The sequence below is a fragment of the Pseudoalteromonas sp. Of11M-6 genome (genome assembly GCF_022347905.1).
Classification (GTDB): domain Bacteria; phylum Pseudomonadota; class Gammaproteobacteria; order Enterobacterales; family Alteromonadaceae; genus Pseudoalteromonas.
The window spans coordinates 115,344-230,686 of record NZ_JAKRFW010000002.1 but is presented as its reverse complement, the minus strand read 5'-3'; the positions used below and the strand labels follow the sequence as shown (position 1 = coordinate 230,686).

At 42.2% G+C, this 115,343-nt stretch carries 105 protein-coding genes, 4 tRNA genes and 1 pseudogene (1 of these 110 only partly in view); 78 read left to right on the top strand and 32 right to left on the bottom strand.

Annotated elements, in window-relative coordinates; genetic code table 11:
- Nucleotides 1-3 precede the first annotated feature (3 nt).
- On the bottom strand, nt 4-924 hold the full coding sequence (gene speB, locus MHN32_RS02295; protein ID WP_174169019.1) for an agmatinase: 921 nt from the start codon (nt 922-924) through the stop codon (nt 4-6).
- 3 nt (nt 925-927) lie between these two features.
- Complete coding sequence (speA, locus tag MHN32_RS02290) at nt 928-2,841, bottom strand: biosynthetic arginine decarboxylase (protein ID WP_102056642.1); 1,914 nt, start codon at nt 2,839-2,841, stop codon at nt 928-930.
- Between the two features lie 594 nt (nt 2,842-3,435).
- Here speA and MHN32_RS02285 point away from each other — a divergent pair.
- The 12 genes from MHN32_RS02285 (at nt 3,436) to MHN32_RS02230 (ending at nt 16,021) form a co-directional block, all read left to right on the top strand.
- Nucleotides 3,436-4,278, top strand: coding sequence for an alpha/beta hydrolase (locus tag MHN32_RS02285; RefSeq protein WP_239420802.1), 843 nt, complete (start codon nt 3,436-3,438; stop codon nt 4,276-4,278).
- A 62-nt stretch (nt 4,279-4,340) separates the two neighbouring features.
- Nucleotides 4,341-4,730: a hypothetical protein gene (locus MHN32_RS02280; protein ID WP_239420801.1), complete on the top strand. Its 390-nt coding sequence runs from the start codon at nt 4,341-4,343 to the stop codon at nt 4,728-4,730.
- A gap of 3 nt (nt 4,731-4,733) precedes the next feature.
- Nucleotides 4,734-5,378, top strand: coding sequence for a DUF6058 family natural product biosynthesis protein (locus MHN32_RS02275; protein WP_102056644.1), 645 nt, complete (start codon nt 4,734-4,736; stop codon nt 5,376-5,378).
- A 487-nt stretch (nt 5,379-5,865) separates the two neighbouring features.
- On the top strand, nt 5,866-7,122 hold the full coding sequence (locus MHN32_RS02270; protein ID WP_239420800.1) for a hypothetical protein: 1,257 nt from the start codon (nt 5,866-5,868) through the stop codon (nt 7,120-7,122).
- The gene (locus MHN32_RS02265; protein WP_239420799.1) at nt 7,115-7,783 is read left to right on the top strand and encodes a hypothetical protein; all 669 of its coding nucleotides are present in this window, start codon (nt 7,115-7,117) and stop codon (nt 7,781-7,783) included. The genes MHN32_RS02270 and MHN32_RS02265 overlap by 8 nt, the downstream gene beginning before the upstream one ends.
- Before the next feature lie 125 nt (nt 7,784-7,908).
- On the top strand, nt 7,909-9,081 hold the full coding sequence (locus MHN32_RS02260; protein WP_239420798.1) for a hypothetical protein: 1,173 nt from the start codon (nt 7,909-7,911) through the stop codon (nt 9,079-9,081).
- Nucleotides 9,081-11,687, top strand: coding sequence for a DEAD/DEAH box helicase family protein (locus tag MHN32_RS02255; protein ID WP_239420797.1), 2,607 nt, complete (start codon nt 9,081-9,083; stop codon nt 11,685-11,687). Before MHN32_RS02260 ends, MHN32_RS02255 begins: the two co-directional genes overlap by 1 nt.
- A gap of 32 nt (nt 11,688-11,719) precedes the next feature.
- A complete protein-coding gene (locus MHN32_RS02250; RefSeq protein WP_343224370.1) occupies nt 11,720-11,884 on the top strand; it encodes a DUF6058 family natural product biosynthesis protein in 165 nt (54 codons plus the stop codon).
- Nucleotides 11,885-11,998: 114 nt separating this feature from the next.
- The gene (locus MHN32_RS02245; RefSeq protein ID WP_239420795.1) at nt 11,999-13,132 is read left to right on the top strand and encodes a DJ-1/PfpI family protein; all 1,134 of its coding nucleotides are present in this window, start codon (nt 11,999-12,001) and stop codon (nt 13,130-13,132) included.
- On the top strand, nt 13,125-14,036 hold the full coding sequence (locus MHN32_RS02240; RefSeq protein ID WP_239420794.1) for an alpha/beta fold hydrolase: 912 nt from the start codon (nt 13,125-13,127) through the stop codon (nt 14,034-14,036). The genes MHN32_RS02245 and MHN32_RS02240 overlap by 8 nt, the downstream gene beginning before the upstream one ends.
- The gene (locus MHN32_RS02235) at nt 14,036-14,737 is read left to right on the top strand and encodes a response regulator transcription factor (protein WP_239420793.1); all 702 of its coding nucleotides are present in this window, start codon (nt 14,036-14,038) and stop codon (nt 14,735-14,737) included. The genes MHN32_RS02240 and MHN32_RS02235 overlap by 1 nt, the downstream gene beginning before the upstream one ends.
- Before the next feature lie 21 nt (nt 14,738-14,758).
- Nucleotides 14,759-16,021, top strand: coding sequence for a HAMP domain-containing sensor histidine kinase (locus MHN32_RS02230; RefSeq protein WP_239420792.1), 1,263 nt, complete (start codon nt 14,759-14,761; stop codon nt 16,019-16,021).
- 81 nt (nt 16,022-16,102) lie between these two features.
- Here the strand turns inward: MHN32_RS02230 and MHN32_RS02225 are convergent, their stop codons facing one another.
- Nucleotides 16,103-16,798, bottom strand: a complete 696-nt coding sequence (locus MHN32_RS02225) for a hypothetical protein (RefSeq protein WP_239420791.1) — start codon at nt 16,796-16,798, stop codon at nt 16,103-16,105.
- Nucleotides 16,799-17,039: 241 nt separating this feature from the next.
- Between MHN32_RS02225 and MHN32_RS02220 the strand changes: the two genes are divergently transcribed.
- The gene (locus MHN32_RS02220) at nt 17,040-17,891 is read left to right on the top strand and encodes a GNAT family N-acetyltransferase (protein ID WP_239420790.1); all 852 of its coding nucleotides are present in this window, start codon (nt 17,040-17,042) and stop codon (nt 17,889-17,891) included.
- Between the two features lie 6 nt (nt 17,892-17,897).
- On the opposite strand, the gene MHN32_RS02215 is transcribed toward MHN32_RS02220, so the two are convergent.
- A complete protein-coding gene (locus MHN32_RS02215) occupies nt 17,898-18,794 on the bottom strand; it encodes a LysR family transcriptional regulator (protein WP_010604549.1) in 897 nt (298 codons plus the stop codon).
- Between the two features lie 109 nt (nt 18,795-18,903).
- Between MHN32_RS02215 and MHN32_RS02210 the strand changes: the two genes are divergently transcribed.
- Nucleotides 18,904-19,659 (top strand): SDR family oxidoreductase, encoded by a 756-nt coding sequence (locus MHN32_RS02210; protein WP_010604550.1) that lies wholly within the window; start codon nt 18,904-18,906, stop codon nt 19,657-19,659.
- Nucleotides 19,660-19,683: 24 nt separating this feature from the next.
- On the opposite strand, the gene MHN32_RS23820 is transcribed toward MHN32_RS02210, so the two are convergent.
- A complete protein-coding gene (locus MHN32_RS23820; protein WP_239420789.1) occupies nt 19,684-21,243 on the bottom strand; it encodes an ATP-binding protein in 1,560 nt (519 codons plus the stop codon).
- A gap of 158 nt (nt 21,244-21,401) precedes the next feature.
- Here MHN32_RS23820 and MHN32_RS02200 point away from each other — a divergent pair, with 158 nt between their 5' ends.
- The 9 genes from MHN32_RS02200 to MHN32_RS02160 all read left to right on the top strand — a co-directional run bounded on the left by MHN32_RS02200 (nt 21,402) and on the right by MHN32_RS02160 (nt 30,152).
- Nucleotides 21,402-21,782 carry a BlaI/MecI/CopY family transcriptional regulator gene (locus tag MHN32_RS02200; RefSeq protein WP_239420788.1) on the top strand — a complete coding sequence of 127 codons (381 nt, stop codon included), beginning with the start codon at nt 21,402-21,404 and terminating at the stop codon, nt 21,780-21,782.
- Between the two features lie 3 nt (nt 21,783-21,785).
- Nucleotides 21,786-23,114 (top strand): M23/M56 family metallopeptidase, encoded by a 1,329-nt coding sequence (locus MHN32_RS02195; RefSeq protein ID WP_239420787.1) that lies wholly within the window; start codon nt 21,786-21,788, stop codon nt 23,112-23,114.
- Between the two features lies 1 nt (nt 23,115).
- Complete coding sequence (locus MHN32_RS02190; protein WP_239420786.1) at nt 23,116-24,465, top strand: M23 family metallopeptidase; 1,350 nt, start codon at nt 23,116-23,118, stop codon at nt 24,463-24,465.
- A complete protein-coding gene (locus MHN32_RS02185) occupies nt 24,458-25,681 on the top strand; it encodes a DUF418 domain-containing protein (protein ID WP_239420785.1) in 1,224 nt (407 codons plus the stop codon). Before MHN32_RS02190 ends, MHN32_RS02185 begins: the two co-directional genes overlap by 8 nt.
- An 88-nt stretch (nt 25,682-25,769) precedes the next feature.
- Nucleotides 25,770-26,354 (top strand): GNAT family N-acetyltransferase, encoded by a 585-nt coding sequence (locus MHN32_RS02180; RefSeq protein ID WP_010604556.1) that lies wholly within the window; start codon nt 25,770-25,772, stop codon nt 26,352-26,354.
- A 116-nt stretch (nt 26,355-26,470) separates the two neighbouring features.
- Nucleotides 26,471-27,403: a class I SAM-dependent methyltransferase gene (locus MHN32_RS02175; RefSeq protein WP_239420784.1), complete on the top strand. Its 933-nt coding sequence runs from the start codon at nt 26,471-26,473 to the stop codon at nt 27,401-27,403.
- 149 nt (nt 27,404-27,552) lie between these two features.
- Nucleotides 27,553-28,575, top strand: a complete 1,023-nt coding sequence (locus MHN32_RS02170) for a histidine kinase (protein WP_235367526.1) — start codon at nt 27,553-27,555, stop codon at nt 28,573-28,575.
- Complete coding sequence (locus MHN32_RS02165; protein ID WP_010604559.1) at nt 28,569-29,279, top strand: LytTR family DNA-binding domain-containing protein; 711 nt, start codon at nt 28,569-28,571, stop codon at nt 29,277-29,279. Before MHN32_RS02170 ends, MHN32_RS02165 begins: the two co-directional genes overlap by 7 nt.
- Nucleotides 29,280-29,297: 18 nt before the next feature.
- On the top strand, nt 29,298-30,152 hold the full coding sequence (locus MHN32_RS02160) for an acyl-CoA thioester hydrolase/BAAT C-terminal domain-containing protein (protein WP_239420783.1): 855 nt from the start codon (nt 29,298-29,300) through the stop codon (nt 30,150-30,152).
- Between the two features lie 43 nt (nt 30,153-30,195).
- Here MHN32_RS02160 and MHN32_RS02155 read toward each other — a convergent pair whose 3' ends face one another.
- Entirely contained in the window at nt 30,196-30,963 is a 768-nt protein-coding gene (locus MHN32_RS02155; RefSeq protein ID WP_239420782.1) for a helix-turn-helix domain-containing protein, read from the bottom strand.
- Nucleotides 30,941-31,402, bottom strand: coding sequence for a carboxymuconolactone decarboxylase family protein (locus MHN32_RS02150; protein ID WP_010604562.1), 462 nt, complete (start codon nt 31,400-31,402; stop codon nt 30,941-30,943). Before MHN32_RS02150 ends, MHN32_RS02155 begins: the two co-directional genes overlap by 23 nt.
- Before the next feature lie 133 nt (nt 31,403-31,535).
- On the opposite strand from MHN32_RS02150, the gene MHN32_RS02145 reads away from it, so the two are divergent.
- The 3 genes from MHN32_RS02145 (at nt 31,536) to MHN32_RS02135 (ending at nt 33,467) form a co-directional block, all read left to right on the top strand.
- A complete protein-coding gene (locus MHN32_RS02145; protein WP_239420781.1) occupies nt 31,536-32,543 on the top strand; it encodes a phytanoyl-CoA dioxygenase family protein in 1,008 nt (335 codons plus the stop codon).
- A gap of 115 nt (nt 32,544-32,658) precedes the next feature.
- Nucleotides 32,659-33,129, top strand: coding sequence for a DUF3291 domain-containing protein (locus MHN32_RS02140; RefSeq protein ID WP_130163893.1), 471 nt, complete (start codon nt 32,659-32,661; stop codon nt 33,127-33,129).
- A gap of 119 nt (nt 33,130-33,248) precedes the next feature.
- Entirely contained in the window at nt 33,249-33,467 is a 219-nt protein-coding gene (locus MHN32_RS02135; protein WP_095727837.1) for a DUF6500 family protein, read from the top strand.
- Between the two features lie 51 nt (nt 33,468-33,518).
- Here the strand turns inward: MHN32_RS02135 and MHN32_RS02130 are convergent, their stop codons facing one another.
- A complete protein-coding gene (locus MHN32_RS02130; protein WP_235367523.1) occupies nt 33,519-33,704 on the bottom strand; it encodes a hypothetical protein in 186 nt (61 codons plus the stop codon).
- Between the two features lie 146 nt (nt 33,705-33,850).
- Between MHN32_RS02130 and MHN32_RS02125 the strand changes: the two genes are divergently transcribed.
- The 8 genes and pseudogenes from MHN32_RS02125 to MHN32_RS02090 all read left to right on the top strand — a co-directional run bounded on the left by MHN32_RS02125 (nt 33,851) and on the right by MHN32_RS02090 (nt 38,870).
- The gene (locus MHN32_RS02125; protein WP_239420780.1) at nt 33,851-34,648 is read left to right on the top strand and encodes a PhzF family phenazine biosynthesis protein; all 798 of its coding nucleotides are present in this window, start codon (nt 33,851-33,853) and stop codon (nt 34,646-34,648) included.
- Entirely contained in the window at nt 34,635-35,081 is a 447-nt protein-coding gene (locus MHN32_RS02120) for a GNAT family N-acetyltransferase (RefSeq protein WP_102056666.1), read from the top strand. Before MHN32_RS02125 ends, MHN32_RS02120 begins: the two co-directional genes overlap by 14 nt.
- A 35-nt stretch (nt 35,082-35,116) precedes the next feature.
- Complete coding sequence (locus MHN32_RS02115) at nt 35,117-35,575, top strand: YaiI/YqxD family protein (protein WP_010371749.1); 459 nt, start codon at nt 35,117-35,119, stop codon at nt 35,573-35,575.
- A 2-nt stretch (nt 35,576-35,577) separates the two neighbouring features.
- Nucleotides 35,578-36,015, top strand: a complete 438-nt coding sequence (locus tag MHN32_RS02110) for a GFA family protein (RefSeq protein WP_239420779.1) — start codon at nt 35,578-35,580, stop codon at nt 36,013-36,015.
- Nucleotides 36,012-36,407 carry an ACT domain-containing protein gene (locus MHN32_RS02105; RefSeq protein WP_102056668.1) on the top strand — a complete coding sequence of 132 codons (396 nt, stop codon included), beginning with the start codon at nt 36,012-36,014 and terminating at the stop codon, nt 36,405-36,407. Before MHN32_RS02110 ends, MHN32_RS02105 begins: the two co-directional genes overlap by 4 nt.
- 31 nt (nt 36,408-36,438) lie before the next feature.
- Nucleotides 36,439-36,987: an HPP family protein gene (locus MHN32_RS02100; RefSeq protein WP_010371740.1), complete on the top strand. Its 549-nt coding sequence runs from the start codon at nt 36,439-36,441 to the stop codon at nt 36,985-36,987.
- A 31-nt stretch (nt 36,988-37,018) separates the two neighbouring features.
- Complete coding sequence (locus MHN32_RS02095) at nt 37,019-37,552, top strand: GrpB family protein (protein ID WP_239420778.1); 534 nt, start codon at nt 37,019-37,021, stop codon at nt 37,550-37,552.
- Nucleotides 37,553-37,932: 380 nt separating this feature from the next.
- Nucleotides 37,933-38,870, top strand: a pseudogene (locus MHN32_RS02090) (transposase).
- A gap of 202 nt (nt 38,871-39,072) precedes the next feature.
- Here the strand turns inward: MHN32_RS02090 and MHN32_RS02085 are convergent.
- On the bottom strand, nt 39,073-41,487 hold the full coding sequence (locus MHN32_RS02085; RefSeq protein ID WP_239420777.1) for a hypothetical protein: 2,415 nt from the start codon (nt 41,485-41,487) through the stop codon (nt 39,073-39,075).
- Nucleotides 41,488-41,522: 35 nt separating this feature from the next.
- Between MHN32_RS02085 and MHN32_RS02080 the strand changes: the two genes are divergently transcribed.
- A complete protein-coding gene (locus MHN32_RS02080) occupies nt 41,523-43,307 on the top strand; it encodes an MFS transporter (protein ID WP_239420776.1) in 1,785 nt (594 codons plus the stop codon).
- A 90-nt stretch (nt 43,308-43,397) separates the two neighbouring features.
- On the top strand, nt 43,398-44,663 hold the full coding sequence (locus MHN32_RS02075) for an amidohydrolase family protein (RefSeq protein WP_239420775.1): 1,266 nt from the start codon (nt 43,398-43,400) through the stop codon (nt 44,661-44,663).
- Nucleotides 44,664-44,852: 189 nt separating this feature from the next.
- On the opposite strand, the gene MHN32_RS02070 is transcribed toward MHN32_RS02075, so the two are convergent.
- Nucleotides 44,853-45,116 carry a RebB family R body protein gene (locus MHN32_RS02070; RefSeq protein WP_174168991.1) on the bottom strand — a complete coding sequence of 88 codons (264 nt, stop codon included), beginning with the start codon at nt 45,114-45,116 and terminating at the stop codon, nt 44,853-44,855.
- 400 nt (nt 45,117-45,516) lie between these two features.
- On the opposite strand from MHN32_RS02070, the gene MHN32_RS02065 reads away from it, so the two are divergent.
- Nucleotides 45,517-46,821: an NAD(P)/FAD-dependent oxidoreductase gene (locus MHN32_RS02065; protein WP_239420774.1), complete on the top strand. Its 1,305-nt coding sequence runs from the start codon at nt 45,517-45,519 to the stop codon at nt 46,819-46,821.
- A gap of 653 nt (nt 46,822-47,474) precedes the next feature.
- Here MHN32_RS02065 and MHN32_RS02060 read toward each other — a convergent pair.
- Together MHN32_RS02060 and MHN32_RS02055 are read right to left on the bottom strand one after the other, a co-directional pair.
- Nucleotides 47,475-48,377, bottom strand: coding sequence for a M1 family aminopeptidase (locus MHN32_RS02060; RefSeq protein ID WP_239420773.1), 903 nt, complete (start codon nt 48,375-48,377; stop codon nt 47,475-47,477).
- Nucleotides 48,378-48,496: 119 nt separating this feature from the next.
- A complete protein-coding gene (locus MHN32_RS02055; RefSeq protein ID WP_239420772.1) occupies nt 48,497-48,778 on the bottom strand; it encodes a hypothetical protein in 282 nt (93 codons plus the stop codon).
- A 420-nt stretch (nt 48,779-49,198) separates the two neighbouring features.
- On the opposite strand from MHN32_RS02055, the gene MHN32_RS02050 reads away from it, so the two are divergent.
- The 4 genes from MHN32_RS02050 to MHN32_RS02035 are packed head-to-tail and all read left to right on the top strand — an operon-like array spanning nt 49,199 to nt 52,845.
- Nucleotides 49,199-49,846: a TetR/AcrR family transcriptional regulator gene (locus MHN32_RS02050; RefSeq protein ID WP_239420771.1), complete on the top strand. Its 648-nt coding sequence runs from the start codon at nt 49,199-49,201 to the stop codon at nt 49,844-49,846.
- Nucleotides 49,843-50,784: an HlyD family efflux transporter periplasmic adaptor subunit gene (locus MHN32_RS02045; protein ID WP_239420770.1), complete on the top strand. Its 942-nt coding sequence runs from the start codon at nt 49,843-49,845 to the stop codon at nt 50,782-50,784. The genes MHN32_RS02050 and MHN32_RS02045 overlap by 4 nt, the downstream gene beginning before the upstream one ends.
- 2 nt (nt 50,785-50,786) lie before the next feature.
- On the top strand, nt 50,787-51,719 hold the full coding sequence (locus MHN32_RS02040; RefSeq protein ID WP_102056677.1) for an ABC transporter ATP-binding protein: 933 nt from the start codon (nt 50,787-50,789) through the stop codon (nt 51,717-51,719).
- On the top strand, nt 51,703-52,845 hold the full coding sequence (locus tag MHN32_RS02035; protein ID WP_239420769.1) for an ABC transporter permease: 1,143 nt from the start codon (nt 51,703-51,705) through the stop codon (nt 52,843-52,845). The genes MHN32_RS02040 and MHN32_RS02035 overlap by 17 nt, the downstream gene beginning before the upstream one ends.
- A gap of 248 nt (nt 52,846-53,093) precedes the next feature.
- Here MHN32_RS02035 and metG read toward each other — a convergent pair whose 3' ends face one another.
- Nucleotides 53,094-55,130 (bottom strand): methionine--tRNA ligase, encoded by a 2,037-nt coding sequence (gene metG / locus MHN32_RS02030; RefSeq protein ID WP_239420768.1) that lies wholly within the window; start codon nt 55,128-55,130, stop codon nt 53,094-53,096.
- Nucleotides 55,131-55,332: 202 nt separating this feature from the next.
- Between metG and apbC the strand changes: the two genes are divergently transcribed.
- The 3 genes from apbC (at nt 55,333) to MHN32_RS02015 (ending at nt 59,949) form a co-directional block, all read left to right on the top strand.
- Nucleotides 55,333-56,436 carry an iron-sulfur cluster carrier protein ApbC gene (gene apbC / locus MHN32_RS02025; RefSeq protein WP_239420767.1) on the top strand — a complete coding sequence of 368 codons (1,104 nt, stop codon included), beginning with the start codon at nt 55,333-55,335 and terminating at the stop codon, nt 56,434-56,436.
- A 2-nt stretch (nt 56,437-56,438) separates the two neighbouring features.
- Entirely contained in the window at nt 56,439-57,023 is a 585-nt protein-coding gene (gene dcd, locus MHN32_RS02020; protein ID WP_239420766.1) for a dCTP deaminase, read from the top strand.
- A gap of 460 nt (nt 57,024-57,483) precedes the next feature.
- Nucleotides 57,484-59,949, top strand: coding sequence for an EAL domain-containing protein (locus MHN32_RS02015; RefSeq protein ID WP_010604589.1), 2,466 nt, complete (start codon nt 57,484-57,486; stop codon nt 59,947-59,949).
- On the opposite strand, the gene MHN32_RS02010 is transcribed toward MHN32_RS02015, so the two are convergent.
- The gene (locus MHN32_RS02010; RefSeq protein WP_239420765.1) at nt 59,909-60,697 is read right to left on the bottom strand and encodes a CLCA_X family protein; all 789 of its coding nucleotides are present in this window, start codon (nt 60,695-60,697) and stop codon (nt 59,909-59,911) included. The two genes, MHN32_RS02015 and MHN32_RS02010, sit on opposite strands and share 41 nt — an antisense overlap.
- A gap of 9 nt (nt 60,698-60,706) precedes the next feature.
- Nucleotides 60,707-61,297 (bottom strand): tRNA-uridine aminocarboxypropyltransferase, encoded by a 591-nt coding sequence (locus MHN32_RS02005; RefSeq protein ID WP_239420764.1) that lies wholly within the window; start codon nt 61,295-61,297, stop codon nt 60,707-60,709.
- Nucleotides 61,298-61,416: 119 nt separating this feature from the next.
- Here MHN32_RS02005 and MHN32_RS02000 point away from each other — a divergent pair, with 119 nt between their 5' ends.
- A complete protein-coding gene (locus MHN32_RS02000; RefSeq protein WP_102056684.1) occupies nt 61,417-61,761 on the top strand; it encodes an Hpt domain-containing protein in 345 nt (114 codons plus the stop codon).
- A 198-nt stretch (nt 61,762-61,959) separates the two neighbouring features.
- The gene (locus tag MHN32_RS01995; RefSeq protein ID WP_039495683.1) at nt 61,960-63,174 is read left to right on the top strand and encodes a pyridoxal phosphate-dependent aminotransferase; all 1,215 of its coding nucleotides are present in this window, start codon (nt 61,960-61,962) and stop codon (nt 63,172-63,174) included.
- 58 nt (nt 63,175-63,232) lie between these two features.
- Here MHN32_RS01995 and MHN32_RS01990 read toward each other — a convergent pair whose 3' ends face one another.
- The gene (locus tag MHN32_RS01990; RefSeq protein ID WP_239420763.1) at nt 63,233-66,403 is read right to left on the bottom strand and encodes an efflux RND transporter permease subunit; all 3,171 of its coding nucleotides are present in this window, start codon (nt 66,401-66,403) and stop codon (nt 63,233-63,235) included.
- Between the two features lie 5 nt (nt 66,404-66,408).
- Nucleotides 66,409-67,584, bottom strand: a complete 1,176-nt coding sequence (locus MHN32_RS01985) for an efflux RND transporter periplasmic adaptor subunit (RefSeq protein WP_010604595.1) — start codon at nt 67,582-67,584, stop codon at nt 66,409-66,411.
- Nucleotides 67,585-67,820: 236 nt separating this feature from the next.
- Between MHN32_RS01985 and MHN32_RS01980 the strand changes: the two genes are divergently transcribed.
- Nucleotides 67,821-68,069: a YkgJ family cysteine cluster protein gene (locus MHN32_RS01980; RefSeq protein ID WP_010371625.1), complete on the top strand. Its 249-nt coding sequence runs from the start codon at nt 67,821-67,823 to the stop codon at nt 68,067-68,069.
- 261 nt (nt 68,070-68,330) lie between these two features.
- Here MHN32_RS01980 and rsmF read toward each other — a convergent pair whose 3' ends face one another.
- Entirely contained in the window at nt 68,331-69,770 is a 1,440-nt protein-coding gene (gene rsmF, locus MHN32_RS01975) for a 16S rRNA (cytosine(1407)-C(5))-methyltransferase RsmF (protein ID WP_239420762.1), read from the bottom strand.
- Between the two features lie 319 nt (nt 69,771-70,089).
- On the opposite strand from rsmF, the gene MHN32_RS01970 reads away from it, so the two are divergent.
- From MHN32_RS01970 to MHN32_RS01955, 4 genes are all read left to right on the top strand, one after another.
- Nucleotides 70,090-71,517: a sigma 54-interacting transcriptional regulator gene (locus tag MHN32_RS01970; RefSeq protein ID WP_235367503.1), complete on the top strand. Its 1,428-nt coding sequence runs from the start codon at nt 70,090-70,092 to the stop codon at nt 71,515-71,517.
- A 141-nt stretch (nt 71,518-71,658) separates the two neighbouring features.
- Complete coding sequence (gene ccoG / locus MHN32_RS01965) at nt 71,659-73,041, top strand: cytochrome c oxidase accessory protein CcoG (RefSeq protein WP_010371615.1); 1,383 nt, start codon at nt 71,659-71,661, stop codon at nt 73,039-73,041.
- Between the two features lie 153 nt (nt 73,042-73,194).
- Nucleotides 73,195-73,770, top strand: a complete 576-nt coding sequence (locus tag MHN32_RS01960; protein ID WP_239420761.1) for a cytochrome b — start codon at nt 73,195-73,197, stop codon at nt 73,768-73,770.
- 3 nt (nt 73,771-73,773) lie between these two features.
- Nucleotides 73,774-74,346, top strand: coding sequence for a YceI family protein (locus MHN32_RS01955; protein ID WP_010604600.1), 573 nt, complete (start codon nt 73,774-73,776; stop codon nt 74,344-74,346).
- Between the two features lie 94 nt (nt 74,347-74,440).
- Here MHN32_RS01955 and MHN32_RS01950 read toward each other — a convergent pair whose 3' ends face one another.
- Nucleotides 74,441-75,271 carry a transporter substrate-binding domain-containing protein gene (locus tag MHN32_RS01950; protein ID WP_239420760.1) on the bottom strand — a complete coding sequence of 277 codons (831 nt, stop codon included), beginning with the start codon at nt 75,269-75,271 and terminating at the stop codon, nt 74,441-74,443.
- A 283-nt stretch (nt 75,272-75,554) separates the two neighbouring features.
- On the opposite strand from MHN32_RS01950, the gene MHN32_RS01945 reads away from it, so the two are divergent.
- The 5 genes from MHN32_RS01945 (at nt 75,555) to MHN32_RS01925 (ending at nt 84,819) form a co-directional block, all read left to right on the top strand.
- The gene (locus MHN32_RS01945; protein ID WP_102056692.1) at nt 75,555-76,142 is read left to right on the top strand and encodes a dienelactone hydrolase family protein; all 588 of its coding nucleotides are present in this window, start codon (nt 75,555-75,557) and stop codon (nt 76,140-76,142) included.
- Nucleotides 76,143-76,211: 69 nt separating this feature from the next.
- A complete protein-coding gene (locus tag MHN32_RS01940; protein ID WP_029215757.1) occupies nt 76,212-77,189 on the top strand; it encodes an acetoacetate decarboxylase in 978 nt (325 codons plus the stop codon).
- A 114-nt stretch (nt 77,190-77,303) separates the two neighbouring features.
- Nucleotides 77,304-79,544, top strand: a complete 2,241-nt coding sequence (locus MHN32_RS01935; RefSeq protein WP_239420759.1) for an NAD(P)-binding protein — start codon at nt 77,304-77,306, stop codon at nt 79,542-79,544.
- Between the two features lie 250 nt (nt 79,545-79,794).
- On the top strand, nt 79,795-82,035 hold the full coding sequence (locus MHN32_RS01930; protein WP_239420758.1) for a TonB-dependent receptor: 2,241 nt from the start codon (nt 79,795-79,797) through the stop codon (nt 82,033-82,035).
- Nucleotides 82,036-82,137: 102 nt separating this feature from the next.
- A complete protein-coding gene (locus tag MHN32_RS01925; RefSeq protein WP_102056696.1) occupies nt 82,138-84,819 on the top strand; it encodes an ATP-binding protein in 2,682 nt (893 codons plus the stop codon).
- 65 nt (nt 84,820-84,884) lie between these two features.
- Here MHN32_RS01925 and MHN32_RS01920 read toward each other — a convergent pair whose 3' ends face one another.
- On the bottom strand, nt 84,885-85,721 hold the full coding sequence (locus tag MHN32_RS01920; RefSeq protein WP_239420757.1) for a hypothetical protein: 837 nt from the start codon (nt 85,719-85,721) through the stop codon (nt 84,885-84,887).
- Between the two features lie 134 nt (nt 85,722-85,855).
- Between MHN32_RS01920 and MHN32_RS01915 the strand changes: the two genes are divergently transcribed.
- The 3 genes from MHN32_RS01915 to MHN32_RS01905 are packed head-to-tail and all read left to right on the top strand — an operon-like array spanning nt 85,856 to nt 87,705.
- Nucleotides 85,856-86,245: a hypothetical protein gene (locus MHN32_RS01915; protein WP_010604606.1), complete on the top strand. Its 390-nt coding sequence runs from the start codon at nt 85,856-85,858 to the stop codon at nt 86,243-86,245.
- Nucleotides 86,227-87,219: an NAD(P)H-quinone oxidoreductase gene (locus tag MHN32_RS01910; RefSeq protein WP_206472824.1), complete on the top strand. Its 993-nt coding sequence runs from the start codon at nt 86,227-86,229 to the stop codon at nt 87,217-87,219. The genes MHN32_RS01915 and MHN32_RS01910 overlap by 19 nt, the downstream gene beginning before the upstream one ends.
- Nucleotides 87,220-87,276: 57 nt before the next feature.
- Nucleotides 87,277-87,705: a GNAT family N-acetyltransferase gene (locus MHN32_RS01905; RefSeq protein WP_102056700.1), complete on the top strand. Its 429-nt coding sequence runs from the start codon at nt 87,277-87,279 to the stop codon at nt 87,703-87,705.
- Nucleotides 87,706-88,088: 383 nt separating this feature from the next.
- Here the strand turns inward: MHN32_RS01905 and MHN32_RS01900 are convergent.
- From MHN32_RS01900 to MHN32_RS01885, 4 genes are all read right to left on the bottom strand, one after another.
- Nucleotides 88,089-88,165: transfer RNA gene (locus MHN32_RS01900), tRNA-Val, on the bottom strand.
- An 11-nt stretch (nt 88,166-88,176) separates the two neighbouring features.
- Nucleotides 88,177-88,253 (bottom strand) — tRNA-Val (locus MHN32_RS01895).
- A 124-nt stretch (nt 88,254-88,377) separates the two neighbouring features.
- Nucleotides 88,378-89,373 (bottom strand): DUF3080 family protein, encoded by a 996-nt coding sequence (locus tag MHN32_RS01890; protein WP_239420756.1) that lies wholly within the window; start codon nt 89,371-89,373, stop codon nt 88,378-88,380.
- The gene (locus MHN32_RS01885) at nt 89,348-90,706 is read right to left on the bottom strand and encodes an MATE family efflux transporter (protein WP_239420755.1); all 1,359 of its coding nucleotides are present in this window, start codon (nt 90,704-90,706) and stop codon (nt 89,348-89,350) included. The genes MHN32_RS01890 and MHN32_RS01885 overlap by 26 nt, the downstream gene beginning before the upstream one ends.
- Nucleotides 90,707-90,881: 175 nt before the next feature.
- On the opposite strand from MHN32_RS01885, the gene MHN32_RS01880 reads away from it, so the two are divergent.
- Nucleotides 90,882-91,523: a riboflavin synthase subunit alpha gene (locus MHN32_RS01880; protein WP_239420754.1), complete on the top strand. Its 642-nt coding sequence runs from the start codon at nt 90,882-90,884 to the stop codon at nt 91,521-91,523.
- Nucleotides 91,524-91,647: 124 nt separating this feature from the next.
- On the opposite strand, the gene MHN32_RS01875 is transcribed toward MHN32_RS01880, so the two are convergent.
- Nucleotides 91,648-91,851 carry a CPXCG motif-containing cysteine-rich protein gene (locus tag MHN32_RS01875; RefSeq protein ID WP_010604612.1) on the bottom strand — a complete coding sequence of 68 codons (204 nt, stop codon included), beginning with the start codon at nt 91,849-91,851 and terminating at the stop codon, nt 91,648-91,650.
- 70 nt (nt 91,852-91,921) lie between these two features.
- A complete protein-coding gene (locus MHN32_RS01870; protein ID WP_102056704.1) occupies nt 91,922-92,776 on the bottom strand; it encodes a fructosamine kinase family protein in 855 nt (284 codons plus the stop codon).
- A 125-nt stretch (nt 92,777-92,901) separates the two neighbouring features.
- On the opposite strand from MHN32_RS01870, the gene MHN32_RS01865 reads away from it, so the two are divergent.
- Nucleotides 92,902-93,594 carry a DUF445 domain-containing protein gene (locus tag MHN32_RS01865; protein ID WP_174168964.1) on the top strand — a complete coding sequence of 231 codons (693 nt, stop codon included), beginning with the start codon at nt 92,902-92,904 and terminating at the stop codon, nt 93,592-93,594.
- Between the two features lie 71 nt (nt 93,595-93,665).
- Here MHN32_RS01865 and MHN32_RS01860 read toward each other — a convergent pair whose 3' ends face one another.
- The gene (locus MHN32_RS01860; protein ID WP_239420753.1) at nt 93,666-94,010 is read right to left on the bottom strand and encodes a DUF3718 domain-containing protein; all 345 of its coding nucleotides are present in this window, start codon (nt 94,008-94,010) and stop codon (nt 93,666-93,668) included.
- 442 nt (nt 94,011-94,452) lie between these two features.
- Here MHN32_RS01860 and MHN32_RS01855 point away from each other — a divergent pair, with 442 nt between their 5' ends.
- Together MHN32_RS01855 and MHN32_RS01850 are read left to right on the top strand one after the other, a co-directional pair.
- Nucleotides 94,453-95,835 carry an amidohydrolase gene (locus MHN32_RS01855; protein WP_010604616.1) on the top strand — a complete coding sequence of 461 codons (1,383 nt, stop codon included), beginning with the start codon at nt 94,453-94,455 and terminating at the stop codon, nt 95,833-95,835.
- Between the two features lie 12 nt (nt 95,836-95,847).
- A complete protein-coding gene (locus MHN32_RS01850) occupies nt 95,848-97,077 on the top strand; it encodes an amidohydrolase family protein (protein WP_239420752.1) in 1,230 nt (409 codons plus the stop codon).
- A gap of 299 nt (nt 97,078-97,376) precedes the next feature.
- Here MHN32_RS01850 and MHN32_RS01845 read toward each other — a convergent pair whose 3' ends face one another.
- The 5 genes from MHN32_RS01845 to MHN32_RS01825 are packed head-to-tail and all read right to left on the bottom strand — an operon-like array spanning nt 97,377 to nt 99,393.
- Nucleotides 97,377-97,706 (bottom strand): TusE/DsrC/DsvC family sulfur relay protein, encoded by a 330-nt coding sequence (locus MHN32_RS01845; RefSeq protein WP_045989037.1) that lies wholly within the window; start codon nt 97,704-97,706, stop codon nt 97,377-97,379.
- Between the two features lie 5 nt (nt 97,707-97,711).
- On the bottom strand, nt 97,712-97,966 hold the full coding sequence (locus MHN32_RS01840; protein WP_239420751.1) for a DsrH/TusB family sulfur metabolism protein: 255 nt from the start codon (nt 97,964-97,966) through the stop codon (nt 97,712-97,714).
- A complete protein-coding gene (locus MHN32_RS01835; RefSeq protein ID WP_010604620.1) occupies nt 97,963-98,322 on the bottom strand; it encodes a DsrE family protein in 360 nt (119 codons plus the stop codon). Before MHN32_RS01835 ends, MHN32_RS01840 begins: the two co-directional genes overlap by 4 nt.
- A complete protein-coding gene (gene tusD, locus MHN32_RS01830; RefSeq protein ID WP_010604621.1) occupies nt 98,319-98,672 on the bottom strand; it encodes a sulfurtransferase complex subunit TusD in 354 nt (117 codons plus the stop codon). Before tusD ends, MHN32_RS01835 begins: the two co-directional genes overlap by 4 nt.
- Before the next feature lie 55 nt (nt 98,673-98,727).
- The gene (locus MHN32_RS01825; protein WP_010604622.1) at nt 98,728-99,393 is read right to left on the bottom strand and encodes a Bax inhibitor-1/YccA family protein; all 666 of its coding nucleotides are present in this window, start codon (nt 99,391-99,393) and stop codon (nt 98,728-98,730) included.
- A 297-nt stretch (nt 99,394-99,690) separates the two neighbouring features.
- Between MHN32_RS01825 and MHN32_RS01820 the strand changes: the two genes are divergently transcribed.
- The 15 genes from MHN32_RS01820 to MHN32_RS01750 form a co-directional block, all read left to right on the top strand.
- A tRNA-Ser gene (locus MHN32_RS01820) sits at nt 99,691-99,781 on the top strand.
- Between the two features lie 42 nt (nt 99,782-99,823).
- Nucleotides 99,824-99,914, top strand: a tRNA-Ser gene (locus MHN32_RS01815).
- A 150-nt stretch (nt 99,915-100,064) separates the two neighbouring features.
- Nucleotides 100,065-100,499, top strand: a complete 435-nt coding sequence (gene tnpA / locus MHN32_RS01810; protein WP_036970631.1) for an IS200/IS605 family transposase — start codon at nt 100,065-100,067, stop codon at nt 100,497-100,499.
- A gap of 199 nt (nt 100,500-100,698) precedes the next feature.
- Entirely contained in the window at nt 100,699-101,076 is a 378-nt protein-coding gene (locus MHN32_RS01805) for a hypothetical protein (RefSeq protein WP_211868821.1), read from the top strand.
- Nucleotides 101,077-101,197: 121 nt separating this feature from the next.
- Entirely contained in the window at nt 101,198-101,656 is a 459-nt protein-coding gene (locus MHN32_RS01800) for a GAF domain-containing protein (protein WP_010604624.1), read from the top strand.
- Nucleotides 101,656-101,934, top strand: a complete 279-nt coding sequence (locus MHN32_RS01795; RefSeq protein ID WP_102056709.1) for a hypothetical protein — start codon at nt 101,656-101,658, stop codon at nt 101,932-101,934. The genes MHN32_RS01800 and MHN32_RS01795 overlap by 1 nt, the downstream gene beginning before the upstream one ends.
- A gap of 15 nt (nt 101,935-101,949) precedes the next feature.
- Nucleotides 101,950-102,600 (top strand): RNA chaperone ProQ, encoded by a 651-nt coding sequence (proQ, locus tag MHN32_RS01790; protein ID WP_010604625.1) that lies wholly within the window; start codon nt 101,950-101,952, stop codon nt 102,598-102,600.
- A 10-nt stretch (nt 102,601-102,610) separates the two neighbouring features.
- Nucleotides 102,611-104,647 (top strand): carboxy terminal-processing peptidase, encoded by a 2,037-nt coding sequence (gene prc / locus MHN32_RS01785; protein WP_102056710.1) that lies wholly within the window; start codon nt 102,611-102,613, stop codon nt 104,645-104,647.
- Between the two features lie 225 nt (nt 104,648-104,872).
- Nucleotides 104,873-106,354: a Na+/H+ antiporter NhaC gene (gene nhaC / locus MHN32_RS01780; protein WP_010371552.1), complete on the top strand. Its 1,482-nt coding sequence runs from the start codon at nt 104,873-104,875 to the stop codon at nt 106,352-106,354.
- Between the two features lie 135 nt (nt 106,355-106,489).
- Nucleotides 106,490-109,075, top strand: coding sequence for an aminopeptidase N (pepN, locus tag MHN32_RS01775; RefSeq protein ID WP_235367490.1), 2,586 nt, complete (start codon nt 106,490-106,492; stop codon nt 109,073-109,075).
- The gene (locus MHN32_RS01770; protein WP_010604628.1) at nt 109,076-109,297 is read left to right on the top strand and encodes a DUF2835 domain-containing protein; all 222 of its coding nucleotides are present in this window, start codon (nt 109,076-109,078) and stop codon (nt 109,295-109,297) included. It abuts the gene before it with no gap.
- A gap of 249 nt (nt 109,298-109,546) precedes the next feature.
- On the top strand, nt 109,547-111,646 hold the full coding sequence (locus MHN32_RS01765) for a DUF1302 domain-containing protein (protein WP_010604629.1): 2,100 nt from the start codon (nt 109,547-109,549) through the stop codon (nt 111,644-111,646).
- A gap of 11 nt (nt 111,647-111,657) precedes the next feature.
- Nucleotides 111,658-113,025, top strand: coding sequence for a DUF1329 domain-containing protein (locus MHN32_RS01760; RefSeq protein ID WP_239420750.1), 1,368 nt, complete (start codon nt 111,658-111,660; stop codon nt 113,023-113,025).
- Nucleotides 113,026-113,103: 78 nt separating this feature from the next.
- Complete coding sequence (locus tag MHN32_RS01755) at nt 113,104-114,105, top strand: YCF48-related protein (RefSeq protein WP_239420821.1); 1,002 nt, start codon at nt 113,104-113,106, stop codon at nt 114,103-114,105.
- On the top strand, nt 114,105-115,343 hold the 5' portion of the coding sequence (locus MHN32_RS01750; protein ID WP_239420749.1) for an MMPL family transporter. The gene runs 1,083 nt beyond the window's last position; the window shows 1,239 of its 2,322 coding nt (coding positions 1-1,239); its start codon is at nt 114,105-114,107; its stop codon lies beyond the right edge, outside the window. The genes MHN32_RS01755 and MHN32_RS01750 overlap by 1 nt, the downstream gene beginning before the upstream one ends.

The window sequence follows — 115,343 nt, the reverse complement described above, 5'->3', positions numbered from 1 at the left end:
CGGTTATTTATGCTTTACAGCCCACAGATGCAGTAGTTCGTGTGCAATGGTGGCGGCGGCGATTGCGGTGAGCTCGCTTTGGTCGTAGGAAGGGGAGACTTCTACTACGTCCATACCTATCATGTTTAGCCCTTGCAATGCGCGTAAAACCTTCAGCACTTTGTCGCTGGTTAGGCCGCCGCATACTGGGGTGCCGGTGCCTGGTGCGAATGCTGGGTCTAGACAGTCGATATCAAAGGTTAAGTACACCGGCAAGTCGCCAACGCGTGCTTTGATTTGTGCTGCTATTTCTTCGGCACTTAAGTCGTTTGCTGCCATAGCGTCAATCACGCCAAACTCGTGGCCTTGCTCTGTGTACTCGGTTCTAATGCCAATTTGCATTGAATGCTCTGGGCTTATTAGGCCTTCAATCGGAGCATGATAGAACATAGTACCGTGATCATAGCGTGAGCCTTGGCTGTACGTGTCTGTGTGCGCATCAAAATGTACAAGCGCCATTTTACCGTGAATTTGCTGGTGAGCACGCAGCAATGGCAGGGTCACAAAGTGATCGCCGCCTAGGCTTAATAGCGTTTTGCCTTGCTGCAAAATTTGCAGAGCAGCTAGCTCGAGTTGCGCTGTAAAATACTCAGGATCGCCAACTGGGTAAGTGAAATCGCCAGCGTCCTGAAGTTTAATTTTGTCCCACAATGCAAATGACCAAGGGTATTTTTTACTTTCCCAAGCTAAGTGCACGGATGCGCGACGGATTGCATCTGGACCCAAGCGTGCGCCTGGGCGTCCAGAGGTTGCCAAGTCAAATGGCAAGCCAAGTACCACAACGTCTGCATCAATATCTGTGATATTGCGTACCATTGGCTGACGTAAAAACGTCATGCCGTTGGAGTACAGAGAATGATCGGTGTGATCGAATAAGTGGCTCATGGGTTAAAAATCTTCCAAATAAGTATAGCCGTCAAGGCCGGTTTCAAGCTCTGCTAGGCAGGTAGCTCGTTCTTCAAGCGGTAGTTTGCTTTCAACTAGGTTGGCAAAGTTACGCTTAAATTGTTCAACATCAAGGTGTACATAACGCATCATATCGGCAACGGTGTCGCCCGCATCAACATTACCAAGCGCCAATTCGCCTTGGTCATCTAATGTGGCTACAACGGTGTGGGTGTCGCCAAATAGGTTATGCATGTCACCTAAAATCTCTTGGTATGCACCCACCAAGAAAAATCCCAATAAATAGGGTTTATCTTTGCAAAACTCTGGTACTGGTAGCGTGGCTTCAATACCTTGGCCATCAACATAATGCTCCACCGTACCGTCAGAATCACAGGTAATATCCAGCAATACCGCGCGGCGCTTTGGTGCCTCTGTTAACCCGCTGAGTGGCAGGACAGGGAATACCTGTTCAATACCCCAAGCGTCTGGCAAAGATTGAAATAGCGAGAAATTCACAAAGAATTTATCCGCAAGCTTAGCACTGAGTTCGTCAATAATTGGGCGATGGAAACGGTTTTTGTTATCCATACGCTTGTTTAGCTCATAACATACGCGCAGGTTTACTTGCTCCGCCCAAGCTCTTTGCTCAAGGCTTAATAGGCCCATCGCAAATTGGCTGTGTACTTCTGCCAAGTCGCCCTGCGTATCATGAAAAATTTCAATCAACGCGCGGTCATCACTCTGCTCGTTGAGCGCCTGCCAAGACGTCCACATATTGTGTAGTAGTCTTGGGGCGTCACTTACCGGTGCAGTTATCTCTTCCACTTGATAGCTTTCAGTGCCAATCACATCGGTGATTAATACCGCGTGATGCGCCGTTAGCGCACGACCCGACTCAGAGATGATCTTTGGCATTGGCTGATTGTATTGCTTACAGGTATCGCCTACGGTGTAAACGATGTTGTTTGCATATTCAGCTAAGCTGTAGTTCATCGAGTTGGACGACTGGCTACGCGTTCCATCGTAATCCACTGCAAGTCCGCCACCTACGTCTAAATTCAACAGGTTTGCACCTAAACGGCGTAATTCACAGTAGAATCTAGCGGCTTCACCCACACCAACGCGCACGTCACGAATATTGGCCATTTGCGAGCCTAAGTGAAAGTGCACCAGTTGCAGCGCGTCTAGCATGTCAGCTTGCTGTAATTGATTAACAACTGTAAGGACTTGCGATGCAGACAGACCAAATTTGGACTTTTCACCGCCGCTTGCTTGCCATTTTCCTTTACCTTGTGATGCCAAACGTACGCGTAAGCCTAAACGTGGTTTAACGTTGAGTGCTTTGGCTTCTGCCATCACGATGTCGAGCTCAGAACGCTTTTCTAAAACGATATAAACCTGATGGCCTAATTTTTCACCGATAAGCGCAAGACGGACGTATTCTCTGTCTTTGTAGCCATTACACACGATCACTGCGCTGGTTTTCTCACTGAGCGCCAATACGGTAAGTAACTCAGCTTTACTGCCAGCTTCTAAGCCAAGCTGTTTTTTATCGCTCGCCGTTTGGCTTGCGATAAGCCCCTCAATGACTTCTTTTTGTTGGTTTACTTTAATTGGGTAAACCAATAAATAATCTTCTGGGTAGCTGTAATCAGTAATCGCCTGATTAAACGCACCAACAATATTATGTACGCGCTGTTCAAGGATTTGTGGAAAACGCACTAGCGCAGGTAGGGTATAACCCTCAGATTTAATTTGTTGTGCAATGTTTGTCAGAGTTACGGCGTGCTGTGGCTGCTGTTGGTTCGGCATCGCAGTAACCTCTCCCTGATCATTAATACCAAAGAAGCCTTGGCTCCAGTGGCGCACGTTGTAGCATTCACGTGCTTGCTCAGAAGAGGTAAATTTGGTCATTCAAGTTCCTTAACGTAAGTTAGAGTTCAGCCTGCAGTGCGCCATCAATGGCGGCTACTCACTGAGTGATAGGTAGAATTAACCTGAACTCGGCATAACATCTGGCCAGAGCGATATTACGCTTTTGAGCATGGATATTTTAGTTGGTTAACTAACTTTTTATCCCGAGTTCAGGTTAATTAATTTTCGCGCATTAGACACAAATAGAAAGTCTCAGTCTAATGAGTTATTTTGCTCGTCAAGAGTGACAAATCTTTCCCTTAGTTTAGTTGCGCTATAACGTGAATTAAGAGAGTGTAAACAAGGAGTAGTAAATTCTACTCTCGTGGTTTTTTAAGCTAACATTCCATCAAAGCGCAAGATTTGCATCGTTGACAATCAAGATTATTTATATCGCTTTGCTCGGTGTGCCTTTGCTTATTTTTGACCTTAAGCTTATTCGTCGAGAAGTTGATATCTTGTTTATGGGTTATGTAGCTTATTTCATTTATACGTTGAGCTAATAAAGTTTCAGAAGTTTCTGAAACTTTGTTGCGTTTATCGAGTAAACTAATTTAGTATGTTATTGGGAAAACTTAAAAATGAGAAAGGACAATGAAAACAATAACATCAGCAGTACTCGGACTCGTCGCTTACAGTTCAGTGGCCAGCGCCAACCAATCAGTTCATGAACACGATTATCAATATGTGGAAATAAACGGCAACAAACTTGCCTATGCTTGCAAAGGAGAGGGCGAGACTACCGCACTTTTACTAGCTGGTATGGGCCTTGATGCTCATGAAACCTACAAAAACACCATTCATAACATAAATCCAAAAGGCTATCGCTTATGTTTTTATGATAGAGCTGGCACCGGAAAAAGCACTTTTGCCAAGCCTCGAGTACGGACTATGTTGGAGCTTACACAAGAGCTTGAGGCATTCACTCAAGCCACTAAAATGGATAATTTGGTACTTGTACCTCACTCTTTTGGTGGGTTTGTTGCAAGGGCTTATGCCAACCGAAACCCTGAAAAAGTGAAAGGGATGGTACTTATTGATATCGCTCATGAGTCTTGGTATCACGATATGAAAAGTAAGATGTCTAAAGAAGCATGGAAGATAATGGAATGGATCATCAACTGGGAGCGAGATACTCATTCATTAGAAGATTTTGAAGAAGCTTCTGCCCATACAGAGATGTACAAAATCAACCAGAAAATGCCAGTTACTATACTGTCACGTGGGATCCCTTATGTGACTATCCGCTCTACTGGTATGAGTTATGCCGATGTTGATGTTTATACTCAAACTTCAAAAGACTCCCAAATAAAGCTGCAAGAAATTGGCGATAATGTTACGCCCATTACCATGAAATATGCATCTCACCTGTTTGATGAAACAGATCCATTTATTGCCATCAAATATATTGAAGAAATGGTGAAAAAGGTACAATAATATTTTTTACGCAAAGGGTTAGCGGTTATACTGCTGCTAACCCAACTAATAATAATAAAGCAATGTTCTCTCATCACATAATCAGTTCAAAAATCACGACTTTCTTAGTAGCTGCAGCCGGCTTTGCAGGGGTGGTATTGTCAGTACTGGGCGTAATTAACCATCCGGAATTGACGTTAATCCTCGACTTTACAGCAAGCTTTTTATGCGTGATGGTCGCGTTTAAGTTATATCAAAAGCAACTCAGGGCCTTAAATTGGGCAGCGGTGCTCGGCGCGCTTATGTCCATTGGTGTCGTCGTTGATGATACGCTAATCCAATTTTCATCAGGACTACTATTAACGGTTCAGTTGAACCTAGAAACCATAGCCGTAAACATCAACTTGCTTGGCTTGATTATCATCGCGACTGCGCTCACGGCAAAAATAAAGCTAACTAATTCAAAGGAATAATCAATGGAGCTACTTACCTATCTGCAGACGCATTTTATTACCAAAGAGACTTTGCTACGCGAGTCGCAGTTATCCCATCTTGAATTGGCTATGTTAATTGAAAAGCGTTTGATGCCAAAAGCCGCCTATAAGTTAGCATTAAAGCTTGAATGTGATTCTTTCTTTGGCGAGCACAGTGATGAAAGCTGCCTAGAATTTTATCCGCAAGGCGCTTTAGTGTGGCTTGGTGCGGTATCACAAGTAACGGATGAAGCACAAGCCTTTACACTCTTTAGTAAACGTTATAAAAACCAACTGCATAGATTAAAAGCGCAAGGCTTTAATCCGAGAGGTGCAAAGCTGGATCAAGACATCGACGCGCACTTAGAAAGTGAGTGGCAACACTTCCTTGACGGTATTTACGGACTTTGTACTAAAACGGGTTTACCTGAAGATATTGCAAATAAAGAAGCCGCCATCGTTATCATCAATGAGTATTTGGCAAGAGATGAACACTTGAGTTCAGATGAACTAACCAACCTTCACCAAGTGGTCGATTTATTGGATGAGGCCAGTGCATTATTTGCGCCTCATGAGCGTGAACGTAGCTCACGCAAGCGCTTAATAGATGACGTGAGAGCAAAATTTCCAAAGCCTTTAACACCATAATTAACTGTTTTTCGCTCTTGAATAATACCAAATGTATTAAGTAAATGAGCTATTTGAAGCGGAGAAATGGCCTGAGTAGCTCCGCTCTCGCGTCCTGCTATCGCCAAGGTACCTATATCCATATAGGCAAGGCAAAAAATTTGCTATTTAGTTGTTCTAAATGAGAAATTTTTAACAACGCTAATATGCTATTTCATCCGAGCTAAATTCAATAGAACAAGAATGGAGCTGGATACAACGACATTGTTTATCCAATAGAGTGTTTTCGGGGTATGAAGAAATTGTTGATGAAGTTTCAAAGGCATGGGATCACTTTAGTTCAATAGCGGATTGAGTGACAAAGGTGTGTAGTCGAGAATAGATAAAGTTGATCTAACCTTTATGCGGACTGGTATTGTCAGCGCTGAACGAAATTTAAGAGGTTATTAGTAACCACTATTTACAGCTGAAGCTATATTAGTCGCTTCAATTAAATGAGGATACACATATGGATTGGGGACTCATGGGGCCTGAAAAGGTCTTGTCTCAAAGGAGAACTCGAACACTAGGTTTAAGTTCAATTGTTCGTAAGTTCAATGATTTAGCCGTACCTGGGTTTGGTGGTGTTAAATATGCTAAATCTGTTTTCTTAGCTTGTTTAGGTGTTGATGTTGCTGAAAAAGTCAGACAGTCAGGTAAACAGGTTACCAATATTCAAGTCACAAATGCGATTGAAGCACTTGCATGCTATTTGGCTTATGGCTCGACGGAGTGGAATGCTGATGATCGTTTAAGAGGCCGTACCAAATTAAACAATCCTGCAGATTTAAGCTATAAAACTTTTAGCGGTAATAGCTTTTATGTGACTCAGCCTATGCGCATGAGTACGGTGCAAGCATTACCAGGCTTAGGGTTTGTAGAATCAAAAGGGGAGAGATTCAATAGTTTTAGTCTTAATCAGCAGGGTAAGGATTTTGTAGACGCTGCTTGCGCAAGTTACAGATGCCATCGACTTAGTATTGCTGAATTTTTAGCTAGATGGGTTAAAAATGAAAAACAGCTTCCTTCATTATACACATCAAGTTTTGATGACCTACTTCATGTGATGTCTCCACTTGTTCGTATAGAGCAGCATGCATTAAATGTGTTTAAGCAAGCTTTGCTTTCTGGTGAAAATAATAATCGAAGAAGAGGTGTTCTTAAGTGGACGCAATCTGAAAATCTGCAACGCTATGTAAATTGGACAAAACCATCTTTCATTGAGCAAGCTCATTTTTATGACATAAAAAGTGGTGCTTTCTTCTTTAAATTAAGAAATAAGTCTCTGGATTTGCTCAATGTTATTGAAGCCGAAATGGAGCCACTTAACCCATCAAGACTTGAGTTATCAGAACATTTATCTCAGAGCATACTTGATGCAGTAAGTAACTTAAGAGAAGCAGCAAATGCTTTCTTGTGCCTTGAACATGATCCCAGCACATCAAAAGAAGCGACTTACTTTGCTAAGCAATGCCTGCAAAAAAATGATGTAGATGTGATCAAATCATTATTAGAGCGAGATGAAGTTGTGCTTCGATGCAGAGGTGAGCAAGTTTTACCGGCAGCAGCATTTGGCAAACCAGAGCCTGTTAACAATGAAGATCATGATGATTCTTTATTTCCAAAAGATATTTCGTTCCGAGTATGGAATATGTATGTCCTTAATCAAGATTTCGAAAATAAATTAGAAGAATGGCTTGGTTTAGAAGGAGATAACGATGAGTAAGAAATTAGTCCCATCTTTAGCAAGCTATTTTGCTCCACCTAGAGGCTTTAAAGGAGAGTTTGGTCTAGTAACAGGCTACTCCGCTGATGCTGAGTTTTTTAATGATGCGCTAGAAAAATTCACGTTAAATATGAAGGGGCAGAGGGCCTATCAAGGAGGCATAAGCCTAGCCTTAATGCTAGACCCCAATCATGCTCAAATATCACCTATTGCATGCCCTGGCTTATTACACCTAGCATTTAAACACGATGTAACTAAACAGTTTAATTTATTGCATAGCAAAGTCGCATTACTTACTTTTAAAGCAATTGAGAGCGATGAGCAATTTATTCGTTTGATCGTCTCTACGGGTAACTGGACCAGACAAACACTTGAAGACAGCCTTGATCTTGTTTGGTCTATTGATGTGAAGCTAGATGATAAAGATGCACAAGGCAATGCTGATATTCTTGCTGCTTATCATTTTCTAAGTGATGTTCTTACCTATTTCGACACAGCCATTTTGAGTAACAGCGGTAACAGCAAACTCATATCTGAAACGCATAATAAATATGCAATGTTTCACAAGCTTTTAGACGACGTGGTCGTTGAAGAGAATATAAAGCCTCGTTTTTTGACAATCGTTCAGCATCTCTTCTGGAGCAGTTGCCTGCTTTCGTAAAGCATCATTGTAATGATAAAAAGCGAAACTATTTAGCTTTAGGCTCCGGCTTTTTCGAGGGAAGCTTAAGTGAAGGGGTCCCAAAAGTAATTAGCGCAATCCACCAGCGTTTAAGTAATGAAAGTTTGCTCACAAAAAGTGCTGAAAAAGATATTATTGTTAATCAGCACAGTTGCCAGTCTATTGCGAATAGTTTAAACAGTTTAGAAGAAAATAATTGGCAAGTTTTAAAAGCATATGACCCCTTATATCAAGGCGGACAAATGCAGCGAAGCCTGCATGCAAAGTTCATTTTTTCTGCTAAGTCATCTGAAACGGATGATGAATGTAAAAGAGCGTGGGTGTATTTAGGGTCTGGTAATTTAACTGGTCCAGGCTTTACTCAAAAAGCGTCAAGGTTCGGTGGTAACTTAGAAGCCGGAGTGGTCTTTAAGCCTGAAGGAGTAACGTGGTTTGGAGAAGACAATCCAGAATCAGCTATAAGTTTAAAATTACCGGTTTGCTTTGATGAGAGCTACTCCTTAACTGAAGCATCTCAACTAAGTGCAGGTAGTGAAATGCCTGAACATGATGCTGAGCATTTATCTTTACCAATATCTTACTTTGTAATCGAAGAGTTAGAGCACGATAAACACGTTTTAATACCCAATGTACCATTTACTGATGTATACGCAGTTGCTAATACTTGCTCTAATAAGCTAACAGTCGAATCAGAAACCCGTTTACTATGGTATGGAAAGCCGCCAAGACAACTTTCTATTTCATGGGTTAATAATGGCACTGTCCACACTGAAGATATTCCTGTGATTGATCAATATGGTCGGATTGCTGCAACAGAACTCCCAGAATTAGCCCTCGATGATGCATGGTATATGTTTAGCTCTTTTCCACTTTTACCAAGCTCAGAAACTGAGGGCGAAGATGGTGATGAAGCATCTGAAGATGGTCTAAGAATGGGACCTGAAACGGATATTGAAGTCGATAAAAGCTATTCAATTAACTCAATGATGGCTTTGGTTGAGCTCATCGCAGAAAAGCAAACTGAGGTACCAGAAAAAGACTGGTTACAATGGTGCACCCGCTTAGAGCAAACATTGTCTCAATTAAAGAACAATGTAGCTTTTTCTTTCTTCAAAGAGATAGGGATTAATCCAATTTCACCATTATGGCAGCCTCCTTTTAGACCTGACTATGCTGAAACAAATGCAATTGAGTCAGGTAGTTACTATGAAGAAGTATTGAAACGTCTAGAACAAAAATTAGGCTTGGCAGCGTTAGCAAAATTAGGAGATCAGTAATGAAATTTAAAGGTTGGGAGCAAGTAGCAAATATCATTTCTGACTCTTTAGAGATGAATGACAGGTTAAATGGGGGGCAAAAGCTCAGTGTTCAGAATTTAATTAAAACATTGCCAAACTCAGGTGCAATCATTGCAGATGAAGTTGGTATGGGTAAAACCCGTATTGCTGTTGAACTTATTCATGCAGTTAAACAAGCTGGTGGACGTGTATTGGTTGTTGTGCCAACAACGCTTGGTTTTCAATGGCAAAGTGAACTCGAAGAGAGAGATAAAAACCTTAAGCCTAAATCAGTAATAAGAAGTCTTTGGGGATTTCTCGATGCCTATAACGATGAAGATACAGCAGAGCCTTGGGCGGATGAGCATGTAGTTCTGCTTTCACAAAACTTCGCAAACTGGCGATTAGGAGTCGGTTCTAAAGCTGATCGTTGGGCCTTACTGCCTGAGGTTTACGGCCAATATCACAAGTTTCATTATGGGAGTGTTCCAAGAGGTTATCACAAGCGCACAGATTTAGTGTCTTGGGAGGCTGAAGTATGCGCAAGAAATATAGTGACACATGCAAGTAAATTACCTAAAAAGCATGTCATTAACAAAACTCTAAGTGAAGTAGTAAATAGCTTTAATTGGGGGATGAGTGGTTTTGAAGGTGATGTATTTTCAGCGGGGAGTGAATACAGAGCTCTACTCGAAAAAGCGGTAGGTTTAGGTGCTTTTGATTTAGTTGTAATAGACGAAGCCCATAAGAGCAGAGGTGAAACGAGTAGCCTGAGTACTATTTTAAACAATATAGTATTAAGAGCCGAGGCAGCTCGTAATCTTGCTATGACAGCAACGCCAGTTGAATTAGGTGTCGGTCAATGGGAAGACATGCTTAGTAGGATTGAACTTGAAAAAGAAAAGCGTGATGAAATCCTAGATGTCGTTAAAAAATACGCTCAAGTAGTTTCAAAGTTAAAGAAAACGTGGCGTTCAGATCCATCAATCAGACAGCAGTTTAAAGACATTTCAAATCAGTTTCAGCAGGCTTTATCACCATACTTGTTTAGAAGAGATAAGCGTCAAGATGAAACTATAAAAGCGTTTCATAAAGCTTCAGATCTACCAATCAATGCTTATCGCAGGCAAATACCAGTCAATGTAGAAGTAACTGAACTCACAAGCGAGTGGAAAAAGATTGTTTGTGCCGTTGAGGGTCTTTCAGCTGCATCTAGTATGCAGACTGATTCAACCTCCAAGAGAGCGAGACTAACTTTAGCCAATGGCCACGGTATTGCAGGCATCATTGATAAATCAATTAATGCTTCAGAAGATGATGATGCGTTAGAAGCTGAAGACGTTTCTTTGCCTAGTAAAAAAGAGCAAAGAGCTCAGTGGTGGCAATCAATCATTGCACATTCTTATCAATCGGGAGATGAGTCACTTTATAGTCATCCGGCTATTCTCAAAGTAATTCATGAAATTGAAAGTGATTTATCTCAGGATCAGAAAGCCCTTGTATTTGGCAAAATGACAAAACCAATGCGTGCTTTAGTTAACTTGTTAAATGCGAGAGAAATGATTAGGTCTCTTCAACAAGCGCGTTATTGGCCTCAAAGTAAAATCCATGTAGCTACAGAAAACAGTTCAGAATCTGAAGAGTTGGCAGTAAAGGCGGCACTCGAACAGATGAATATTGCATGGAGTATTGACGAGGTAAACCAGAAATTAGCGAAACAATATAATCAGCATGCTTATAGGGTTGATAAGTCTAAAAATACTTTAATTGAAGGCATTGAAGAAGGTAGAGCAGAAGTATTTGATGCTAGGACCTCTTCATTGTTCGAAGCATTTAAAGCATCTGTGAGCTCGAAACAACAAGACCAAGCTACAAATCTAATCGATTTTGCAAATGCAATATTTGAATTAATCGATGAAGAAGGTTTTGAATTTTCGCCAATTGAACTTGCTCAAGGCTTTAAAGACTTAATGAGTGTGGTAACAGCTAAAAATGAAGGCGACGAAAATGGCGATGGTGAGCTAGACCTTGATGAAGCAAAAGGGTTATGGCCAATCATTGCTCAACGTGTTTCACATGAGTTTGCTCATGTAAGGGGAGGCATGGCGCGCCTAATGTATGGTGGAACAGAAGCGCATAGTAGGCGAGTTATGCAGCTGGGTTTTAATCGTCAAAATAGCTTTCCTAAGGTGGTTGTCGCTCAGTCAGTAGTGGGGCGTGAAGGCCTTAACTTACATCAAGCATGTAGAGTTATTTACCTGCTTCATCCTGAGTGGAACCCAGGCGTCGTAGAGCAGCAAATAGGACGTGTTGACCGTCTTGGTTCAAGGTGGCAAAAAGAATTCGAAGCCTCTCAAGAGCAAAGTGGAGAGCTGCCATTTATTGAAGTAAAGCCTGTGATATTTAAAGGCACTTATGATGAATATAACTGGCAAGTACTTGATGCAAGATGGGACGAGCTTCGTTCACAATTACATGGCGTGATCTTACCTGACTCAGAGAGAACACATGGTGATGAAGAGATTTATGATGAGTTGTGTAAAGCCGCGCCTGATTTTACACCGAAAGGAATTGCAATTCAGGCAAAACTCTGGCTGTTAGCGTAATTCAATAAATCGTCGAAAAGCTGAGTTAAGACATTGATGAAAACCTCAATCTGGATGAACTAACCAACCTTCACCAAGTGGTTGATTTATTGGATGAGGCAAGCGCCTTATTTGCGCCTCATGAGCGTGAACGTAGCTCACGCAAGCGTTTAATCGACGACGTAAGAGCAAAATTTCCAAAGCCTTTAACATCATAATTAACTGTTTTTCGCTTTTTAAATCATGTGAATTGACTTCACATCCATTTCACACCTGTCCGCATAAAGTGTCTATAACAAAACAACACAAGGGTCAACAGGCCCGAGGACAGGATGATGAACAAATCACTATTAACCTTATCTCTCGTTACTGCCTTATCAGCAACTTCAATCAATGCGGTTGCACAAGATAAAAACACACCTCATGTGCTCATGGTGCTCAGTAGTTATGGCGAAATGGGTGCTGATGGCACCTTAAGCAAACCTGGATTTGACTTTGACGAGCTCAGTAAAGCGTATGCCGTGTTCAAACAAAATGGCGTAAAAGTCACGTTAGCCTCGCCGAAGGGCGGTGAACCGTTGGCAGATAAGTTCGATAAGAACAAATCCTATAATCAAGCATACAGTAATGATACGACTGCGATGGCGCAGCTTAAAAACACTAAAAGACTGAGTGAGTTAGAGCCCGTGCAATACGATGCTGTGTTTGTGGTTGGGGGCAAAGGCCCAATGTTCGACTTGCATGACTCCAAGCCGTTACAGGCAATTATTCGTGATATCTACGTTAACAACGGCGTGATTGGTGCGGTTTGCCATGGTCCTGCGGCATTGGTGGATGTAAAGCTTGAAAATGGCGAGTACTTAATCGCTGGTAAGCGAGTAAATGGTTTTACTAACGAAGAAGAAGCAGCGTTTGGTAAAAAGTGGACCAAACAGTTTCCATTCCTACTTGAAGATAAACTCATTGAGCGTGGTGCATCGTTTGTGCAAGACGGTTTGATGTTGAATCAGGTCAGTATTGACGGTCAATTGATCACAGGGCAAAACCCTTTTTCTACGGTAGATACTGCCAAAGCGATGGTTGCGGCGCTAGGTCTGACGGTAAGCGAGTTACCGCGATTCAAAGACGATGAAAGTATCTTGTTGGTAGAAGAGTTCTTTTCAGATAGCAGTAAAGCGAAGGCGCGTTATTTAGCGGATAAGTCATCGTTTGATCCTATGTTGCTCGGGATCTCTGGTTTATATCAAGCGCAGCATGCGCAAACTGCTCATCAACTTGCCGTGGCCGTTGAGTTGATGCAATTAACCCTCGCAGATATCGAACACCCCATGCTGTACGAAGCGCTAGTAAATGCACAGCTCAAACTAAATGATATATCTGGCGCAAAATCCACAATAGAAGCAGCGCTTAAAAAGCACGGTACGGCGGAGAGTTTGATTGCACTAAAAGAGAAAGTTTATGGTTAAGCAAAACTGGAGAAAAGCAATGTTAGTAGTGACTGGAATTATCGCGGGCGTTGCCGCTGTTTGGTATGCAGTATTTGGATTAAAGCCATACAGCGTTACGCCAGAGGAATTAACGCAAATATATAGCTATGAGCAAAAGGCGGTGGAGGTAAAGCTATCGCCATTAAAAGCCAATCACTTTGCGCTTGAGTACAAAACGTTTGATGGCGATAAAGTCAATGGTCATATTCTCTACCCAAGTAATTACGACGCGACCAAACCAATGCCTGTTATGGTGGGTGTCCACGGTATGGGTCGAAGTGATGTACGCTGGATACAAGAGAGCTTTAAAGGACGCGACACATACGAGCAAACGGATGAACTTACCAAAATGGCACTAGCAAACGGGTATGCTGTGATTGCCATTGATTCGAGGAATCATGGTAAGCGTAAAAATCTTGATCATAATATTATTGAAGTGATGCATGATTTAGATTGGTGGGGCAAGCGCGAGCCCTACGAAAACATGGTTATTGATTCGGTAAAGGATCACAGGGTTCTGCTTGATTGGATTGCAACCCAACCGCAATTTGATCAAGACCAAATCAGCGTTGCAGGATACAGCATGGGAGGTCAAATCAGTTTAATTTTAGCTGCACTGGATAAACGAGTAGATAATGTGTTATCAATTGTGCCGCCTTACCTGACTAACGCGGTGGCACGAGTGGCGATTAAAAACTTTGCGACGGCAGTTGATTCTCCCAAGGTGTGGTTGGTCTCGGCAGATGACGATGAATACACAAGCGAGCGTGAAAATGAAGCACTATTTGAAGCCATTGCGAGTGTGCAAAAACATCATGTAGTCATTGAAGGTGGGCATCTCTTGCCTGAAGGCTACTACAAAAAACTACAAGGCTGGTATTAATGAAAGCAAGCTCACAACTCAATATTTTAGTGATTGAAGACAACCCCGCGATTGCAAGTAATATAGCCGATTACTTCGATATGCAGGGACATAATCTGGACTTTGCTTATACGGGAGAGCAGGGTTGTGAGCTTGCATTAACGCAATATTTTGACTGTATTATTTTAGATATTATGCTGCCAGATATTGAAGGGCTTGGGGTCTGTCAGCGATTAAGGCTTCAAGCCGACAGACATATTCCCATCATCATGTTAACTGCTCGAGATACTTTGGACGATAAATTAGCAGGATTTGCGCAGGGTGCGGATGATTACCTCACCAAACCTTTTTCGCTAGAGGAGCTAGCAGCCCGAGTCAGCGCATTAACTTGCCGATTAAATCCCACACCTGCTGCAAGAACACTTAGCGTGGGGAACGCAGATAAACAGGTTACGCTCAATTACCAAAATCAAACGGTAACGCGGGGTGAGACTGCACTCGTGTTACCACCAATATTGTTCAATATTCTTAAAATTTTGATGGAAAGTTATCCTCGAGCGGTATCAAAGAGTGAGCTTGTTGAGCGTATTTGGGGCGAGGAGGGCACTGACTCGGACTCTTTACGGTCACATATCTACCAATTACGTAAAGCGGTAGATAAGCCATTTCCAACTGCCATTATTAAAACGATTCACAGCGTTGGCTTAGTGCTGGATTTATAGCTGAAATTGCAACTGAGAAAAATGAAAACAAAACAACTAAGAAACCGCATCATCACCTACTTTGTCTCTATTGTAGTACTGCTCAGTATATTATTTTCACTGATCACTTTGCTTTTCAGCTACATTATAGAAGACAGCTTTTTTTATCAAATTTTAGAAGATGAAAGAAAGCAGATAGCGCTTCAAATCGTCAATAACGAGACACCAGAACCGCATTTTGACTTCGTCACGTTTCATCCGACAACCGACACTTTACCCTCGGTAGTAAGAACGCTACTCGCTGAGGAACCAAACCGCAAAGAGTTTAGTGCCGAGGCGGGTAAACATTATCATATCACCTTTCTAAACAAGCATGACCGTGAACAAGGTATATTGCTTGCTGAAGTAAGCGGCCATCTTGTGGTACGCGAACTTCGAGGCTTGATGCTTGGTTTTTCACTGACCTTATTGGCGATTGGATTAGTAATAGCGCTATTGCTAGCGCTCGGTACGGTAAAGCTGGCAAAAAAATTACTTAAACCTTTGGATGAGCTAATGGTAATTGTAGAGGCAAGTCCCGTTGAAAACCTCCCGACCAATTTTGCATCTCAGTTTTCGCAAAATGAAATTGGTAAATTTGCACAAACGCTTGAATCAGCCCTTGCTCGTATTCGAGCATTCGTTGAGCGTGAACGCCAATTTACCAGAGATATTTCCCATGAATTGAGAACACCAGTCACCATTTCCCAAGGGGCGGTTAGTTTACTCAACCACACCGAGTTAAACAGTAAACAGCAAGAGCTGGTGGCAAGGATAGCGGAGTCTGACCAGCAGATGCAGCTAACACTAGAGGCGCTACTTGCCCTTGCCCGGGAAAAAGCCGATACACCGGAGCAGACTAATTTACAATCTGTGATTGAAGCTTGCATTATTAATAACCAAGTGCTGTTTGAGCATAAAGCCCTAAGTATTGACTTACCCGGCAATGTATTTGTTCCTATGGCCGCGCAGGAGCTAAGATTGGTAGTGCAAAACCTGTTACAGAACGCTGTACATCATAGCCAAGGTGAGCAAATTCATATTCGTTACAGAGATAATAAACTAACAATTGCGGATAATGGGCAAGGGTTACCAGAGATCTTTACGGCAAACGAGCAAGCCTTTGAGTCTGGAATGCGCGGTCCCAATAGTTCAGGCACAGGCATTGGGTTATCGCTAGTAAAGCGTCTTTGTGAGAAGTTTTCTGTGGAGGTGATGATTGAAAGTGGCGAAACGGGTGTATCGGTTCACTTAAAGTTTGCTTAGGGTTGTTGTTGACCTGACCCAACATAGTTTGAAAAGGCACGGTGACTTCTGTTATCGTGCCTTGAGAGAATTTAATTGAACTTAAGAAAACTCGGCGATAACCAATACTCTCTTGTGTTTAGCGCTATAAAAAACAATCCCTTCACCACCGCCTTCAAAATAAGTAGAGAAGCAGAAGGTACCAAGGTAAGTAAAATCTACACCGTGTTCTTCATCAAAAAAGCCAATTTCACGAGTGGAGTAGTGGCTGTAATTCTCGCCACTTTGCTCTTCCATAGCGTCAAAATAGCGCGTTTCATCATCACCTTCTTCATCCCACAAATAGGCGTCCCAATTGCAACCAAGTATGGGTTGGCCACCTAATTCAAAGAGCGGGTCGCTTTCTTCGTTTTCGTCAAGAGAGTAGTTAAGTCGTTGATGTTTGGCGTAGAAGCTGGCTGCTTGCTGATGGTATTCGCTATAGTCTTCAAAATCCTCCTTATCTTCACTTAGGTTGTCAACATTGTGAGCGTCAACTTGCCACCCAATGTCTGTCAGTGAGTAGGAAATATAAGGAAGGTCGCCATCAAAAATCTCCATAGAAATCGGTAATGCGATAAGTACATTATCATCGCTGTTTACGTCTAACTTTGAATATGCAAGTAGTCCTATTGGTAATAGCTGAGTGTCATTAAACGCGACATCTTGGGTGCTCGGGAATGGCTTGTAAAAGCCTGTAGCTTGCAACACTTTTTCCGCAGGACATGCGACCGCCGAATCTTTAATGTAGAGGGCCATAAAACAACTCCTTTTTATGATTTATTTTTTGGTAATTAATACGTTAGGCTCGTATTTGGTGCACACCATATAGCGAGGCGTGTGGAAAATCAATCAGTGATAATAATTGTTCGGGCGTTAGTGTGCCTGTCCTTTATATTTGCTCCAAATTTGAGACTTATTATGCCTATGATAGGGCCATTGCAGTGCAGGATTGTCCGCTATAATACAAACTAAATCAGGTGAGGAAAGTAGATACGCCATGGAAAATAGAATATTCAATATAAAAGTAATGAACTTAACTGAATTAGAAATTGCAGCAAAGTGGGCTCTGCAAGAAGGGTGGAACCCTGGGCTTAGCGACGCACGGTGCTACTATCAAGCCGATCCAAATGGCTTTTTAATTGGCTATCTTGGCGATGAACCTATCGCTTCGATTTCGGTGGTTAAGTACGATGATTCATTTTGTTTTTTAGGCTTTTATATTGTTAAACCAGAATATCGAGGTCAGGGTTATGGGATGCAGATGTGGCAGGCTGGACTTCAATATTTAGCTGGTTCTAACGTCGCACTGGATGGAGTGGTCGCGCAGCAAGAGAATTACAAAAAATCGGGTTTTAAGCTCGCCTATCGTAATATTCGCTACGAAGGAGTGGGTGGCGGCGAAACGCCTGATTGCACAAACTTAGTGGCACTTGAAAGATTACCGATAGAAGAGGTCATTGCTTACGACAGTGTGTTTTTCCCAGCCAAAAGAGTAGTCTTTGTTGACGCTTGGATTAACCAGCCAAACTGCCACGCTTTAGGCATTAAACAGGATGACACACTTGTAGCCATAGGTGTGATCCGTCCTTGTCACGTCGGCTATAAAATAGGCCCTCTTTACGCTGATAACGTAGAACTTGCAGAAACACTCTTCTTAGCGCTTAGGTCCAAGGTATCAGCAACTGAGGCCATTTATTTGGATGTGCCAGAAGTAAATGCAGCTGCTGTTGCGCTTGCACAAAAGTACAAGATGTCACTTTCTTTTGAAACCGCAAGAATGTACACCGCTGAACGCCCAGACTTGCCATTAACGCGAGTGTTCGGGGTAACTTCGTTTGAAATAGGTTAGTTTGATTCAATCGAAGCGGTATTGCTGATAGGTTGAAGTTAATAGCTCAACAAACTCCCGTACCTTTGCGGGAGTATATTGCTTCGACAAGTACAGCGCGTGAATAGGATAGCTTTCATCGTGTAGTTCAGGTAGTAGCTGTACACAACTGCCTATAGCTAATTCATCTTTAAATGCCCATAGCGGCCCGTAATGCACACCAAGGCCAGCATTTACCCAATTTTTTAGCACTGCAACACTGTTGGCGATGAGTTTACCACTTACCGCTACGGCTTCACGGTGCAGGCCTTTACCGAGAATGAGCTGATTATCAAGTTTAGGTTTATTGTAAAAGATAAAGTCCAGTTTGCTTAAATCGCTAAAGCGTTGTGGTTGCCCCATGCGTTCAATATACGATTTAGAGGCCACCAAGACCCGTGGTACATGACCTAGTTGTCGGCAGATCAAGGAGGAGTCATCCAGTTTGCCAATCCTAATTGCAATATCGATTTGTTTAGCCTTGAGATCTTCAAAATGACTGCCGAGCAGTAACTCGATATTGAGCTCTGGATAGGTGGTTATCATGGTTTGTACCACAGGTGCAATGAAGCGCTCGGCGAAGTCGTGTGGGGCTGCAACCCTCAATGTTCCAGAAGGCAGTGCTGAGGTGCCTGAAATCGACTCTTCTAATTCCCTTTTTTCATCAAGTAATTGCTTTACGCCTTTATAGTACTCAAGCCCAACCTCAGTTGCGGCTGTTTGTTTAGTGGAGCGCTGTAAAAGTTTTACTCCTAATCGACTTTCTAAGTTTGCGAGCTTTCGGCTTACCGAGGACGGATCGGTACCTATCACCTCAGCCGCAGATTTGAGGCTGCCAGATTCAACGGTAAGAACAAATAAATCTTCTTCAGTAATCGATTTCATAGCGGATGTAAAAAATGCAATTAGTAAATGACTAAAATCACTATACCTGTATCCCTTTCACCTAGCTACACTAAAAGTCGATTGAATATTTCAAGTAGGAGAAATAGGTATGTCTAAGCAATTAACAGGTAAGGTTGCGTTTATCACTGGGTCAGCCAAAAATATGGGGAAGGATTTTGCTATTGCGCTGGCAAAGCAAGGCGCTGATCTTGTTATTCACTATCATAGTGCCCATTCTAAACTACAAGCATTTGAAACCCAGAAGGAAGTTGAAGCGCTGGGTGTTAGGACGACGCTAGTACACGGAGATGTCAGCAATAAAGCGCAAGTAATGAATATATTTGAGCATATTATTAGTGAGTTTGGCGGCGTAGATATCGTTATCAATAATGCCGGCACTATCAGCAAAAAACCGTTTGTTGAATATAGCGAGGAAGATTTTGACAGGCTGTTTGGGATCAACTGTAAAGGGGCATTTTTTGTGATGCAAGAAGCCGCTAAACATATTCGTGATAATGGTCGGATCATTAATATGGGCACTTCGCTGCTGGCAGCATTTACTGGAAATTATGCACTCTATGCTGGCTCAAAAGCACCACTTGAGCATTTCACTCGTGCGCTGGCAAAGGAAATCGGACATCGAGGAGTGACCGTCAATACTATTGCACCAGGTCCAATTGACACAGACTTTTTCCGTGGCGAAGAAAACGAGCAAACCGTTAATTATTTGCAGTCTGCAAGTGTAATGAACCGGCTAGGGCAAGTAGACGATATTACTCCTGCGGTGCTTTATCTTGCGTCGGAGCAATCACGCTGGACGACTGGGCAAACTTTGTTTGTTAACGGAGGTTTTGTCACTCGTTAAGTATGCTATTAGGGCACAAGTTGGTTAGGCGGTTTGTGCCAACGTTTTGTTCGCCAACAAGATGGTAAAAGTGGTGCCATTTCCGGCTTTGGAATTGACTTTTAAGTCACCTTCTAAATGTTTTTTTACGAGATTATAGGTGACGGAAAGTCCAAGCCCGGCATGACCATGTTGGCGAGCTGTGGTGTAAAAGGGCTCGAAGATCCGGTTTAGGACCTCATTACTCATACCGATGCCTTCGTCTTTAACTCGAATAAATATTTTATTGTCAGTGATCTCTAAACGAACAGCAGCAAAGGGCTGGGTATTAATATCATCGCTATAGCCGTGAATTCGGGCATTCTCAAGCAGTTGTAATAAGGTTTGCTGTAGCGCATTAACGTTGATTTTGACCAGTTGTTCCAGTTTTCCTGTTGCGCTAAATTCAACGCGCATCTTTAACTGGAAACGTGCCGTTTGTTCGCAATAATCGCGAATAACGGCTTCTAGGTCGACAAGTTGCTCGACGTCAGTTTCTTGCTCTGCAGAGATATTCTTGAACTCTTGTACTAGCTTTGCCGTTTTGCCGAGATTTCGCTCTGCGATAGACAACCCAGAATCCAATGCTGCCATAATTTCTAAAAACTCAGCGTGCGATAAACGCTGCGCTTTCATGCCTGTTTCCATCACATCCACTTGTTCTTGGCAGGACGACACCGCGGTAATTGAGACGCCAAGTGGGGTATTTACCTCGTGAGCCAATCCTGAAACTAAACTACCTAGGCTCGATAATTTTTCCGCCTCTACCAGTTGCTGGTGGATCACATGGATGTGGCTAAGGAGCTGGTTGATGGCAAGGCTAACATCAGTCAATTCATTGTGATTATCAATGTCGATACGTTTTTCGAGACTCGAGCTCTCAATAATGTGGTTAATTTGCGAGCGAATATGATCGATTGGATGTTGAATAGAGCGGTATAAGGCGAAGCCAACGGCAATTAAGCTCACCAATACAATCACAGAAAAAGTAATGAGCAACAACTTTAGTTGGCTAAATTGTTGCTCGGTTTGCTCCACAATACCGAGTGCGACATCATTTTGTACCTTGGTGAGTGCTTGTAATGATGCAGTTAACGGATCGAACTTTTCATAGAGTGCGGTAATAAACTGATTTTGCGGAATAGCTAAAAATGTCCCTTGATCTATCGCGCTTTGGATTGTGGCAATATGCGTAAATACGGCCTGCATTTGGAACTCAATGAGTTCGACCTTGACTTGCTCCGCCGTCACCAAATAAGTGTTTAGATAGCTTTGCCACACGTTGTTCATGACCCGAGTAGCATCTGCTATTTGCATTAGCACCTCGTCTTTGGAGACCAGTCCTGCACGATACTTATGAAGTATGTCGACAATTTGAATCGCACCGTGATCTGATACTTTTTTTATTTGAATAAGCGGCACAACACGATCGGCGTATAGAGATTCTACTTCTGACTCAAGGTGAGCGTAACGGTTAAAAGCATATCCAAGCAGTAAGGCAAGCGCGATGACGGGAAATACAATTAGCAGCCATAGTTTATGGCGAATATTAATTAGCTCTAGCACTACAGATAACTCATTTTTTGCATATCAACTTGAAGTATAAGTGCTGTTGATAATGTCGCCATTTTTCGTGGTGAAAATTAAAAAAGCACAACATGCGACTTGTGTCGCACTTTTTTGTTTGTTAACGTGTGACATATGTCGCAGTTGTGAGAAAAACAATGAAACCAAACTCAACCGAACTAATCGTTTTAAAGAGCCTTTGGCGTGAACAGCCAAGAACGGGCAAAGAAATTCATACAGAAATAGGATCAAAGCTCAGCTGGAGCTACTCATCAACTCGAAAAACCCTTGAGAGAATGTGTGAAAAGGGTTATCTCACCGAGCAAATGCAAGGCAACAAAAAAATATACTCAGCTGTGCTTGCTAAAGTACCGACTCTCGCACTTTATGCTCAAGAGTTTGCAAAGCAAATCATGGAGTTGGATGAACCACTTCCAGTCGCTATGTTTTCAGATAGTAAGTTAATTGCAGCGGATGAATTAGATGAATTGGAAGCCATGTTAGATGAGTTAGCTAAGACGCAAGGTGATAAAGAGTAGGGTATGGAACTAATATTACTTTCGGTCTTGCTGTGGGTGGCGCTTAGTGGCTTAACGTACGCGCTTGGAGTGAAATTTTCCGCTCGGTATGTACAGAATAAAGGACTTTGGTGGGGCGTGCTGGCAGTGACTTTTGTGCCTTGGATCCCACTTGAACACATGGGGCAACACAACGCGATTCCAGCCATATTGTTTAATGCCAATTTACAACAATTTGCAGAGCCGCTGCTGGCGATGACGAAGCGTACTCAAGTTGCGTCTGACTGGCTAAACCTGACGCTTATGGCTGTATTTATGGTCTATTGCGTTGGGCTAATCGCTCATCTTTTGGTACTTGGGCGACAGTATTGGCGAGTAAAACGCCTCTGTAGCACCGCCTCAAAAATAAAGCTCGGCGCACCGAGTTGCTATCAATTGCCAATTACTTGCTCTCCTTTTGTGTTCGGACTGTGGCAACCTAAAGTGTATTTGCCGGTGGAATTTGACACGCTACCAGAGGCAGAACAGCAAGCACTTATTCTGCATGAGTTAACCCACATAGATAAAGGCGATCACATTGCCGTCGTAATTTGGCGAATACTCGCGACGCTTGCTTGGTTTAATCCGTTTATTGCAAAAATGGAACAGGGCTTTATTCGAGCGATGGAATATCGCTGTGATGAGGTGACGATAGCGAAGCACGGCCTTGAGCCTTTGGCTTATAGCAAAGCATTAATGAACTCTTTAAAACGGGCTGCTGCTCCGCCGAAAACGATGAATATGACAGCAAATTTTACATCTAACTCATTGACTTTAGATGATTATAAAAAGCGTTTTAGCGTTATTCTTAAATCTAAAAAGAAGCCCAGTAACCTTGCGTTGATAGGGTTTTTTGTGTTGCTTAGTTCAGGTTTAGCCTATGGCAATATTCAATGGACAATGGGAACGGCGATGGTCAGTAAAACATGGACATACCCGGTCGTCACACCTGAAATAACATCAAGGTTTGGGCATATATCGAACTTTCGTCACAATAAAGCACATCAAGGACTGGATTTAGCTGGCGGCGTTGGTGAACCTGCGATGGCGGTTGCCAGCGGTACGGTCACGATTGCTGATGATAAAACCTTGCCTGAGAATTACGGTAAAGTGGTGTTGATCCATCATGACAATGGTTATCAAAGTCTCTACGCACACCTTGATAGCATTGATGTTGAAGTGGGTGAGCAAGTATCGCAAGGAGAAGTGATCGGTACCATAGGTGAAACCGGTCGAGTCACTGGTCCACATCTACATCTAGAAGCTCTGCATAACAACACGCGCATTGATCCGCTGACCTTATTGGAAAATTAACATGATTAAAAAGCTTTCTATCGCCATTGCAATGATGGCAACTTTTGGCTGCTCGAAACAACCCGAGCAGACTCATTCGGTCAATAAAGCGCAAGAGAATACGCTTGTGTCGGTACAAGCAGAACAAGGTCAAGTTGTTGTACTCAATAGATCCGCTGAAGACTCAGTCACGGCCCAAATCCAAATCACAGAGGAGCTAAAGCCAGTTCAAGATATTCGTTTACTTGAACTTAAATCGGGTGAGAGTTTAGCGAATCTTTTAAGTGAGTTTGCATTCAGTGACCGCGATAGTTGGCTGGTGGAACAAGCCGTGAGTACGTGGACATCACTGACTAAGCTCAAGGCTGGACAGTTAATAGAAGCAGAGCTTGTAGACGGACAAGTACAGCTGATCCGCTTTGAATATGCATTTGCACAGGTTATTGAGATTAAAAGAGCGGATGAACAGTGGCATGCATCGCTAAGTGAGCTTGAAACCGTCACGCAAACAAAGCGTTTATCGACAAGCATAGATTCTAGTTTTTTTGTGGACGCCAGCAAAATCGGGGTGCCCAATGATATTATCAATCAAAGTATCGTGGCCTTATCTCACCTTGTCGATTTTCAAAGAGAAGTATATGCCGGCGATCAAATTGATTTTGTATTTCAAGAACAGCAGCTTGTGGCAGCCGAAGATATACTCAAGCAAATCTCCAAACCTTTAGAATTACAACATGTTGCGCTACTTTCAGGAAAAGAAAAATACCGCTTATACCGGTTTACTGATAATGGCGGAACGACCGCTTTCTACCACCCAGATGGTACCCTCGCGCAAAGCTTTTTAATGAAAACTCCGCTTAACGGTGCTCGGTTATCGTCAAACTTCGGTAAACGTCATCACCCGGTATTGGGCTACACCCGAATGCACAAAGGGATCGATTTTGGTGCGCCTGTTGGTACGCCTATTATGGCTGCGGGTTCTGGAAAAGTACTCAAAGCTGGGTGGGGCGGCGGCTTTGGTAATCGCGTAGTGTTAGATCACGGCAAAGGCTATCAAACACTTTATGCTCACTTAAATGGCTTTGCGAACGGCCTCAAAAATGGGACGAGAGTAAAGCAAGGCGATGTGATTGGCTACCTTGGTAATACCGGCCTGTCGCAGGCGCGTCACTTACATTATGAAGTGCATAAAGACGGAAAAGCCATCAATCCACTCACCCTAAAACAACCAAAAAACACTAAGCTAAGTGACACGCAATTTGATGAATTTAGCGCGCAGGTTGCACAAATTACCACACTGCTCGATAGCGAAAATACAAAGCTTGCTCACCATGATGGACAGTCGGGCAGCATGGGTAGCTCTGATGACTAGTGCTGAAAAAAATCGTCTTAACAGCCTCGACTTTATTCGCGGGGTAGCAATTCTGTGTATTTTACTTATCAACATCGAAAGCTTTGCCTATCCCAATCCATGGGGCAGTTACCAATATGGCTTTATGACAGATATAGACAGTGAGGTAAGGTACTGGGTGTACGTGTTTGCTCAGGGCAAGTTTTACGGGCTGCTGGCGATGTTATTTGGCGCTGGCCTTACGATTATTCTTCAAAAACAGCCATTTGAATTTGCTATTAAATTAAGTGCGGCAAGGCTAGTGGCTTTATTTATACTCGGTCTTGTTCATGCTTATTGTATTTGGAGTGGCGACATTCTCTATCACTATGCCGTGATAGGAATGATTGCCACCACCGTCATATTACTTGGCACCCGGGCCATCAAAGGCAGCATAGTAATTTGTTTGGCGTTTATATTAGTTGCAGGTTTTGGCAGAGCAGAGCGCACCATCGCCCAATACGATGCTTACCAAGCAGCACTCAATGTGGACGAAGCGTCTCGCACACGAGACCAGCAAAAAGTGATTAATCGGTGGCAGAATAAAACCGAACCACGGACACCCATCCATCGTACTTTGGAAGAAATGCCAAGCTTAACTGAGTATTGGCAGGAAAACTTTGACAGCCCGCAGGTCCACACAGGTAAGCTGTTTTATTCAAGTATTTTTTGGTCCACGTTAATGATGATGCTGATAGGCTCGCAGCTGTTTCAATGGGGATTGTTTTCAAAGACTAAACTGAGCCCATTTGTGGTTGTGGCACTGCTTTGCTTGATTGCGGTGTCGTGTTATGCCACTCAAGCTCGTTATTTTCATTGGCTGCAAAGTTCACATATCCCAGTGTTGTCTTACGCTAAACAAATGATCATTGTACTTAACCGGGAGCTGCAAGCGATTGTTTACTTGGTTTTGTTGTCTTTACTATATAACCGTTGGTTGCATCGCTTCAAACCCCTTGAGGCGATAAATCAAGTGGGTCGATTTGCGCTGAGCAATTACATTGGACAGTCACTGTTATTGGTGGTGATATTTTATGGCTTTGGATTACATAATACGCTAAGTCGCAGTGAGCTCTTGCTCTTATGGCTTGTTATTATGGCAGTGCAGCTGCTATTGAATGTGATTTACGGGCGATTCTTTAAAGTGGGACCCGTTGAACGTGTATGGCGCAAACTAACAATTAAGTTACATGCATAATCGACTCGAATTTTTTACAAATTCGAACTTCATACCTAAGCTAATTTTGACCTAATATTGAAGTCGATACGTTAGCTTGAGGTAAAGTATGGAAATAGAAATAACACAAGGATGGGACATTGAGTATGCACAAGCGGCTGCTGAGCTTTATGTAGACGCGTTTGGTAGCAAATTCAAAGCTGCAGTGCCGGATCGCAATAAGCTGATCACTATTATCGCGAAGAGCTTCATCTCAGAATACTCTTTTGCTGCCTTTGCAGACGGCAAGTTAGTGGGGGTTGCGGGCTTTCAATATGGCAAAGGCGGTTTTACATCGAATATGGGCTTTACTGGACTCATTGATGAATTAGGCTTGCTAGGCGGGGTTAAAGCCGCAGCGGTGTTTACCCTATTTGAGCGAAAGCCTGCGCCCAATGAAGTAGTGATGGACGGCATCGCTGTTGCAAAATCGGTCAGAGGACAAGGTGTTGGCACTGCGCTTCTAGTGGCACTGCAGCGCTACACCAAACAAAGCGGGTTTCACGCTTTACGACTTGATGTAATTGATTCTAACCCCCAAGCAAAAAAGCTTTATATGAGAATGGGCTTTGTTGCCTCCCATCACGAAGATTTTTCTTATCTCAATTGGTTAATCGGTTTTAGCGGGGCAACAACGATGTTGTGGCGTCCATAAGACTGGTTTCCTTTGTTGCTAAAAATAAACGTGAAAGATAAGCAGGCCTTAACCATTTGCTTTTGCTGTGAAGTAACAAGTAAAATGCCGAACTTTACGCATAACCAGACACTGACATGACAGCAATAAACCCTGTATCGACCCTCCTTAATCATCTGCAAACCCAAGCAGTACCAAACGAGCTTAGGCGTCTATTTCATGGACGTGGTCGTTGCTATGAAGGGCTTGAACAAATCACAGTAGATTGGTTACAAGGTCAGCTCTTAGTCTCTTTATTCAAGGAGCACGACGTTGACCTTATTGCGTCGTTAAAGCAAGCACTATTATCACTTGTGGAGACAGAAGCATTTAACGGAAAACTCTCTGCTATTTTGCTGCAACATCGTTATTTGCCTGACTCAGATCTCGAGATCTTGTATGGTGAATTAACTGCTATGCCTATCGTTGAAGAAAATGGACTTAAATATGGCCTAAAGCTTGGCGTAAAGCAGAACATGGGACTGTTTTTAGATATGCGTTTGGGTCGTGAGTTTGTTAAAACTCAGTCTGCGGGGGCTCGGGTACTTAATCTGTTTTCTTATACTTGTGGGTTTTCTGTTGCGGCGATTGCGGGCGGTGCTGCCCATGTTGTGAATCTAGATATGGCAAAAGCGGCGCTCAAGCAAGGCCGAGTCAACCATCAACTCAATGAACACGACCTCAGTAAGGTGTCTTTTTTAGGCCATGATTTATTCAAATCTTGGGGAAAAGTGCGTAAATATGGGCCGTACGACCTTATCGTAATTGATCCGCCAAGCTTTCAAAAAGGCAGCTTTGCATTGACCAAAGACTATCAACGTATTTTAAGAAAGCTTCCTGAGTTACTTACGCCAAATGCCCAAGTGTTGGCGTGTGTGAATTCTCCCGATGTTTCAAGCCAATTTCTGATTGATGAAATGACCAGAGAGGCACCAACCCTCACATTTGTTGAACGTTTACAAAACCCACCTGAATTTAAAGACATTGATGAGCAAAGCAGCCTCAAGTGTTTACGGTTTAAAGCAAGTTAATCTATTTTTAGCACTTTGACTGGATGTAAAAGTGTGGACTAATACAGATAACCATTTAGCATTGAAAAGCGACCATTCAGCAACATTCAGAGTGCTTTTCGACGCTAAATGCGTACCATGAACGTATTCAGTCACTATTTGTATTGATTATGGTCAATCTCACATTGCAGCGAAATGAACAATTCGCAATTTTAGCCATCGTTGCCGCAATAAGTTTTGCTATCAGTCTTACCGATTGGGTGCAGCGGGGCATGTTGTTGTCGGCAAATATCGCGCTCTCTTCTATTTTGGCGGTTGTGTTCCTCTACTGGTTACCTATGGTGATAAGTTACGTACTCATCATCCGTTTCAAGATAGGCAATTGGCCGCTGCAATATATCGGCTTTTACGGACTGATGGTAATGGGCTGTTTATGTTGGGGTGTACTCAGAAGTGGAATGTTAAATACCCATGCATTTTCACTGTTTGAGGCGCTAACCATCGCACTGCCTTGGTCTAGCGGTATTTTTGTGGTGATTAAGTTCTACCTTTCCCAAAAGTTGTTAAAACAAGAAAAACAGCTTCGCCAACTAGCTGAAATTAAGTTATTACACAGTCAGTTAAACCCGCACTTTATGTTCAATAGCCTCAACACAATTGCAGCCTTTGTACCAAATCAACCAGAAGCAGCACGGTCTTTGGTTCATAATCTCGCTGCGGTATTAAGATATTCATTAACGCATTCTGTGACAAGCGGAAAAATACCGAGCAAAGTATCCGTTGCCGATGAGCTAATTGCACTAAATCAATGGTGCGAGATAGAGCAAAGCCGGTTTGGGGATGCGCTTATCATCGACTTTGATATCGACGATGCATTATTGAGCGAAGTAATACCGCCAATGATTTTACAGCCACTTTTGGAAAATGCAGTAAAACATGGCAACAGTAGGCCGCTTCACATTGATGTATTAATCAAAAAGTTAGCGAACCAGTTAGTGTTTAAAATCAGTGACAACGGGGTGGGCTTTAAGGAGCAGGACATATTGAGTTCGTCAGATGCGGGACTCGGTCTTTCGATCACGCGCTCACGGTTAAAGTTAGAAGAAAATGCTGAACTTAGGCTTGGTAACGACATGCACACAGGTGGTGCTGTTGTCAGCTTTTCACTCACACGAGGAGCAAAGGAATGTTGAACATTGCCATTGTGGAAGATGAGCAACCAGCCATTGATAAATTAACTGAACAACTTAGCCAGATCACCAAGCACAACTTGGTACTGACTTGTAACACGCCATTAGTATTTCTTGATACATATCGAGAACTTGCGATAGATATTGTCTTTGTCGATATTAACTTGCCAGAATGCAATGGTGTTACTTTGGTCGAGAAACTTCAAGGAACGGGGTTTGCAGGTGCGATAATTTTTACCACGGCCTACAGTGAGTTTGCGGTTGAGGCCTTTACGCTCGGCGCGGTTGATTATTTGCTCAAACCGTATAGTACTGAACGCTTAGCGTTGGCGCTATCAAGAGTCAATCGTGTTATCGCGACAGGATTCGCCGCTACTTTAACGAGTAAGGTGGCGGGGAAAACCTCACTAATTGATGTCAGCAGTATCGAACTTATCAAGCTAGAATACGGTCAAGCCATTGCGTTTAGTAATGGACAGCAATATCCCATTGATGGCTCCCTTGAGGAGATCCAACAGCAATTGCCAACACATTTCTTAAGAGTTCACCGTAATGCCATTGTAAACCAAAGCGCGATAACGGCGTTTGAACGCTGGGTTACAGGGGGTTACCTTGTCAAGTTGCGAGATAGCAATTTACAAGTTGTGACCAGCCGGGGCGGTGCAAAACTACTCAAACAACAACTGAGCAACATAGGGCTCAGCTAACTCAAAAAAGGTAATAAAATGATGAAAACTATAATGCCATTTTCTTTGGTAGGGCTTCTTGCAGCCTGCTCAAACACGACTATACCAGATGTTAAACGTCAGTTTATCGATGATGGTCAGACTCATCCATTGGTTGTGGTGTTAGGTGGCAGCGAAGGGGGGAATACACTCGCTAATCCTCAGTGGAAACCATTTTTAGATGGATTTAATGATATTGGTGTCTCAGTAGCTGCACTTGGTTATTATGGCACTGAAAATACATCGAGCAGTGCAGCTGAATTATCTTTGGATGATATAGCCAAACGGATAAAAGCATTGAGTGCAGACCCAAAGATAGACCCAAATTGCGTGGCGGTGTATGGTTTTTCTAAAGGAGCGGAGCTTGCGTTATTACTCGGTGCGCACTTTGATGAGATAAACCATGTAGTGTCCGTCATGCCTAGTCACGTAAGCTGGAATGCTGTTAAGACCTTGTCTTCTCGCTCGAGTTGGACGCTTAGCGGCAATGCTCTGGACTACATTGATGCACCACTGTTGTCATGGAAAATGCAAAAGGGGAACGTAACGGGAGAGTTTACACCTGCCTTTGAGGCTGCATTGGCAGAGGCAACACCTGAAGCAATTGCAGCCGCTCGCATCCCGGTTGAAAACACTAATGGGCCAGTGCTGCTGGTCTCTGCCAAACACGATGAAATTTGGCCATCGTACAAAATGGCCGGATATATAGAAGCTGGTTTACGCGAGGCTAGTTTTTCTCATCCATTTAAACATATCGCACTTAACTCGGGTCACTATAGCTTTAACAAAAAAGTGCAAACCGAGGTAAATCAATTTTTAAGCGAAACCTTGGTAGCACGTTGCGCGAATAAGTAGCAATGAATTCACCTTGCTTTTATATTCTTGGTCGTTGAAAAATTTACCGAGCTGCAGGTAACCTTGTGTCTGCAGCTTTTAGTCGCTTTGTGTATTTTGCCGGTGTGATCTGAAAGATAGTTTTAAATTCGCGAATAAGATGAGATTGATCAGCGTAGCCGCAATCTAGCGCGAGTTGAGCGATGTTAATGTCAGGTGTTTCTCTCAGTTTTTGTTTAGCCAATCGAACTCTATAAATGCGAGCTAAATGTTTAGGGGTAATCCCACAATGTGTTTTAACTTGTCTCTCTAATTGCCGTTTTCCGATCGGAGTTTGAGCATATGCTTGCTCTAAAGGAGTCATTGAAACAATATGCTCAAGGAGTGTTTGGGTATGTAGGATAGAATTGTGTCGAGGAATTGGCATATTCAATATTGGTTCTAGGAGTTGAAGTAATGCTGTCAGGTTGGCACTACTTTTTTGTAGCGTGTTCAACAAGGGCAATATATTTTTGGGATTTGCTATAGGATGTTGCAGCGTTTTCAGAAATGCCAGTCCCGCGGGTTTAAAGCGGATCCCGAAAAAACATGCCTGTTCAGAATAGCTGACTTTGCTAGACTGAATGGCAATTGGTTGTAGATAAAAGGGGGCTGTGAGCTGATTGTCGTTGAAACTAACGAGCCCACGAAGAGGGAAGATAAATCCAGTTGCCCCGTCGCTTGGAAGCCAAGTTTCTCCGCACTTGTGTGATTGTGCAAACCAGATAGCTTGCACATAGTTAGCGATTTCACCTGTTGGGTTTATTAATTCAAGCGTTAGATCTGTGCTCATTGAACTCTACATTCGGCTTAAACATTTTCACGATCCGATTCCAGCTGTTGATGGCATTAATAGCGATAGTTAACGTAGTCAATTCTTTATCATCAAATTCTACATTGAGTGTTTGATAAAAAGCGTCGTCAATCATTTGTGCGTTTGTCAGCTTTTCACAAAGCGCTAATGCCAGTTTTTCTTTATTGGTGTATAACGGCATGTCTTGCCATGCACTTAATCCAATAATTCGATTAGTGGTTTCACCATACTCTAGTGCCTGTTTAGTGTGCATTGCAATACAAAAAGCGCATTGATTGATTTGTGATGCTCTAAGTTTAACGAGCTCCCAGATTGTGACTCCAAAAGTTGTATGTGCCTGCTGTTTTAATAATTCCTCTTGTCCCAATAAGTGCTGAATAAGCTCAGGTGCCTGATTGAAGTAGTCTGCTCTTTTCATTTCTGAATCCTCATGTTTAGTGATACGTATAGTGTAATGAGGTGTAAGCGGTAAAAATTGAAAAAAAACGTCTTTGTAATAAAATTTTAAGGAAGGAACACACAACTCTAATTTAAAGGATGGTTGTAAAATAATGTGCGATGTAAACCTTGCTCTAGCGCTTTATCATTTATCCACACTCAAAAAAATCTGGCTTCAGGCCAACGGCACTTTTACAAATAAACAGCAGCAGGTAGAGCCAGTTAGTTTCGAATTATATAAAGCGACTTTTGACATACTGGGCTTAAGTTTATCTCAAGCACATCAGTTACAGTTTCAATATGCTTATGATTACGATAGCTTTATTGATGCAATTGTAACAATTGCTCAGCCGAGTAGTGAAAAAATAGCATTGCTAAAACATGTCACCTGCCACTTACCTTGCCCCGACAGTTATCAAGAAAAAATAGCTGCTGTTCAGAATATGCCGGATGTACTCACTGAGGACGACCTGAAATGCTGGCAGGACAACGGCTATGTCATCGTTAAAAATGCAGTGAGTGCCGAAGGCTGTGCCAATGCGAGAAACGCCATCCAAGACTATTTGGAGATTGAATTAGCAGAACCAAAGACTTGGTATAAGGTTAACCACGAAAAATTGAGTCGCAGTATGGTGCATTTGGTACAACATAAAGCACTGGAAGACAATCGGAATTCAATGAGAATTCATAAGGCCTTTAGCCAGTTATGGCAAAGCGAACAACTGATAGTTTCAGCCGATCAGTGTGGGTTCAACCCGCCTGAAACTGCACAATCTAGCTTTCAAGGTCCTGATCTACATTGGGATTTAGATTTCTCTAAGCAACTCAAGTTTGGCACGCAAGGGATTTTGTATCTATCAGACACTGAAGAAAAACAGGGTGCAACAACGGTTGTGCCAGGATTTCATACAAAGCTAGAGTCATGGCTTGCAACGGCTCCATGGGATCCATGTATTCCAAACACAGAATACTTACATCAACTGGGCTCCAAAGCAATTGCAGCCAATGCCGGAGATATGGTGATTTGGCACCAGTTTTTACCTCATGGTGGCAGCGCGAACACAGCAAACGCACCTCGTATAGTGCAATACATCAATATGCATCCATTTCCAGAAATGTAGAAGGTGAAAAAATCTCTATTTGGTTAAATTTTGTCTTAACTTGGCGGCGAGCAAACAGTAGTATGATTGTTAAGTTTGGGAGAATGTAGCAACTCACCACAAGGAAAAGCCGTCGATGCAATTAGCACAACTCAATATAGCCACCGCTAAATACCAAATGGATGCGCCAGAAATTCAATATTTTGTAGAAAGTTTAGACCGCATTAATTTACTCGCAGAGCAAAGCCCTGGCTTTATTTGGCGCTTGAAAGATGAAACCGGTAATGCAACAGAGATTAAGGCGTTTGATGATCCAAATATTATCGTGAATATGTCTGTATGGCAGTCGGAGCAAGCGCTCAAAGATTTTATGTTTAAAACCGCGCATAAGGAATTTTTGGCGCGTAAAAAAGAATGGTTTCACCGCGCTGAACAGGAAACCTACGTGTTATGGTGGGTTGAAGAGGGCCATATCCCGACGCTAGATGAGGCCAAAGAAAGGCTCGATTACCTGCGTCGTTTTGGAGATTCGGCTTATGCCTTTACGTTTAGAAATAGTTTCACCGAACTAGACGTAAGGGAGAGGGAAGCTTGTGAAGAAGATTAATCTTGTGCACCGATGAAATGATAATCAACCGTAAAGGTGTAGAGCCGCGTGGAGTGGTGAATACTGATGATGTTGGTGGTACACTAATCGTAGATCATGATGTATGGATTTAACCAAAAATGCGCGCGGCACTAAGAAGCAAGATAATAGAAGTATGTGATAAAAAAATCGCACAAAAAGGGGATAACGTTGGCGTATCATTTTACGCTTTTTTTGCCAATAAAAACACGGACCCTGCACTACTTATGGAAGCGGCGACTTGGTGGATACAAACTCACGAATTAGACCACTTCGAAAAGGCGTTAAAGATAAAAACAATGGTTGAAAGTGGAAAATAGGTCTTAAAGGATATTGCCATGGGCCATCAATCGAGATGACCCAGCTGGCAGTTACAGCGTGTAAAATGAGACAAAAAATACTGCAACAGATGCAAGTGCAAACATAGTGTACTCGGTGATAGTTTGTTTGCGTTTCTCACCATCAGTTTTAGGGGCTGTCGCTATCATTAGCAGGCTAGTGACAAACATTGCTAATGAATATAAACATAGGATTGATAAAGTAGCATCTGTAAACATATAAGCCTCGACTTGGTTCTACTCATTTTAACTACGTGCATCATGGTCATACAGATCAACCTCTATACACGTTTATTTAAGTTGTATTCGCTTCTAATTACAGTAAATTATACTGTGTTTTTAGGTGTTTCTGAAAGGAGTAAAAGATGCAAGTCGAATATTTTGTGGTTGACGCATTTACGCGTAAACGTTTTGGTGGTAACAACGCTGCAATCGTTGAGGTTGAAAACTGGCTTAGCGACGCTTTAATGCAGCAGATAGCCATCGAAAATAACCTTTCCGAAACCGCCTTTTTGAAGCCAGTTGATAACAATCATTATGAGATCCGGTGGTTTTCTCCAATTACTGAAATTGACTTTTGTGGTCATGCCACGCTTGGTGCTGCGTATGTACTTTTTAATCAGAAGGGAAAGTCAGGTGAAATAAAATTTCAAACTCAAGAAGTCGGAACACTCACTGTGAAGCAAGTGGCTGATGGTCGCATTGTGATGGAATTTCCGAACTTAGCCCCTGAGTTAACTGAAGCCCCCGACGCACTGCTGGAAGGGCTGAATGTAACACCGACGCGGGTACTTAAAAATCGCCAAGCGTACTTTGTGATTGTTGAGACTGAGCAACAAGTACGCAGCTGTGAGTACGACAGCGATAAATTGAAAACCCTTGCGCCTTTTGATGTTGTGGTAACAGCAAAAGGCAATGACGTTGATTTTGTGTCGCGTTACTTTTGGCCTGCAAATGGGGGCGATGAAGATCCGGTTACCGGTTCAATTCATGCCGGGTTAGCGCCATATTGGGCAAAGGCGCTAAACAAACAGAAACTTCATGCACATCAGGCTTCAAAACGTGGCGGTGAGCTATTTTGTGAAGTGACGGATACGAATGTCATCGTATCTGGGTTTGGTGTACTTTACGCAAAAGGAATATTCGAAATTGAGGACGAATAAGATTCACTTCATACAGGCAAAAGAAAGTGACTTTGACTACCTAGTGGCGCTGCGTAAAGCGACCATGGTGCCGCACTTAGAAAATGCCGGACTGTTTTTGACTGACGCTGAACATAAAGCCAGAGTATTATACGAATACCCAAGCTCACATTTGATTTATATAAATGAAAAGTGTGTTGGCTTGGCTAAGTTTAAGCAACGTGAACATGACTATTACCTCTTTCAGCTGCAAATAGAGCCCCAGCAACAAGGAAAGGGGCTCGGTGCACAAGTCATTAAAAGCTTGATAGAAAACCACTCAACATTGCCTTGGGTATTGACGGTGCTTAAAGCGAATCCCGCGAAGCGTTTATACGAAAAGTTGGGATTTGTGCAGTTTGCTGACGATGAATATGAGTTTCATTTTAGGCGTGAACCTAATCCCCAAATTTAGTATTCTCTAGCCAATTTAAATTTAAAAGAGTTGTTATGGCAAAACAAATATGGGTAGATGCCGATGCCTGTCCCGTGGTGATAAAAGAAATGCTGTTTCGCGCTGCAGTGCGTACTTCTACCACGGTTACATTGGTTGCAAATCAATATCTAAAAACGCCTCCGTCTCCTTTTATTCAAAAGCTTCAAGTCCCAAAGGGATTTGATATTGCGGATAACGAAATCGTGAAGCGCGTTAATGAAGGTGATTTGGTTATTACTGGCGACATTCCACTTGCAGACGAAGTCATTGAGAAAAAGTGCACCGCACTTAACACGCGCGGTGAATTGCTGACGAAAGAAAACATAAAATCTCGCTTAAATATTCGTGACTTTATGGACACGATGCGTGCCAGCGGCGTGCAAACTCAAGGGCCACCGCCTTTGTCTCAAGCTGATAAGCAAAATTTCGCCAATCAATTGGATACTTGGATCACCAGAAACACAAAGGGGTAGGTATGGCTTATAAGGCGAGTTGTTTGTGTAAAGCGGTTCAAATTGAAATCCGTGGAGCAATCAGCGATATCATTCATTGTCATTGCTCTTTATGTCGTAAGTCTACAGGCACAGCTTATGCAACTAATGGCTTTGTGCTGTGGAGTGATTTTGTGATTCTCAGTGGCGAAGAGGCACTAAACATCTTCGAGTTTAAACCTGGAAGAAAGCGCCATTTTTGCAAACATTGCGCAAGTCCAATTTTTAGTTCGAATGAAAACGATCCTAAGCGGGTGAGGTTAAGGCTTGGCATTTTGGACTCGGATATCAAAGAGCGGCCAATATCACATAATTTTATCTCTTCAAAAGCCAATTGGGACGACTTAGACGCGCCGCTTCCTCGCTACGATGCATTTGAGCCTAGCCGCGATCTATCAACAACATCGGGAGGTAATTTGTGACGGGTATTAGTGATTTATCTCAATTATTAAAAGACATTTCCCCGACGCTTGATGAAACACCTTTTGTATTTTGTACAGTGCAAAAAAGCCTTGCTGAGTGCGTAATTTTCAATCCAATTGCGACCTTTATGGAGCGCGAGGGGTTAACGCTGGTAGTCACCAAGCAAATGGCAGACGAACATGGATTGGATTACAGCTGTGTGATGAATAAAATTACTTTGCAAGTGCATTCGAGCCTAGAAGCCGTAGGGTTAACTGCTGCATTTTCCAATGCGTTAAAAGGTGCTGATATTAGCGCGAATGTAATTGCGGGCTTCTATCATGATCATATTTTTGTGCCCGTAAATGATGCTAAGCGGGCGGTACTCGCGATACAAACGTTGGCAAAATGACATTGATAAATCTCGAAGGTTATTAGGTCGCATGAAAGTTTACTTTAAAAGAATGGCCTCCAAAGGTGTGTGTCCTCCGAGAAAACCGCTTAAGAAAATCCTTTGGTCATGGGTTGGCGCAATGGTGGGGATCTTGTTGATTACGGTGATTTCTAACCTCGCTTTACCATATGGTGTTGGCAGCGCATTGCTCATTGGCTCTTTTGGTGCAACTGCTGTTTTACTCTATGGCGCTCCTATGGCAGAGTTCTCTCAACCGAGAAATTTACTGGGCGGGCATTTCTTTTCAGCTTTACTCGGTGTCAGCATTTTTATTTTGCTTGGAGAAGAGAGTCTGTTTGCAGCACCGCTTGCGGTATCGCTCTCAATTGTTGTGATGCACTTTACTCGAACCTTGCATCCACCCGGTGGAGCGACCGCGCTAATCGCCATTATTGGTGGTGAGTCTGTTCATAACTTGGGATATATGTATGCATTTTATCCCGTGTTGGTGGGGGCTCTGCTGATGTTGTTGGTCGCGCTGTCTGTGAACAATATGTCGCGCAATCCCAAGCGGCATTACCCAGTTTATTGGTTCTAACTATTTTATATAAAAATTTAAAAGGACAGGCATGTCAAAAATTGAATTCGTCCCTTACCAATTAGTCCCAGCTAGCTTTAATCCATGGCGTGAAATATTTGTTGAAGTGGCAGAAGAAGTGATGGTGGCATTAGCACACCCTGAACTTGAATTTCTACACTTTGGTTCTAGCTCTTTTAAGGTTGCTGGCAAAGGGATCATCGATATCTCTGTGTTATACAAACCCGGGCAATTAACGCAAGCAGTTGAACATCTTAAAAATTTAGGCTTTAAAGATCAGCACAGCGATAATCCGTTTCCTGATACTCGTCCTAGAAAAGACATCGCGGTGATGTATCAAGGTGAGTTGTTTCAAGTGCATGCGCATGCTATTGAAAAAGGAAGTGAAGAACATATAAAGCAAGAAAAATTTAAAGCTTATATGCTTAGCAACCCTAACGCGCGTGCGGAGTATGAAACTCAGAAGCAATTGGTAATAGCGCAAGGTATAGCCTCCCAAGATGCGTATGGAAAAGCTAAAGCACCATTTGTAAAACGCACTTTGAAGGACATCCAATTTAATTAACTAAAGTTCGAATAACTAATATTTTGCTTGAAGTTAGTGATAAAATTAACTGCTGGTATCCAATCCCAATCGCTCATGGTGATCGCATAAATTATTCATAGTGGAGCACGGTTTGATGTTGCTCCTAAAACTTGCTAACTAGGCAAGGGGGAAAAGTAAAGATTTGCGTTAAGACAGGAACCTCGCTCATTCTCCGAACAAGCATAAGGAGGTTAGCGTTTACTGTATTTAAGTATCAAAGAGTAGGTGATAACTGGTAGCATGCAACTAAAAGCATGCAACTAAGGACAGGCATGAACAGATGCAAATGTTTACAAATTTGCGACATGGTCTAAGCTTTAATTTCTTCGATTAGCATTGATACGTTCAAGGAGAGAACAATGGGCTTAGCTAGGAAGTATCAAATCAACTTGTCAAATACGCGTTACTATCATTGTGTGTCACGTTGCGTCCGCCGTGCTTTTTTGTGTGGTGAAGATATGTTGACAGGAAAGTCTTATGAGCATCGGAGGGGCTGGGTTGAAACGCGTTTACTCTCTCTAGCCAAAATATTTTGCTTGGATGTTTGTGCTTACGCGGTAATGCCTAATCACACCCATGTGGTGTTGTATATCGATGATAAAAAAGCACAAAGGCTCAATGATAAAGCTATTTTACTACGCTGGAGCAAGCTTTATAAGGTATCTTCACACGCTCAGCAATTTTTACAAGGTGAATGCTTAAACGAAGGGCAAAAAAGTGAATTAAGCAAAGAAATCAATGAATATAGAAGCCGCTTAGCGAGTATTAGCTGGTTTATGAGAGGGCTCAATGAGCACATCGCTCGACGTGCTAATCAAGAGGATGAATGTACCGGACACTTTTGGGAAGGGAGATTTAAATCTCAGGCCTTGCTTGATGCTTCAGCCTTGTTAGCATGCATGGCTTACGTAGACTTAAACCCCATTCGTGCAAAATTGGCTAGTAACCTAGAAGATTCAGAACACACCAGTATAAAACTTAGGTGTGAGTTTGCAAAAAGATGCAAACAGCCAAAGTATCTAGCGCGGTTTTAGGAAATACCAAAAAACATATGCACAAAGGTATACCCTTTGAATTACGTTCATATCTAGACTTAGTTGATTCTACAGGAAGATGCATTCGTGCTGATAAACCCGGGTTTATCGAACCGCGTCAAGAACCTATTTTGGAGCAATTAGGTCTAGAAGCACGTAATTGGTTTAAACTTACTACCCAGCTTGAGCAAACTTTTCACGGTGCGATTGGTAGCGCAGATTCGATAGAGGCTTATTGTGAGCATCGCAATTTAAGGCGATGAAGTAATATTTCGCAAAGCCAACGACTTTTTACGTAATATGAACTTACGTAGACGGCCAATTTAATCCGGTTGTAAGTGTTTAACTGCTCGCTCAGGTTGAGGGAGCAGTTAGTCGTGCACGTTGTATGAAACACTCAATCTTATTTGCACAAAGCCATCGGTCCTACTTTATTTGGCTTTTCAGACTTCCAATTAATTGTTTCTACAAATTGATTATTTTAACCAGCCTAATCGGTTCACCATCAACGTCAAACTCACCCGTGATCTCAAGTAATCCATTTTTTAATCTTTGTAACTTATCTATTTTAATTACTTGTGTTTGATAAGGTAAGAAAGTAACAGGCTGCTGCCAAAGTGAACCTTCATTTTGAAATGATTGAAATGGAGTAAAATCGACGCGTAATATACCACTCGATGCACCTGAATAGGGACCGGTTAGCGTGATGGTAATATTGTCACGAACAGTGACTTCCATTTTTACCCCATCAAAAGGTTTCTCCGGCGTTAGAAGAGATTTTTGTCTTGTTAATCCATTCCAATTAATTACCAAGGTCTGAGAGACTTGTTTTGGCAATAGAACACGGTGTTCACCTGAAGCTAGCATTTTTTTGTAGTTACCGTAAGTTAGCGCAACTGCATGCTTACTGGGGTTGTTGACGTAAAGATAGTGCATTCCGTCAGAAAAGTAGTCCTGGATGTTGATACCACTTAGCGTAAAGAGCGCATCGTCGCCAAGTGTTGTTTGCCAATTTTGCATCAAGTGGTTGAGGGTTTTATTCTCAGTTTCAGTGACTGTCCTTGATTTCTGCTTGTTAAATATTTCGCGAAGTGGGGTCATACAGTCATTTAACTGAGCGCTATATTCCACACAGGTGTTAAAGGCTCTGCGCAGTAGCGATGCACCTTTAAAGTGCCAGGGATTAGTGGTTTGTTCATTCGTGATCAAGTAATCATGCGCGGCAAAGTAGGGCGCTATTCTATGATTATTATTTCGGCCAAGAAGACTTATTTTTTGCAAGCTAAGCGCTGAAATGTCGATTTGGCTCAATTGTAACCTAGCCAGTTGCTCATGGTGTAGTGTTTTCATTTTAATAACTAGCGCATCGTTCTGCTTTGAAAGCGTGAGCGCAAGTTGATGATATTGCATGATATCCATGCGTAATTGCGGCAGCAGTGCGATAGACTTTGCGGGGAACAATGCTTGATTGCTTGAGACCGTTAACTTTACTCCTTCTTGAAGGGTCAATTGCAGTAAGTTATCTTTACTAAAATCAACTTCTTCAACTTTAGAGTGTCCAAGACGCGCATCTAAGCTTTGGCTTGTTAAATCAGCGATTAACGCAACGCCAATTTCCCCACGTTTTATCTGCTCCGGCTCGAAGTCGATTAGTGCTGCAACACTATTCTTATCAAGTGAGTTGATTAGAGGTGTTTTATCTGGTGCGGGAAAATCCATCACGGCATGTGCAGAGGAAAAGTTTGGATGAATGTCGAGACGATTAAGTGTTTTGTTTTCGGTATTTCTGAGCCAATATGTCGCACCGTTTTGCTCCCAAGGCCCATCGACAATATAAAAACTTGGTGTGGCAGAGCGCACAAATGCAGCAAACTGCTGTTCAAGCTGGGGCCAATTGGGGAAGGTCTGTTTTAAGAGTGCATTGGCAGTTGGCAAGGTATTTTCAGAGTGGGGGTTTGCTTCCATTAATTTAGCAATAAAGCGTTTAAAATATTGATAGCGTTCAGGATCGCTCAATAAAAAATGTACGATAAAAAAGTTGAGCCCGCGTTTGAGTGATGGGTCATCGTTGATTGCTTCAAAAGATGGCTGTCCACTTTGGTGATACTGCTGTAAACCCAAGTGCAGATAGTTCATTGGAGCACGGTCAAAAACCATTACAGTTAACTGTTTTTTATTTGGATCATATACGTGGCTTGCAATGGCATCTGCCATTCCCTCAGTGATCCAATTGGGTGCCCAAGTTGAGTGACCGTTCAGAGCCATATGAAACGCATGCATGGTTTCATGGATCACGATGTAGCGCTGGTGATGCTGGCGATGACTCGGAAAGTTGTACCCTGCGCGGTTATAAAACATGGTTTCGCCACCAGCCGTTTCATGTACGCCTCGCAAAAAACCGTCGTCCAGCATGGCTTCTTTTGTACGTTGGCGTGAACTTCCATAAACGACAGCAATTCTCTTTTTATCAATCGCTGCAGGCGCCATACCAAACAATTCAACATAGTGAGGGTAAGACATTTCTAATAATTCTAAATAGAGTTTTACTTTGTCCTCAGGAAAGTCACTTTTTAGCGCAAAATGTTTACTCACCCACCAGTCATAGCCCCGCGAGTTAGCTATTTTTCCATCGCTATAAGTCAGCGGAATTTGTTTACCAACATGTTGGATATCAATGTGTCTCAACGTGCTGACTCGACCATTAACGCTTATTTCAGAGCGCATATCAGCGGGGCTTGGAATAGCGGCAATATCGCTTCGCGTAGTTTTACATCCGCTGAGTAAGGCAAGTATTGCAATTAGAGGAGTAAACCCTAGCCGCGGCTTTTGCATAGAGGGTATTCGCCAATAAAAGGTATGGAATAGATAAAATAAAGACATGATACTTTTCTCTCGTTATTATTTGTGTATATTGTATGCAATATAAAATAACAAAGATAACAGGTATTGTCATTATGCAAAATCAGCAGCAGTGGTGTGAACCAGATCTCAATGAGGCAAATCGGTCAACGTCGTCTTCTGGGTTTGGTCGAACTTTTTACATTGCGAATATCATGGAAATATTTGAGCGGCTCGCTTGGTATGGCTTCTTCGCCGTGTCATCAATTTACATGACAACACCGAAGTCGCAAGGTGGTATTGGCTTTACTGATATAGAGCGTGGCGCGGTACAGGGGATTATTCCCTTCTTTTTATATCTTTTGCCTGTTGTAACTGGTGCGCTAGGAGATCGCGTTGGGTATAAAAAGATGTTCTTTTTTGCATTTTTGATCATGACGCCAAGCTATTATTTATTGGGACAGGCACAGAGTTTTTGGCCGTTTTTTGCTGCGCTGAGCTTTGTTGCCCTGGGTGCCGCTTGCTTTAAACCTGTGGTCGTTGGCACCGTAAGCCACAGTACAAACGATGGTAATCGTGGCCTTGGATTTGGGATCTTTTATACCATGGTGAATATTGGTGGGTTTTTAGGCCCATTGGTTGCGGGATATATGCGCGCCATAAGCTGGGATGCGGTATTTATGATGTCGGCGATTTGGATTGCCATAAACTTTATTCCCTTGATGTTATTTTACAAAGATCCGCAAACATTACCTAAAACCAAGCAATCTTTTACTCAAGTATTAAAAACCGCGCAGTCGGTGCTGGGTAATACACGTTTAGCACTTACGCTGTTTGTCGCACTGGCGCTATTGATGTCAGCAGGCGTTGGGTTTTCTAACTACAGTCAAGCGTTTACTTGGATTGCAATATGGTTAGTAGCTAACTGGGTGTGGGACAGAGTGCTTATAAATCGAGCGCCGACTAAAGCATGGTGGCAACAACCGATGAAGGTGAGTAACCTGCCGTTTGCGTTATATTTGCTGATCCTTGCAGGCTTTTGGACTGTATATAATCAGCTTTTTTATACTTTACCTGTGTATATCCGTGATTATGCAGATACCCGAGATATATTGGCGTGGTTTGGCGATTCTGGCGTCGCGTTTTTAGCACATGTTGATATTGATAAGTTAACTGCTGCCATTTTTACGCTGTTCAACGAGCTTAAGGAAAGCGGCGCGGTATCCATTGAAACCATTAGGCTTGAATGGGTTCACCTCAAAGTGAATGTCCCGCATGAGCAAATACAGTTGATACTACAAACGCTAAATGCGCTTCACGATAATGGACAGGCACTTTCACAGCTCCAAGCGCAAGCCCTTGCTGAACAACTCGTACAATATCGTCAAATTAATCCTGAGTATCTCATTAATTTAGACTTTGCAGCGATTGTGGTCGCACAAATTTTGGTGAGCTTTCTCTGTCAGCGATTTAGACCATTTTATGTGTTAGTCACGGGCTTACTGGTGATGACGGTTGCGTTTATCGCATTACTTAGCGATAGCGACTGGTTAAGTGGTCAGCTCATTGTCACTGTCATATTGCTTATCGCGCTTGGTGAAATGCTTGCCTCTCCTAAAAGCCAAGAATATGTCGCGAGTATCGCGCCTCAATCTCAAGCTGCGTTGTATATGGGATACTATTTTGTTTCTATGGCGTTGGGCTTCTTATTTGCTGGATTTTTATCTGGTTGGAGCTATAAAGTGTTGGTGCAAGAAATGGCGGCACCAGAGTTAATGTGGGGGCTATTTGCCGCTATCGCATTTATAACCGCCATTGCATTATTCTGGTTTAACACAGTGATAATAGACAGAAAAACATAGCACTATTGAAATGGGAACAGTTATTGGTCGCGATCGGTTTGTTTGCAAGCCATATTCTTTCTACACTCAAGCAAAAAATGAGGAAGTAACATGAATAAAAAAATATGGATGAGCACGGCACTCTTTGTTTCAAGCAGTGTGTACGCGCAAACGTATGTTTTAAATGCTGACTCTGCGATTGATGTGGTGTCAGGCAAGCTTATCTCACCTGCAACTGTGGTCGTTGAAGACAATAAGATTATCTCAGTCGGAAAATCAAATCGTAAAGCCTATCCAAAAGACGCTGAAGTGATAGACCTAAGTGGCCACACATTATTACCCGGTCTATTTGATATGCATGTCCACCTAACTTCAGACGCACATGTTCATGGCTACAAAAGGTTGCAACGCACTGCACCTCGTGCGGCAATTACTGGTGTTAGAAACGCCAAGCGCACACTAGATGCGGGCTTTACGTCAGTTCGTAACCTTGGTGCTGCTGGCTATGCTGACATCGCGCTGCGCGATGCCATTATTGATGGTGACGTATCAGGCCCACGTGTAAACGCAGCAGGTCCTTCACTTGGGATCACTGGCGGCCATTGTGACAACAACCTCCTAACCCATGAGCATAAAGTATTTTCAGAAGGGGTGGCTGATGGACCTTGGGCAGTAAGGCAAAAGGTACGTGAAAATATTAAATATGGCGCTAACTTAATCAAGTTCTGTGCAACGGGTGGCGTTCTGTCTAAAGGCACTAAAGTGGGTGCTCAGCAATATTCCCAAGAGGAAATGACGGCGATTGTGACCGAAGCACACTTACGCGGTTTAACGGTTGCTGCCCACGCGCACGGCACTGACGGTATCAAGTCTGCAATTAAAGCAGGTGTGAACTCAGTAGAGCATGTAAGTTTTGTGGATGATGAAGCCATTCAGCTAGCCAAAGACAAAGGCACGTACTTCTCTATGGATATCTACAATACGGAATATATTCTTGGCGAGGGAGAAAAGGCAGGTATTTTGCCTGAAAGCTTGGATAAAGAACGTAAGGTGGGTGCTACTCAGCGTGCTAGTTTTACAAAAGCGGTAAAAGCAGGCGTGAATATGGTGTTTGGCTCTGACGCTGGTGTTTATCCTCACGGTGACAATGGTAAGCAGTTTAGCCGCATGGTGAAATTTGGTATGACTGAACTACAAGCTTTACAGGCTGCCACTATTAACTCGGCGACGTTACTCAAGCAATATACACAATTAGGCTCGCTTGAGGCGGGGAAACTTGCTGATATTATTGCGGTTAAAGGCAACCCACTAAAAGACATTAGTGTAATGGAAAACGTCACCTTTGTGATGAAAGACGGCCAAATAGAAAAGCAGTAATCTAGCGACTAGCGCAGAGCTTGTTCTAAGTTCTGCGCAGACGCTATGAAACTGTTGGAATTCTTTTTTAGCCTCACTCTCGCTTGCTAGGCTGCCTTAGAGGTTATAAGGAGGCTTTCCTGCACTGCCCATAGTTTTACCTTACTTAGTATGTTATTTACATTGACTCGGGGAATAGGGTATTTCTTACTATCTGTAAATTTTTATAACAGCCATTGATGCTGCGATATCCACATTCATTAGGGTATTCACTCCCTGCGTCAAAGCCGCTTGAGCAGTGACATTGTTATTTTGTTGCGCATTGATAGCGTTATGTGCAGCGTTTGACAATGCTTGGCTCACGGCAAGCATGAGCTTACTCGTTGCTAATGCTGGTGAGTCTCCAAGCACTTTGGTGTTTGTTTGAGACACTGAATCGGTAACTTGACTATTCACCGCAGTTGGAAATGCCATGTTTATCTCCTTTAAATAGCTGATACAAAAAGACACATAACCCCGTGGAGTGCAGAGATACTATTCTCGGCTCAGAGTATGCTTACATTCAGTCTAGTCTCTATATTAAAAAGTGCATTCAACCAATATGGTTAGTACAACAATTATCTAGAACTGAATGTAAAATTGACCGGCAGGGGGGTTACCTTAGCCGATATACGAACCGCATTTTTTGGCTCTGAGCGTCCATAGACTTGGGAAAACTGTTGAATAATTTTGACGTTATTCGCTGACAAATGAACTAAAAAGGCGCACAATAGTAGGCGTTGCCAGACAAGGTATTTCATGATGGATTTGAAATACCTAAGTGCTTTTCCAAGACCCTAGAGTACTTAAGTATTATACTTTTAAGGGCAACGTGATGAATACGCAACTTCCTAAAATCGTGATCGTCGGTGGTGGTGCTGGTGGCTTAGAGCTGGCAACACAATTAGGGCATAAACTCGGAAAAAAACGCCAAGCAGAAATCTTATTAATTGATAAAAATCGCAGTCATATTTGGAAACCGTTGCTTCATGAAGTCGCGACAGGGTCTATAGACGCTGACTTAGATGGAGTGGTTTATTCTGCTCATGCAGCAAAGCATTATTATCAGTTTCAGCTCGGCAGTTTTAGCCACGTAGACTCAATCAATAACACCATCACGCTGAGCGAGCTAAAAGACGAACTCGGCCATCGTATTCTCCCAGAGCGACAAGTCAGCTATGACTATTTAGTGCTCGCTATTGGTAGTATTAGCAATGATTTTAATACGCCGGGGGTCAAGGAGCATTGCTTCTTCCTCGATTCAAATCAGCAAGCTGAGCGATTTCAACATGCACTCCTCGACAACTTTACACGCTTACACCAAGACGATGATCCAAAGCACTCGTTAACTATCGGTATTGTTGGTGGTGGCGCTACTGGCGTTGAGCTTTCTGCCGAGCTGTATCATGTCTCAGACATGTTGAAAATGTACGGGCTGAGTAAAATGACTGCCAAACGCCTTCGTATTGATTTAATAGAAGCTGGTCCTCGAATATTACCAGCACTACCTGAGCGTATTGCTAATTCAGCTAAACGGGAGCTTGTGAAGCTAGGTGTCACGGTGCGAGAAGGCACCCAAGTAAAGCAGGCAACTGAAGACAGTTTTATTACTAAAGAAGGTGAACAACTAAAGGCAGACATCAAGGTATGGGCTGCGGGGGTAAAAGCCCCTGACTTTATTAGAGAAATTGGGCTGTTCGAGCTTACTCGCAATAATCAAATTAAGGTAAATCAATACTTACAAAGCAGTGTAGGTGAGCATATTTATGTCATCGGTGATTGCTGCGCGTTTACCCAAGCGGATGGTACTCAAGTGCCGCCGCGTGCTCAGTCGGCCCATCAAATGGCGCAATGTGTAGAGAAAAATCTAATCGCAACACTAAAAAATCAACCTTTACACGAGTTTACCTATAGTGACCACGGCTCTTTAGTGAATTTATCTCGTTATAGCACCGTTGGTAGTTTAATGGGAAACCTAACCAGCAATAGCTTTTTTATTGAAGGTAAGATAGCGCGATTCATGTACATCTCGTTGTATAGAATGCATCAGCGCGCAATCCATGGTATCGCAAAAACCTTTGCGCTATGGATAAGCGAAAAGGTGCTTAGAGTGGTGCGGCCAAAAATGAAACTGCACTAAGTTAACCTGAACTTCAGATAATTAATGCCTTTCTAGCAGCCAGTTTTAGCGCTAACCGTAACCTTGCCTACAAAGGGTCTTTGTGGGAGTAGGACGCGAGAGCGTTGCTATCCGTAAAGCCTTTTCTCTAGACAAGGGGGAACATTAATGTAATTTTAAAACAATGTGTTAGCTCACTCTTTTTCCAACCCCGATTGAGTAGCATTTGGTGTATCTAAAACCAAAGACAATTGATTTTTTGCTTTGCTGTTCATATTCCAATTTTCAAAAACTTTTACGTGGCTGTCCACGATATCTATCAATAGTTAAAGTGCCTGTCCATGATAACGGTCTTTCTATTTCGTATGTCACATCAGCGTGATTTTGAAATTTTTATAAAGGCTACCTTACTCGATTTCACAAAAAGACTTCCCACCATTACTCAGCTATACAAAGCTTCTAGAGGTCATGTCTCGTGTGGTTACTTTGCTTTCAAGTTGTTTTAAAACCCTAAGACCTACCGATCGCGACAGTTGCTTCATCGACTTAACGAGCAGCAATGTTTGCCATAATTAGAGGGTACTAAGGACCAAAATGTAATTGTCCCCCTTTGGTTATCCTTATCATATGATTCAAAAAAGTAAAATTGTCTTCAGTATGAATGAATTAACTAACTAACCTGAACTCTTTGTGGATAATAAACTTTTGAAGTTTTCATGAGACTCAATTTTTGAAGATAATATCTTGTCTAATTTAACTCCTAACGAAGCAGTGCTATCATTTTGTTTTAATAGCTTGTATAAAGAGTTAAATGAATAACCACCTGCAGAGTGCGTGAAAAGCTCTTTGAGAAGTTTATATTTATCATCTTTGTCGAACTTAACGCTGAGGACATCAAAAATCACATGACCACAAGCGTAAGCAGCAAAGACTGAAGGGGTGTTATCAATACTTCCTAAAGCTTCTGTCTCAAGCACGCTAGAACACTTTTCTATGTCACTTTTATAAAAATAATCATGATAATCTTTAGATATCATGCCTAAGGACAGTAACAGTTGGTAGGATAAATATTCAGCACTACCTTCATATAGCCATGTAGGTGAATCTCCCTTATTTGGAAAAAGATAACCATTCCAAAGATGAACAGCTTCGTGCGCGATTATTAGTAAAATTTCACGTTCATATCTCAAAGGGTTTAAAATAAGATCATCTCCACTTAGAGTTAACACAATTTGACCTGGTAAAGCACCACCTTCAAAGCCTAGATAGTCTCTACTTTTATCATAATAAATTAAAACTTCAATGCTGCCAGGGTGGTTGTGATCTAAAGCCTTTCCTAATAGGTTTATAATTTTTATTGTATTCTCAATAACTGAATTAGTTAGTCTAATATCTATCTCTGAGCTGGTTTTGAAATTTACACCCTTAAATTCTTGTGTTTCAATAGGTGCTAAAAAGTAATAACTTTTAAAATCACCACCTCTAATTTTAAGGTGGTTTCCACTGGTTTTCTGATTGTTATCTTTCTCTTTACTTATAATTTCGAATTCTATTTCTTCATTTTTTTCCTTGCCCATCTTTGTGTAATTTATTTCATTAGGTAAGAAATAGTCTAGAAAAATACCAGTCCCACTTTTGAAAAATAGATATGGAGAATAAGCTCGAATTTCAGATGTGTCGAACCCCTTATCTATTGTTATAGATAAACTTTTTTGGGGGTGGAAAACTCTATTTTTCCATTGGGTGATATAGTGGGTGGGTGGTTATCTTTAAACCTCCAATAATTCATTATGAAGTTTTCAGGTGCGTTTTTTATCGTTATTGATCTTACGCTTTCTCTAAAAACATACTCTATCTCAAAGTTTTTCTTACTTGTTTCTTTTGTTATTTTTATTTCCACATTGCTTGCAGTGCTTAAAAAGGTGGAAAAAAGAATGCTTAAAAAAAATATTGCCTTGTAAATTTTTATTTCTTTCATTGTAAATTTACCGAGTTAATTACTTCCTGACTTTGTATGATAAGAGAGTCACCTAAAAAATCTAAGTTTCTTTCAATTTCAACCACACTAAAGCCACTTGCTATTAAATAGTTCACGATACAAGGCGTCAACAAGATTGTTACGTGATGATGCTAATTGTAACGACCTAAAAATTACGATGCGTAATCAGATCATAAAAACCCAATACTCGTCAATTTAAACTTCGATCCCGCTCTGTTTCAACTCAGACATCGCTATAAGGGCAAAGTAAGGTGCCTGTCCACAAAAAGGCCAGATAACCAATGAAAGTTTGATGTAGATTAGTGATTAATCATTTCCTCTTTTTTGATTAACGAAAGCTGTCGTGAAGCTTGCACATTTGTCCTAGTATATTAATCAAGTGATTAATGGAGTTGAAACATGACAAATAAGCTAACGGAAGCCGCTGTTACCCCGAGAGAAAAGCTCATCACCGCTGGTAAATGTTTGTTTATTAACCGCGGATATAATCGAGTCACGACTAGAGCAATTGCGGACCTTGCTGAGGTAAACATTGCTTTGATTAAGTACTACTTCGGCGATAAAGCGGGACTGTTTGAAGCGGTATTTCGCGAGGTTGCAGCACCTCTACTGAGCTTGCTTGAAGGGATTAAAAAATCACAGTTACGTGAACTCTCACCGCTTATTTTAACTCAGTTTATAGAGCGCTACTTTCAGGTGATGAGCCAATACCCAACGCTACCTAAGATCATTTTTATGGCACTACATGATACGCACTCTAAAGAGCATGAAATCATAAAAAAGATTTTCTTTGAGCATGTAGAGAACGGTGTCAGTGCTTTAAATTCGACCTTTCAAACGCTTTCGCCTGCAGAGCCCATTCGAGCTGAATGGTTACTTTTAACCTGCCTTGGCTTGTCGGCATTTCCTTTTTTGGTGCCACCTGTGATGCAGCCGCTACTTGGTATCGAAAACTCGGATACTGAGCAGTGGCGCTCGCTTGGCAAACATCAGCAAGCTATTTTTAACGTGTTTCTATCCCAGCATATTGAACGGAAAACATTATGAAAACACCGTTTTACATCATCAGTTTTGTGTTATTGACGCTTTTGGTTGGTTGTTCTAAACCCGAGCGTAAAATCTTCGGCATTATCGAACGACCGCAGGTGCAGATCAGCAGCCCAACCGGAGAGTTATTAGTTGAGTTGCTGGTCGAGCGCGGCGATAAAGTGGTAAAAGGACAGCCACTGGCGAAAATCGATGACGTGGTGCAGCAACAACAGGTTAATGCTATTGAACAGCAAATCGCGCGCTTGCAAGCGCAATATAGATTGTTACTCTCTGGCACCCGAGTTGAACAAGTCAAACAAGCCAAAGCAAGGGTCCATGCAGCACAGGCCGCTTGGGAAGAAGCTCAGCGGCAACTTGTTCGACAGAGGCAGTTAATCAAAGACAAGTTGACCTCTCAAGATAGGGTCGATGCCGCCTCTGCCAATGTCGAGTCGACACTTGGTATTTTGCAAGAGGCCCAAGCGCGTTTGAAAGAGCTTGAAAATGGCACGAGAGAGGAGACAATCGAACAAGCAAAAATCGCAATTACAGAAGCACAAACACAGCTAATTATTGCCAACAAGCAGCTCGCTGATCTTACCCTTAAAGCACCAACTTCCGGCATTGTCGAGGATTTACCTTGGCTTGTTGGTGAGCGTCCCATTAAAGGTGCACCGATTATTCTGCTGGCTGCTGACGACAAAACATTCGCTCGACTTTATCTGCCGCAAACCCAGCTTGCTAAAGTTTCTTTGGGAAGTGTGCTAAATGTGCATTTCGATGGCAGTGATAAAAGTCTACAAGGCACCGTCAGCTACATTAGCCAAAGCGCGAGCTTCACGCCTTATTTTGCACTTTCACAAGAAGAAAGAGCACGTTTAATGTATGTGGTGGAAGTGGTGCTCACTGATAAAGTGACTGTCCCGTCAGGCACGCCGGTTTGGGTGGAGCTGTAAGAATGACCAAGGAAATCGTGATCCAAAGTGAAGGTTTGGGTAAGCAGTTTAACGACTATTGGGCGGTTTCAGACCTAGACCTTACCGTAAAACAGGGCGAAATTTATGGCTTTCTAGGGCCAAATGGCTGCGGAAAATCAACTACAATCCGAATGTTGACTGGACTGTTAACACCAACCACAGGTCATATCAGTATTATGGGAAAGGATGTGCAGGCACATGGTGAAAGCTTGCGTAATCGATTAGGCTACATGACGCAAAAATTCTCCCTATACGAGTCGCTAAGTGTGCTGGAGAATCTCGAGTTTGTGGCGAAAATTTATGGTTTATCACGCAATGATGTTAAGCGTAGAGTGGCTGAGCTGCTACAGGAGTACCAATTAGAAGATAAAAAATCGGTGCAGTCCGGTGCATTGAGTGGTGGACAAAAACAACGCCTCGCGCTTGCCGCCGCCGTTATTCATAAACCAGAGTTGCTCTTTTTAGATGAGCCGACGTCAGCGGTTGACCCGGAAAATCGTCGTGCATTTTGGGAGCAGTTATTTAGTTTAAGTGCGCAGGGCACGACCATTTTAGTGTCTACCCATTATATGGACGAGGCAGAGCGTTGTCACCGCCTTGCTATCTTAGAGCAAGGTGTAAAGCGTGCGGATGATAGTCCCATCGCGCTGATGGAACAGTTAAAGGTTTCGGTGTGCGAAGTTGTGGGTGACGACGTTGCGGCATTAAAAACACGTTTAGCTTCATTACCGAGTGTGATTTCCGTCTCCCAAATAGGTGCTCGCCTAAGGGTGTTGATAAACAAAAAAGAATCACAACCTCTGGCATTATTGCGAGCTGAATCTGGAGGTGGTTACGAAGTGGATTTCACTCGCGCTAACCTCGAGGATGTGTTTGTAACGAGCACAGGGAGGGGCTATGCTGAGCTTGCGTAGGTTAAATGCCATCGTCAGTAAAGAGTTTATGCAGCTGGCACGCGACCGTATTACCTTTGCGATGATTGTGATGTTGCCATTGGCGCAGCTGTTGCTATTTGGTTATGCAATTAATACTGATGTAAGACATGTTTCCGCAGGTATTGTTGATTTTAGTCAGACTTATCAATCCAGACAGTTGATCCAAACCGCAGCCAACACTCAAGTTGTTGACTTTATCGGCTATTATGATTCAATTGCGGCGGCTGAGCAGGCCATTACCAGAGGAAAGGTGAATACCGTGTTGGTTATTCCTGCTGATTTTGTGCGTCGGCAGCTCAATCGTGATTATCAACTAAGTGGCTATAAAGTGGGTAATAGTACAGCGCAACATAGCGTTGCACAGTGGTTGATTGATGGTTCCGATCCGTTATTGAGTGGTGCCGTGGCGGGACTCAGCAAGTTGCCAACTAGCATCAAAAGGTTACCTATGCCTGCACTGCCAGACCCAGCTTTTGCGCTGCAAAATTACTTTAACCCAGAGAAACGCTCGTCGGTTAATATTATTCCCGGTTTGATTGCAATTATATTAACGATGACGATGATCCTATTTACCTCATCAGCGCTGGTTAGAGAGCGTGAGCAGGGTAATATGGAATTTCTTATCACCACACCGGTTCGGCCAACCGAACTAATGTTAGGTAAAATTCTACCTTACATTCTTGTTGGCTTTATTCAAATGGCGATAATACTATTTTTAGGACATTGGCTATTTGATGTACCGCTCAATTTTGATATGGCAAGTCTACTTATCGTGACGTTGTTGTTTATCACCGCGAGCCTTACCTTGGGACTGTTGATCTCTACTAAAGCCAAAAACCAATTGCAAGCAATGCAAATGACGGTCTTTGTGTTACTGCCTGCAATATTGCTATCTGGGTTTATGTTCCCATTTGCCGCGATGCCAAGAGCGGCGCAATACCTTGCAGAGATCTTACCTGCCACACATTACGTACGGTCGATCCGAGCTGTGGTACTTCGAGGCGCGCATTTCAGCGATTTGTATTTTGATTTACTCTGTTTAGTCGCCTTTAGTGTGATTGGCTTTATGATTGCGACGATGCGCTTTAAAAAGCGATTAGATTAGTTGTGTAAATATTGAATAGCAAAGGATGGGCATTAGTCTTTATTATGTTTACGCTTTTTAGTGAGCAAGTAAATGATACCTTCGGTGCGCTGGGCAATTTAATTCTGGTGTTATGGCTTGCGATACTCAATATTTCGGTGCATTTGGTGTAGATTAAAGCTGGCAACTTGTTGGCGCGAAGGTTTGATATAGGCAAAAATAAAGGCTTCTAAATGGAAGCCTTTATTTGTATACAAGTAATAGGGTGATTACATCACTCGCATGCCAGGCTGTGAACCTTCGTCTGGATTTAAGATGTAAATTTCTTTACCACCAGGGCCTGCAGCCAACACCATGCCTTCTGACATACCAAAACGCATCTTACGAGGTTTTAGGTTTGCAACCATTACTGTTAACTTGCCGATAAGATCTTCAGGTGAATAAGCAGACTTAATGCCAGCAAACACCTGGCGCGTTTCACCACCTAAATCAAGCGTAAGTTTAAGCAGTTTATCTGCACCTTCAACATGCTCTGCGTTGGCAATTTTTGCGACACGCAGATCAACTTTGGCAAAATCATCGAATTCGATTTCCGCAGCGATTGGCTCTTTGGCAAGTGGGCTATTCGGATCTGCTGCTATAGATTGACCGCCCACTTTCTTTTCAAGACTTTCTTTAGACGACTCGATCATCGCATTCACTTTATCAAGTTCAACACGCTGCATAAGTGCCTTAAACTTATTGATTTCATGATCAACAAGGGCGTTGTCAACGCTTTCCCAACTTAGCTCAGTGTTTAAGAAAGCTTCTACATTTTTCGCCATACCTGGAAGGATAGGTTTTAAATAGGTAAGTAGTACGCGGAATAGGTTAAGACCCATAGAGCACACTTGATGTGCACGCTCAAGTGTCTCTTCATTCTTTGCAAGCACCCAAGGCGCTTCGGCATCAATAAACTGGTTTGCTTTGTCAGCAAGGGTCATGATCTCACGCACTGCACGGCTGTATTCGCGGTTTTCAAAATGTGTCGCGATTGAATCCTTTGCAGCAACAAAGCTAGTTAGTAGCGCTTCGTCCATAACAGAGCCGCTTAGCTTGCCGTCAAATTTCTTAGTGATAAAGCCTGCGCAGCGACTCGCGATGTTTACCACTTTGCCCACTAAGTCTGAGTTTACGCGTGCCGCGAAATCTTCTAAGTTGAGGTCTAAATCCGTAACGCCGCTGTTTAGTTTAGCCGCGTAGTAATAACGTAAATATTCAGGATCTAAGTGTTCAAGGTAGGTACGAGCCTTTACAAAAGTGCCTTTTGACTTAGACATCTTAGCGCCATTTACGGTGACAAAACCGTGAGCGAATACGTTATTTGGTTTACGGAAATTAGCGCCATCAAGCATTGCAGGCCAAAATAGGCTGTGGAAGTAGATGATGTCTTTACCGATAAAGTGATAAAGCTCGGCGTCAGAGCCTTCACCCCAAAACTCGTCAAAGTTTAGGCCTTGTTTCTCGCAAAGGTTTTTGAAGCTTGCCATGTAACCGATTGGTGCATCCAACCAAACATAGAAATATTTGCCAGGCGCGCCTGGGATTTCAAAACCAAAATAGGGGGCGTCACGGCTGATATCCCACTGCTGCAAGCCGTCTGCAAACCATTCGTCTAGCTTGTTCGCCATTTCAGATTGCAGACTACCTGAGCGTAGCCATGTTTTTAGCATGTCTTCGAATGCTGGTAAGTCAAAGAAGTAATGCTCTGAATCTTTCAAGATAGGTGTCGCACCAGACATCACCGATTTTGGCTCAATCAACTCTGTTGGGCTGTAGGTTGCACCGCAGGCATCACAGCTATCGCCATTTTGATCTTCAGACTTACAAGTCGGGCAAGTACCAGTAACAAAACGATCTGGTAGGAAAATGCCTTTCTCTGGGTCAAATAACTGTGAAATCGTGCGCTTTTTGATATAGCCTTTTTCGTCTAAACGAGTGTAGATAAGCTCGCTTAGTTCACGGTTTTCGTCACTATGTGTGCTGTGATAGTTATCAAACTCGATATTGAAGTCTGCAAAGTCACGCTGACGCTCAATACTTACCTGCTTAACCATTTCTTCAGGTGTGATACCTTGCTTCTGTGCATTTAGCATGATTGGCGTGCCGTGCGCATCGTCAGCACATACATAATAGGCTTCATGGCCTTGTAACTTTTGGAAGCGAGCCCAAATATCGGTTTGAATATATTCCAGCAAGTGGCCTAAGTGAGTGGGGCCATTTGCGTATGGTAATGCACTGGTAATGAGAATTTTTCTCTTCGTCATAACGATTCCATGAATTTAGCGCGATCTTTCTAATTGATGGTGTTGAATTGGTTGATTATTCACCGAGTTAACACTTGAATGGACAAGTGTGCTTAGTGACTCACCTTCGTTCAGACCATGAACCGCGAATTGACTGGTTTTAATGAGTTGAATGTTACATAATTCCGTGGCTATTTTCATCACCCAGAGGAGTTTAATTTGTATGTTTGGACTGGAAAAATGGTTTGCCAAGGGGAAAAACACCAAACAGGCAATCATTGAGCTTTTAAATGGCTATCGTAGTGCGGTATTACCAGTAGGTATTGATGCCAATTGGGTCATCAAAACGCAAGAGTCAAAAACGCAAATCCAAGTACATATTAATTTCCCGTTTGCTATTCAATGTGATCAAGAAATTGCCAGTTATCTGCAGCAACACTTAGGTAAGCCCGTTGAGGTGACATCGAAAGTCGTCGTTGTCGGCAGACCAAAATTTAAAGCCATTAAACATATTATTCTTGTTGCCTCGGGTAAGGGCGGGGTTGGTAAGTCTACCACTGCGATTAATTTGGCGTATGCGCTACGTGCTCAAGGTGCGAAAGTTGGTGTGCTAGATGCTGATATTTATGGCCCTTCGCTACCTAGTTTACTGGCTCTTGAGGATGAAAAACCTCAGGCGAAAGATGATAAAACCTTACTACCAATTGAAAAGTCGGGTATTAAAGCCATGTCTATCGGCTTTTTGGTCCCAGCAGAGGACGCCACTGTTTGGCGAGGACCAATGGCTTCTCAAGCGCTTACTCAATTGTTAAATGAAACGGATTGGGGTGAGCTGGATTATCTGATTGTTGATATGCCGCCAGGCACAGGAGATATCCAACTTACCATGACGCAAAAAGTGCCAGCCAGTGGTGCGGTGATTGTCACTACACCGCAGACCTTAGCGCTTGCAGATGCACAGAAGGGCATCGCGATGTTTGAAAAAGTGCAGCTCCCTATTTTAGGTTTGGTCGAAAATATGAGTTACTTCAATTGTGAGCAATGTGGTAGTCGCAACCATATTTTTGGTCACTCTGGTGGCACCACGCTGGCGAGTCGCTATGGTGTGCCTCTGCTCGCGGAAGTACCGCTTAACGAACAGATCAGAACAGCAACAGAGCAGGGCGAAGATATCATTGCCACAGTCCGTGAGCCTAATTCAGAAAGTAAGACTGACAATCATGGTATAGCAGATCACTATGTTGATTGTGCCCAACTGGTTGCCAGTATGTTATATTACCAATCAGACTCAACATCGGGTGTTGAGATTGTGATGACGGAAGACTAAGAATGAGATTATCGGATACCCATATTCGAGAAGCGATTGAACAACAACGCATAATCATCGAACCTACACCTAAGCCAGATATGATTTCAGGCGTTACCGTGGATTTAAGACTGGGTAACAAGTTTAGAGTGTTTCAGGACCATGCCGCGCCTTACGTTGATCTCAGTGGTCCTAAAGATCAGATCAATGCCGCGATGGAATCCATCATGAGTGACGAAATTGTGTTAGAAGATGGCCAAGCGTTTTTCTTGCACCCTGGTGAGCTGGCGCTGGCAATGACGTATGAAAAAGTAACCCTACCTGCCGACCTTGTTGGTTGGTTAGATGGCCGCTCGTCGCTGGCAAGGCTAGGTTTAATGGTTCATGTTACTGCGCATCGTATTGATCCCGGTTGGTCTGGAAACATCGTATTAGAATTCTATAACTCAGGTAAGTTGCCTTTGGCACTTAGGCCAAACATGAAAATAGGTGCGATGAGCTTTGAAACGATGACAAGTGCTGCGCAATTCCCTTATAACGAGCGTAAAGACGCCAAATATAAGGATCAAAATAGTGCGATTGCTTCGCGTATTAGTGACGACAGTTAATTGAATAGGTAGGCGAGAGGATTTGTGTGTAAATAGTTGGCCTATTACAAACAAATCTGACGCTTAGCTTGGGAATAACAGCGGCTGGAGAACAAGTTGTTGTTCCAATCTTATAATTAAATATTTAACCCCCTATAACGGCATGCCATCTTTACATTTTTGATCCCCCATCAAATAACCATAACGATTTAAATTCAATAATATTTTTGCATTTGCTTTGATCCAAACCATACTTATTGTAATGCGTTTTTTATGTTGTCGGCGAAAGCGTCATGCGAATGACTGCAGTAGACAAAGTGAAATAGGTATTAGTGCGCGAATGGCGTTGCCTACTGATTTGCAAAGAGAAGCTCATAGCCAATGTTTTCAGGTTGGTGTTTTTCTTGAACGTTAACGCTTGGTTCTTTGCATAACGAATAGGCTGATAAATCACCGTCAAAGTGACTCAAGGAGAATGGGTATGTGGCTTAGCGCTGCTAGGTATGCCACACTGATGTTTACGATAATTGTGTGTTGCATCTTTGCGATGTTGGCTACTGCTGAAACGCAGCTGGCCGCAGAAACTATAGAAGCAAGACCTTTAATTTCAGTAGGCTATGGTGACTTTTCCGAGGCCCAGTTTAATGTATCGCAAGAAACGGTAATTATTCCAAAGGGCGTTGCGGTTTGGCTTCGAATCACAAACCTCGTTCGCGATGATCTGTCAGACCAAGTGCTAACAGTCGCACGTCCATCCATGGGCAGTGTTGAGTTTTTTACCACGGACCCTATTGGAAAATTAACTCAAATCCCCGCAAGTAATAATCATACATCGTTATCCCACTTTTCCCCCCATTTGGTAATTGATGCAAATAGCCATATTGAGCCGATCGTTGTTAAAGTTCAATCACCCTATGTTTCCTTGTCTAGAGTGAGTATTGAACCTTATGAAGTTTATATAGAAGATACCAATGCTCATCTATTTTTAACAGGGTTGTTTCTAGGGGTGATGTTTTTATTGAGTATTTTCATGCTCAGTACCGGTATTATTTCGAAACGCGCAAGCCTGCTTTCGGTTGGTGGCTATTTGCTGTCATTAGCCTGCCTTTACGTCACCCATAAAGGACTCGCTGATATCTTTTTCAGCTACCAAAATAGCATTCATTTTTTACATTACAGTGGCAGCTTTGTGTGTTTTGCACTCGGCTTCAGCCTTTTGTTTTTTCATCATTTCCTTACTAAAAATAGGCTTGATAGAAAGATAAAGCTAACCATCAAGACGACCGCATATATCTACTTACTAAGCGGTGTCATTGTGGCGTTTGCGAAAGTGGATTTACCGTTTGCACTTCAGTCAATTATGGTTATTGGTGCAATTGTATTAAGTACGATGATTTTGGTAAGTCAAGATAAAGACAGCCGTAAAGAAGTCTATTTTTGCTGCGCAATTTGGTCTCCTATGGTGGCGGTATTAATTGGTTTTGCTGGGAGTCAATTAATACAACCAAGTGAGCAAATATCAATCGTAAACCATGTGTTGATCAGCCTACATTTAATGCTCTTACTACTGTTTGTGGTTTGGCATGATGCGGAAAAGCGGCGTATGTATATTCATTATGCTGAGTTTGATAAAGAGACTGCACTTCCCAATAAATTCGCCCTGTTTGGTTCGCTCGCTAAGCTTGAGGAGCAAAATAAAGCGCATACATTGTTGCTTTTTAAACCACTGATCCTGCCATCAATAAGACTGAGTTTTGGCTTAACCTTTGCAAATCAGCACATCAATAAGTTATTCAAAGAGGTCTCTGAGCAAATCAATACTTATGGTAGCGCTGCCGTTGCAAATAAAGGAAACACACCTATTTACCGCCTAGAAGACCAAGTGTTTGCCATCGTGCTTGATGGTAAAATAGAGGTCAGTCAAGTTGAGCAATATGTATGTATTTTATCTGCTGTATTCGAAGAAGGGGTTGGCTATAAAGACACGCAGATTGTCGATAGTCTAGAGGTTGGGGTAGCGAATTATCCAATGCATGCAAAATCCACTGAGAAGCTTATCCAGCGCGCGCTGCAGGCTCTTAATACTAAGTCACACAATGGTCAACGTTGGCATCTATTTGATGTTGAAAGCTCTATTTCGACTGAGCGACAATTAAAGCTCACCTCGTTTCTTAAAAGTGCGATAGAACATGAACAGTTCAGTTTATTCTTTCAGCCGCAGGTAGACCTCAGGACTGGCAGGGTATTTGGCTCGGAAGTGCTACTGCGCTGGCTTCACCCTGAACTTGGTTACATACCACCTGACGAATTTATTCCGATTGCGGAGTCTTCAGGGCAAATTTATGAGATCACCGAATGGGTGATTGAGCATGCGCTTCATTATCAAGCTGAGATAACCAAGTTATTGCCTGAGCACGTTATTTCAATCAACGTATCTGGTCGTGACTTGAGTAGAAGAGAGTTGTCGGTACAGCTTATTACGCTTATCAATGAATTATCACTCGCACCTTCTCAAATAATGATAGAGATCACGGAATCTGTAACGATAGGAAAAGAAGCAGAGCTTAAAGGGGTGTTAGATGATTATCGTTCAATCGGCGTAAAGGTGGCGATAGACGATTTTGGTACTGGATATTCCTCACTTGCATATTTGAGTAAACTTGGATTTGATGAACTTAAAATTGATAAAAGTTTTGTGATGGATATTGAGACATCTAAGAGCAACCAAACAATTTGTAAAGCGACGTGTGATATGGCGCACAGTTTAGGATCAAGGGTGGTGGCAGAAGGGGTTGAGGATATCAATAGCTACATTCGTTTGCAGGCCTATGGCTGCGACTTTGCACAGGGCTATTTTATTTCACGTCCGTTGCCGTTCACGGAATTTAAGAGTTGGTTAAGTAAAGTCACCTATGCTGGTGATATAAAATCTTTCCTAGTTCGCTGAAGTAGTGAAAAATGGGCTCAGCGCATCGTTTTCTATGTTCATGCTTTGGGTAAATCCCCAGTTTTTCTTGTTCTGAACCTTTAATTCCCGCGGCCAAAAATGAATTTGATATATCGCTGTGATAGGCAATAATGGCCTCGAACATCCGAGCTGTTAGCTCCTCGGGCAGGGCGTAATATATTTGTTTGTTTGCGCTATCAGCAATCTTGGCGGTATGAAAATACCGATTTGGTTGTTGATGTTGTTCATCTAAAAAGGTATGCGCAAAAAACGTTGCTAAAGCATTGTTCAGAGGGTGTAATACGGTTTCAGTAGAAAGTAACCAAGCTGACGATGCAAAAGGCTTTTTTGGCTGTGTTATTAAATGCTGGCAAATATAGTGATCAAATGCATGCCACCATTCGTGGGCAAGTGCGCCACCGCCGGCATTTTTTGCTAACGCGAGTGTTCTCGTATTTGCCGCGTAATGCGCTTGAATACCTTGTTGACCGCCTGTACCAAAAGCAAAATTAAGTGTTCCCCGAAGGCCAATGACTTCTGGTGGTACCTGTAATATTTGGGCTAGATCTGCGAGGGCATCATAAATGAAATTGGCGGATAAACGGGTTTCTTCGGGCGTAACCCAATGACCAATGGTCATGGTTTTAAAGCCAAAGGTCTGTTTAATTTCACTGAAATCAACTTGATCGCCGAATCGATAATTGGGTCCTCGGCGAGTGTATCCGCGCAGTAGTCTCGAGCTTGGCATTTTCTTCCTTTAATACCGAGCCTTAACATCATCAGGCATTCGCGTCATCTGTTCTTTCACCATGCCTGCTTGAAGTTTATAGAGATCCGCAGTTTCGCATTGATCTACAATCTCGAGAAATTGAGCTGCCGCTTCAAGTGTTGATAAACTGTATTCATGTTTAGATTTACGAATAGTATATTCACTCGCATTTACCGAATCGAACTGAAAACTGGGTAACTGGCTTAGCCACGGATTGAGCTTATAAAGCTTAGTGGCTTTCTTCCAAGTACCATCCAATAAGATGATGGCATCAAGATTTTGAGCGTGATTATGTTCTGTAGTTAAGGTCTTGGCGTGGCTGTTTGGGTAGAGTAGTGCAACATGGTTTCCGTTGCAGAAGTTAATCAACTCTTCAAAGTCAGTGGTATTTTCTCCAACATACAGCGCAAAACTGTCTAACTGCAAGGCGAGGAGCTTTGCGGTATTCTTGGCGACTTTTACTTCGCTTGGGTGCTGCATGATAATAACTTGAGTCGCATTTGGTATCACGTTACCAATATAGGAGCATACGCAAGTTTTTGTGGGAAACTGACAGACTGGACAGGTATTACGTTTCATGTTTGATGAGGTGTTTCTTAATATAAGTCATATTTTATCATATCTTGCCCGCATTTACTTTGCACAAGAAACCAGATTTGGCTAGCATAAGTAATAGAATATTAAATTTAAGGAAAATTATGAGCATCGTAATAGATGAAGGTGCCCTAGAAAACATGCAAATGTTGCTGGGCGAGCAATTCGAAGATACGGTTCATTTTTGTTGTTCTGAATTCGAGCGGTTAGAATCGGAGTTGATGCTGAATTTGAATCAGGATCAAGAAGCTGCCATTCGTCATGCTCACAGTTTGAAATCTAACGCTGCTCAGTTTGGGGCCGCTAGTTTGAGCGATTTAGCAAAGATGATAGAGCATGCCCTTATTCAAGGGGAGCAGGATATTGTTGATGATTCTATTGAGAAGCTGGCAGCACAAGTTGCAGGTTCAAAAGCGAAACTGCAGCAGTGGGTGAGTACACAGTCTTAAATCCAGCATAAGCCAAAGAGCGGAAATGAGGTCGTTTATACGGCCTTTTTTATTTTCTGAAACCTAATATTGCGCTTATTTATCCCACCCTAATCACTTCATTTTGTAAGTTGCTTTTTTGAAGCATAAAAAGTTATCACAAGCATAGAATTTAGACGGCATTGTGATATATGCTTGAGCAAAATGAGGGGGTTATAGATGCTACAAATAACAAAAAGTAATAAGCTCAACGGGGTGAGTTACGATATTCGTGGTCCAGTATTGGATCAAGCAAGAAAAATGGAAGACGAGGGCATGAAAGTCCTCAAATTAAATATTGGTAATCCGGCGGCATTTGGCTTTGATATGCCAGAAGATATGCACCGAGATATCATAAAAAACTTATATTCTGCACAGGGCTATTGCGACTCAAAAGGATTGTATTCTGCCCGAGTTGCCGTGTATCAATATTATCAGCAAAAAAGCTTTCCCAATATTAGTGTCGATAACATCTTCATTGGCAATGGCGTCAGTGAATTGATCCAAATGACCGCACAAGCCTTACTCAATGACGGTGACGAAGTGTTGATCCCCGCACCGGATTATCCGTTATGGACTGCCGCAGTTAAATTATCAGGCGGTAACCCAGTGCATTATCTTTGTGATGAAGAGCAAGACTGGTTTCCAGATATCGAAGATATCAAGCGTAAAATCACGAGTCGTACAAAGGCATTGGTGCTGATCAACCCAAATAATCCGACCGGTGCTGTATATGACAAAGCATTGCTTGAGGCATTAATTGACGTTGCCAGAGAACACAAGCTATTAATACTGAGTGATGAGATCTACGAAAAGATTTTATATGATGATGCGGAGCATTTTTCAATTGCGAGTCTTTGTGATGATATCCCAGTTATCACTTTCAACGGCTTAGCAAAAACCTATCGTGCGGCCGGGATCCGCATGGGCTGGATGGTGATCAGTGGTAAGCATTCAGTGATGCGGGACTTGATCACAGGCTTAGAAATGCTCGCGTCTATGCGATTATGCGCCAATGTTCCTGCACAGTTTGCCATTCAACAAGCGCTCGGAGGCATACAGTCCATCGACCAACTCATTGAACCGGGTGGGCGTTTGTATGAGCAGCGTGATATTGCGTTTAAAGGCTTAAACGATATCGAAGGGATAAGCTGTGTAAAGCCAAAGGGCGCGCTTTATGCATTTCCAAAAGTCGACGTGAAGCGGTTTAATATTAAGAATGATGAGCGCATGGTGCTGGACTTGCTCAAAGAAGAAAAAATTCTACTTGTCCACGGACGTGCTTTTAACTGGCCCAGTGCGGATCATTTTAGATTAGTGTTTTTACCACATAAAGATGATTTACAGCCTGCAATGGATAGAGTAAAGCGCTTTTTTGCGCATTACAGTCAGTAATACCTTGTAAAAAAGCTCGGAAATTTCCGAGCTTTTTTGTGGGCTAGTAATTTGTTACTTAGGGAGTATTAGAATTTAGCTCCGGTGTCGTTTGTTGGCTATCAGCCGAGCTTTTACCTTTAAACCATTTGCGGCCAACGCGTTTAACATCTTCAAGTGCCACATATTGACAAGGGATAAGTACTAGGGTGATCACCGTGGCAAACAACACACCAAATGCAAGCGAAACCGCCATTGGAATAACAATTTTAGCTTGTAGGCTCGTTTCCATAATGATTGGTACAAGTCCGATAAAGGTGGTCAACGAAGTGAGCAAGATTGCTCTAAAGCGTTTACATCCGGCCTCGACGGCTGCGGCTTTTAAATCGATACCTTCTTCGCGTGCTTTATTGACAAAATCAACCATAACCAAAGAGTCGTTCACCACAACCCCAGCTACGGCAATAATACCAAAGAAAGACAAGCTACTCATTGTCATTCCCAATACCATATGACCGAATACCGCGCCGACCACACCAAATGGGATCACAGACATGATGATGACAGGCTGAGAATAAGAACGTAGTGGAATTGCCAGTAGTGCGAAAATAATCATTAATGATAGGGCAAAGTCACGAATTTGCTCAGCGACACTCTCCATTTCTTCTTGTACGCGACCTGCCACTGCACTTTGAACGCTAGGATAATTCTTTAATAGACTAGGAAGATATTCGTCACGAACTTGCTTTGCTATCTCAAAAGGTTGTGCGATTTCTGTATCAACTGATGCCCAAACATTAATAGTGCGTTTGGCGTTTTCTCGGCGAATTCGGTTAACACCGTCTACCAATTTCACGTCAGCCACTTCTACCAACGGCACTTCTGCACCTTGAGGCGTTAAGATACGCACGTCCTGAATGTCACTAATGGCATCACGGTGTTCTTTAGGATAACGGATCATTACTTTGATCTCTTCACCATCACGTAAAATACGCTGTGCTTCAAGGCCGTAATAACTGAAGTTTACTTGGGATGCAACATCCGCCAACGTGAGTCCAAGGCTGTACGCTAATGGTTTAAGCTCAAGCTGCACTTCATCGGTTGCTGATTGCATAGAGTCATTGATATCACCAACACCTTCAATAGTTGCTAGCTTGTCTTTTAGTTTCTGTGCGACTTCACGAAGCTCTTCTTTGTGTTTGCCTTCTAACCTAAAGCTAATGTCTCCGTCATCACGGCCACCATTCATAATGCTATCTTGAATGTTTAGCGATTTAACACCAGGCAGTGCAGGCATTGCATCACGCCAGCGGGCGCTGAGTGCAAAGGTATCGATTGGACGTGCATCTGGTTCAACCAAGATCACCATAATATTTGCGCTTGTGCGGCCGTTCATATTCACCATGTAATCACGGATCATTTTCTTGCCATACTCAGCCTCAATTTCTTTGTCGACATTCAGTACCATTTGCTCAATTTTTTGAATTGACTCAAGCGTCGCGTTTTCTGACGAAGATAAGTTCATATCAATCGAGATACGTGGAAAATCATGTGGGATTTTTGGATTAGCAACAAACTTCACTAAGCCACCAGCAAACATCCCAGCGCTAACAATTAAAATGGTTAAAAATCCAACAATGACGGTATAGCGGTAGTGAATACAGCGGACAATGAATGGGCGGTACGTGTTTTCAATGAAAGATTGAAGGCCGCTATCCATTTTTTCTCTGAGGCGGTGGAACGGATTTTTAGGGTTGCTTGGTTTTTCTTTCATCGCTGCTAAATGCGCAGGTAAAACCAGCTTAGATTCAACCAAAGAGAATAGTAAGCAAAGAATTATTACGCCACCAATTGCTTTAGAAAATGCTGCCGTTGGGCCGGTTGCTAATGTTTGCGGCAAGAAAGCAGCAACAGTAGTAAGCACACCAAATGTGGCTGGGATAGCAACACGTTTTACACCACGAACGACATTATCGAGGCTATGACCATGTTTTTCTATTTCAGCATGGGCGGATTCACCGACGACTATTGCGTCATCAACGACAATCCCCAACACCAAAATAAAGGCAAAGAGTGAGGCTAAGTTAATCGTTACATCTAAATAACCCATTGGCATCATTAAAAATGCACCTAAGAAACTAACTGGCAACCCCATCATGACCCAAAATGCTAAACGCACACGTAAAAATAGAGCAAGCATTAGCATAACTAATACGCCACCTAACGCCATATTTTCTAGCATCATGTTAAGGCGGCCATTAAGGTAATAGGTCAAGTCAATAAAAGGTTCAAGTTCTACGCCTTGTGGCAGTGATCCTTTCTTTGCCTCAAGGTAGTTCTTAATGATATCTGCAACTTTGGTGATGTCTTGGTCTTTTGACGCGCTAACTTCATACACTAGTGAGTTCTTACCATTGTATTTAGAGTATTGAAGTCCTTCTTCAAAGCCATCGTTAATGGTGGCGACGTCGCCTAAGCTAACCTGTGCGCCGTCTGGTAGTGTTAGTAAGGGGAGTTTTCTAAACTCGTCACCGCGATAGGCTTGGTTTTCAACTCGCATTGAAATATAGCCATTCTCGGAGCGAATTTGGCCAGCAGACATGTTCGCTGAGAAGCTCTTTACTGCATCCGAAATTGCTCTAAAACTTAGGCCGTATTCGCGCATTTTATCAGGGCTTATCTCAATAGAGATTTCGTAGTTCAGGCCACCATCAAAGCGTACAAGGTTAACGCCAGGTAACGACAGCATTTCTTCATGAATGCGATTACCAAGCTCTTTAAGATCATGGGGACTCAAGTCGCCATTGAGTGACAACCACATCACTTCTTGGGTTGCTTTGTCGTGACGTACAATGGGGCGTTCCATTCCTGATGGGAAAGTTGAGACGGAGTCTACTTGCATCTTGACTTCGTCGAGTACCTCTTTGGTGTTGTACTGCTCGTCTACTTCTATCCAAGTTTGCGAGTAACCGCGATTAGAGTAGGTGATCAAGCGTTTGATCCCTTCGAGACCTTCCATGGATTCCTCGATCTTAATCGTGATCCCTTCCTCGACCTCTTGAGGTGCCGCGCCCGGATACACAGCTTGAACACTTATCCAGTTACTATCGTATTGTGGAAACATTTGCTTGCGGATCGAAAACGCGGTAAGCAAGCCGCCCACAATAATAAATATCATCAATAAGTTTGCTGCGACTGGGTTACGTGCAAACCAAGCAATTAAGCCTTTTTCTGTACTTTGACTATGCATAAACCTTACTCCTCTTTGAGCGCCAATTGGGTGTTTGCGCTTTGCGAAGGAGTATCGTCTGTACGTAGTTGCATCCCTTCAGACGGATAGTCCAGCGCTGAAGTAATGATCTGTTGGCCTGACTCAACGCCGTTATCAACGACGACCATGCCATTGTACTCTCTAATAATATTGACCTTTTTGTAACTCAGCTTGTTATCGTCATCCAATGTTGCAACGCGACCTTCTTTCACTAAGTGATGAGGAAGCATAGTGGCATTTTGCACTAACAAACCTTGAATATCAGCGTTGATATAAGCGCCAAAACGTAGTGGTTTTACGTTGTTGTGATAAGGCTGTTCGACTTGAGCAACAAGGTAGGTCATGCGACTTTTGTTATCGATAACGCCTTCACTGCGGACTATTTCACCTTTCCAACTCATCGGTTGACCAGCGACTTCTGCTGTGATCACGACATCGGTGCCAACACCTTGTTGCGGTAGGTATTTCAATTCATTATCGGCAACAGGGAGGCGTACTTCCGCAACAGATGTCGCATTGAGTTTACCAAAGCCATTACCGGGATTGACTACACTACCAAGGCTTACGGTGCGAGATTCTATAATCGCATCGTAAGGCGCTTTGATATAAGTACGCTCTAAATTTCGGTTCGCTCTTTTCACCGCTGCCTGCGCAGCTTTAAAGCTTGCTAACTTTTCAGCGAGCTGAGGTTTTCTTAAATAAAGTTCGGAAGGTATTTTTTCGTTAGCGTTTGCTTTAATCCTTTGCCATTCTGCTTTTGCTACTTGCACCTGAGCTTGCTCTATTTCTAGCGCTGAGCTGGCTTGTGCTAAAGCCGCTTCGGCTTCAATCAGCGACGCTTCATAGTCATTCGGGTCGATGCGAGCAAGCACGTCGCCTTCTTTGACAAAGCCACCTTTGACAAACTTGTCAGACAATGAAATGACTTGACCGCTGACCTGAGCAACAAGCTCAGTACTGTATTTTGGCATCACGATACCGTATGACGATACGTTCAGCCTAATTTGGTCAATATGAATAGGTTGAACCTGTACGAGAGGATGTACTATTTCTTCTTTCTTCTCTTCTGGAGGTTGTTTCATTGCAGACATGGCAACAGCCGCTGCAATTCCCACCGCAAGAACGGCAATTGGTAGAATTATTTGTTTTTTACTAGCCACGTTAAAATCCTTCCTGTTGAATGATTCTTGATGACCCAGATTAACGGCTCTAGATCATCGATAAGCTTAAGAATACGCGAATAGTTATGTCGAGGTGTTTAAATCCAGACTGAATATGTAACAAAGCTTTGCGTACCTAAATTTATCGTTACATTCTTAAAAGCGATTGATGCTTTTACGTGTAGTCGATTTTTCGATAAAATGCACCACTTATTGTCAAAATTGCGAGAAACAGAATGGATTGTAGGCTTGGTTGTGGCGCTTGTTGTATAGCACCAAGTATTTCAACACCCATTCCCGGTATGCCAAATGGTAAACCTGCGGGGGAGCGGTGTATTCAACTAGATGAAAATAATCTGTGTAAACTGTTTAACCAGCCAGAGCGCCCACAAGTGTGTTTGCAATTTAAGGCCATGGAAGATGTGTGCGGTGACAGTAATGAAGCAGCGATGCAGATCATCACAGAACTCGAAATGTTGACCTAACTAGCCTCTGGTTAACTGATAAAAAAACGCCCAGAAACTTACCTGCTAAGTTCTGGGCCTAGGGAAAGGCTCAAGATTGAGCCGTGCGCTAACTAAAAACACCTTCTAAGACTGTAGGGAGAAGTAGAAAGTACTGTTAAGTTTAGTTAACCTTTCATTCTTTTTACAAATAAATGAATCATTTATTAAGTTTATATAAAACAAAGAGTTGTTCTTTATATTCATAATCGGTCTTAAAAATATCAAAAGGGTATATTCAGGTTATACCCAAGTTATCAACAGGCCGTCTTTAATTAAATCCCGAGGCAAACTGTTTTTAACTTTATTCTTTTGCCATTTTCCTAACCCGATGGCACTGCCACATAGCGTGAGGATCACCTCTCCCGTTAGTTTGGTAACTTCATCTAGGCGTATATCCTTGCCATTAAAGTAATCTTTTGCTTGCTCTTTTGTTAGTGCTAAAGTGTTTTTAGACGCTAAGTGACCGAAAGTAGTGGCAAACTCATGCTCTAATCTTACCCCGTTTTTATGGGTAGTACCGATTAAAATCCCTATGCGAGAATATTTGATCTTATCTTGGATTGCTTCAAAGTTGTCAGGAAATAACCACACCTCTTTATCGCGCTGCATCAACTTACCGTCAAGTTGGGTAATACCAAACTGTTTGTTTAGTACGGATAACAATAGTTGAGTGGTTTTCTTGTCTAGTTCCTCAAAAGGGAAAGCGCCTTTTTTCCGCTTTGGATTTTTAACGGCAACAGAGTGTAACTTCTTAAATCGAGCAATGAAAAACCCTTCGCTATCATATAGCTGAGGCCACACATGCAAGTATCCTTCGGACGTTGTTGCTTTTTCAGCACCCTCAAATAAAGTTGATAGGTTTTCGACTGCTACTGCTTGAGGGTAATTATCAATGAGGTGTTGGCATACTTGCTGATTTTCCAATGGTGTTAATGTGCAAGTTGAATACACTAAGGTACCACCTGGCTTTAAGGCTTGAAATGCACTGTCTATCAGTTGCTTCTGCACTTGTGCTATTTCAACATTAGACTCAATGGACCAGTTTTTAAGGGCATTTGGATCCTTTCTAACAGTGCCTTCTCCAGAGCATGGTGCATCAAGCAAGATGTTATCAAAACATTCATGCATATAATCGCCAAAGATACAGCCGTCAAAATGAGATAACGCAACATTTCGTATGCCCATACGTTTCATATTTGCCGCAAGCGCTTTGAGTCGAGATGAAGATAGCTCATTAGCGATTAGTACGCCGCGTCCATCCATGTAAGCTGCGAGTTGCGAAGTTTTCGAACCCGGTGCTGACGCCATATCCAAATTAATATCATCACTGCAGATAGTCGACTTCAATGCTGTTGGCGGCAACATAGAACTTGCTTCTTGGACATAGATGCAGCCACCTAAATGGATATCTGTGTTGCCTATAGCAAGATTAGCTTCTTCTTGTTCACTTCTTGATATCCAAAACCCTTCCTCACACCAAGGGATCGGTTCTGCCTGCCAATCACTTTTTTCGCAGTAGGCTAAGAATTCAGTGATAGACATTTTTAGGGTGTTGACTCTGACTGCTCGGCGTAAAGGAGACTGGCACTTATCTATAAAGTCTTCGATGCTAAGGTGATCTGGTAAGTAGGTTTTTATGTCGTCTAGAAACGCGCTGGGAATATAAGTTGATTTGTCCACGCAGTTACTCAATTTGAAAGCTTTATCACATTTTACACTTTCATGAGTGAAAAATGCATATTTGTTGTGACGATGCTGATTATTCAACCTGAACTCGGCTACTGCGTTAAATTTGCTTGCAATAGGCCAGCTATTGACGCACAAATTTGCCTTGTATTAAGAAATAACTTCTGGCTAGAGTGATATTACACTTTTGAACTTGGATATTTTAGTGGATTAACTCACTTCTTATCCCGGGTTCAGGTTATTAAGCAAAACTCATGGCTGACAGTAAAAGACTATAGTTATATAATGCTCGCGAAATATCGCGAGGATTGCTATGTCTATTATCAAACACTTTTTGGCGGACCCTAAATTATTATTGAATGCGGTTGGAGAGGGGATCTATGGTTTTGACCTTTCTGGTAACGCTGTTTTTGTAAACCCGGCCGCAGAGCGTATGACTGGGTGGCAAAGTGATGAGCTTTTGGGGAAAAAAATACATCAGTACCATCATCATAGTCATGCTGATGGGAGTGATTACCCTGCTGATGAATGTAACATCTACAAAACAATGTTTGATGGTAAAACACGACAGGTAACCAATGAGGTGTTCTGGCGGAAGGATGGGAGTTGTTTTCCTGTGGAATATACCTCAACCCCAATCTTTAAAGATCAGCAAATTATCGGTGCAGTCGCGATATTTCGCGATGTGTCGCAACAGCACAAAACTGAAAATGCACTAAGAGAGGCGCTGAATAAAGTTCAAGTACTGACTGAGCAACTTAAAGATGAAAATGCCTATCTGCTAGAGACATTAAATGAAAATTGGCAAGACTCGGGTTTGGTGGGTAGTAGCGCAATATTTCAGGCTATGTTGGCGCAGCTAGAACTGGTTAGTCAGACTGACAGTACGGTATTGGTTTTAGGAGAAAACGGCACGGGTAAAGAGCTTGTTGCTAGAAATCTGCATCGTCTTAGTGAGCGCTCATCGCAACCTTTCGTTAAAGTAAATTGCGCTGCTTTTTCACCAACCTTGATTGAATCTGAATTGTTTGGACATGAAAAAGGATCATTTACTGGAGCGAATGAAAGACGTAAAGGACGTTTTGAGTTGGCGGATAAAGGGACCATATTTTTAGATGAAATTGGTGAGTTACCGCTAGAAGCGCAAAGCAAGTTATTACGTGTATTACAAGAGCGAGAGTTTGAGCGTGTAGGGGGAAGTAAGTCGATTCAAGTAGATATACGGATAGTCGCAGCGACCAACAGAGATTTATGGAAAATGGTCGAGGGTGGGGAGTTTAGAATGGATTTATATTATCGTTTAAACGTTTTTCCTATTCGAGTGCCTGCACTAAGGGAGCGTATAGAGGATATACCCGTATTGGCCAACAATCTCATCGTGCAGCTCAACAAAAAGCTGGGCAAGCAACTACGCGGGATCTCTAAAAAGGCTATTCATGCGTTACAGCGTTATGATTGGCCAGGCAATATTCGAGAACTCCAAAACGTGTTGGAGCGCGAAGCGATATTATCTAAAGGTCGTTTAATTGATTTATCTCAAGCACTTAACGCTACTGAGCAGCATAAATCTGAAAACGGTGAACTGACTTTAGCGCAGGCGGAAGCTGAACACATATTAAGAGTGCTAGAAATAAGTAACTGGAAGATCGCTGGCAGCAACGGGGCGGCTGATAAGTTAGGACTACCCGAAAGTACGCTAAGGTCGAAAATGAAAAAACTAAAAATTGCTAAGCTTTCGTGATATTTCGCGCCTATTCGTGATATTTCGCGATGTTGAAAATATAAGAAAAATAAATACAATAAAAATCAAAACGTTATAAACTTTCAGATTGGTCTGAAAGTTGCAATATCAAACTTGTGTATTACCAATGTAGCAAATAACATGAAGTTTGATATCAAAGAAGAAGACATGATCATTAAGCCCTATAAACAAGAAGGGCCTATTTACGTCAGAGAGCAAAAAGGTTTTTTCCAAAAAATAAGAAGAAACCTTGGCTGGTTTTTAATGTTAACTTTCGTTCTCATTCCTTGGATCCCGTACAACGAGCAGCAGGCCATCTTGCTTGATTTTGGTAAGCAGCAATTTAGGATATTTGGTGCCACCTTTCTCCCTCAAGACTTTATGATTCTAGCCTGGATTTTCATGGTGGGTGCCTTTGCTTTATTCTTTGTCACGACTTGGCTGGGTCGCGTGTGGTGTGGTTATACTTGCCCACAAACAATTTGGATGCTGATGTTCACTTGGGTTGAGCACCGAGTGGAGGGGACTCGCAACCAAAGAATAAAGTTGGACAAATCAAACTGGGATAGCAAAAAAGTCGCGAAGAAAACGGCCAAACACGCTATTTGGTTGATAATTTCGGTGTTTACTGCCACTTCATTTATGGCCTATTTTATACCTGCAAAAGAGCTGTATCTAGACATGTTTACGCTTGAGTGGACTGGCCTTACTTCCTTCTGGGTATTTTTGTTCGCACTTTGTACCTATGGAAACGCGGGCTTTCTACGAGAGAAAATGTGTACTGTGGCATGTCCATATTCTCGTTTCCAATCGGTGATGTTTGACAAAGATACGTTAGTCGTCACTTATGATAGCGAACGTGGTGAAAATAGGGGTCGTCGTAAACGCAAAGAAGACCCAAAACAGCTGGGGCTCGGCGACTGTGTAGACTGTAATTTATGTGTTGAAGTGTGCCCCGCTGGTATTGATATTCGTAATGGCTTGCAATACGAATGCATTAACTGTGGTTTATGTATTGATGCGTGCAACGAAACGATGAATAAATTCGGCTATCAGCCAGATTTGATTAAGTATCAAAGTGAGCATCAGCAAGCGGGTAAAAAATCCAATCCGTTTAGGTTAAAAATAGTAGGCTATGGTGCTATTACCGTATTGATAGTAGTCACTATGGTGATTTGGGCATTCAATCGAACACCAATAGAAGCTTCTGTCATTCGCGACCGTAATGCGCTTTATCGTGTTAATTATGAGGGGTTAGTCGAGAACCCATACACCTTAAGTGTAATAAACAAAACACAGCACGATTTAACTTACACCGTGAGCTTAAAGGGACTGCCAGATGCGAAACTTACAGCTCCAATCACAACGCATATCGCTGGCGGCGACATGGCGTTAATCCCAGTAACAGTGACCGCTGATGGCTATGAGCTTAAAGGTAAGCGCACTCCAATCCAATTCACTATAGAGTCGCAACAAGATGCCAATATTAGCATCACGAAGGACAGCTACTTCTATAAAAATTAGTTTACACTCCCCCCGACTCAAGGCGCTTGTATTATGAAGCGCCTTTTTTGTGTGCATATATGCACAATCTGACGCTAAATTTATGGCTTTCTCTCTGAACTTTTAGCGTATAAGCTTACTCTTATTGAGAATGAGTTTTATTAGCTGAATATTATGTTTAAAAATACATCACAAAACTATGGTTTGTTAGCCATCCTCTTTCACTGGCTCAGTGCGCTTGTGGTATTTGGCATGTTTGGCCTTGGATTGTACATGGTCGAACTCAGTTATTACGATCCTTTCTACCGTGATGGCTTACATATTCACAAAAGCATAGGAATACTGCTAGCAGCTTTGATAGTACTTAGACTGATTTGGAAGGTTGCCAACCCTAGCGTGAAACCCGAAAGCGAAGCCACTCCCATGGACAAATTGCAAAACACAATAGCACATGTCGTTCACGTCGTTTTGTATTTAGGTTTGTTTGGGCTGTTTGTCACAGGTTACTTAATTTCTACCTCAGATGGTAGAGCAATAGAGGTGTTCAACTGGTTTTCTGTTCCAGGTATTGGGGAGCTGTTTGATGAACAAAGTGATATTGCAGGCACTGTGCATTTATATATTGCTTGGGGGCTCATTGGATTAGTGGCGCTGCACATTGTGGGAGCGCTAAAACACCACTTTATTAATAAAGATCGTACCTTAGTTCGAATGCTCAAGGTACCAAACGCTACAAAAGTTGAGGATTAAAACATGAAAAAAACAATCATTGCATTAAGCATGGCAGCTATGACCTTATCGGCCGGAGTAAATGCTGCGGATTATGTAATTGATACAAAGGGTGCACATGCCTTTGTAAACTTTAAAATTAAACATTTAGGATACAGCTGGTTGCATGGCCGATTTAATAGCTTTGAAGGCGACTTCAGCTATGATGCAAAAAATCCAAATGCATCGAAAATCAATGTAGTGATCGATACTGATTCTATCGACTCGAATCATGCAGAGCGTGATAAACATTTGCGCGGTAATGATTTTTTAAACGTAAAAGCAAACCCAAAGGCGACTTTTAAGAGTAACTCGATTACTTTTAGCGATGATACAAATGCGAAGGTGAAAGGAAGCTTTACACTCAATGGGGTAACAAAGCATATCGAGTTTGATGTTAAAAAAGTGGGTGAAGGTAAAGATCCATGGGGCGGCTACCGAGTTGGCTTTGAAGGTGAAACTCAGTTAAAACTTGCTGATTATGACATCGACTATGATCTAGGCCCTGCATCAACACACGTTACCATTGGTTTGCACTTAGAAGGTATTCGTAAATAATCTCTGCTAGCACCACGTGTTACTACATACGTGGTGCTGCGCTTTATATTCTAAGAGGAGCCCACTTTTCAAGCGCAATATCAGTTTTAGAAAGTTAGTTTCTAAAGATACTAGCTAGCTGTGGCTGAAACTGCTCTGGTAACCAACGAGACATAGCCAGTCTAAACTGTTCGTTTTTATGGGCTTGTTTTAACGCTTCGCTAATTGCAGCTATCTGTTCCTTACCAATCGCATTGTTATTACAGCCCGCATATCCAGCTGTTATCTGCGAGGCGATACTCAATCTGACTTGTGTCAATTCATCTTGCTTATCAACATGCAATTTGTGGTAGTGGTGTTCGCTTGGGTATCCAAGTATCACATCGACTCTTTTTTTAAGTAGCATGATAGTCAAACTCTCTAACGTATCTCTTCCTGGTCTTATGAGCACTTGCTTGGAAGGCAAACTCGCCAATAACGCATCAATTTCATGGCCAAACGATCGATTTGCCGCGACACCTACAGTTAGTCCGTGCTCAGTTACGAGTTTTTCCAAATCAATTGCGCTGTTGGTAATGCCAAGTGACTGTGCAACATCTTTCCTTAGTGCGGCAGAGGTTGATAATCCGATAGTGGAATACTCTTCACTAAAAGCGATATGTCTTTGCCGCTCGACTGTTTTATAGAGGGAGATCATACAATATTGGTTGTTGAAATTAGAGAGCTCATGTATGGCCCTAGATGCGGGGAATACTTTATAATTAAAAGTGTAATCGGGCATCTGTTGTTGAATGAGTTTTATCAATAACTCGTCTCGTCCTTGCCCTTCCAAATCGTCAGCAAGGATATAATAAGGCGCGAAATCTATCGCAATCCAAGTTATTTGTTTTGCAAATACAAAACTGGATTGAAAGGCAATGAAGAGGAGTAAGATGATTTTGATCAAATTGGGTCACTCTTGCTGAACATACAATAAGCTTAGCATTGTTTGCGATGTTGATGATTAAATTAATGTTTATTTAATTTGTATTTAATGTTTACAGAGGTTGGCGGTATGCTAGCTTTAAAAGAAGTTTTAGTTTTGGGTAAAAGCATGCTAGCAAAGCTCAGTTAAGCGATTGAATATAGAGTTTGATTGCAGTGCGTTAATCCAAATATGAGTAGATAAGGCCACATGGCAAGGAAAGTCATAAAAGCCAATAACGATAAATTATTAATAAGGAAAACCTATGGCTATATTAATAGTTACCGATATTTTCGGTCATACGGATCATATTGATCGTTTTGCTAAATCGCTTGGAAGTGACGTGCAGGTGCTTTCACCATTTATAGAAGAACCAAATAGTGTCTCAGAGTCGGATTGTTATGAGCTGTTTTTGGCTCAGTGTGGTCATCGTTTATATGCTGATAAAATATCAGCAGCGATTTCTGAATACAAACCAAAACTTATTATTGGCTTTAGTGCAGGCGGAGCTGCTGCGTGGGTTGCATTGTCTGAACAAGGTGCATCTCACTCTGTCGAGCAACTTATTGCATTTTATCCCAGCCAAATACGTAACCATCTAAATATTAAGCCCAGCTGCGATGTGTCTATCTTCTTTGCTCAAGTTGAATCTCATTTTGACGTTGAGCCCGTCATTGAGCAGTTAAAAGATAAAAAAGGGTTGAATTGTATCCGAACGCGGTATTTACACGGTTTTATGAACAAGCTTTCGGGTAACTATGACGAGTACGCATACTCGCATTATCAGTATTTTTGCCAGCGAGAAGCGCGTAACTATTTTGAGGTTGTGCAACAAGAAGCGGAGTTTTCATAACAACATACGCAAAAGCGGCTTGAGCGAACTACACTAAACACTAACTTATCATACTTTAAGGAGTGAAAGATGTATCCCGAGTTGCCTGATTATCAACATTTTTATAGTAATCCGATCGCCAAACCTCCATGCAGAATGCTAAATGCACAAATGTATGGCTTTTTTGTCAAAGGAAAAAAATCAACAATCCAAACCTATGTTGATAAAACGCTTAATTCGGTTTCTAGTAGTGAATTTGTATTCAGGGCCCTAACCGATTGGTGCTTATTGACATTTACAGATATTGAAAATATCGCGTCAAAAGTGCCGCCATTTAGTAACTATGGATATATGCAAGAAACCGATGTCATCATCTGGTTGCCAATTCTGCAAGTCAATCTCGAAACGTTAAAGGCAGAACATCTATATTGGTATCCAGCATTTATCTCGGTCAATAACATTAACGCGCTGATAAATGGTCGAGAAATATGGGGCTACAACAAATATTTATGTCGCTACGAAATGCCTGATAACTTTGGTGACCCACTGAGCTTTTCCCTCTCTCTGGAGACCTTTAAGGAATTTGATCCCAACGTCAAAATGGCATGGCATGAATTGTTATCCATTGAACCCGAGGATGATGGGGAGTCGTGGTTAAAAGAAGTGTTGGAAGTGGGTGAAGAAATTGCTGAGCTTTTCAAAGATTCAGTGTCTGATTTAAACGTCGATAGCCAATTTCTTAAGCAGTTCTTATCAGGGTTTACCCACCCGCAAATGGATCAAATATTATTTAAGCAGTTTCCAGATGGTCATGCCGAGAAGTCTGTATATTCGGCAGTGGTGCATTCCCCTTCAGAGGTGAAGAAAATCCACAAAATTGGCTTTATCAAAGATGATTTAAGCTTGAATCTACAACGAATGGATGCGTTTCCACTGGATAAAATGTTTGGCATTCCAATAGGCAAAAGCGAGGTCAAACTACCTTACTTTGTGAAAATGGACTTCGATCAGGCAGGAGTGGAAGAAATTGTTTCCAGTGCTCAGAGTATGGCTAATCTCCATCGTTAGTGTATTTGTGGCATAAAAAACACGATTTTTTACTAAAGCGATATTTGCATGTTTAGTTGTCTTCCTATGTGGCTTTAGATGTTGCTCGTCAACAGGTTAGAAAAAGGAAGGTTTATGAGTAAACAAAAAGTAGCAATACTTGGCGGCGGTGTTTCGGCAATGACTGCTGCGGTATACATGACTGAACAAGACGATTGGCAAGAGCGCTATGATATTACCGTTTATCAGCAAGGTTGGCGCTTGGGAGGCAAAGGGGCGAGTGGTCGTAATGCTGAATACGGCGAACGTATTGAGGAGCACGGTCTTCACGTTTGGTTTGGTGCCTATGTCAATTCTTTTAGGGCAATAGAGACCGTTTATAATAAGCTTGAGCGCTCAAGTGATATCCCCATTCACACTTGGCAACAAGCGCTAAAACCACATAGTTTGGTGGTGTTGCAAGAATATATTGATCAGCAATGGCAAACTTGGTCAGTAGATTTCCCTGAGATCCCAGGTAATCCAGCAGATGGCACACTCGATTTACATTTTTGGCAGATTTTAAAATTACTTGCGGCTTGGCTACACAAGTGGGTTGATGATTTGGAATGCGAAGTTGAGAAAACCCACAAATCCACACAACTCAAAACTAAAAAAGAAAGAGACAAAACGCTGCTTGCTCACTTGGGACAGGAAGTTAAAAGCTTTTTTGATAGTGTAGAAGAAAAGGCTAGAGCTCTATTTGATGACGCAGAAAATCAAGCCCAAGAGGTCGTATCCACACCAAAGCTGTTAATAAGGCAACTTAGTAATTTTCTAACGGTACGTGAAGCTGATCATCGTTTAGAAAATAAGAAAGATCACTTAGTTGTTTGGTATATGGTTCGAAAAATTAGGCGCTGGTTGCAGTCTGAAGTAAATGACTTAATTGATGACAACCCTGTCATTAGACGACTATATATATGCATAGATTTAGGTGTTGCGATGACCATTGGCATGCTCCGAGACAAAGTCTATTCACGAGGGTTTGGTTATCTTGATCAATACGATTTTAAACAGTGGCTCAAGCGCAATGGCGCAAATGAATTGCTGTCTGTGGAGTCTGCACCAGTCCGCGGCTTTTATGATCTCGTTTTTGGCTATGAGAACGGTGATTTTAAAAAGCCGAATGTTGAAGCTGGAGTTGCGGCTTTGGCCATGCTTAGGATTATGCTGTGTTATCGCGGTGGTGTGATGTGGAAAATGCAAGCGGGAATGGGAGATATTATTTTCTCTCCTATTTATGAGCTGCTCAAACATCGAGGCGTTCAGTTTGCGTTTTTTCATCAGGTTGAATCGTTACACTGTACACAGGATGATGATGGTCATTATGTTGATAGCATTCAATTAATTCAACAGGTTAAACTAAAAGAGACGCAAAGTTACGAGCCTCTGGAATTAGTCAAAGACTTGCCATGTTGGCCAAGCTCGCCACTGTGGCAACAAATTGACCCGCAGCAAGTGGCACTACTTAAAGAACATGAGATTAACCTAGAGTCTTACTGGTCTAATTGGGAGGCGGTTTACCAACAAGCATTTGGACAGAGGTTACCGAGAAAAACACTAAATAAAGGTACTGATTTCGATTTAGTGATTTTTGGGATCTCAGTGGCAAGTCTTGAGCCACTTTGTCAGCAATTATTGGCTAAAGATAACGGCTTAAAGTTGCAAGCTGAAAAGGTCAAAACTGTTGCGACTCAAGCATTACAGTTGTGGCTTACTAAAACTGACAGTGAACTGGGTTTTCACGATCCTTTTGGTAGTAATGAGCCACCAATATTAAGCGCATTTTCTCAACCTTTTGACACTTGGGCCGCGATGTCTAATTTAATTGAGGTTGAAGATTGGCCAAATACACAGCCAAATAACATTGCCTACTTTTGTAGTGCTTTTACCTGCGCAGATTATCCACCTCCGAGCGATCATGAGTTTCCTGAGCGCATGAAAGCTCAGGTAAAAGAAAACGCATTGCAAAAACTTAGATTACAGATGCAGCCACTGTGGCCAGAGGCTTATCATGGTAACGACTTCGACTGGAACGTATTGTTTGATGTTGATAATAACGAAGGTGAAGTTAGGTTCAACACTCAGTATTGGAGGGTGAATGTCGACCCCAGTGAGCGTTATGTCTTAAGTGTTGTTGATAGCAGTCAATTTCGACTGCCTACGGACGGCTGCATATTCAATAACCTCTACATTACTGGAGATTGGATTAAAACCGGTGTCAATGCAGGTTGTGTTGAAGCTGCTGTGATGGCTGGCATGCAAACGAGTAGAGCCATCACCGGATATCCTCAAAACATTAGTGGAGAATCAGGGTTTGAGCCGTTTAAATAACCGAGTTATTACACTTTAGGCGCTAAACGAACGCTTGATTTTTGAACCGTTAGTTGTACAACTGTATTAGCTTAACCTATATTCTACGCCCTGCAATTTGCAGGGCTCAAATTCCACCTTGGTATAATTTGTATGTATCATGAACGATAACTTGAACCTTAAAAAGGTAATCGGGTTCATTTGTTTGGGGGTCTTTTTAATTCAGCTATACTGATAGTGCAATTGCATGATATAGCTCGGGATTCAAACTATGCCACATCCAAATGTGCTGTTAAATACGATAACACTAACATTACTCTTAGCAGTCTCGATGGAAGCATCAGCACAAGTCGAAGAAGAAATCGAAGTCATTGAGGTCTACGCTCAAAAAAGAAAGCAATCTATCAATGATGTTGCTATCGCTATTAAACCCATATCCGGACAAGTCATCACTGACGCGGCGCTGAAAGATACGACCGAACTAGGTAGTTTAGTTGCGAATGTAAAAATCAGTCAAAATGCAGCTGAGGGTACGCCCCCTGCGGTCAGCATTCGAGGTGTCGGACTTGTCGATTATAACACGGCTAACACTTCTCCGGTTGGGGTGTATTTAGATGGTATATCTGTTGGGTCTGCGAATAATCAAATCATTAACTTGTTTGATGTTGAACAAGTTGAAGTGTTGAAAGGTCCACAAGGTACACTTTTTGGTAGAAATACCACTGGGGGGGCAATTTTAGTGCGCACGGCGCGCCCAACAGATGGTGATTTTGCTTCTGTCAGTGTAGGGGTCGGTTCTGACTCTTTATCAAGAGCTCGTGCGACGCTCAATTATAGCCTAGATCAAAATAGCGCGGTGCGACTTGCAGCTAGCCACAATAACTATGAGTACACAACGTATAACTTACAGCCTGACGCTCCTGAGGCGTATATGGAGCAAAATGATGTTCGACTAAGTTATTTTGGCGAGTTTGATAAGTTCAGTATTTTTGTGAAATTAGATTATGGCCATTGGAATGGACTGGTTCAGCCGGTCGGGAATATCGGATTATTCTCAAACCCTTTGGATGGTTCATTATGTTCTCCAGCCCAAGCGGGCACTAGCAACTGCGTTGATGCGCTTGGCTTTAATATTGGCAGTGACGATTTTTGGGCTGTACGGGTCAATAATTATCAAAAACATCACAGTATAAGCAAAGGCGTTACAACAGAGGTCGCGTATGCACTGGATGACCGGTCTCAACTTATTTATCTTGGGGCTTTCAATCGCTTAGATAGGATACATGGATTTAATTGTGATGGAAGTCCATTTTCATTATGTGAAGGTGAGTTAGGGCTTAAAAATGAAAAGCTGGTGAATGAGCTTAGGTTTGAGCAAAGTATGGAGACCGGCTTTCTAACGGTAGGTTTATTTCAACTAGAAGAGCGTATTTATCAAGATAATTTTAATGACTTATTACGTGATTTTAGGGGAACCCCTAATGGTGCAAGTGCGACGACCTTTTTCTATGATAATGATATTAAAGTAAAATCAGTGGCCTTATTTGGTCAATATGAATATGAAGTTAGTGAGCATACAGATGTACTCGTAGGAGTAAGATATAGCGATGAAGATGTGAAGTATGACTCTTTTTCCTATTTAAACGTGCCTTTTGGAGGTAATCTCGCTGGCATTTTAGTTCCTGCCTACGACATTGAGGGAAAAGAGTCCGATAGTAATTTGTCTGGAAAATTGTCGGTTATCCATAAAGTTAAATCGGATAAAAGTGTTTATTATAGTTTATCTAATGGTGTAAAAAGCGGCGGCTATAACGGTGGCTTCCTTATTTCGAAGGATGCCGCGATACAGGCAAGTTATGGCCCTGAAGAACTAATCGCTCATGAAGTAGGCGCTAAGCTGTTATTTAATGACCTTAAACTTCGTACAAACTTGGCTGCTTTTTACTATGATTATAAAGATCAACAGGTATTTATGAATCAGGCTTCAGAAGTACCTGGAGCGCCGCCTTATCAGTTACTTGAAAACGTAGGTAAGTCCAAAATCTATGGTGCTGAGATAGAAAATACTTGGTATCTATCGGAGCAAACTCAGATAGGCTTAGATGTAGGGTATATACCTGAAGCTAACTTTGAGGAGTTTATCGATCCAGTTGGCGTTGTATTGACCGACAATCGTTTACCGTTTACATCCGAATGGAATATCTCTGGGCAAATAAATTATGCATTTAATTGGGATGAAGTTAGTATAAAAAGTAGAATAGCATTTGATTATCAAAGCGAATATTACTTTGACCAAAACGAATCTCCGTATGCTAAGCAACCCAGTTATATGCTTTGGAATGCTAATCTACAGCTGGAGTATAGAGACTGGCAGTTAGGTATTTGGGGTAAAAATCTTCTAGATAAAGAGTATAGCCACCTTAAATTTGACCTGAGTAGTTTTTTGGGAATGTTAGAAGACTTTAAAGGTGAGGGAAGAAGAGTAGGCATGGATGTAACATATCGATTTTGATTTTGCTTAATCATTATACGTATAAGTCACCTGACTTGGGGGTTGAAAACTTGCAGATACAATACCGAATCACAGGTAACTTTACTGAGGTAACAGGCTAGAATGCGTTTACTCCTGATCATTTTCAGCATAATTCTGGTTTCTAGTTTTGCCTATGCAGATCAGGCTGTGTTGAAATTGACGCAGCCTTGGCAATATCAAAATTTACACCATGTTGGAAAGGCTTATGAGGCAAATTCTAGTACAAGATTTCCTCAAAACTGGGCTGAATTGAGTGCGTGGGAATCTATTCATGAACCACTAAAAAACAGAGCGCTGTTTTCTGGTCGTTATTTCTTGGTTACTAAAGTCAGAAATGAAACACCCTTAAATGAATTTGTGCTTTATCCATACAATACGGTATTAAGCAAAGTTGAGTCGAGGATATATACACCGGAAACAGTCTTGCGAGTTTTCTCTGGGGGTAAGGTCGAAAATGAATTTGCATTTCATTATGGCAATCAAGTCACGTTAGAGCCTAGTCAAGATTATTATATCGTTACTCTCTTCGAGAGTGATTTCTTTTACACCCCGGTAAAGTTGACCATTGAGCCTCTTAGAGACTTTCAGCAGGAAGTGGTCTATGAAAATCTTATTATGACGCTTTGTTTTGGTGTCGGCATTGTTTTGGGGCTGTATAACTTATTAATCTACATCGGCTCTAAAGATATCACTCATTTTTATTACGCATTATTCACTTGTGTGTGGGTATTTGCGTGGAGCCATTTTTTTCATATTCCCGACGAGTTATTTGGGTTTTACTCTGCAAACTTACATTGGTTAGGTTTTGCGCTTGCGCCATTAACTAACGCGTTATTTTATATCCATCTTCTAAAACTCAAGGACGTTCATCCAAACTATGTGTCGATTTCTATTTGGCTTGGTGTGATAGCTGCGCTTGGACTACCGTTTTGTATTCTTTTCCCTGGCTTTGGTTTTATTTGGGCGACTTTAGTAACGGGGTTAGCGCTTTGCTTCGGACTATTTGTTGGTATTACGCGTTGGACTGAAGGATTTAAGCCCGCTCGTTATTTTGTAATGGCATATATTGCAATGGCGATCCCCAATATGGTGGGTAATTTAACGAACTTAAGTTTGCTGCCTGAATCGTCGAGTAACTTATATCTTTACGGTCTAATAGGTACTGCGCTTGATGCATTACTGCTGGCCTTCGCAGTTGCGGACAAGTTTAGAATTACCAGTGAAGAAAATATAGAGCTCAATAAAAACCTTGAAGCAAAGGTGTTAAAGCGGACCTATGAGTTAGAGCAGGTGGCCTCAGAGCTTAGAGATGCTAGTGAGGCAAAAAGTCGATTTTTGGCAAACATGAGTCATGAAATAAGAACACCAATGACGTCAATTATTGGCTATGCTGATGGCATTATGCTCGGAGATATTAAGCCACATGAGCGTAATCACGCTATCTCCGTTATTTTGCAAAACTCACGTCATGTACTTGGGCTAATTAATGATATTCTGGATATGTCTAAAATTGAGGCCAATAAACTAGAAGTTGAGTTGGTGGAGTCAAACCTTTTTCAAGCGATTGCGCATGTCGATTCATTATTGGGTAAGCAAATTAGAGATAAAGGACTGGAGTTTGCGCTGAATTATCATTTTCCGCTGCCTGATTTTGTGGTTATTGATCCCACTCGTTTGCGACAGATATTACTAAATCTCACATCTAACGCAATGAAGTTCACGACGGTTGGTAAAATCTCGATTGATGTGGCGTGTCAAAACGAGCGTCTCATGATTACAGTGCGAGATACCGGGATAGGAATGACAGCGGACGAACAAAAAGAATTATTTAGCGCGTTTTATCAAGCTGACTCTTCCACATCAAGGAAATATGGTGGGACAGGGCTTGGACTAAATATCTCCAAAAGCTTAGCGAGAAAGTTAGATGGTGATATTTCGGTAGAAAGTGAGGTAGGCTCAGGTACTGCCTTTACTCTTACTGTTGGCCTATATACCACCGAGAAAACAAAGTGGGTGCAAAGTCTCGCTCAAATTGGTGATGTTCGTGAACAAGGCACAATACCTGATGAAATAAATCAAGAGCTTAAAGGTGAGGTGTTATTAGCTGAAGATAACACAGACAATAGTAAGCTTATTAAGCGTATTTTAGAGCGTATGGGTTTATCTGTGACGGCGGTTGAAAATGGTCAGCTAGCGGTACAGGCGGTACTAGATGGTGATTTCGATTTGATATTAATGGATATCCAAATGCCTGTAATGGATGGTGAGCAGGCGTTTAGCTTTATTCAGGCAACAGGGTGTAGCACGCCTGTGATTGCATTAACTGCCAACACCATGCAGCATGAAATTGAGCGTTACTTAAAACTTGGATTTAGTGATCATCTTGCAAAACCTATTGATAGAGTCGTGTTCAGTCAAAAGGTAGCCTATTATTTGGATATCCAAGTCGACGAGGAAGTTGATCTTCCTGAAGCCGAATTTTATCAGTTAAAACAACAGTATATTTCTGGGTTGCATGAGCAAATCATTCAGATAAAGAATCAAGCTAAGTATCAGGACTACGATGCGTTAGCAAGAACAGTTCATGCGATTAAAGGTACTGCTGCGATGTTTGATTGTATTGATATTCATAAAATTGCAAACGAGTTGGATGTTAAGCTGAAGAATAAACAACTAGAGTGTGTTGAAGTGCAGCTAACTGAGTTACTTGGTGCGATGACAACCGCTATTGAGTCAGAAAAGCAGCAAACCAAACAAGCTTAGGATTCTACGCCTTGTTAATATTTATAGCGGATAGGCATGATAATGAAAGGATTTTATACAACACCTTATCTTAATGGCTGCAGACTGTAGATTTGAGCCTTACTTAGGTCAGGGAAGTCCTTCCGCTGTTTATAGTTGGCATATAGATTGGAAAATATGGTGGTTTTGGATAGTTTATCTAGACTCGCAATAAATAAACGTCCACTGTTACGGTCTCCCGATATTACACTGCCTTTACAACACTGCTGAAATGAGGAGATAAGCGTTCTGATTGTGTTCTTATTGCCCGTATCCTGCAGTGCAATTTCTGCTTCAATAAAGAATGCAACCCCACTCCAATAGACTCTTTGTTGTGCGTTTAATGACCACATTTGTTCGCTCACTGTTTTAAGTGCTCCTTTATTCATTCGCGTATTTTTTGCGCCTCGGCTGAGCCCTGAGATTAATCTTGTACGAAACTCTGCAACATTAAAAATATCGTTCTCTAGCATAATGACATTTTGTAAATAGGTAGCAAGCCCCTCTGCAAGCCAGAAATCTGAGTGGTCAAGCAACGGGTGATAAAGGTGAGCAATTTCATGGTACAAGGTCCAATCTTTAATCAACACTCGGCTTGAGGTAAATCGTTTGATTTGGAGTAGAACAGCGTCGGGTTTGCCACGTTGAACCGTGGCCCATGGCACAGGCTCAGATGCGAATAAGCTCGGTTCAATGATAAATGGAAGTGTATATTGTTGTAATATTCCCAAGGAACGCTCTGTTGCTTTAACACCGTGTTTTAGCCAAGTTTCCACATGTTGTCTATCACTGCGACTGATCCAGCTCTTATATTCGATTTCAATTTCGGTTGCCTGAGTGGATGCAATTAAGCCAAACAACAGTATAAACATTAATAATTTCATTATTTTCTCTACAATGGTTACTTTGTAAATAGACCTGAGAACGCATTATTTCATTCTTGATGTTGAGATTATCTCAACTGACCTGGTTGGGTGATTGTGTAAAACTGAATAAAACAACGTTAAAGGGAAATAAGATGAAAGTCACCGCACTTAGTTTATTGTTATTGAGTCCAATTGCTTTGGCAAACCCACTTTTAGGTACTTGGGAATTTGTTGAGGGAAAATATGCCACCACAGATGGCATTGTCTCAGCGCAAGCGCCTAGCTTGACGTCGATAAAGTTAATTACTGAGGCTCACCACAGCTACATTACGCAAAGTGAAGGAAAGTTTAAATACGCTGGTGGAGGGAGTTACAAAATAGAGGGAGATAGATTTATCGAAACCTATGAATATGGAAATGTTACTTCCTTACTTGGTCGAACGATGTCATTCAGCTACAAGATTGATGGTAATTTATGGCATCATGAACTGTATGAAGATGGTAAGTTCGTCGAGAAGGAAGTATGGAAAAAAGTTCAGTGATCCCAAAGAAGATGCGTTATATCAGTCACGCATCTTCTCAGCTTCAAATCCAGTACACTGAAACACCAACATTGAGTGCAAAGCAAGTGCTAATCAAAGTGCATGCGTTTGGGGTTAATAGAGCAGACATTTTGCAAAAGCAAGGGAAATACCCTGCGCCTGAAGGCGATAGTGAGATATTGGGTCTGGAAGTGTCTGGAACGATAGTTCAAGTGGCGTCTCCTGAGTTTGAATATTTACTTGGTGATCAAGTGTTCTGTTTAACCTCTGGAGGCGGCTATGCTGAGTACGTGGTTGCACAAAGTGAATTACTCATGCCGTTAACCAAAGGCTTGTCATTGAGTTATGCGGCAGGCTTAGCAGAAGTATATCTTACGGCCTATGATGCGATTGTGCGAACTGGGCAGCTAAATTCTAATGGGATTTTACTGTGCCATGGCGGAGCTTCGGGTGTTGGCAGTGCTGCCATAAGGATTGCAAAAAGGCTAGGTGCAACGGTCATTACGACCCAAAGTAGCAAGGAAAAGGCCAAGTACGCAAAGGCTCTGGGGGCGGATTACACTATTAATTATTTAGACTGTGATTTTGCTGAAGAAATGAAAAAGCTTGGTTTGAAAGCAAATGTCATTCTTGATCCAGTTGGTGGTGAATACCTCAGAGCGAACCTAAGAGTTGCAGCAATGGATTGTCACTGTGTGATGCTCGCTATGCTAGGCGGAAGATATACAGAACTAGACTTTGCCAAGTTACTCGCGAAAAGGTTTAACTTGCACGGAAGTACGTTGAGAAACCGCTCATTGGACTATAAAACGGAATTAGTGAAAGATTTTCTGAATGAGTTTGGCTCGGACCTGCCGGATCAGACAATGAAGATACCAATATATAAGGAGTTATATTGGGATGAAATTGAGCAAGCCCACGATATTCTCGAACACAACCAGAACCTCGGGAAGGTGATAGTTAGAGTTAGTTGACTGTTTATTTATACAGTTGTTATGCTATCACTCTTAGTGATTAGAGGAGTGATTATTTTGACGTTCAAAATTGAAGAGAAAGTACCTTGCCCAGAGGAATATTGTGATTTGCGAATAGCCGCTGGATTATCTGCAAAATCTCTAGAAGCAGCCACAAGGGGACTACCTAACTCATTATATGGGGTTGCAATTCGACATAACGAACAACTTGTGGCAATGGGCCGGGTGGTAGGAGACGGAGGTTGCAATTTTGAAATTGTCGATGTTGCCGTCAATCCGCTTTATCAAGGGCAGGGATTAGGGCGTACAGTAATGGAATATATTGATGGTTACTTAGCATCAAATGTTTTGCCGGGCTCGTATGTTTCAATGATTGCAGACGAGCCAGCCTTTTACGAGAAACTGGGTTATCGCTTAGTAGCTCCAGCGAGTCAAGGAATGACAAAGAAGTTCACAGTAGGCTCCATTAAAAGCTCTAAAGTTTGAATTTTCAACTTTTTTCTTGGTAGATTAAGAAATAGCGATAGATATAGATAACTTTTGAAGGGTTGCAACTGAGTGGATCCGAATTATCGACCCTTGGGGTGGGTTATAGAGAGTAGGTAGTGCTTTTTCTTTATTTTAATTAGATCTAAGGTTGGTACAACCGAGTGGATCCGAATTATCGAGCTTTGGCACGGGTTATAGAGAGTAGGTAGTGCTTTTTCTTTATTTTAATTAGATCTAAGGTTGGTACAACCGAGTGGATCCGAATTATCGACCCTTGGCACGGGTTATAGAGAGTAGGTAGTGCTTTTCTTTATTTGAATTAGATCTAAGGTTGGTACAATCGAATGGATTCTTATTAGATAAGACTGAATATTTAGGAGTGGTACAACCGAGTGGATTCGAACCACCGACCCCTACCATGTCAAGGTAGTGCTCTAACCAACTGAGCTACGGTTGTATTATAAGATTTGGTACGACCGAGTGGATTCGAACCACCGACCCCTACCATGTCAAGGTAGTGCTCTAACCAACTGAGCTACGGTCGTACAATAACATTCGTTTATTAATTGTTTTCAGGTCTGTGCCTGTCAACGCGTTGTAATATATAGTGACTCAGCTAACGGATCAAGCGGCTTTCAGTAATTTTTTGATTGTTTGCCTTTTTTTTGTTCATACTGGAGGGATTTCACACAGCTCGTAAAATTTTTGCCACCATTTTACATGTGCTTTCGCAGAATCTTTAAGGTTATCCAAGTGTTGTTGAAGCGTGAGCGGATCGGCAAGGTTATTATTTTGATACAATAGGTGAATAGGCTGCCAGGCAGCGATCAACTCTTCCGTAGAAAGAGATAGCATTGCCTGATACGGCTGAAGAATGGATAAATAATACTTGTTGAAGATATTGTTTATGATCTGTGCCTGCTTTTTATTTCCGCTGATTTTGCAAAGGCCATCTCTTAACCTAAGTTGTTGTAATTGGCGTGTAGTCGCATTATTCAGCTGAGTCTGTTTACGAACGCTCGTCACCAAAGATGAGATAAATCGCTGAGAAAGCACTTTTAAAGCGGGTGTGAGTGTGGTTGGGTTGAGATTTTCTGGCGTATCCATGTTTACTGCCAGCTCTGCAAGCTCGTTAACGGCCTCTAGCATGTTGCTGTGGGCTGCTGGCAGCTCTAGTGGTACTTCTTCAGCGATTAACAAACTCAAACTTGCCAACTCTCTTTCAAATGTCATCATATGAAGAAAGTGGCGTGGAAGCTGTTGTTTCTTTTCCTGTACTGCATGAGTTAATGTTTGTTGCAGCTCGCCGCTTGTGTTTGGGTGCTGAATGCAGAGAGGCGCTTGCTGAATAAATAAGATGTTGTATTTCAAGCGTTCACTTGGGTAACTAACTTTCCCTAATTGATTATTGTGCGCAGCGATGAGATTTGTGACTTTGCAGTGTCCAGCGGTCGCGATGTCTAGCATAGAGATAGTTAGCTCACTTGTCGGCAATGGTATTTTTTGTACCTCCGGATTGTAAAGTGGCGCAGGGAGTATCACCTCTATGTCAGTTGCGCTCGCCAAACGTTGTTGATATTCAACAGCAATATCGCTCGGCTGCTTGCTGCAGCCGACCAATGTAAAAAGTAATAGCGTGCTAGCTATTCGCTTGACTAATCTCAAATTTCACCCGTTTGTTTACGCATGTCACCAATAATACTGCCGCCGTACTCAAGCCAATAATAATACCAATCCAGAAGCCTTGAGGACCCATTGCAGGCGTTATTAAATCGGTCTTTGCTAATACATAGCCTAATGAAAAGCCAATTAGCCAATATGATACAAAGGTAACCCAAGATATTGGCTTAGTATATTTTAGCCCCCTTAACACACCATTTGCCGAGACTTGTAATGCATCGGGCAATTGATACAAACAAGCCAGCACCATAATGCTGGTTGCAAGAGCGGCTACTTCAGTATTGTTGGTATAGAGCCAAACAATCTGATCTCTTCCTATATACGTAATGAGTGCGACAAATAGAGCAATTAAGGTGGCCAAAAGAAACGCGGTATTCACCGAAAGCTTAAGTTGGTCTAAGGCTCCTTGTCCAGTTAGGTTACCGATCCGGATGGCAATAGCCATCGACAAACTTAATGGCATCATAAACAGCATTGTAGTGACGCTGGCTGCAATTTGGTGACCGGATACGGAAATAGGACCTAGATCTGCAATAAATAATGGAATGCACGCAAATAGCGTGACCTCAAAGAAGGTAGCCAGTGCGATTGGGAAACCAAGTGCTGCAACATATTTCATCATAGTTAAACTCGGTTTGGTAAAACCGCTGATAAGGTCCTTTCCATCTATGTGTTTACTGTTCAAGCTATACACCCACTGTGCAATTGCCATTGACCAAAGTACGATAGATGTAGCTAGGCCACAACCCGCACTACCAAGCGCTGGCGCGCCAAATTTACCATAGATGAAAATATAGTTAGCAGCGACATTGATACAAAGACCAACAATACTGATGTAAAAAGCAGGCTTTGTTTGGCCAACCCCTTCGGTGACATTGCGGTATACTGTAAAGATCAAAAAGCCCAAGAGACCCCATTTCACAAAATCAATATAGCCTTGAGCGAGGGCCTGAACATTCTCACTTGCCCCAATATTTGAAAAAACCATAGAAGTAAAGTTCGCTAAAACCAAACCGACGGTAAAAAGCGCTAAAGCAAGATACAAGCTTTGCTGGAAAAATCGTTTGATCCCTGCAGTGTCATTAGCACCATGGCAATGCGCAACAATACTCGTAAGTGCAAGTAAGATCCCTTGTAAACTAAAAATCAAAGGGTTCCAAACACCCGTCGCAATAGAAAGAGCAGCTAAGTCTTCAGCACTGACTTGACCTGCCATCATCGTATCAACGACGGTCATTAAGACTAAAGTAACTTGAGCGAGAAAAACGGGGATCGCAAGTTGAAGCAAGCGCCTGGCTTCCCAAGTTGAAAAATTCATGGTGAGATACTACTTAAGGCGTAAAAACGTTAGTTTATTTTAGTGCTTTGTTTTTAGCAAAATTTTGCGGCTAGCAGTCGCAACTATTTTTATCTAGTCGGATATTCAATACAAATTAAGTACATCTCTTAGTGCGATTTCGCTACAATCTCAAGGATAAATTAAGAGGGTAGATATGTTTACAGGAATTGTTCAAACAAAAGCGACGGTGGTGTCGGCGAAGCAGGTCGATAATATTTTAAAATTAGTTATTTCTGTTGGTGCTGAATACCTCGATAAGCTGACCTTGGGTGCGAGCATAGCAATTAACGGATGCTGCCTAACGGTGGTGCACTTCGAACAGCCAGAAAATGATGTGGTAGGGCAAGTTTGCTTTGATGTGATTGATGAAACATTGAGACTCACTAATCTAGGTGAAGTACAAAGAGGGTCACAGGTAAATTTTGAGCGCTCGATGACATTTGGTACAGAACTCGGCGGTCATATAATTTCAGGGCATATTCAAACAAGCGCGAATATCAGTGAAATACATCGCAACGAAGGCAACTGTAGGATGCATGTTGCATTGTCAGAAACGTGGCATAAGTATGTTATGTACAAAGGCTTTATTGCGGTAAATGGTGCGAGTTTGACTATGGGGGAGCTTGATCACACCGGCTTTTGGTTACACCTAATACCTGAAACGCTGGCGCTTACCAATTTGGGTACGATGCGTGTGGGAGATACTGTGAATATAGAGGTTGACCAACAAACCTATACGATTATTAATACCGTTGAAAACTACATGAAGAAGCAAACTCTATTGAAGCACAACTAGTACCTTGCCCGAGTAACGCCCTTTACCTCTATTTGCAGGTACCAAAAGCATTAGCTAAGGTTGTGTCAACTTGATAAGCAGCTCGCAAATGGGCTGCCCGTAATCTATAGCGTTTCTGCTTTGATTAAAACACTTGTTCGTCGTCGCTATCAACCCTAAGTTCAAGCTTATTGTGCAGTTGGTCTAAGTGCATATTTAGGTGTATTGGATTGCAACAAGCAGCACAGTCTTCGTAGTAGTCCTGATCGCCTTCACTTGTATCAAGATTGACAAAAATATGATGTCCACAATGCGGACATTCAATACGTTGTTGATATAGGTTTTTCATTGGCCCTCCACCTGAATTGGCCAAACTAAATACCTTTTAACTATAGCGCATTGTGACGAAAATATGGCAGTTATTTGAGCAGGGCTTGCACTTGTTCTGCCGCATCCCGTATGTACTTGCCAGCAAACAAGTTTGCCTGCACCAGAAGAGGATATAAGCGATAAATGTCTAAACGCTCAGGTGAATTTTCTGCGAGTGGATAGATAGACTCGTAACCACGATAGAAGTCATCTGGTAGTGGAGCGAATAACGAAGCCATCGCAATATCAACTTCTCTATCACCATAATAGCAAGCAGGGGAAAATAGCACGGGTTTTTGATGGCTAAAGCCAATGTTACCATGCCAAAAATTACCGTGAACCAGAGACGGTTGAACTTGGTGCGGAAGAAGTGGCTTAAGCTGCTCTACAAATGTGTCGATATCAGTGAGGATAATCCCTTTTTCAGCGAGCAGTTGTAGTTGCCAACCAATCCTTTCCTCAGCAAAAAAAACTTCCCATTTTTTGTGCCATTGATTTGGTTGCGGCAGCTCATGAATGTAATTGTCTTCTTCTAGGCCGTACATTTCCTGTTCATGACGTTGGTGCATTTTAGCAAGGCTTTGACCGCACTCAAGCCAGTTTTCATTGCGATGATCTAGTTCTAACCATTCCAGTACAATAAAACAAAATTCAACACTCGTACCCAGTGTTATTGTATCGGCCACGAGGAAATCAGAGTCGCGAATAAGCTTTTCACGATTAGATGCTTCACACTCAAATCGCTCTAAAGCTTGAATAGGAGCTACTTTGACCAAAAATTGATGGGTATCGTCTGCAATCTTATAAAGTTTTTTAGACCCATAACTTTTTAAGGTTTGCTTCGAAGAAAACTCAAAAGCGTCATGGAGAGATTCAGAGATTTGTTGGTTGACTTTGTTCCACATAAGTTAGATCCAACATATTCACTTACTCTAAAATATGGTTGAAATTCTCAAGATCACAAATACTTGAGGCCTTTTTCTAAAAAAAATAAAATATCATGTCTGTCATTTTATCCAAGGGAAGTACATTGAATAAAAATATCATCACCAATCTACTGGCGATACTGCTAACCGGTACTGGCTTCGCACTGGAAAACGATGTGTTGTTTTCGGTTGGATTGTTTGCACTATCTGGTGCAATGACGAATTGGTTAGCGGTACATATGTTATTTGAGAAAGTGCCTTTCCTCTACGGTTCAGGGGTTATTACGCTTAAATTCGAGTCGTTTAAAACGTCGATTCGAGAGCTCATCTTGAGCGAGTTCTTTAGTAAAGAAAAACTAGAAAAGTTTCTCGGCAAGGAGCACCCAAAGTTTGACTTGGCGCCTATCGCTAATAAAGTCGATTTAAATCCTGCGTTCGACCGTTTGTTAAGTGTGATTGAGGCGTCTCAATTTGGCGCGATGTTACAGATGTTTGGTGGGACTGAAGCTGTACAACCGTTGCGAGAACCATTTATAGAGAAAATGCGATTAGCAATAGTTGAGCTTGGTGAACAGCCAGAGTTTGATGCTGCAATTGGTGAGTCACTCAGTAGTGGCCTACTTGGCGATGATTTACATCAAACCATTGAAAAAGCGGTAGATGAGCGACTTAATGAGCTAACGCCGCAAATGGTAAAGGAAATTGTACAAACCATGATTAAGACTCACTTAGGTTGGTTAGTTGTGTGGGGTGGGGTTTTCGGTGGTCTATTTGGGTTGTTGGCTGCAATCGTATAGTTGAACAGAGAAAAAGGCGTAGTCAGGGATTGCTACGCCTTGCTTTTTTGTTTACAAACATGTCGACATGACTACTTTGAACCTGAGACAAAAATAGTCTTTTGGTCTATTTGAGCGATGTCTTTGATGCTGGTCCGTGTACTGCTGTCTACACCGAGGAAATCAGCGGCTTTGTTGAATCCATAGGTGGCTGCAAATTTACCGATTGGCATATCATTACAGTGTAGTTTTTCCTCGACAACTCGTTTTTTGAGGTGGTTATCTTTAATGGTGTGGAACAGGTGGATTCTATTGTCTTTGACAACCGACATACAAACTTTGGTGGCTCTGCTATCATCCGCAGCAACAAAATCTGCTGCAGAAGCTGTTCCTACTACTAAAAGCGAGGTTGCACATACTAAATTTAACAGTTTCATGATTAGCTCCTTGGCTATCTCTAGGACACGTTATTAGTATTGCGAAAGTTTTCATGTAATGCTGTAAACCAAGTAATTCTGAATGTAATAGAGTATGTCAAATGTGTACAAGAATTCTAACTGCATGTAAAATATTGGATTATTTTATTTCTGAAGATACAGATAGTTGAAACTTTTTTTGCTATAAAATACTATTATCGATAATTTAACACCTCATTCTTACATTTACCTCTTATCTGCTACTTGTGTGTCAAAACGTGTCAATATAGATGCTAATTTACATTTTGTAATGGCAGCTAAGCCTTTTCAAATTACTCACTGATGACAACATGCGTTATAATATCCGGACGTTCGTCGTAATTACTTGTGACTGAAGCTCATAATTGCGTAAAGTGCGATGGCATGAGTTAAAGTCACAAAAAAACAATAGAGATGACAAAAAATGTATAAATTTGCTCCCTCCATAGTCGTAGCTGGCATTGCCGCAGCTTTGATGGGCTGTCAGGATAATGGCCCACAAAAAGAAAAAGTTACCATAGAGAAAAACCCATACCCAAGTACTTACAAGCCTGTACCTTCTCAATCAACCCTAATCACTAATGCAACCGTTCTGACCGGAACCGGTGAAAAGATAGAACAAGGTGATGTATTTATTGTTGACGGTAAAATCAAGCAAGTTGGTAAAGACCTATCTGTCACGGCAGATATTACCATTGATGCTGAAGGTAAATGGGTAACACCTGGCATCATCGATGTACACTCTCATTTAGGGGCTTACCCCAGCCCAAGCGTAGAATCGCACAGTGATGGTAATGAAATGATTAATCCTAATACTTCACAAGTATGGGTTGAGCATTCTGTATGGCCGCAAGATCCTGGCTTTAACCGAGCTAGAGAAGGGGGGATCACCACGCTACAAATCTTACCTGGCTCTGCAAACCTATTTGGTGGTCGTGGTGTTACCTTAAAGAATGTGCCAGCACCAACAATGCAAGCAATGAAATTCCCAGATGCGCCATATGGATTAAAGATGGCATGTGGTGAGAATCCAAAGCGTGTATATGGCTCCAAAGGTGTTGCCCCTTATACTCGCATGGGTAACATGGCAGGATACCGTGAAGCTTGGATTGAAGCTGGTGAATATAAGCGCGCTTGGGAACAGTACGAAGCCGAATATGCTGCTGGCTTGAATCCGGATGCACCAAAACGTGATATCAAGTTCGATACGCTTCGTGGTGTGCTAGATGGTGAAATCTTGATCCATAACCATTGTTACAAAGCGGAAGAAATGGCAATGATGATTGACTTGTCTAAAGAGTTTGGTTATCACGCAGGAACCTTCCACCACGGTATTGAAGCATACAAGATTGCTGATTTGTTAGGTGAAAACGGTAACTGTGCAGCGCTGTGGCCAGATTGGTGGGGCTTTAAGATGGAAGCCTATGATATGGTTCAGGAAAACGTTGCAATTGTTGATGCAGTGAAAAACTCATGTGCAATTGTTCACTCGGATTCAGATACCACAATTCAACGCTTGAATCATGAAGCCGCAAAAGTGATGAACACGGCTAACCAGTCAGGCTTTAACATCAACGAACAGCATGCAATTAAATGGATCACCTCGAACGCTGCTAAATCGTTAGGCATTCAGGATAAAACAGGATCGCTTGAGCAAGGCAAACAAGCCGATGTAGTAATTTGGAACACCAACCCGTTTAGCGTGTACTCTCGTGCAGAGCAGGTCTTTGTGGATGGTGGTAAAGTCTATGATCGTCACGATGAAAAATATCAAGCGGTTAGTGATTTTATGTTAGGTCAAAAGTAAGGAGTTGATGAGATGAAAACCATGAAACTAACCATGATCACTAGCGCATTGCTAGCTCACTCTGTTGCTTTTGCCAATGTTACCGCAATTACTAATGCAACGATCCATACCGCAACAGATGCTGGCGTACTTGAAGGTGCGACCTTAGTTATCGAAAACGGTAAAATAAAAGCGATTAACCCAGATAACGTGACTGCTGATGTAACGATTGATGCCAGCGGTAAGGTTGTGACTCCAGGTTTTATCGGCTCAATGAACCAACTTGGTTTAGTTGAAGTTGGTGCTGTTGCTGCTTCTCGTGATGCAGGCGATGACGATGCCGGAGTAGATTTTGATGCAAGCACCGCATTTAATCCACGTAGTAGCTTAATTGCCTATGCAAGAAAAGGCGGTGTAACGCAAAATTTTGTTGCACCTTGGGGTGGTAAAAGTGAGTTTGCAGGGCTTGGTTTTGTTGTTGACTTATCTGGTGAATTTAACAGTGTGACCGACAAGCAAACAGCGTTAATTATTCATCTGGGTGCCAAAAGCAAAGGGTCACGTGCAAAGGCGTTAGATAACGTTGTTAAAAAGCTTGAAGCACAGCAAGAAAAGCTCGCTAAGAAAGACAAAAAAGAAGAGAAAAAACCGAGTTCAGAAGAACAAGTGTTAACTCAAGTGTTAGCGGGTGATATGCCTGTGATTGCGACGCTTTCAAGAGCGTCGGATATTCTTGAAGCGATTAAGCTAAAAGAAAAGTTTGGTTTAGATCTGATTATTCAGGGTGCTGATGATGCGGTAGTGGTCGCTGAGCAATTAGCTGAGGCGAAAGTACCAGTTATTTTGAGTGCGGTATCAAACCTACCAGCTAGCTTTGACTCAATGCATGCAAGTCTAGATAACGCAGGTAAGCTTGAGAAAGCAGGTGTCAATGTCATCCTGTCAATTGGTGGTGATGGTAGTCATAACGTCTACCAGCTACGTTTTGATGCAGGTATTGCTGTAGCAAATGGCATGAGTCATGAAGGCGCACTTAAGGCGGTTACCGCTAACCCTGCGAAAGCACTGGGCATTGATGGCGGTGTGATTGAAGCAGGTAAACGTGCAGACATCGTAATGTGGAGTGCGGATCCTTTCGAATTCAGCACCACAATCGATAAAATCTGGATCAATGGTGAGGAAGTGTCTACTGAGTCACGCCACGATAAACTAAGAGACAGATATACGACAGATTCTGATATGCCAAGAGCGTATACGAAGTAATGTTTTTATACAGGGCCTCATTTGAGGCCTTTTTTAATTCGGTTGTCCCGTCCTAAATAACCTGATATTTGGGTAAGGAATGGGCTAACTAATTGTTCTTAAAATTAATTAAATTATTTCCTTATCTAGCCAGAGAGTTTTAGGGATAACTCCGCTCTCGTATCCTGCTACCGCCCAGGTACCTACATCCTTGTAGGCAAGACGAATTTACGCACCAATAGCAGGCTATTGGAAGTGAATTCAACGCAGTTAGCGCTAAAACTGGCTGCTAGAAAGGCATTAATTATCCGAAGTTCAGGTTAAATACACTTGGCGGGTTTTGGCAACCCCGCTATTTTTGTCGCTTGTTTGGCTGGACCTTTTGGAAATAACTTATACAAATAGATGCTATTGCCTTTATCCTCGCCTAGTGCTTTAGCCATTGCCTTTACCAGCATGCGGATCGCGGGGCTGGTATTGTATTCGAGATAAAAATTTCTCACAAACTCAATGACTTCCCAATGTGCATCTGAAAGCTCAATATTTTCTTCTGCGGCTAGAAGTGGTGCTAAATCTTTAGTCCATTGAGTATGGTCTAGCAAATAGCCTTGTTTATCTGTCTCGATAGTTTGGTTGTTAAATTCTAGCATGATGATTACCAAGTAATTGAATTGTTCATAGTCATGGTCAGCTCAACCCAATCTTTGTCAGAAATAAGCTTTACTCCGGCTTCTGGGACAATACCTCTGGCACTGGCGCAAGTTTGCAGCATCACCACATTTGCATCTCCAGCTGAGATACGCGTTTGACCAAAGCAGCCATCATTACATAATAAAATAGTGTCGTGATGGGATACAAACTGCAGCTGATCGCATGCTTCGATACTAGAAATAATATGTAGCGTACTCATAGTGTCACCACAAAGTCATGTTGTTTGATTAACGCAAGAATTTCATGTTGATTTTTGACTTCAGTATCAACAGCAAGGGAGTGTGCCGATACGTTAAACTCCTCCATAGCTGACTGGCAGGCATAAACCCGCTCGACATCATAAATTTCCAGAGTTTTTAATTGCTTAAACATGTCTTTTAAACCCAGTATTGGCGCATTGAGGGTTTTCTGGAGCGATAGCACAGCAGGACCGGTAAAAAGCCAACTTACTTGTTGATCAATCGCTGCATAGATTAGTGCGACATCCAGCGCTTCTTTCAGGCTATTTTGGTCAAATGGACTGGTTTGAGAAATGATTAACACGTTTTTACTCATTTAAACTGCATCCACTTATCAGACTTACTCGAGATCATGGCAAACTCCGCAAGGCCAGCAACGGTGAAAGGGCTAACGTCTTCGATGCTAACGCCGCGTTTTTCCGCAGCTGTGACACACAGCAACAGGGGGATCCCTTTATCTTTGATGCGTTGCCAAAGTGCGTTGACTTGCAATTCGTCGGAAGCGTGTACGATATTTTGACTGGCGTGATAAACACCATCTTGGTATAAAAAGATACACGCGATTTGATGGTCACTTTTAATAGCGGCATCGACATACCGTTCTAGTAAAGTTAACTTTGACTGTGCAGCTACGCCAAAGTGAACTGATATGGCTATTTGACTCAAATTTTACTCATAAAAAAAGCCCCGTAATGGGGCTTATTTTATCAGAAATTCTGAGTTAGTCATCCGACGCGCCTAAAAGGGCAAGGATACTGGTAAATAAGTTATAAATACTTAAATACAAGCTCACAGTTGCAAGCACGTAGTTTGTCTCGCCGCCGTTGATAATTCGGCTTGTATCATAAAGGATAAAGCCAGACATTAATAACACGACTGCCGCGTTAATTGCCATAAACGCGATGCTAGAACCAATGAACAAGTTTACTAGGCTTGAGATAATAACCACGATTAAACCAACCGTTAAAAAGCCACCCATAAATGAGAAGTCTTTTTTCGTAGTTAGTGCATAAGCTGATAAACCGAAGAAAATTAACGCTGTTGTGCCAAGTGCTTGTGCTATCAACATGCCACCATTTGGTAGTGCAGCATAGTGATTAAGCATAGGCCCAAGGCCGAAACCTAAAATACCAGTAAATAAGAATACAAGACCGATAGCAGAAGATGAGTTTGCTTTTTTACCGATAACAAAAAGCAAACCAAATGCAACTAATGAACAAACAATACCGGTAAATGCTGGTAATGCCATTGTCATTGAAATTGCGGCTGTTACTGCACTAAACGCTAATGTCATTGCCAACAGGAAGTAAGTGTTTTTCAACACTTTGTTTGTTTCCATTGTCGACATGACAGGTTTTGCAGTGTTGTATGAATGATTGAATGCCATGATTCAAGCTCCTTAATAAAACATGCTGATCCCAAAAATAACTAAGATAAGAGTATCAATTGTTATATGTTGGGGCAATGATTTCTGGATCAATATCTGTCGTTAATTGGGTCTCTACAGTAATATTTACTCAATACGTAAGACTTTGAATATTTTCAAAAGTTCGCTGAAATATCTAAAATACGCATAATTTTGACTGGTTCTTAGACGATTGAGCCAAATTTTACGCAAATGATCAAATAATTGAAAAAAAAGCTTCACAAGCGCATAGGGATTCTCTATTATTCGCCCCGCTGCGGAGAGATGGCTGAGTGGTTGAAAGCACCGGTCTTGAAAACCGGCATACGTTAATAGCGTATCTAGGGTTCAAATCCCTATCTCTCCGCCACTTATTTTAGATTCGTGCTATTAAGCGTGGATCATAGGTTTTGGAGAGATGGCTGAGTGGTTGAAAGCACCGGTCTTGAAAACCGGCATACGTTAATAGCGTATCTAGGGTTCAAATCCCTATCTCTCCGCCACATTTAAAGCCCTCATATTTGAGGGCTTTTTTGTTTTCGGCCCTAAACCACCTACTTCAGTAGGTGGTTATCATCATTTAGGCTTTGCCTGAAAAAATACTCATGTTAATTCCTTACTTGATTTTTAGCGAAGTCATATAAGGAAAAAACATGAGTAGATACGAGAAAGCATCGCATGTGTATTGGCGATGTCAATATCATATAGTCTGGACACCAAAGTATAGGTTCAGAATATTGAAGAACAAAGTAGGCAGAGATGTTTACAGGTGCATACAAGTTTATTGTGAGCAGTTAGGGTGCAAAGTAGTCGAGTTAAATGTGCAGGTTGACCATGTTCATTTGGTAGTAAAGATACCGCCGAAGTTATCAGTCTCGAAATTAATGGGTGCTTTAAAGGGAAAAATAGCGTTAAAGCTATTTAGCAAATATCCATACTTAAGGAAAAACAAGTTATGGGGAAACCATTTTTGGCAGAGAGGGTACTTCGTAGATACTGTAGGGATAAATGAAGAAATAATAAGGCGGTATGTCAGGCACCAAGAAAAGGAAGAGGTGCAAGAGCAGGCGCAGTTAACACTCCAGTAAACAACGCCCCCTTCTAGGGGGCTAATGCAAAGCCACCTTCTTTAGAAGGTGGATCTTTTACTTCTGATAACAGAAATCTCCCGTCACCAGTATACTCTCGATACAAATACTTATTAGACCAAAGTCGGCTAGTGCAGAGGCACTGCTTGCACAATACTCAGTAGTGTTGAATGAATAATTAGTGTAGAGAGTGTTGAATATGAAACAAGTTGGCAAAGGAGTAGGGTTCTCTTTATTATCACCGTTAATCGTGGGTGGTGTGCTTGGGATTTACTACAGCTTTACACTCGGTCGCAGTGAGATGTTCTTTAACTTAGTACTCAGCGCAATTTCTAACGCATACATCGTTGGTCTTGCTATGTGCCTATTCGTTGTTCCCGGATATATCCTTATGTTTAGGTACAACAAGGTGCAATATGGTGGTCTGTTAACACTGGGCTTACTTGGTGGAGCGGTATTTAGCTATCTTTTCGCTGCACAATCGGGTGTCGGTTTTATTGTTAACGCCTTAATGTCAATGCTCGCAGCGGGGCTATTCTTGTTTGGTTTGCGGGCAGGTCATCGTAAAACTGAGTGATAATTAACCGAGCAGTCTCAGTTTTACAGATAATTAATACTTTTTCAGTCGAAAAGGTTTTAATTATTTCTCCGAAAGAGTACCTTTAGCTTTTGTCGTTCAATTCGTGAATTTGATGGTAATGCAAAAGCAAGACTTTTATCAGACTTTAGTTAAACAGGCTCAAGGGCTAATCAGTGGTGAACACAATGTGATTGCCAATATGGCAAACTTGAGTGCGCTTTTATTTACAACTCTTGAAGATATCAACTGGGCAGGCTTTTATCTTATGGATAGCGCTGAAGAGTTGGTTCTTGGGCCATTCCAAGGCAACCCAGCCTGCATCCGAATTCCTGTTGGTAAAGGGGTATGTGGCACAGCAGCTGCAACTTGTGAAACGCAATTGGTTGAGGATGTTCATGCGTTTGCAGGCCATATTGCTTGCGACGCAGCATCAAATTCAGAAATCGTGATCCCTGTTTTTAAAGATAATAAAGTGATTGCCGTGCTAGACATTGACAGTCCTAGTCTGGCAAGATTTGACGAGCAGGATAAGATCGGATTAGAAGCGTTAGTTAAAGTGTTTGAGGAAACGCTTTAATGAAAGATATGCTTCAGGTACAAGATTATTTGTTTTCTTACGCCGATGTTGGTGATTGGGAAGGCGAAGAAGAAGTTGTTGCAGAACGCTTAAATGAACTTATTCATCACGCATGGGATTTACTTCCCGAAGATTTAGACTGTGACACAATAGATAGGCTCATAGAAGGTATTTGGGAACATCTTCGCGGTGATTTAGCGCTTCTTGAAGCAGAGATAGAAGAGCTAATTGACTGGGTTACACACTATATAAACTCGTCGCTCGATGAGCAGATGTAATTAATAGGTTTAAAAATGGAAACCACAAACAAGCTAAAAGACACAAATGAAGTATTAGACTTCTTATTTTCAGAATTTCCTAACTGCTTCAAGCAAAAGGAAGGGATTAAGCCATTAAAGGTTGGTATTTTCAAAGATATCGCTGAGCGTATTGAGGGTTCTGACAAAGTCAGTAAAACCCAAGTACGTCAAGCGCTTCGTAAATACACTTCAAACTGGCGTTATCTCGAAGCAGTCACTAAGAACGAGTTTCGTGTAGACCTAGACGGCAATCAGGCTGAAAAGGTTGAACAAGAGCACGTTGAACACGCAGAAAAAGCATTGGCCGAGAGCCGTGCCAAAATGGCTAAGCGTAAAAAGCCGCAGCGTCCAAACAATCGCGATGGCGAAACAAAATCTTACAAAAAGAAACCTCACTCAAGGGATCGTCAAGACCAAAAACGCCCTAAAATGAGTAATAAACCTGCTGAAGTTAAACCTAAGCGCAGTGGTAAAGTTGAACCTTTACCGGCTGAACAGGTCAAGGTTAATAACAAAGTTAAAGTTAAACTTGGTCAAGCGCTTGTTAACGCTACTATCACTGAAGTCAAAAATGATGAAGTGCACGTAGAGCTTGTAACAGGAATGCAAGTTAAAACTAAAGCAGATAGCCTATATATTCAGTAAGGAGTTGTATATGAGTAAAAAGTTACCACTCATTTCCCTAGTCGCCGCGTTCGTATCGAGTGTTACTTTAGCCTCAACAAGCACAGTCACTATTAAGGACTTGCCAGTTCTTAAACCTGAAGCGCAACACACCACGGCTAGTAAACGAGTGACTAACCTATTTACTCGGCAACACTACAAACGCTTCAGCTTTGATGACAGCTTATCGGATAAAATTTTCGATCGTTACGTAGAAGCCATCGACTTTAACAAGTCTTTGCTTTTGCAGTCGGATATCGATAGTTTTCAACAGTATCGTAAGCAATTTGATGATGCATTGATCTCAGGAAAACTGGGTTTTGCTTATGATATGTTTAACCTAAGCATGAAGCGTCGCTTTGAGCGCTATGATTTTGCCATTGGCTTACTCGACAAAGAAATGAACTTTGACAAAAAAGATGAGTTCATTTTTGATAGAGAAGAGCAAAATTACGCAACCGCGACAAGCGAACTTGACGAATATTGGCGCCAGCGCGTTAAATCTGATGCGCTGCGCTTAAAATTGACTGGGAAAAATTGGGAAGAGATCAAAGAAGTCCTTACCAAGCGCTACAAGAATGCGCAAAAACGTCTAGTCCAAACGAATAGTGAAGATGCATTCCAAGTAATCATGAATGCGTTTGCACGCAGCATTGAAGCGCACACATCTTATCTTTCGCCACGCCGTGCCGAACAGTTCAAAATGGATATGGACTTAGAGCTGGAAGGTATTGGTGCGGTATTAAGTTACGATGAAGATTATACTGTGATCCGAAGTTTAGTCCCCGGAGGCCCTGCGGACAAAACCGAAAAGCTTAAGCCGGACGACAAAATCATCGGTGTAGCACAAGATAATAAAGAATTTGTAGATGTTATCGGCTGGCGTTTAGATGATGTGGTCGATCTCATCAAAGGCCCTAAGGGGACCAAGGTTAGACTTCAATACCTTAAAGGTACTGATAGTCACGGTACGCCAAAAGTCGTTGAAATTGTTCGTGACAAAGTAAAATTAGAAGACCGCGCAGTTAAGTCTTCAGTCTTTGAAGCCAAGTATTCTGAGCTACAAAGCAAAATAGGCGTGATAGAAATCCCAAGTTTCTACAATAATCTTTCTCAAGATGTAAAAACTGAAATCGCTAAACTTAAAGAAGCCAAAGTAGATGGGGTTATCATTGACCTTCGTCAAAATGGTGGTGGCTCGCTTTACGAAGCGACCCAGCTATCCGGTTTATTCTTTGACCAAGGCCCAGTTGTTCAGATCCATACCGCTTACAATCGTGTCGAAAGTCAACAAGATAGGGATGGCATTACCTTCTACGATGGACCTTTGACTGTTTTGGTTGACCGCTACAGTGCATCGGCATCTGAGATTTTTGCTGCTGCGATGCAAGATTATGGCCGAGCAGTGGTGATTGGAGAGCAAACCTTTGGTAAAGGCACCGTGCAACAACATCGTGGCCTCGGTAAAAATTACGATTTATTCGAAAATCCTTTGGGAAGTGTAACCTACACGATTGCGAAGTTTTATCGTATCGACGGTGGCAGTACACAGCATAAAGGCGTGATCCCTGATATCTTGCTACCATCGGCAATCAACCCAGAAGAGTGGGGAGAGAGCCAAGAGGATAATGCGTTGCCTTGGGATAGTATCGTTCGTGCAAAATATGCGAGCCTCGATAATTTGTCGCCAACTATCCAATACTTGAGTAAGCGCCATGATGAGCGAGTAAAAGCAGAGCCAGAATTCGAATATATTTATAAAGATATTGAAGAATACAAAGCGCGCAAGGACGATAAGGCGATTTCATTAGTTGAAGCTGAGCGTATCAAAGAGCGTGAAGACCGCGATGATCTGGTATTAAAACGCACGAATGAAAGGCTGAAACGTCTCGGTTTAGAGCCAGTTAAAGATTTGGACGATGCACCAGAGGTTATTTCAGAATTAGACCCTTACCTTGAAGAGGCAGCGCTTATCACGCAGGACCTAATTTCATACGGGCGGGTAGCCAAAAACGAAGTTAAAAAATAAATAAAAGGCGCTTCAAGCGCCTTTTATTATGCCTTTTACACTTACTTTTACTTAACTAATTTTGTTATCATCTGCCAGATTTTCTAAGCTGATACTCTTTTGAGGCTTTTTGAGAATGGTGCGTGGCTCGACCACTAGCAACCTAGCTACTCAAAACGGCTCAAAACGGTATACTGCAAATAAAATAATTATAAGCATGGGTCGTCGTGCGTAGGAGTATTCCTTTTGAAACAACAAAAACAGCCGTCATTTATTGACGCCCTTATTCCGATCACATTGTTGGTCGCTTTGCTCGGTGCTGCGGTGTACCTCTATGGTGACAGCTCATCATCAGGTCCAAATCAAATAGCCCTACTTTTTGCAACATTCACTGCGGCGCTTGTCGGTCTAAAAAACGGTTTTACGTGGAAGACGCTTGAAGAAGCGATGATAAAGGGGATAACTATCTCTCTTGGTGCTATTATCATTTTATTGATGGTAGGTGCCTTAATCGGTACTTGGTTGCTGTCTGGAACAGTCCCAACACTGATATATTACGGACTACAAATTATCAATCCAAGTTGGTTTTATGCCGCGAGTTGTTTGATTTGTGGAATTGTGGCGATGAGTATAGGCAGCTCATGGACGACGGCCGCAACCATAGGTGTAGCGCTACTAGGTGTCGCGACGGGGCTTGGCTTAGATCAGGTCGTAACCGCGGGTGCAGTCATTTCAGGTGCTTATTTTGGCGATAAGTTAAGCCCATTATCTGAAACCACAAACTTAGCGCCTGCAGTTGCCGGTAGTGATTTATTTGATCATATTCAGCATATGCTTTGGACCACAGTACCTAGCTTTGTAATCGCACTTATTATATTTATTGTCATGGGCTTTAATGCTGAAGCGTCAAGTGAAGCGGGGCGAATAGATGAAATTGTGTCGATACTACAAACTAACTTCAACATTAACCTGCTAATGCTAGTTCCTTTGCTGGTGCTGCTTGGGCTTGCTATCAAGAAGATGCCCGCTTTTCCGGCGATTTCAATCGGCGCGGTGATGGGGGCGATATGGGCAGTGCTGTTCCAAGGAGACCTTATTGCAAGTCAAATTGATGCTAGCCAAGGTGAGTTAGTGGGCTATGTGAAATTGGTGTGGGCAACTTTCTTTGACGGTTTTGCGTTGCAAACAGGCGATGCAAAAATGGACGATTTGCTAAGTGGCGGTGGCATGTCATCAATGCTAACGACAACTTGGCTGGTGATGACGGCATTGATGTTTGGTGCCATTATGGAAAAAACTGGCTTACTTGATGTCTTCGTACGCAGCATTCTTAAAATTGCAAAAAGCACAGGCTCACTAATTGCCTCGACTATTGCAACTTGTATTGGTACAAATCTAGTTGCCGCGGATCAGTACATCGCGATTGTTGTTCCTGGTCGTATGTTCAAAGAAGAATACAAAAAGCGCGGTTTGAAGAGTGTAAACCTCTCACGTACGCTGGAAGATGGTGGCACAATCACCAGTCCACTGATCCCTTGGAACACCTGCGGCGCATATATGCAGAGTGTACTACTGATCAATCCGTTTGATTATGCCATGTACGCATTTTTTAACTTGATCAATCCTGTGCTGGCGGTCATCTACGCGTATCTTGGTATCAAGATCCTTAAGATTACGCCACCAACAGTAAACGCGGAAGAACCAAATGAGAAAGCAGGGCAAGCGTAAAATAGCGCATTTGCAATCTTGATCAGGCCTTTTCCAACAGGTCAAGTAGAAATTAAACGCCTATCCTTAGAATTGGCGATATCAAATTTGTTTTATCACTCGCCCCTTTTTGGGGCGTTTTTGTAAGGACTATATATGACTCAAAAACCACAAGCCAAATTTCTTAAAGATTACCTTGCACCAAGCCATACCGTTGATACGCTTTGCTTGACCTTTGAGTTAAGCCCAAGAAATACCTTAGTGACTGCTGTAAGTCAGTTTGTCGCTGTGAGCGATGCGACACAATTAATTTTGGATGGTGTCGACTTAGAGTTAGTATCTTGTCAGGTAAATGGTGAAGAGTGGCAAAGCCTTGAAAAATCTGACTCAGAATTGATTCTTTCTAACTTGCCAAAGGCCTTTGAGCTTAAAATTGTCACTAAAATTTCGCCGCAAACAAACACCTCACTTGAAGGCTTATACCTCTCTGATGGCGCTTATTGTACGCAATGTGAAGCGGAAGGTTTTAGAAAAATCACCTACTTTATGGATAGACCTGATGTACTGACGACTTATACGGTGACGATCATCGGTGAGTCAAAGTATCGTTACTTATTATCAAATGGCAATAAAGTTGAAGAAGGAAGCTTAAGTGACGGCAGACATTTTGCAAAATGGCACGATCCGCACAAAAAACCAAGCTACTTGTTTGCCTTGGTTGCTGGCGATTTTGATGTATTAGAAGACAACTACAGCACTAAGTCGGGTAGAGAGGTGAAGTTGGCGTTATTTGTCGATAAAGGCAATTTACATAAAGCTCCCCATGCTATGACGTCACTAAAAAAGGCCATGGAGTGGGATGAGTCAAGGTTTGATTTGGAATACGATCTCGATATATACATGATTGTCGCGGTTGATTTTTTCAATATGGGGGCAATGGAAAATAAAGGTCTGAATGTTTTTAACAGTGCCTGTGTGTTGGCAAGCCAAGAGACTGCGACAGACCGAGACTTTCACACCATTGAATCGATAGTTGGACATGAATACTTCCATAACTGGACTGGGAACCGGGTTACTTGCCGTGATTGGTTTCAGCTTAGTTTAAAAGAAGGCTTAACCGTATTTAGAGATCAGGAGTTTAGCAGCGATCTAGGTTCTCGAGGCCTAAACCGCATTGACGCGGTAATGGCGATGCGTACGCATCAGTTTGCAGAAGACGCGGGGCCAATGGCACATCCGATAAGGCCACAGCAAGTTATTGAAATGAATAACTTCTATACCGTAACTGTTTATAACAAAGGTGCTGAAGTGATCCGTATGATGCACACCTTATTGGGGGAAGCAAACTTCCAAAAAGGGATGAAGCTCTACTTTGAGCGTCATGACGGACAAGCTGTGACGTGCGATGATTTCGTTAATGCAATGATGGATGCTTCTGGTGTTGATTTAACGCAATTTAAACTATGGTACGAGCAATTCGGCACGCCAAGAGTAAAAGTGGCTACCGAGTATGACAAACAGGCACAAACATATGCGATTACGGTGAGCCAAAGCCATGCTGATTGCGACCCCGTAAAAGCGCCACTGCATATTCCTTTTAAGCTAGAGCTTTTGGATGAGCAAGGTGAAAGCATTCCGTTGCTAACAAAGCACGGAGAAATACAACGAGCGTTAGATATTACTGAATTTGAACAGCGGTTTGAGTTTGAGCAAGTTGTAAGTAAACCAGTTCCTGTATTACTAGAAGATTTCTCAGCACCTGTGCTTATGGAGTACAGCTATACTATTGATGAGTTACTACACATATTGCGTTTTGCACGTAGTGATTACGCTCGTTGGGAAGCAGTGCAGCAAATCTTTATGATTGAAGTTAAACGAGCGGTTACGTCAGACGACTTCGCACTGGATTCAAAAGTCCTCGGTGCATTGTCCTCATTGGTGGAAGCGTTAGATGGAGACCTTGCGCTACTGGCTGAGCTATTGACTTTACCAACGTTTGATACGTTAGCCAGTCAATTTGAAATTATCCCAGTAGACAAACTCGTTTCAATTTCTGATGCATTTGAAATGCAAATTGCGCAATCACTGCAATCGGTGTTTGAACACGCTTATTTATCTTTGCAAGACTCAGGCTCATTAGAAGCAAAGGATGTCGCGATCAGAGCCTTTAAAAATAAAGCGCTTTATTACTTAGCGAAAACAGATTCCGATAGTGTTGACAGCGCGCTAGATAATCAATTTTCATCAAGCAATATGACCACTAAGTTGGCATCATTAAAAGCAGCCGTCGCCGCGCAGCACACAAAGATGGAAAGCTTGTTCAGTCAATTTGATAGTCAATGGCGTCACGATAGTCTAGTCATGGACAAATGGTTTGCATTAAGTGCAAGCTTATCCAACGACGAGGTGATATCGAATATAAATACGCTTTATGCGCATCCTTGTTTTGACAAAGGCAATCCTAACCGTGTTCGCGCATTGATAGGAAGCTTCGCAAGAACTAACCCTGCGCAATTCCATCGTACAGATGGTAAGGGCTATGCGTTATTGGGAGACCTATTAGTGGAGCTAAACAGTATCAATCCACAAAATGCGTCTCGTATGATCACGCCGTTCATGTCATGGAAGCGTTATGATGAAACGCGCCAACAACTGATGCGGGCACAGTTGAGTCGTTTGGCTAACTTAGAAGGCTTAAGCGACGACTTATATGAGAAGGTAGAGAAGGCGCTAGCGCAGTAGATGAAAGAGTACTTCTTTTACATGGATTTGAGTTATGACAAGTGCCTCGGTTACTACTACGGGCACTATACTTCAGTGCAAGTGATTGAAGATGGGGGCAAGAGTATTCGCTTCCCCGCAGAGCGTATTCGCCCCTTTATTTCATCAATTGGGATCAGGGGGAGATTCCGTCTCATCTTGGATGATAGCAATAAGTTTCTATCGTTAGAAAAAGTCACTTAATCGAAGTAGAACTGCAAAACATATTTTATTTTTGTTAAATGAGTTTGTTATAAGCTTGAAATACGTGTTATAAATTATCTGGTAGGACGTCTTACCAAGAGTAAAATACGCCCCTAGAGGCGAAAAAGCGTTGATTTAGTGGAGCAGTATTTGTATTTTCGCGGTTTCGCTTCTATCGTTTAGACAACAAAAAACAATAACTCTAAGAGCTTAAGCTCTAGACATGACCCGCCAAAAGGGGGAGAAATAATGATAAAAAGATCGCTCTTTGTGAAAAACAAAATCATGCTCGGTCTTAGTGCGGCAGTAATGGGAGCTGCCGCCACGTCAGTACACGCGGCCAGTTTTGAGGTTGGTGATTTCGAAATTACCTTCGACTCGACTTTTTCTTATGGTCAAAGCATTCGCGTTGAAGATCGTAACTTTGATTTCATCGGTAAAAGTAATCATCCACAGTTTAACTGGGATGGTTATAAAGCAACCACTGGCAATACCATCTATTCTTCGTCACAGATCTGGTCACAACAGGGTGCCTATTCAAATAATGGTGATGCTGGTAACCTAAATTTTGACTCTGGAGATACTTTCTCTCAGTTGTTAAAAGGTACCCATGATTTAGCAATTACCAAAGATAACTATGGTTTGTTCACTCGTTTCATGTATTTCTACGACTTTGCGATGGAAGATGGGGATTTTGCGTATAGCAACCCTGTTTCAGGCAAAAAAGTTGACCCGTGTGAAGACGACGATACCAGAAAACAAGTCTGTTCGGATTTACGCTTGCTAGATGCATTTGTTTGGGCGGATTTTGACCTCAATGATGGCAAAAACCCACTTTCTGTGCGTTTAGGTCAGCAAGTCGTTAACTGGGGCGAAAGTACACTTATTTCCCACGGCATTAACGTCAACCCAGTTGATATCGACCGTCTGAAAGCGCCAGGCTCTGAAGTAAAAGAAGCATTTATCCCTGTCGGTATGCTTTGGGCGTCGATTGGTTTGTCTGAAAACGTTAACCTTGAAGGCTTTTATCAGTATCAATGGCATGAAACCAGATTGCCAGCAACAGGTAGTTACTTCTCAACCAATGATTTTGCATCTGAAAACGGTTATATGCAAAACGTTCAGCTTGGTTTTACCTCAAACCCTGATATTGATCTGTATCACCTAACGGATGCATTAAACAGCTTATATGCTGATGCAACGGCCGCATTGGTTGCTCAAGGTGTAGTACCAACAGCACAAGCAGTTGGCAGTGCCGCAGCGTCCATGTATATGGCTTATCCGACTAAAGTGGCGCTTAAAGGAAAAGGAAATAACGGGAAGAGCGAACCCGATGATGGTGGTCAGTACGGTTTACGCTTAGGCATTTTCTCTCCAGAGCTAAATGACACTGAATTTGGTCTGTATTACATTAATTACCACAGCCGTAGACCTTTGATTTCTGGTAAAGCATCTAACTTTACAGAGCAAGCGATCATGGCTGATTTAGCTTACATCGCACAAAATCAAATTACCGCAGACAATGTCACTAACTTAAATGCCTTTACTCAAGCGCAAATTACCTACCCAGAAGACATCAAACTGTATGGTTTAAGTTTTAATACCGCGATCGGTGAAACCGCATTTGCTGGTGAAGTGGCATATAGACAAGATGAGCCACTACAGATAGATGACGTTGAACTACTTTACGCAGGTATGGTTGAGCAGTTAGCCGCTGCGGGTCTGCGTGATGATTTGGCTGGTTTATCTCAGCTTAGTCAAGGGGACGATATCGCTTTTGTGGGTCCTGGTGAAGTCGCGCAAGGCTATATTTTGCGAGACACTATTCAAGCACAGTTTACTGCAACACATTTGTTCGGCCCATCGCTCGGTGCAGATAGTTGGGCTGTGGTTGGTGAAGTAGGCGCAGTTACTATCAAAGACATGCCAGAGTACGATGAGCTTCGTTTGAATGTTTCAGGTACTGGCCGAAGTGGCACGATTGAGGGGCTTTCTGGCCGAGATTACAATCTTATCCACCAAGCGGTTTCAAATGGTCCAGAGACCAATCCATTCCCATCGGCTTCTGCATGGGGCTATCGCCTTATTGCAAAGGGTGAGTATAACAACCTATTCAGTGGTGTGAATTTTTCTCCACGCGTAGTGTTCTCACATGATGTTAACGGTATCACCCCTGATCCTATGTTCTTGTTCATTGAGGATCGTAAATCGCTGGGCATTAATCTTAACTTTAACTACCTAAATTCGTGGTCATTTGATTTTGGCTATAACACGTTTTGGGGTGGTGGTAAGACGAATACCTTTGCGGACCGTGATTTCATCTCATTCAACATTAAGTATTCAATTTAAGGGCTTTCGATATGTTTAGAAAACCTACATTTATCGCAGCAACAATAATTACAATGATGTCTGCCAGCAGCGCTATGGCTAAGATGAGCGCTGACGAAGTAGCACGTTTAGGTAAAGACTTGACGCCTATCGGTGCAGAGAAAGCGGGTAATGCTGATGGCAGTATTCCGGCTTGGAATGGTGGGATCACCGCGCCTCCAGCTGGTTATGAAGTGGGCATGCACCATCCAGATCCATTTGCTGATGACAAAGTATTGTTTACAATTGATAAATCAAATTTAGATAAATACAAGGCATTGTTAAGCCCTGGCCAAATTGCGTTATTTGAAACGTATCCAGAAACGTTCAAAATGAACATTTACCCAACTAGACGCAGCGCGTCTTATCCGCAGTTTGTGTATGATGCAACAAAGAAATACGCATCTACAGCAGAGCTGATCGAAGGTGGTAACGGCATTAAAAATACCGCTATCGGTATTCCGTTTCCGGTGCCGAAAGATGGCTTAGAAGCTATCTGGAACCACCTATTGCGTTTCCGTGGCTTGTCGATTGCACGTTACGGCGGTCAAGCGATGCCCACGGAGTCAGGTGCTTACAACATTATCGGTTTCGATGAGCAATTACTGGTTAAGTACTCTGCAACAGATGCAACGCCTGAAGCGTTGCAAGAGTCAAATATCTTGTTTAAGTTTAAGCAGCAAGTGACAGAACCTGCACGTCTCGCTGGAACTGCATTGCTTGTACATGAAACCATGGACCAAATTTTGACACCTCGTCAGGCTTGGACCTATAACGCAGGCCAGCGTCGTGTAAGACGTGCGCCAAACGTTGCATATGATGCACCAGGAACTGCGTCAGATAGCTTACGTACAACAGATGACTTTGATATGTTTAACGGCTCTCCAAACCGTTATGATTGGAAACTTGTTGGCAAAAAAGAGATGTATATCCCTTACAACAGTTACAAGCTACATAGCGACAAGTTGAAGTATGATGATATCTTGATGGCTGGCCACATCAACCCTGAACACGTACGTTACGAAAAACACCGTGTATGGGTAGTCGAAGCTAACCTGAAAGAAGGCACTCGCCATATTTACAAAAAGCGTGTGTTCTATATTGATGAAGATAGCTGGCAAATCCACGTAACGGATATCTATGATAACCGTGACCAGATGTATCGCGTTGCGATGGCTCATGGTCTTAATTACTACGAAGTGCCGACGCATTGGAGTACGTTGGATGTCTATCATGATCTAAACTCTCGTCGCTACCTTGCGATTGGGTTAGATAACGAAGAAGACATGTATGACTTCAGTCAGTCTTTCAACGATAACGAGTTTACTCAGGGTGCGCTGCGCCGTGAGGGTCGCCGTTAATCAAATATTATCAGGCTGAAGCAACCTCGCTTCAGCCTTCTTCCTCCTTTCCTCTCACAACTCGAGTGTTTTCTCATGATGAAGAAGTTAGTAGCAGCCTCGATTTTAACTATGGCGCATGTAGCAGTAGCCGAAAGTAGTGATCAGATTTCAGCAAAATCAGCCCTGATGGTCGCTCACCCAGAACAAACGCTTTTCACGGATATTACAGATAACGGTGATGCGTTAATTGCGGTAGGTAAACACGGCACAATAATTATTAAACAAGAAGGGCAAAACTGGACGCAGGCAGAGGTGCCAATTCAATCACTGTTGACCTCTGTGACATTCAAAGGCAAAGATATTGGTTGGGCTTGTGGCCACGACGCTAGCATAATCAAAACCACAGACGGTGGTAAAACATGGGCGCTAAAACAATATCTACCAACATTGGAAAAGCCTTGTCTTGATATTGAGTTTATTGACCAACAACACGGCTTTGCTGTGGGCGCTTATGGCATGTTTTTTGAAACCACTGATGGTGGTGAGTCTTGGACAAAACGTTTTATCAGTGAATTTGTTCACCCCGATGATGTCGACTACTTAGCCGATTTAAAAGAGCAAGACCCCGCGGCATACGAACAAGAAACGGCGTTTATTCTTCCCCATTTTAATCGCCTGTTGATCGCCGAAGGCATGATGTACCTTGCCGGTGAAATGGGACTTGTGGCACAAAGTGATGACTTAGGAAAAACATGGCAAAAATTTGAGCCTTTTTATCGCGGTTCATTTTTTGCTGTTGATCAAACCTCAGATAAGCAACTTATTGTTGCGGGCCTTAGGGGTAACGCATTTATTGGCAATGCACAGCAAGTAGTTCAACTTGATACTCAAAAAACGGCGACAATAAATAGTATTGCCCACAAAGATAATGTGACCTATATGTTTGCTAACAGCGGCGTAATATTCACGTTGAAAGCAGGTAAGCTAACCTCAAAACAACTAGAAACCGGCCACTCTATTTTAGCAGGTGTGGTTAAAAAGAATCAGCTAATTCTAGCTACGGAGCAGGGGATTGCTGAGGTAGAGGTGAACAACTAATGCAAGCGTTTTTAAATCAATTGGTATACGCCATCTTTAGGCATCGTATTACCGTCGTGTCTTTTTTCGTACTGACGACGATATTTTTGGGCTTCAAAGCCACGCAAATTCAGCTCGATGCTTCATTTAACAAAAATATTCCACTAAATCATGAATACATGAAAGTTTACTTGAAGCACGAAAAACAGTTTGGTGGTGCAAATAGTATTCTTATTTCTGTTTGTGATAAAGATGGTGACATCTTTAATGAGCCATTTTTCACTCAGCTAAAAGCGGTGCATGATCAGCTCTATTTTATCCCAGGTGTTAATCGTCCACTGGTGAATTCAATCTTTGCACCCAGTGCGAGATTCGTTGAGGTGGTAGAGGACGGCTTTGCCGGTGGACCTATTATTCCCGCTAATTTTCAACCTACTGAACAAGGCCTAGCGGTTGTAAAGCAGAACATTGAAAAAGCAAAAGTTGTGGGTCGTATGGTTGCGAGCGATTATTCTTGTGCCATGGTAACCGCTCAGCTAATGGAAACCGATCCGCAAACTCAAGAAAAGCTTGATACCTTAGCCTTTGCGCAAAAATTAGAGTCTGAGATCCGAGCGCCTCTTAGCACTGACAAAGTGAGCATACATATTATTGGCTTTGCGAAAATGGCCGGTGACATTGCTGATGGTGCGAAAGGTGTAGTGCTTTTCTTTGCGTTAGCAATTGCTTTTACTTTTATTATGGTCTGGATGTTCTGTAAGAGCTTTAAGCTTACGCTGCTTCCGATTGTTTGTTCATTTATTGCTGTGATTTGGCAGATGGGCTTACTCAGTACTTTGGGTTTTGGTGTTGACCCTATGTCTATTTTGGTGCCTTTCTTAGTCTTCGCTATTGGCGTGAGTCACGGTGTGCAAATGATCAACGCGATAGGTAAAAAAGTAGCGGAAGGGGTAAGCTGCAAAGTGGCTGCTGAAGCGAGTTTTAAAGCATTACTTATCCCTGGTGGCATTGCTCTACTTTCAGACACCGTTGGCTTCTTAACCTTACTGGCAATCGACATCGGCATTATTCGCGAACTTGCTATTACTGCCAGTTTAGGGGTTGCGGTTATTATCTTTACCAACTTGGTACTGCTTCCTGTAATGGCATCGTTCTTTGAGTCTGCAAATATTAAGCGACTTGGTGATGGTAAAAACGCCAGCCATGGTATGTTTGAGGCAATGCGAGAGGCCTTGGTGAAAACCACAGACAAAAAAGTA

Coding starts and splice junctions, on each gene's coding strand:
- speB (WP_174169019.1), bottom strand. CDS start 924: ATGAGCCACTTATTCGATCACACCGATCATTCTCTGTACTCCAACGGC.
- speA (WP_102056642.1), bottom strand. CDS start 2,841: ATGACCAAATTTACCTCTTCTGAGCAAGCACGTGAATGCTACAACGTG.
- MHN32_RS02285 (WP_239420802.1), top strand. CDS start 3,436: ATGAAAACAATAACATCAGCAGTACTCGGACTCGTCGCTTACAGTTCA.
- MHN32_RS02280 (WP_239420801.1), top strand. CDS start 4,341: ATGTTCTCTCATCACATAATCAGTTCAAAAATCACGACTTTCTTAGTA.
- MHN32_RS02275 (WP_102056644.1), top strand. CDS start 4,734: ATGGAGCTACTTACCTATCTGCAGACGCATTTTATTACCAAAGAGACT.
- MHN32_RS02270 (WP_239420800.1), top strand. CDS start 5,866: ATGGATTGGGGACTCATGGGGCCTGAAAAGGTCTTGTCTCAAAGGAGA.
- MHN32_RS02265 (WP_239420799.1), top strand. CDS start 7,115: ATGAGTAAGAAATTAGTCCCATCTTTAGCAAGCTATTTTGCTCCACCT.
- MHN32_RS02255 (WP_239420797.1), top strand. CDS start 9,081: ATGAAATTTAAAGGTTGGGAGCAAGTAGCAAATATCATTTCTGACTCT.
- MHN32_RS02245 (WP_239420795.1), top strand. CDS start 11,999: ATGATGAACAAATCACTATTAACCTTATCTCTCGTTACTGCCTTATCA.
- MHN32_RS02240 (WP_239420794.1), top strand. CDS start 13,125: ATGGTTAAGCAAAACTGGAGAAAAGCAATGTTAGTAGTGACTGGAATT.
- MHN32_RS02235 (WP_239420793.1), top strand. CDS start 14,036: ATGAAAGCAAGCTCACAACTCAATATTTTAGTGATTGAAGACAACCCC.
- MHN32_RS02230 (WP_239420792.1), top strand. CDS start 14,759: ATGAAAACAAAACAACTAAGAAACCGCATCATCACCTACTTTGTCTCT.
- MHN32_RS02225 (WP_239420791.1), bottom strand. CDS start 16,798: ATGGCCCTCTACATTAAAGATTCGGCGGTCGCATGTCCTGCGGAAAAA.
- MHN32_RS02220 (WP_239420790.1), top strand. CDS start 17,040: ATGGAAAATAGAATATTCAATATAAAAGTAATGAACTTAACTGAATTA.
- MHN32_RS02215 (WP_010604549.1), bottom strand. CDS start 18,794: ATGAAATCGATTACTGAAGAAGATTTATTTGTTCTTACCGTTGAATCT.
- MHN32_RS02210 (WP_010604550.1), top strand. CDS start 18,904: ATGTCTAAGCAATTAACAGGTAAGGTTGCGTTTATCACTGGGTCAGCC.
- MHN32_RS02200 (WP_239420788.1), top strand. CDS start 21,402: ATGAAACCAAACTCAACCGAACTAATCGTTTTAAAGAGCCTTTGGCGT.
- MHN32_RS02195 (WP_239420787.1), top strand. CDS start 21,786: ATGGAACTAATATTACTTTCGGTCTTGCTGTGGGTGGCGCTTAGTGGC.
- MHN32_RS02190 (WP_239420786.1), top strand. CDS start 23,116: ATGATTAAAAAGCTTTCTATCGCCATTGCAATGATGGCAACTTTTGGC.
- MHN32_RS02185 (WP_239420785.1), top strand. CDS start 24,458: ATGACTAGTGCTGAAAAAAATCGTCTTAACAGCCTCGACTTTATTCGC.
- MHN32_RS02180 (WP_010604556.1), top strand. CDS start 25,770: ATGGAAATAGAAATAACACAAGGATGGGACATTGAGTATGCACAAGCG.
- MHN32_RS02175 (WP_239420784.1), top strand. CDS start 26,471: ATGACAGCAATAAACCCTGTATCGACCCTCCTTAATCATCTGCAAACC.
- MHN32_RS02170 (WP_235367526.1), top strand. CDS start 27,553: ATGGTCAATCTCACATTGCAGCGAAATGAACAATTCGCAATTTTAGCC.
- MHN32_RS02165 (WP_010604559.1), top strand. CDS start 28,569: ATGTTGAACATTGCCATTGTGGAAGATGAGCAACCAGCCATTGATAAA.
- MHN32_RS02160 (WP_239420783.1), top strand. CDS start 29,298: ATGATGAAAACTATAATGCCATTTTCTTTGGTAGGGCTTCTTGCAGCC.
- MHN32_RS02155 (WP_239420782.1), bottom strand. CDS start 30,963: ATGAGCACAGATCTAACGCTTGAATTAATAAACCCAACAGGTGAAATC.
- MHN32_RS02150 (WP_010604562.1), bottom strand. CDS start 31,402: ATGAAAAGAGCAGACTACTTCAATCAGGCACCTGAGCTTATTCAGCAC.
- MHN32_RS02145 (WP_239420781.1), top strand. CDS start 31,536: ATGTGCGATGTAAACCTTGCTCTAGCGCTTTATCATTTATCCACACTC.
- MHN32_RS02140 (WP_130163893.1), top strand. CDS start 32,659: ATGCAATTAGCACAACTCAATATAGCCACCGCTAAATACCAAATGGAT.
- MHN32_RS02135 (WP_095727837.1), top strand. CDS start 33,249: ATGCGCGCGGCACTAAGAAGCAAGATAATAGAAGTATGTGATAAAAAA.
- MHN32_RS02130 (WP_235367523.1), bottom strand. CDS start 33,704: ATGTTTACAGATGCTACTTTATCAATCCTATGTTTATATTCATTAGCA.
- MHN32_RS02125 (WP_239420780.1), top strand. CDS start 33,851: ATGCAAGTCGAATATTTTGTGGTTGACGCATTTACGCGTAAACGTTTT.
- MHN32_RS02115 (WP_010371749.1), top strand. CDS start 35,117: ATGGCAAAACAAATATGGGTAGATGCCGATGCCTGTCCCGTGGTGATA.
- MHN32_RS02110 (WP_239420779.1), top strand. CDS start 35,578: ATGGCTTATAAGGCGAGTTGTTTGTGTAAAGCGGTTCAAATTGAAATC.
- MHN32_RS02100 (WP_010371740.1), top strand. CDS start 36,439: ATGAAAGTTTACTTTAAAAGAATGGCCTCCAAAGGTGTGTGTCCTCCG.
- MHN32_RS02095 (WP_239420778.1), top strand. CDS start 37,019: ATGTCAAAAATTGAATTCGTCCCTTACCAATTAGTCCCAGCTAGCTTT.
- MHN32_RS02085 (WP_239420777.1), bottom strand. CDS start 41,487: ATGTCTTTATTTTATCTATTCCATACCTTTTATTGGCGAATACCCTCT.
- MHN32_RS02080 (WP_239420776.1), top strand. CDS start 41,523: ATGCAATATAAAATAACAAAGATAACAGGTATTGTCATTATGCAAAAT.
- MHN32_RS02075 (WP_239420775.1), top strand. CDS start 43,398: ATGAATAAAAAAATATGGATGAGCACGGCACTCTTTGTTTCAAGCAGT.
- MHN32_RS02070 (WP_174168991.1), bottom strand. CDS start 45,116: ATGGCATTTCCAACTGCGGTGAATAGTCAAGTTACCGATTCAGTGTCT.
- MHN32_RS02065 (WP_239420774.1), top strand. CDS start 45,517: ATGAATACGCAACTTCCTAAAATCGTGATCGTCGGTGGTGGTGCTGGT.
- MHN32_RS02060 (WP_239420773.1), bottom strand. CDS start 48,377: ATGGGCAAGGAAAAAAATGAAGAAATAGAATTCGAAATTATAAGTAAA.
- MHN32_RS02055 (WP_239420772.1), bottom strand. CDS start 48,778: ATGAAAGAAATAAAAATTTACAAGGCAATATTTTTTTTAAGCATTCTT.
- MHN32_RS02050 (WP_239420771.1), top strand. CDS start 49,199: ATGACAAATAAGCTAACGGAAGCCGCTGTTACCCCGAGAGAAAAGCTC.
- MHN32_RS02045 (WP_239420770.1), top strand. CDS start 49,843: ATGAAAACACCGTTTTACATCATCAGTTTTGTGTTATTGACGCTTTTG.
- MHN32_RS02040 (WP_102056677.1), top strand. CDS start 50,787: ATGACCAAGGAAATCGTGATCCAAAGTGAAGGTTTGGGTAAGCAGTTT.
- MHN32_RS02035 (WP_239420769.1), top strand. CDS start 51,703: ATGCTGAGCTTGCGTAGGTTAAATGCCATCGTCAGTAAAGAGTTTATG.
- metG (WP_239420768.1), bottom strand. CDS start 55,130: ATGACGAAGAGAAAAATTCTCATTACCAGTGCATTACCATACGCAAAT.
- apbC (WP_239420767.1), top strand. CDS start 55,333: ATGTTTGGACTGGAAAAATGGTTTGCCAAGGGGAAAAACACCAAACAG.
- dcd (WP_239420766.1), top strand. CDS start 56,439: ATGAGATTATCGGATACCCATATTCGAGAAGCGATTGAACAACAACGC.
- MHN32_RS02015 (WP_010604589.1), top strand. CDS start 57,484: ATGTGGCTTAGCGCTGCTAGGTATGCCACACTGATGTTTACGATAATT.
- MHN32_RS02010 (WP_239420765.1), bottom strand. CDS start 60,697: ATGCCAAGCTCGAGACTACTGCGCGGATACACTCGCCGAGGACCCAAT.
- MHN32_RS02005 (WP_239420764.1), bottom strand. CDS start 61,297: ATGAAACGTAATACCTGTCCAGTCTGTCAGTTTCCCACAAAAACTTGC.
- MHN32_RS02000 (WP_102056684.1), top strand. CDS start 61,417: ATGAGCATCGTAATAGATGAAGGTGCCCTAGAAAACATGCAAATGTTG.
- MHN32_RS01995 (WP_039495683.1), top strand. CDS start 61,960: ATGCTACAAATAACAAAAAGTAATAAGCTCAACGGGGTGAGTTACGAT.
- MHN32_RS01990 (WP_239420763.1), bottom strand. CDS start 66,403: ATGCATAGTCAAAGTACAGAAAAAGGCTTAATTGCTTGGTTTGCACGT.
- MHN32_RS01980 (WP_010371625.1), top strand. CDS start 67,821: ATGGATTGTAGGCTTGGTTGTGGCGCTTGTTGTATAGCACCAAGTATT.
- MHN32_RS01970 (WP_235367503.1), top strand. CDS start 70,090: ATGTCTATTATCAAACACTTTTTGGCGGACCCTAAATTATTATTGAAT.
- ccoG (WP_010371615.1), top strand. CDS start 71,659: ATGAAGTTTGATATCAAAGAAGAAGACATGATCATTAAGCCCTATAAA.
- MHN32_RS01960 (WP_239420761.1), top strand. CDS start 73,195: ATGTTTAAAAATACATCACAAAACTATGGTTTGTTAGCCATCCTCTTT.
- MHN32_RS01955 (WP_010604600.1), top strand. CDS start 73,774: ATGAAAAAAACAATCATTGCATTAAGCATGGCAGCTATGACCTTATCG.
- MHN32_RS01945 (WP_102056692.1), top strand. CDS start 75,555: ATGGCTATATTAATAGTTACCGATATTTTCGGTCATACGGATCATATT.
- MHN32_RS01940 (WP_029215757.1), top strand. CDS start 76,212: ATGTATCCCGAGTTGCCTGATTATCAACATTTTTATAGTAATCCGATC.
- MHN32_RS01935 (WP_239420759.1), top strand. CDS start 77,304: ATGAGTAAACAAAAAGTAGCAATACTTGGCGGCGGTGTTTCGGCAATG.
- MHN32_RS01930 (WP_239420758.1), top strand. CDS start 79,795: ATGCCACATCCAAATGTGCTGTTAAATACGATAACACTAACATTACTC.
- MHN32_RS01925 (WP_102056696.1), top strand. CDS start 82,138: ATGCGTTTACTCCTGATCATTTTCAGCATAATTCTGGTTTCTAGTTTT.
- MHN32_RS01920 (WP_239420757.1), bottom strand. CDS start 85,721: ATGAAATTATTAATGTTTATACTGTTGTTTGGCTTAATTGCATCCACT.
- MHN32_RS01915 (WP_010604606.1), top strand. CDS start 85,856: ATGAAAGTCACCGCACTTAGTTTATTGTTATTGAGTCCAATTGCTTTG.
- MHN32_RS01910 (WP_206472824.1), top strand. CDS start 86,227: ATGGAAAAAAGTTCAGTGATCCCAAAGAAGATGCGTTATATCAGTCAC.
- MHN32_RS01885 (WP_239420755.1), bottom strand. CDS start 90,706: ATGAATTTTTCAACTTGGGAAGCCAGGCGCTTGCTTCAACTTGCGATC.
- MHN32_RS01880 (WP_239420754.1), top strand. CDS start 90,882: ATGTTTACAGGAATTGTTCAAACAAAAGCGACGGTGGTGTCGGCGAAG.
- MHN32_RS01875 (WP_010604612.1), bottom strand. CDS start 91,851: ATGAAAAACCTATATCAACAACGTATTGAATGTCCGCATTGTGGACAT.
- MHN32_RS01870 (WP_102056704.1), bottom strand. CDS start 92,776: ATGTGGAACAAAGTCAACCAACAAATCTCTGAATCTCTCCATGACGCT.
- MHN32_RS01860 (WP_239420753.1), bottom strand. CDS start 94,010: ATGAAACTGTTAAATTTAGTATGTGCAACCTCGCTTTTAGTAGTAGGA.
- MHN32_RS01855 (WP_010604616.1), top strand. CDS start 94,453: ATGTATAAATTTGCTCCCTCCATAGTCGTAGCTGGCATTGCCGCAGCT.
- MHN32_RS01850 (WP_239420752.1), top strand. CDS start 95,848: ATGAAAACCATGAAACTAACCATGATCACTAGCGCATTGCTAGCTCAC.
- MHN32_RS01845 (WP_045989037.1), bottom strand. CDS start 97,706: ATGCTAGAATTTAACAACCAAACTATCGAGACAGATAAACAAGGCTAT.
- MHN32_RS01840 (WP_239420751.1), bottom strand. CDS start 97,966: ATGAGTACGCTACATATTATTTCTAGTATCGAAGCATGCGATCAGCTG.
- MHN32_RS01835 (WP_010604620.1), bottom strand. CDS start 98,322: ATGAGTAAAAACGTGTTAATCATTTCTCAAACCAGTCCATTTGACCAA.
- MHN32_RS01825 (WP_010604622.1), bottom strand. CDS start 99,393: ATGGCATTCAATCATTCATACAACACTGCAAAACCTGTCATGTCGACA.
- tnpA (WP_036970631.1), top strand. CDS start 100,065: ATGAGTAGATACGAGAAAGCATCGCATGTGTATTGGCGATGTCAATAT.
- MHN32_RS01805 (WP_211868821.1), top strand. CDS start 100,699: ATGAAACAAGTTGGCAAAGGAGTAGGGTTCTCTTTATTATCACCGTTA.
- MHN32_RS01800 (WP_010604624.1), top strand. CDS start 101,198: ATGCAAAAGCAAGACTTTTATCAGACTTTAGTTAAACAGGCTCAAGGG.
- MHN32_RS01795 (WP_102056709.1), top strand. CDS start 101,656: ATGAAAGATATGCTTCAGGTACAAGATTATTTGTTTTCTTACGCCGAT.
- proQ (WP_010604625.1), top strand. CDS start 101,950: ATGGAAACCACAAACAAGCTAAAAGACACAAATGAAGTATTAGACTTC.
- prc (WP_102056710.1), top strand. CDS start 102,611: ATGAGTAAAAAGTTACCACTCATTTCCCTAGTCGCCGCGTTCGTATCG.
- pepN (WP_235367490.1), top strand. CDS start 106,490: ATGACTCAAAAACCACAAGCCAAATTTCTTAAAGATTACCTTGCACCA.
- MHN32_RS01770 (WP_010604628.1), top strand. CDS start 109,076: ATGAAAGAGTACTTCTTTTACATGGATTTGAGTTATGACAAGTGCCTC.
- MHN32_RS01765 (WP_010604629.1), top strand. CDS start 109,547: ATGATAAAAAGATCGCTCTTTGTGAAAAACAAAATCATGCTCGGTCTT.
- MHN32_RS01760 (WP_239420750.1), top strand. CDS start 111,658: ATGTTTAGAAAACCTACATTTATCGCAGCAACAATAATTACAATGATG.
- MHN32_RS01755 (WP_239420821.1), top strand. CDS start 113,104: ATGAAGAAGTTAGTAGCAGCCTCGATTTTAACTATGGCGCATGTAGCA.